Source organism: uncultured Tateyamaria sp., from assembly GCF_947487805.1.
In the GTDB taxonomy this organism is placed as follows: Bacteria; Pseudomonadota; Alphaproteobacteria; order Rhodobacterales; family Rhodobacteraceae; genus Tateyamaria.
Genome location: NZ_CANKXW010000004.1, coordinates 1 through 113,240, shown reverse-complemented (window position 1 = coordinate 113,240; position 113,240 = coordinate 1). Strand labels below are relative to the sequence as shown.

The 113,240-nt window shown below is 64.1% G+C and carries 107 protein-coding genes and 1 tRNA gene (1 of these 108 running past the window's edge); 60 read left to right on the top strand and 48 right to left on the bottom strand.

Going from position 1 to position 113,240, the window contains the following annotated elements; all coding sequences use genetic code 11:
- The 5 genes from Q0949_RS11760 to Q0949_RS11740 form a co-directional block, all read left to right on the top strand.
- Positions 1-75, top strand: the final stretch of a protein-coding gene (locus Q0949_RS11760; RefSeq protein WP_299372126.1) for an NAD(P)-dependent oxidoreductase. It extends 849 nt beyond the left edge of the window; the window shows 75 of its 924 coding nt (coding positions 850-924); its start codon lies beyond the left edge, outside the window; it ends in the stop codon at positions 73-75.
- Entirely contained in the window at positions 75-629 is a 555-nt protein-coding gene (locus Q0949_RS11755) for a dTDP-4-dehydrorhamnose 3,5-epimerase family protein (protein WP_299372123.1), read from the top strand. The genes Q0949_RS11760 and Q0949_RS11755 overlap by 1 nt, the downstream gene beginning before the upstream one ends.
- A 353-nt stretch (positions 630-982) precedes the next feature.
- Positions 983-1,909 (top strand): sugar ABC transporter substrate-binding protein, encoded by a 927-nt coding sequence (locus tag Q0949_RS11750; protein ID WP_299372120.1) that lies wholly within the window; start codon positions 983-985, stop codon positions 1,907-1,909.
- A gap of 84 nt (positions 1,910-1,993) precedes the next feature.
- Positions 1,994-3,106, top strand: a complete 1,113-nt coding sequence (locus Q0949_RS11745) for an ABC transporter permease (RefSeq protein ID WP_299372117.1) — start codon at positions 1,994-1,996, stop codon at positions 3,104-3,106.
- A 2-nt stretch (positions 3,107-3,108) separates the two neighbouring features.
- A complete protein-coding gene (locus tag Q0949_RS11740; RefSeq protein ID WP_299372114.1) occupies positions 3,109-3,879 on the top strand; it encodes an ATP-binding cassette domain-containing protein in 771 nt (256 codons plus the stop codon).
- A gap of 46 nt (positions 3,880-3,925) precedes the next feature.
- On the opposite strand, the gene Q0949_RS11735 is transcribed toward Q0949_RS11740, so the two are convergent.
- From Q0949_RS11735 to Q0949_RS11715, 5 genes are all read right to left on the bottom strand, one after another.
- A complete protein-coding gene (locus Q0949_RS11735) occupies positions 3,926-5,026 on the bottom strand; it encodes a flagellar basal body P-ring protein FlgI (RefSeq protein ID WP_299372112.1) in 1,101 nt (366 codons plus the stop codon).
- Positions 5,023-6,030 (bottom strand): flagellin, encoded by a 1,008-nt coding sequence (locus tag Q0949_RS11730; protein WP_299372109.1) that lies wholly within the window; start codon positions 6,028-6,030, stop codon positions 5,023-5,025. Before Q0949_RS11730 ends, Q0949_RS11735 begins: the two co-directional genes overlap by 4 nt.
- A gap of 2 nt (positions 6,031-6,032) precedes the next feature.
- The gene (gene flgK, locus Q0949_RS11725; protein WP_299372106.1) at positions 6,033-7,487 is read right to left on the bottom strand and encodes a flagellar hook-associated protein FlgK; all 1,455 of its coding nucleotides are present in this window, start codon (positions 7,485-7,487) and stop codon (positions 6,033-6,035) included.
- 44 nt (positions 7,488-7,531) lie between these two features.
- On the bottom strand, positions 7,532-8,833 hold the full coding sequence (locus Q0949_RS11720; protein WP_299372103.1) for a flagellar hook-basal body complex protein: 1,302 nt from the start codon (positions 8,831-8,833) through the stop codon (positions 7,532-7,534).
- A 94-nt stretch (positions 8,834-8,927) separates the two neighbouring features.
- Positions 8,928-9,767 (bottom strand): flagellar motor protein MotB, encoded by an 840-nt coding sequence (locus tag Q0949_RS11715; protein WP_299372100.1) that lies wholly within the window; start codon positions 9,765-9,767, stop codon positions 8,928-8,930.
- 130 nt (positions 9,768-9,897) lie between these two features.
- Here Q0949_RS11715 and Q0949_RS11710 point away from each other — a divergent pair, with 130 nt between their 5' ends.
- Positions 9,898-11,124 (top strand): MFS transporter, encoded by a 1,227-nt coding sequence (locus Q0949_RS11710; RefSeq protein ID WP_299372097.1) that lies wholly within the window; start codon positions 9,898-9,900, stop codon positions 11,122-11,124.
- Here the strand turns inward: Q0949_RS11710 and Q0949_RS11705 are convergent.
- Positions 11,100-12,023 (bottom strand): rhodanese-related sulfurtransferase, encoded by a 924-nt coding sequence (locus tag Q0949_RS11705; RefSeq protein ID WP_299372772.1) that lies wholly within the window; start codon positions 12,021-12,023, stop codon positions 11,100-11,102. The genes Q0949_RS11710 and Q0949_RS11705 overlap by 25 nt on opposite strands.
- A gap of 85 nt (positions 12,024-12,108) precedes the next feature.
- Between Q0949_RS11705 and pncA the strand changes: the two genes are divergently transcribed.
- The 3 genes from pncA (at position 12,109) to Q0949_RS11690 (ending at position 14,879) form a co-directional block, all read left to right on the top strand.
- Positions 12,109-12,705, top strand: coding sequence for a bifunctional nicotinamidase/pyrazinamidase (gene pncA, locus Q0949_RS11700; protein WP_299372094.1), 597 nt, complete (start codon positions 12,109-12,111; stop codon positions 12,703-12,705).
- A 57-nt stretch (positions 12,706-12,762) separates the two neighbouring features.
- Positions 12,763-14,055, top strand: a complete 1,293-nt coding sequence (pncB, locus tag Q0949_RS11695) for a nicotinate phosphoribosyltransferase (protein WP_299372091.1) — start codon at positions 12,763-12,765, stop codon at positions 14,053-14,055.
- Positions 14,056-14,165: 110 nt separating this feature from the next.
- Entirely contained in the window at positions 14,166-14,879 is a 714-nt protein-coding gene (locus Q0949_RS11690; protein WP_299372088.1) for a hypothetical protein, read from the top strand.
- On the opposite strand, the gene Q0949_RS11685 is transcribed toward Q0949_RS11690, so the two are convergent.
- Positions 14,868-15,794, bottom strand: a complete 927-nt coding sequence (locus Q0949_RS11685; RefSeq protein WP_299372085.1) for a DMT family transporter — start codon at positions 15,792-15,794, stop codon at positions 14,868-14,870. The two genes, Q0949_RS11690 and Q0949_RS11685, sit on opposite strands and share 12 nt — an antisense overlap.
- Positions 15,795-15,951: 157 nt before the next feature.
- Here Q0949_RS11685 and Q0949_RS11680 point away from each other — a divergent pair, with 157 nt between their 5' ends.
- Positions 15,952-16,131 (top strand): hypothetical protein, encoded by a 180-nt coding sequence (locus Q0949_RS11680; RefSeq protein WP_299372082.1) that lies wholly within the window; start codon positions 15,952-15,954, stop codon positions 16,129-16,131.
- Here Q0949_RS11680 and arfB read toward each other — a convergent pair.
- Positions 16,128-16,550 carry an alternative ribosome rescue aminoacyl-tRNA hydrolase ArfB gene (gene arfB, locus Q0949_RS11675; protein WP_299372079.1) on the bottom strand — a complete coding sequence of 141 codons (423 nt, stop codon included), beginning with the start codon at positions 16,548-16,550 and terminating at the stop codon, positions 16,128-16,130. The genes Q0949_RS11680 and arfB overlap by 4 nt on opposite strands.
- Positions 16,551-16,626: 76 nt before the next feature.
- Between arfB and Q0949_RS11670 the strand changes: the two genes are divergently transcribed.
- Positions 16,627-17,016: an STAS/SEC14 domain-containing protein gene (locus Q0949_RS11670; protein ID WP_299372076.1), complete on the top strand. Its 390-nt coding sequence runs from the start codon at positions 16,627-16,629 to the stop codon at positions 17,014-17,016.
- A gap of 233 nt (positions 17,017-17,249) precedes the next feature.
- Here the strand turns inward: Q0949_RS11670 and Q0949_RS11665 are convergent, their stop codons facing one another.
- From Q0949_RS11665 to Q0949_RS11645, 5 genes are all read right to left on the bottom strand, one after another.
- A complete protein-coding gene (locus Q0949_RS11665; RefSeq protein ID WP_299372073.1) occupies positions 17,250-17,891 on the bottom strand; it encodes a queuosine precursor transporter in 642 nt (213 codons plus the stop codon).
- 65 nt (positions 17,892-17,956) lie between these two features.
- Positions 17,957-18,787: an esterase-like activity of phytase family protein gene (locus tag Q0949_RS11660; protein WP_299372070.1), complete on the bottom strand. Its 831-nt coding sequence runs from the start codon at positions 18,785-18,787 to the stop codon at positions 17,957-17,959.
- Entirely contained in the window at positions 18,760-19,680 is a 921-nt protein-coding gene (gene mepA / locus Q0949_RS11655; protein WP_299372067.1) for a penicillin-insensitive murein endopeptidase, read from the bottom strand. Before mepA ends, Q0949_RS11660 begins: the two co-directional genes overlap by 28 nt.
- A gap of 2 nt (positions 19,681-19,682) precedes the next feature.
- Positions 19,683-21,047: an MFS transporter gene (locus tag Q0949_RS11650; RefSeq protein ID WP_299372065.1), complete on the bottom strand. Its 1,365-nt coding sequence runs from the start codon at positions 21,045-21,047 to the stop codon at positions 19,683-19,685.
- 65 nt (positions 21,048-21,112) lie between these two features.
- The gene (locus tag Q0949_RS11645) at positions 21,113-21,679 is read right to left on the bottom strand and encodes an acyl-CoA thioesterase (RefSeq protein WP_299372062.1); all 567 of its coding nucleotides are present in this window, start codon (positions 21,677-21,679) and stop codon (positions 21,113-21,115) included.
- Between the two features lie 124 nt (positions 21,680-21,803).
- On the opposite strand from Q0949_RS11645, the gene Q0949_RS11640 reads away from it, so the two are divergent.
- The 3 genes from Q0949_RS11640 to yaaA all read left to right on the top strand — a co-directional run bounded on the left by Q0949_RS11640 (position 21,804) and on the right by yaaA (position 25,021).
- Positions 21,804-22,085 carry a YggT family protein gene (locus Q0949_RS11640; protein WP_299372059.1) on the top strand — a complete coding sequence of 94 codons (282 nt, stop codon included), beginning with the start codon at positions 21,804-21,806 and terminating at the stop codon, positions 22,083-22,085.
- 92 nt (positions 22,086-22,177) lie between these two features.
- On the top strand, positions 22,178-24,220 hold the full coding sequence (gene recQ / locus Q0949_RS11635) for a DNA helicase RecQ (protein ID WP_299372056.1): 2,043 nt from the start codon (positions 22,178-22,180) through the stop codon (positions 24,218-24,220).
- A 30-nt stretch (positions 24,221-24,250) separates the two neighbouring features.
- Positions 24,251-25,021 (top strand): peroxide stress protein YaaA, encoded by a 771-nt coding sequence (yaaA, locus tag Q0949_RS11630; RefSeq protein WP_299372053.1) that lies wholly within the window; start codon positions 24,251-24,253, stop codon positions 25,019-25,021.
- Here yaaA and Q0949_RS11625 read toward each other — a convergent pair.
- Positions 25,018-27,192 carry a response regulator gene (locus tag Q0949_RS11625; protein WP_299372050.1) on the bottom strand — a complete coding sequence of 725 codons (2,175 nt, stop codon included), beginning with the start codon at positions 27,190-27,192 and terminating at the stop codon, positions 25,018-25,020. The genes yaaA and Q0949_RS11625 overlap by 4 nt on opposite strands.
- A gap of 146 nt (positions 27,193-27,338) precedes the next feature.
- On the opposite strand from Q0949_RS11625, the gene Q0949_RS11620 reads away from it, so the two are divergent.
- A complete protein-coding gene (locus Q0949_RS11620) occupies positions 27,339-32,723 on the top strand; it encodes an MG2 domain-containing protein (protein WP_299372047.1) in 5,385 nt (1,794 codons plus the stop codon).
- A complete protein-coding gene (gene pbpC / locus Q0949_RS11615) occupies positions 32,720-34,708 on the top strand; it encodes a penicillin-binding protein 1C (protein WP_299372045.1) in 1,989 nt (662 codons plus the stop codon). Before Q0949_RS11620 ends, pbpC begins: the two co-directional genes overlap by 4 nt.
- Here pbpC and Q0949_RS11610 read toward each other — a convergent pair whose 3' ends face one another.
- The 4 genes from Q0949_RS11610 to Q0949_RS11595 are packed head-to-tail and all read right to left on the bottom strand — an operon-like array spanning position 34,709 to position 41,389.
- A complete protein-coding gene (locus tag Q0949_RS11610) occupies positions 34,709-36,751 on the bottom strand; it encodes a glutamine amidotransferase (protein WP_299372043.1) in 2,043 nt (680 codons plus the stop codon).
- Complete coding sequence (locus Q0949_RS11605) at positions 36,748-39,507, bottom strand: DUF4159 domain-containing protein (RefSeq protein ID WP_299372040.1); 2,760 nt, start codon at positions 39,505-39,507, stop codon at positions 36,748-36,750. The genes Q0949_RS11610 and Q0949_RS11605 overlap by 4 nt, the downstream gene beginning before the upstream one ends.
- Complete coding sequence (locus Q0949_RS11600) at positions 39,504-40,385, bottom strand: DUF58 domain-containing protein (protein WP_299372037.1); 882 nt, start codon at positions 40,383-40,385, stop codon at positions 39,504-39,506. The genes Q0949_RS11605 and Q0949_RS11600 overlap by 4 nt, the downstream gene beginning before the upstream one ends.
- Positions 40,382-41,389 (bottom strand): MoxR family ATPase, encoded by a 1,008-nt coding sequence (locus Q0949_RS11595; protein WP_299372035.1) that lies wholly within the window; start codon positions 41,387-41,389, stop codon positions 40,382-40,384. The genes Q0949_RS11600 and Q0949_RS11595 overlap by 4 nt, the downstream gene beginning before the upstream one ends.
- A 68-nt stretch (positions 41,390-41,457) precedes the next feature.
- Here Q0949_RS11595 and Q0949_RS11590 point away from each other — a divergent pair, with 68 nt between their 5' ends.
- Positions 41,458-42,033 carry a DUF1285 domain-containing protein gene (locus Q0949_RS11590; protein ID WP_299372033.1) on the top strand — a complete coding sequence of 192 codons (576 nt, stop codon included), beginning with the start codon at positions 41,458-41,460 and terminating at the stop codon, positions 42,031-42,033.
- A 10-nt stretch (positions 42,034-42,043) separates the two neighbouring features.
- Entirely contained in the window at positions 42,044-42,223 is a 180-nt protein-coding gene (locus Q0949_RS11585; protein WP_299372031.1) for a hypothetical protein, read from the top strand.
- On the opposite strand, the gene Q0949_RS11580 is transcribed toward Q0949_RS11585, so the two are convergent.
- On the bottom strand, positions 42,204-42,443 hold the full coding sequence (locus Q0949_RS11580; protein ID WP_299372028.1) for a hypothetical protein: 240 nt from the start codon (positions 42,441-42,443) through the stop codon (positions 42,204-42,206). The genes Q0949_RS11585 and Q0949_RS11580 overlap by 20 nt on opposite strands.
- Between Q0949_RS11580 and Q0949_RS11575 the strand changes: the two genes are divergently transcribed.
- The 3 genes from Q0949_RS11575 (at position 42,435) to Q0949_RS11565 (ending at position 44,017) form a co-directional block, all read left to right on the top strand.
- Positions 42,435-42,824, top strand: coding sequence for a pyridoxamine 5'-phosphate oxidase family protein (locus Q0949_RS11575; RefSeq protein ID WP_366524031.1), 390 nt, complete (start codon positions 42,435-42,437; stop codon positions 42,822-42,824). The genes Q0949_RS11580 and Q0949_RS11575 overlap by 9 nt on opposite strands.
- Before the next feature lie 62 nt (positions 42,825-42,886).
- Positions 42,887-43,375 carry a hypothetical protein gene (locus tag Q0949_RS11570; protein WP_366524030.1) on the top strand — a complete coding sequence of 163 codons (489 nt, stop codon included), beginning with the start codon at positions 42,887-42,889 and terminating at the stop codon, positions 43,373-43,375.
- A 66-nt stretch (positions 43,376-43,441) separates the two neighbouring features.
- A complete protein-coding gene (locus Q0949_RS11565) occupies positions 43,442-44,017 on the top strand; it encodes a hypothetical protein (protein ID WP_299372025.1) in 576 nt (191 codons plus the stop codon).
- A 507-nt stretch (positions 44,018-44,524) separates the two neighbouring features.
- Here Q0949_RS11565 and Q0949_RS11560 read toward each other — a convergent pair.
- The 4 genes from Q0949_RS11560 to Q0949_RS11545 all read right to left on the bottom strand — a co-directional run bounded on the left by Q0949_RS11560 (position 44,525) and on the right by Q0949_RS11545 (position 47,929).
- Positions 44,525-46,162: a pyridoxamine 5'-phosphate oxidase family protein gene (locus Q0949_RS11560; protein ID WP_299372022.1), complete on the bottom strand. Its 1,638-nt coding sequence runs from the start codon at positions 46,160-46,162 to the stop codon at positions 44,525-44,527.
- Positions 46,163-46,229: 67 nt separating this feature from the next.
- Positions 46,230-46,856 carry a glutathione S-transferase family protein gene (locus tag Q0949_RS11555; RefSeq protein WP_299372019.1) on the bottom strand — a complete coding sequence of 209 codons (627 nt, stop codon included), beginning with the start codon at positions 46,854-46,856 and terminating at the stop codon, positions 46,230-46,232.
- 24 nt (positions 46,857-46,880) lie between these two features.
- Positions 46,881-47,357: a nuclear transport factor 2 family protein gene (locus tag Q0949_RS11550; protein ID WP_299372016.1), complete on the bottom strand. Its 477-nt coding sequence runs from the start codon at positions 47,355-47,357 to the stop codon at positions 46,881-46,883.
- A gap of 23 nt (positions 47,358-47,380) precedes the next feature.
- The gene (locus Q0949_RS11545; RefSeq protein ID WP_299372013.1) at positions 47,381-47,929 is read right to left on the bottom strand and encodes a peroxidase-related enzyme; all 549 of its coding nucleotides are present in this window, start codon (positions 47,927-47,929) and stop codon (positions 47,381-47,383) included.
- A gap of 126 nt (positions 47,930-48,055) precedes the next feature.
- Between Q0949_RS11545 and Q0949_RS11540 the strand changes: the two genes are divergently transcribed.
- Entirely contained in the window at positions 48,056-48,952 is an 897-nt protein-coding gene (locus Q0949_RS11540; protein ID WP_299372010.1) for a LysR family transcriptional regulator, read from the top strand.
- A gap of 43 nt (positions 48,953-48,995) precedes the next feature.
- Here the strand turns inward: Q0949_RS11540 and Q0949_RS11535 are convergent, their stop codons facing one another.
- Entirely contained in the window at positions 48,996-49,232 is a 237-nt protein-coding gene (locus Q0949_RS11535) for a hypothetical protein (RefSeq protein WP_299372007.1), read from the bottom strand.
- A 508-nt stretch (positions 49,233-49,740) separates the two neighbouring features.
- Between Q0949_RS11535 and Q0949_RS11530 the strand changes: the two genes are divergently transcribed.
- Positions 49,741-50,238, top strand: a complete 498-nt coding sequence (locus tag Q0949_RS11530) for a hypothetical protein (RefSeq protein WP_299372004.1) — start codon at positions 49,741-49,743, stop codon at positions 50,236-50,238.
- A 262-nt stretch (positions 50,239-50,500) separates the two neighbouring features.
- Here Q0949_RS11530 and Q0949_RS11525 read toward each other — a convergent pair whose 3' ends face one another.
- Together Q0949_RS11525 and Q0949_RS11520 are read right to left on the bottom strand one after the other, a co-directional pair.
- Positions 50,501-51,007, bottom strand: a complete 507-nt coding sequence (locus Q0949_RS11525) for a hypothetical protein (protein ID WP_299372001.1) — start codon at positions 51,005-51,007, stop codon at positions 50,501-50,503.
- Positions 51,000-51,395, bottom strand: coding sequence for a hypothetical protein (locus Q0949_RS11520; RefSeq protein ID WP_299371998.1), 396 nt, complete (start codon positions 51,393-51,395; stop codon positions 51,000-51,002). Before Q0949_RS11520 ends, Q0949_RS11525 begins: the two co-directional genes overlap by 8 nt.
- A gap of 314 nt (positions 51,396-51,709) precedes the next feature.
- Here Q0949_RS11520 and Q0949_RS11515 point away from each other — a divergent pair, with 314 nt between their 5' ends.
- The 3 genes from Q0949_RS11515 (at position 51,710) to Q0949_RS11505 (ending at position 53,508) form a co-directional block, all read left to right on the top strand.
- On the top strand, positions 51,710-52,411 hold the full coding sequence (locus tag Q0949_RS11515) for an SDR family NAD(P)-dependent oxidoreductase (RefSeq protein WP_299371995.1): 702 nt from the start codon (positions 51,710-51,712) through the stop codon (positions 52,409-52,411).
- A gap of 35 nt (positions 52,412-52,446) precedes the next feature.
- Positions 52,447-53,202, top strand: coding sequence for a TIM barrel protein (locus Q0949_RS11510; RefSeq protein ID WP_299371992.1), 756 nt, complete (start codon positions 52,447-52,449; stop codon positions 53,200-53,202).
- Positions 53,203-53,280: 78 nt separating this feature from the next.
- Entirely contained in the window at positions 53,281-53,508 is a 228-nt protein-coding gene (locus Q0949_RS11505; protein ID WP_299371989.1) for a DUF2798 domain-containing protein, read from the top strand.
- Between the two features lie 183 nt (positions 53,509-53,691).
- On the opposite strand, the gene Q0949_RS11500 is transcribed toward Q0949_RS11505, so the two are convergent.
- Entirely contained in the window at positions 53,692-54,048 is a 357-nt protein-coding gene (locus tag Q0949_RS11500) for a hypothetical protein (RefSeq protein WP_299371986.1), read from the bottom strand.
- A gap of 73 nt (positions 54,049-54,121) precedes the next feature.
- Positions 54,122-55,051 carry an AraC family transcriptional regulator gene (locus Q0949_RS11495; protein ID WP_299371983.1) on the bottom strand — a complete coding sequence of 310 codons (930 nt, stop codon included), beginning with the start codon at positions 55,049-55,051 and terminating at the stop codon, positions 54,122-54,124.
- Between the two features lie 132 nt (positions 55,052-55,183).
- On the opposite strand from Q0949_RS11495, the gene Q0949_RS11490 reads away from it, so the two are divergent.
- Positions 55,184-56,134 (top strand): SDR family oxidoreductase, encoded by a 951-nt coding sequence (locus Q0949_RS11490; RefSeq protein WP_299371980.1) that lies wholly within the window; start codon positions 55,184-55,186, stop codon positions 56,132-56,134.
- A 64-nt stretch (positions 56,135-56,198) separates the two neighbouring features.
- Here the strand turns inward: Q0949_RS11490 and polA are convergent, their stop codons facing one another.
- Entirely contained in the window at positions 56,199-58,985 is a 2,787-nt protein-coding gene (gene polA, locus Q0949_RS11485; protein WP_299371977.1) for a DNA polymerase I, read from the bottom strand.
- Positions 58,986-59,094: 109 nt separating this feature from the next.
- Here polA and Q0949_RS11480 point away from each other — a divergent pair, with 109 nt between their 5' ends.
- Positions 59,095-59,838 carry a methyl-accepting chemotaxis protein gene (locus Q0949_RS11480; RefSeq protein WP_299371974.1) on the top strand — a complete coding sequence of 248 codons (744 nt, stop codon included), beginning with the start codon at positions 59,095-59,097 and terminating at the stop codon, positions 59,836-59,838.
- A 13-nt stretch (positions 59,839-59,851) separates the two neighbouring features.
- Here Q0949_RS11480 and Q0949_RS11475 read toward each other — a convergent pair whose 3' ends face one another.
- Together Q0949_RS11475 and Q0949_RS11470 are read right to left on the bottom strand one after the other, a co-directional pair.
- Positions 59,852-60,025, bottom strand: coding sequence for a zinc-finger domain-containing protein (locus Q0949_RS11475; RefSeq protein WP_299371971.1), 174 nt, complete (start codon positions 60,023-60,025; stop codon positions 59,852-59,854).
- A gap of 70 nt (positions 60,026-60,095) precedes the next feature.
- Complete coding sequence (locus tag Q0949_RS11470; protein ID WP_299371968.1) at positions 60,096-60,563, bottom strand: DUF1203 domain-containing protein; 468 nt, start codon at positions 60,561-60,563, stop codon at positions 60,096-60,098.
- Between the two features lie 139 nt (positions 60,564-60,702).
- Here Q0949_RS11470 and Q0949_RS11465 point away from each other — a divergent pair, with 139 nt between their 5' ends.
- Together Q0949_RS11465 and Q0949_RS11460 are read left to right on the top strand one after the other, a co-directional pair.
- Positions 60,703-63,675 carry an error-prone DNA polymerase gene (locus tag Q0949_RS11465; protein WP_299371965.1) on the top strand — a complete coding sequence of 991 codons (2,973 nt, stop codon included), beginning with the start codon at positions 60,703-60,705 and terminating at the stop codon, positions 63,673-63,675.
- Between the two features lie 12 nt (positions 63,676-63,687).
- Positions 63,688-64,146 (top strand): hypothetical protein, encoded by a 459-nt coding sequence (locus tag Q0949_RS11460; RefSeq protein WP_299371962.1) that lies wholly within the window; start codon positions 63,688-63,690, stop codon positions 64,144-64,146.
- Here Q0949_RS11460 and Q0949_RS11455 read toward each other — a convergent pair whose 3' ends face one another.
- Complete coding sequence (locus Q0949_RS11455; protein ID WP_299371958.1) at positions 64,147-64,638, bottom strand: DUF3291 domain-containing protein; 492 nt, start codon at positions 64,636-64,638, stop codon at positions 64,147-64,149.
- Positions 64,639-64,761: 123 nt separating this feature from the next.
- On the opposite strand from Q0949_RS11455, the gene gpmI reads away from it, so the two are divergent.
- From gpmI to Q0949_RS11440, 3 genes are read left to right on the top strand one after another with little or no spacing between them, the layout of a single operon-like run.
- Entirely contained in the window at positions 64,762-66,276 is a 1,515-nt protein-coding gene (gene gpmI / locus Q0949_RS11450; RefSeq protein ID WP_299371955.1) for a 2,3-bisphosphoglycerate-independent phosphoglycerate mutase, read from the top strand.
- A complete protein-coding gene (locus Q0949_RS11445) occupies positions 66,273-67,409 on the top strand; it encodes a peptidase M23 (protein WP_299371952.1) in 1,137 nt (378 codons plus the stop codon). Before gpmI ends, Q0949_RS11445 begins: the two co-directional genes overlap by 4 nt.
- 6 nt (positions 67,410-67,415) lie before the next feature.
- Positions 67,416-68,753 (top strand): S41 family peptidase, encoded by a 1,338-nt coding sequence (locus tag Q0949_RS11440; protein ID WP_299371949.1) that lies wholly within the window; start codon positions 67,416-67,418, stop codon positions 68,751-68,753.
- A 62-nt stretch (positions 68,754-68,815) separates the two neighbouring features.
- Here Q0949_RS11440 and Q0949_RS11435 read toward each other — a convergent pair whose 3' ends face one another.
- Genes Q0949_RS11435 through Q0949_RS11415 form a run of 5 tightly spaced genes read right to left on the bottom strand, consistent with a single transcriptional unit; the run spans position 68,816 to position 74,232 of the window.
- Complete coding sequence (locus tag Q0949_RS11435) at positions 68,816-69,904, bottom strand: mandelate racemase/muconate lactonizing enzyme family protein (protein WP_299371946.1); 1,089 nt, start codon at positions 69,902-69,904, stop codon at positions 68,816-68,818.
- Positions 69,897-70,829, bottom strand: a complete 933-nt coding sequence (locus Q0949_RS11430; RefSeq protein WP_299371943.1) for a 2-hydroxyacid dehydrogenase — start codon at positions 70,827-70,829, stop codon at positions 69,897-69,899. The genes Q0949_RS11435 and Q0949_RS11430 overlap by 8 nt, the downstream gene beginning before the upstream one ends.
- On the bottom strand, positions 70,822-71,664 hold the full coding sequence (locus tag Q0949_RS11425) for a fumarylacetoacetate hydrolase family protein (protein ID WP_299371939.1): 843 nt from the start codon (positions 71,662-71,664) through the stop codon (positions 70,822-70,824). The genes Q0949_RS11430 and Q0949_RS11425 overlap by 8 nt, the downstream gene beginning before the upstream one ends.
- 28 nt (positions 71,665-71,692) lie before the next feature.
- On the bottom strand, positions 71,693-73,492 hold the full coding sequence (locus Q0949_RS11420; RefSeq protein WP_299371936.1) for an IlvD/Edd family dehydratase: 1,800 nt from the start codon (positions 73,490-73,492) through the stop codon (positions 71,693-71,695).
- A complete protein-coding gene (locus tag Q0949_RS11415) occupies positions 73,489-74,232 on the bottom strand; it encodes an SDR family oxidoreductase (protein WP_299371933.1) in 744 nt (247 codons plus the stop codon). The genes Q0949_RS11420 and Q0949_RS11415 overlap by 4 nt, the downstream gene beginning before the upstream one ends.
- A 115-nt stretch (positions 74,233-74,347) precedes the next feature.
- On the opposite strand from Q0949_RS11415, the gene Q0949_RS11410 reads away from it, so the two are divergent.
- Positions 74,348-75,226 carry an NAD(P)-dependent oxidoreductase gene (locus Q0949_RS11410; protein WP_299371930.1) on the top strand — a complete coding sequence of 293 codons (879 nt, stop codon included), beginning with the start codon at positions 74,348-74,350 and terminating at the stop codon, positions 75,224-75,226.
- Entirely contained in the window at positions 75,223-76,194 is a 972-nt protein-coding gene (gene denD, locus Q0949_RS11405; RefSeq protein WP_299371927.1) for a D-erythronate dehydrogenase, read from the top strand. Before Q0949_RS11410 ends, denD begins: the two co-directional genes overlap by 4 nt.
- A 30-nt stretch (positions 76,195-76,224) precedes the next feature.
- On the opposite strand, the gene Q0949_RS11400 is transcribed toward denD, so the two are convergent.
- Entirely contained in the window at positions 76,225-76,968 is a 744-nt protein-coding gene (locus Q0949_RS11400) for an SDR family oxidoreductase (RefSeq protein ID WP_299371924.1), read from the bottom strand.
- Positions 76,969-77,016: 48 nt separating this feature from the next.
- Positions 77,017-77,697, bottom strand: coding sequence for a GntR family transcriptional regulator (locus Q0949_RS11395; protein WP_299371921.1), 681 nt, complete (start codon positions 77,695-77,697; stop codon positions 77,017-77,019).
- Between the two features lie 265 nt (positions 77,698-77,962).
- Here Q0949_RS11395 and Q0949_RS11390 point away from each other — a divergent pair, with 265 nt between their 5' ends.
- From Q0949_RS11390 to Q0949_RS11375, 4 genes are all read left to right on the top strand, one after another.
- The gene (locus tag Q0949_RS11390; RefSeq protein WP_299371918.1) at positions 77,963-78,943 is read left to right on the top strand and encodes a TRAP transporter substrate-binding protein; all 981 of its coding nucleotides are present in this window, start codon (positions 77,963-77,965) and stop codon (positions 78,941-78,943) included.
- A gap of 79 nt (positions 78,944-79,022) precedes the next feature.
- A complete protein-coding gene (locus tag Q0949_RS11385; protein WP_299371915.1) occupies positions 79,023-79,556 on the top strand; it encodes a TRAP transporter small permease in 534 nt (177 codons plus the stop codon).
- 2 nt (positions 79,557-79,558) lie between these two features.
- A complete protein-coding gene (locus Q0949_RS11380) occupies positions 79,559-80,842 on the top strand; it encodes a TRAP transporter large permease (RefSeq protein WP_299371912.1) in 1,284 nt (427 codons plus the stop codon).
- Between the two features lie 26 nt (positions 80,843-80,868).
- On the top strand, positions 80,869-81,390 hold the full coding sequence (locus Q0949_RS11375) for a redoxin domain-containing protein (protein WP_299371909.1): 522 nt from the start codon (positions 80,869-80,871) through the stop codon (positions 81,388-81,390).
- Here Q0949_RS11375 and Q0949_RS11370 read toward each other — a convergent pair.
- Positions 81,387-82,043, bottom strand: a complete 657-nt coding sequence (locus Q0949_RS11370) for a GntR family transcriptional regulator (protein WP_299371906.1) — start codon at positions 82,041-82,043, stop codon at positions 81,387-81,389. The two genes, Q0949_RS11375 and Q0949_RS11370, sit on opposite strands and share 4 nt — an antisense overlap.
- A 197-nt stretch (positions 82,044-82,240) precedes the next feature.
- Here Q0949_RS11370 and Q0949_RS11365 point away from each other — a divergent pair, with 197 nt between their 5' ends.
- The 9 genes from Q0949_RS11365 (at position 82,241) to Q0949_RS11325 (ending at position 91,958) form a co-directional block, all read left to right on the top strand.
- Complete coding sequence (locus Q0949_RS11365; protein WP_299371903.1) at positions 82,241-83,266, top strand: TRAP transporter substrate-binding protein; 1,026 nt, start codon at positions 82,241-82,243, stop codon at positions 83,264-83,266.
- Positions 83,267-83,354: 88 nt separating this feature from the next.
- The gene (locus tag Q0949_RS11360; RefSeq protein ID WP_299371900.1) at positions 83,355-84,203 is read left to right on the top strand and encodes a TRAP transporter small permease; all 849 of its coding nucleotides are present in this window, start codon (positions 83,355-83,357) and stop codon (positions 84,201-84,203) included.
- Positions 84,204-84,206: 3 nt separating this feature from the next.
- Positions 84,207-85,928: a TRAP transporter large permease subunit gene (locus tag Q0949_RS11355; RefSeq protein WP_299371897.1), complete on the top strand. Its 1,722-nt coding sequence runs from the start codon at positions 84,207-84,209 to the stop codon at positions 85,926-85,928.
- A gap of 9 nt (positions 85,929-85,937) precedes the next feature.
- Positions 85,938-86,882 carry a phytanoyl-CoA dioxygenase family protein gene (locus Q0949_RS11350; RefSeq protein ID WP_299371895.1) on the top strand — a complete coding sequence of 315 codons (945 nt, stop codon included), beginning with the start codon at positions 85,938-85,940 and terminating at the stop codon, positions 86,880-86,882.
- 3 nt (positions 86,883-86,885) lie between these two features.
- On the top strand, positions 86,886-88,385 hold the full coding sequence (locus Q0949_RS11345; protein ID WP_299371892.1) for an altronate dehydratase family protein: 1,500 nt from the start codon (positions 86,886-86,888) through the stop codon (positions 88,383-88,385).
- Complete coding sequence (locus tag Q0949_RS11340) at positions 88,385-89,287, top strand: phytanoyl-CoA dioxygenase family protein (protein ID WP_299371889.1); 903 nt, start codon at positions 88,385-88,387, stop codon at positions 89,285-89,287. Before Q0949_RS11345 ends, Q0949_RS11340 begins: the two co-directional genes overlap by 1 nt.
- Positions 89,284-90,171 (top strand): NAD(P)-dependent oxidoreductase, encoded by an 888-nt coding sequence (locus Q0949_RS11335; protein ID WP_299371886.1) that lies wholly within the window; start codon positions 89,284-89,286, stop codon positions 90,169-90,171. Before Q0949_RS11340 ends, Q0949_RS11335 begins: the two co-directional genes overlap by 4 nt.
- A gap of 15 nt (positions 90,172-90,186) precedes the next feature.
- Positions 90,187-91,080, top strand: coding sequence for a DMT family transporter (locus Q0949_RS11330; RefSeq protein WP_299371883.1), 894 nt, complete (start codon positions 90,187-90,189; stop codon positions 91,078-91,080).
- The gene (locus Q0949_RS11325) at positions 91,077-91,958 is read left to right on the top strand and encodes a sugar kinase (RefSeq protein ID WP_299371880.1); all 882 of its coding nucleotides are present in this window, start codon (positions 91,077-91,079) and stop codon (positions 91,956-91,958) included. The genes Q0949_RS11330 and Q0949_RS11325 overlap by 4 nt, the downstream gene beginning before the upstream one ends.
- On the opposite strand, the gene Q0949_RS11320 is transcribed toward Q0949_RS11325, so the two are convergent.
- Positions 91,955-93,145 carry a mannitol dehydrogenase family protein gene (locus Q0949_RS11320; RefSeq protein ID WP_299371877.1) on the bottom strand — a complete coding sequence of 397 codons (1,191 nt, stop codon included), beginning with the start codon at positions 93,143-93,145 and terminating at the stop codon, positions 91,955-91,957. The genes Q0949_RS11325 and Q0949_RS11320 overlap by 4 nt on opposite strands.
- A 3-nt stretch (positions 93,146-93,148) precedes the next feature.
- Positions 93,149-94,504, bottom strand: coding sequence for a glucuronate isomerase (gene uxaC, locus Q0949_RS11315; RefSeq protein ID WP_299371874.1), 1,356 nt, complete (start codon positions 94,502-94,504; stop codon positions 93,149-93,151).
- An 89-nt stretch (positions 94,505-94,593) separates the two neighbouring features.
- Here uxaC and Q0949_RS11310 point away from each other — a divergent pair, with 89 nt between their 5' ends.
- From Q0949_RS11310 to Q0949_RS11265, 10 genes are all read left to right on the top strand, one after another.
- Complete coding sequence (locus Q0949_RS11310) at positions 94,594-95,631, top strand: Gfo/Idh/MocA family oxidoreductase (protein ID WP_299371871.1); 1,038 nt, start codon at positions 94,594-94,596, stop codon at positions 95,629-95,631.
- Complete coding sequence (locus tag Q0949_RS11305; RefSeq protein WP_299371868.1) at positions 95,628-96,635, top strand: Gfo/Idh/MocA family oxidoreductase; 1,008 nt, start codon at positions 95,628-95,630, stop codon at positions 96,633-96,635. The genes Q0949_RS11310 and Q0949_RS11305 overlap by 4 nt, the downstream gene beginning before the upstream one ends.
- On the top strand, positions 96,632-97,675 hold the full coding sequence (locus tag Q0949_RS11300; protein WP_299371866.1) for a Gfo/Idh/MocA family oxidoreductase: 1,044 nt from the start codon (positions 96,632-96,634) through the stop codon (positions 97,673-97,675). Before Q0949_RS11305 ends, Q0949_RS11300 begins: the two co-directional genes overlap by 4 nt.
- Complete coding sequence (gene uxuA, locus Q0949_RS11295) at positions 97,672-98,853, top strand: mannonate dehydratase (protein ID WP_299371862.1); 1,182 nt, start codon at positions 97,672-97,674, stop codon at positions 98,851-98,853. Before Q0949_RS11300 ends, uxuA begins: the two co-directional genes overlap by 4 nt.
- Complete coding sequence (locus Q0949_RS11290; RefSeq protein WP_299371859.1) at positions 98,850-99,854, top strand: Gfo/Idh/MocA family oxidoreductase; 1,005 nt, start codon at positions 98,850-98,852, stop codon at positions 99,852-99,854. The genes uxuA and Q0949_RS11290 overlap by 4 nt, the downstream gene beginning before the upstream one ends.
- A gap of 147 nt (positions 99,855-100,001) precedes the next feature.
- Entirely contained in the window at positions 100,002-100,913 is a 912-nt protein-coding gene (locus Q0949_RS11285; RefSeq protein ID WP_299371856.1) for an NAD(P)-dependent oxidoreductase, read from the top strand.
- Positions 100,910-101,776 (top strand): sugar phosphate isomerase/epimerase family protein, encoded by an 867-nt coding sequence (locus Q0949_RS11280; RefSeq protein WP_299371853.1) that lies wholly within the window; start codon positions 100,910-100,912, stop codon positions 101,774-101,776. Before Q0949_RS11285 ends, Q0949_RS11280 begins: the two co-directional genes overlap by 4 nt.
- Before the next feature lie 111 nt (positions 101,777-101,887).
- Positions 101,888-103,180 (top strand): nucleotide sugar dehydrogenase, encoded by a 1,293-nt coding sequence (locus tag Q0949_RS11275; RefSeq protein WP_299371850.1) that lies wholly within the window; start codon positions 101,888-101,890, stop codon positions 103,178-103,180.
- An 84-nt stretch (positions 103,181-103,264) separates the two neighbouring features.
- On the top strand, positions 103,265-104,875 hold the full coding sequence (locus Q0949_RS11270; RefSeq protein ID WP_299371847.1) for a glutamate synthase-related protein: 1,611 nt from the start codon (positions 103,265-103,267) through the stop codon (positions 104,873-104,875).
- A complete protein-coding gene (locus Q0949_RS11265) occupies positions 104,872-106,845 on the top strand; it encodes a thiamine pyrophosphate-binding protein (protein WP_299371844.1) in 1,974 nt (657 codons plus the stop codon). Before Q0949_RS11270 ends, Q0949_RS11265 begins: the two co-directional genes overlap by 4 nt.
- A gap of 29 nt (positions 106,846-106,874) precedes the next feature.
- On the opposite strand, the gene Q0949_RS11260 is transcribed toward Q0949_RS11265, so the two are convergent.
- From Q0949_RS11260 to Q0949_RS11240, 5 genes are read right to left on the bottom strand one after another with little or no spacing between them, the layout of a single operon-like run.
- Entirely contained in the window at positions 106,875-107,642 is a 768-nt protein-coding gene (locus Q0949_RS11260; protein ID WP_299371841.1) for a 5-oxoprolinase subunit PxpA, read from the bottom strand.
- Between the two features lie 4 nt (positions 107,643-107,646).
- Positions 107,647-108,669 (bottom strand): biotin-dependent carboxyltransferase family protein, encoded by a 1,023-nt coding sequence (locus Q0949_RS11255; RefSeq protein ID WP_299371838.1) that lies wholly within the window; start codon positions 108,667-108,669, stop codon positions 107,647-107,649.
- On the bottom strand, positions 108,666-109,412 hold the full coding sequence (locus Q0949_RS11250; protein ID WP_299371835.1) for a carboxyltransferase domain-containing protein: 747 nt from the start codon (positions 109,410-109,412) through the stop codon (positions 108,666-108,668). The genes Q0949_RS11255 and Q0949_RS11250 overlap by 4 nt, the downstream gene beginning before the upstream one ends.
- Before the next feature lie 10 nt (positions 109,413-109,422).
- Positions 109,423-110,655, bottom strand: a complete 1,233-nt coding sequence (locus tag Q0949_RS11245; RefSeq protein WP_299371832.1) for a crosslink repair DNA glycosylase YcaQ family protein — start codon at positions 110,653-110,655, stop codon at positions 109,423-109,425.
- Positions 110,656-110,661: 6 nt separating this feature from the next.
- Positions 110,662-111,696, bottom strand: a complete 1,035-nt coding sequence (locus Q0949_RS11240; RefSeq protein ID WP_299371830.1) for a LacI family DNA-binding transcriptional regulator — start codon at positions 111,694-111,696, stop codon at positions 110,662-110,664.
- A 130-nt stretch (positions 111,697-111,826) separates the two neighbouring features.
- Between Q0949_RS11240 and Q0949_RS11235 the strand changes: the two genes are divergently transcribed.
- Together Q0949_RS11235 and Q0949_RS11230 are read left to right on the top strand one after the other, a co-directional pair.
- Positions 111,827-111,903: transfer RNA gene (locus tag Q0949_RS11235), tRNA-Arg, on the top strand.
- Between the two features lie 16 nt (positions 111,904-111,919).
- Entirely contained in the window at positions 111,920-112,609 is a 690-nt protein-coding gene (locus Q0949_RS11230) for a DUF4238 domain-containing protein (protein ID WP_299371827.1), read from the top strand.
- 138 nt (positions 112,610-112,747) lie between these two features.
- Here Q0949_RS11230 and Q0949_RS11225 read toward each other — a convergent pair whose 3' ends face one another.
- Complete coding sequence (locus tag Q0949_RS11225; protein ID WP_299371824.1) at positions 112,748-113,083, bottom strand: hypothetical protein; 336 nt, start codon at positions 113,081-113,083, stop codon at positions 112,748-112,750.
- Between the last annotated feature and the right edge of the window lie 157 nt (positions 113,084-113,240).

Here is a 113,240-nt window from a genome sequence, read left to right as displayed (position 1 = left end):
CGCCTCGCGGGCTGGTCGTCGCGCGTGCCGCTGGATGACGGGCTGCGCGCCTATTTCTCGCGAAAGGACACGTGATGAACCTGCACATGCGGCCAATGGCGATCCCGGGGGCCTTTACCGGGCAACTGCCGGTGATGTCCGACGCGCGGGGCGGGTTTCAAAAGCTGTTCCACCAGCCCACATTCGACACGATGGTGCCGGGCATCACCCTGCGCGAGATGTACGTGACCACATCCCACGCGGGCGTCCTGCGCGGCATGCACTTCCAGACCCCGCCGCATGACCACGCCAAGGTCGTGGTCTGCCTGTCTGGTGAGGTGACCGATGTTATTCTGGACCTGCGGCAAGGACACGGGTACGGCGCAGTCGATCACGTCCGCCTCTCGCCTGCGGGCGACAACTGCGTCATCCTGCCCAAGGGCATCGCCCACGGCTTTTGCGCCCATGCCGACAACAGCAGTCTCCTGTACCTCGTCGAAACCGTGCACGCGCCCAGCCATGACGCGGGCATCGCGTGGGACAGTTTCGGCTTTGACTGGCCCGTTCAGACCCCGATCCTGTCGGATCGCGACCGGGCGCACCCCCCTCTGTCTGCCTTCCAGTCGCCGGATACGTGGCAGCAGGGCTGACCCAAATTCCTCTTTGTTCGACCGCCGACTGCCCTAACCTAAGGCGGATCGTCAAAGTGATTCGTTTTTTCAGCGCCCGTTTTCGGTGTCCTCACGGCGTTCTTCCCCCGATTTTTTGAGACGCAGTCGCGGTCAAGACAGGTATTTAATTCGAGAACGGAAAAAAATTGGCAAGTCTTGGGGGAATAACGAAAACTGTTGTTGACATAGCGGCACCCAAGAGGCGTTCTAAAGGTCATCGCCGCGCTCGAGGAGGGGTGCGGAGATCAAGCCCCGGTTGAAGGGGTACGCACTGTTGTCGATGAACGGCACATTTTGGCGCGTCAGCGCACCATCTTTGGGAGGAGACCCTAATGAAGAAGACAATGTTTGCAGCACTGGCCGCTGCAACTGCGATCGCGGGCGCGGCCTATGCCGACGGTCACAGCGAACGCTATGTGATGATCACGCACACCCAGGGCACAGACCCGTTCTGGCCCGTCGTTGAAAAAGGTGGCCGTGACGCCGCCGAAGACGTTGGCGCGACGCTGGAATACAACTTTGACGTATCCGGTGACATGGCCGCCATGGCCAAGCTGATCGAAGCCGCCGCCGCCTCGCAGCCCGACGGAATCATCGTGTCGCTGCCCGACGCTGCGGCGCTTGGCCCGGCCATCAAATCCGCCGTTGCGGACGGTGTTCCGGTTGTCACAATCAACTCCGGTCTGGAATCCTCGGCTGAACTGGGCGCGCTGATGCACGTCGGTCAGCCCGAGCGTGACGCTGGCGAAGCCGCCGGTGGCCGTGCCAAGGCCGAAGGCGTGACCAAAGGCCTGTGCCTCAACCAGGAAGCGTTCAACACCGCTCTGGTCGATCGTTGCTCCGGCTACTTTGACGCGCTGGGCGCAGACCTGAACATGATCGACGTGTCCAACGACCCGGCACAGATCGAAACCCGGACAGCTGCGGCCCTGCAAGCGGACGAGACAATCGACGGCGTTCTGGCCGTTGGTCCCCACGTCTGCGAAGCGGCGAACAAGGCGATCAAGGACGTGGGCGCCGATGTGCACCTGGCGTGCTTTGACCTCAGCCCCGGTGTGATGGACATGATTGACGCGGGCGACGCGGCCTTCACCATCGACCAGCAGCAGCGTCTGCAAGGGTACATGCCGGTCATCGTGCTGCACCTGTACAACAACCACGCTGGCCTGCTGCCAGGCGCGAACATTCCTTCGGGCCCCGGCTTTGTGGACGCGTCCAACGCGGCCGCTGTCAAGGAACTGGCTGGCGTCGACCGCTAAGTCCTGATCCAGAGACAACTCGGCAGGCGCCCCACGCGCGCCTGCCGATCTGGGGAAAATCCATAAAATTCTGAGGAGAGAAGGATGGCTGATCGCAGCGAATCCGACAGGCTACAACAGGAAACCTGGTTACAACGCACGATCAGACGGCCGGAAATCGGGTCGTTCACGGTTATGATCGTGATCATCATCGCCCTGTCCATGGCGTCGAACGGCAAGGCCTTCAACGCGCTGGGGCTCAAGAACAACATCGCGATCATCGCGCAATACGGCATCATCGCCACAGGTGCTGCCATGCTGATGATCGCAGGCGAATTCGACCTGTCCATCGGGTCCATGATCGGCTTTGCCGGCATGTCGATGGCCATGATGCTCAAATGGGGTCTGCCTTTCGGCCTCGGTGAGGCGACGCCCTTCCTCGCCTTCTTCATCACGCTGGCCATGACGCTGTCCATCGGGTGGGTCATCGGTACGGTGGTCGTTCGATCCGGGCTCTCGAGTTTTATCGTGACGCTCGCCTTTCTCTTCTTCATGCGCGGCGTCACCGAGGTGTCGTTCCGCCTGATTAACCAATCCACGCAAATCTCGGGCCTGCCGGACTACAAGGAAACCAGCTGGTTTGCCGACCTGCTCGGCGGTGAGGTCTTTGGCTGGTTCTACGATCTGTGGTTCGCGCTGGGGGGCAACCTGAACCGCCGCGGCGAACAGTGGGTCGACGGGTTCGACGCCCGTTTCCTATGGTGGCTGATCATCGCGGGGGGCGCGTATTTCATCCTCAGCCGCACACAGATCGGCAACTGGATCTATGCCACCGGCGACAACAAGGAAAGCGCGCGCGCCAACGGTGTGCCCGTGAACCGGGTCAAGGTGGGGCTGTTCATGTTCACCGCCTTCTGCGCCACCATGTTCGCGGCGTGCCAGGTGTTCGACACCAACACGTCCGACGCGGCCAAGGGCAACCTTCAGGAACTCTTTGCCATCGCCATCGCCGTTGTCGGCGGCACCCTGATGACGGGCGGCTTCGGATCGATTATCGGCGTCGTGTTCGGGGCCATCACCGTCGGCCTTGTGGCGAACGCGGTGTTCTTCATCCCGACGATCGACGGCGCGTGGTTCCGCGTGTTCCTCGGCGGGATCCTGTTGGCGGCCGTGTTTGCCAATGAACGCATCCGCAAACGTATCACAGGGGGGATCTGATCATGGCCGAACCATATCTGCGCGTCGAAAACCTGCAAAAGCAGTTTGGACCCTTCATCGCCCTCGGCGGCGTCGATCTCGAGATCTATCCGGGCGAAGTCCACGCCTTGCTGGGCGACAACGGCGCGGGCAAATCCACGCTGATCAAGACGCTGGCCGGGGTGCACCAACCCAGTGGCGGCCAGATCTATGTCGAAGGCAAACCGGTGAACTTCCGCTCGCCGCGTGACGCGTCTTCGGCCGGGATCGGGACGGTGTATCAGGACCTCGCCCTCAACCAGCTGATGTCGATTACGCGCAACTTCTTCATGGGGCGCGAGATCAAGGGGCCGCTCGGCACACTCAAGATGGACGAGATGAACAAGATCGCCCATGACGAGATGCTCAAGATCGGGATCGATTTCTCGGACCCGACGCAGGCGGTCGGCACGATGTCGGGCGGTCAGCGTCAAACGCTGGCCATCGCGCGGGCCATCTATTTTGGTGCGCGGGTTCTGATCCTGGACGAACCGACATCGGCCCTGGGTCAGAAACAGCAGATGGAAGTGCTGAAAACCATCAAACGCGTGCGCGCGCGCGGTGACATCGGCATCATCTTCATCACCCACAATGAAATCCATTCCAAGCTTGTGGCCGACCGCTTCACGTTCCTTGCCCTGGGCAAGGTTATTGGATCCGGAACCTTGCAGGAACTGGCCGATGAGGACATCCGCAAGCTCATGGCGGGTGGTGCCGAGATGGCGGATCTGGAACAGGAACTGGCGGCGATTTGATCGCGGCCTTTGTCCGGCGGCCTCGCGTCGCCGGACCTTTCCATGCCTAGCGGACAATGAACTCCGCATGCAGCGCTCCGGCGGCCTTGATGCTTTTCAGGATGTCGATCATGTCGCGCGGCGCCACGCCCAGCGCATTCAACCCGCCGATCACTTCGGACAGAGACGCTCCATCCGGGATTTCGGCCAATCCCGTCCCTTCTTCATCCTCAATATCGACCGTCGTGCGTGGCACCACCACGGTCTGACCCGCGGCAAACGGGTTCGGCTGCACCGCCAACGGCTGCTCCTGGATCCGCAGCGTCAGGTTGCCTTGCGACACGGCCACGCGAGAGATGCGCACATCCTCCCCCATCACGATCGTGCCGGACCGTTGATCCACCACGACCCGCGCCTTGCGCTGCGGTTCGACCTCGATATTCTCGATCCGGCCCAGGGCATGGGCCACGGATCGCATGCCAGTGCGCGGCACATCCAGCGTCACCGTGCCCGAATCCAGCATCGTCGCAACACGTCGCCCAAAATCGCGATTGATGGCCGTTTCAATCCGCAGCGCCGTGGTGAAATCCGCATCTCTCAGCGCCAAACGCATATCCGACAGGGCCGCCAGCTGGAAATCGATCTCCCGTTCGACCCGCGCGCCCGAAGGGATGACCCCCGCCGTCGGCACCCCTTGGGTCACCCGCGCACCATCGCCCTCGGCTACCGCGCCACCTGCAATGATCGTGCCCTGGGACACGGCATAAATCTCGCCGTCCGCCGCGTTTAACGGGGTCATGATCAGCGTGCCACCCAACAGACTCTTGGCGTCGCCGATCGCCGACACGGTCACGTCAATCTGGGACCCCGCGCGGGCAAAGGGTGGCAGGGTCGCCGTCACGAACACCGCCGCCACATTCTTGGGACGGAACTGTTCGCCGGTGACGTTCACGCCCAGGCGTTCGAGGATATTCGTCATGATGTCTTCGGTGAACGGGGCATTGCGCAATCCGTCGCCTGTGCCGTCCAGCCCGACCACCAGGCCATACCCCACGAGATCATTGCCCCGCACGCCATCAAACTCGACCAGATCCTTGATCCGCACCGCGCCCGCCGCCGCCATTTGCGCCAGCGTGACGGCCAGGAACAGGCCGAGAAGCCACCTCATCGGATGAAATTCACAAAGGACAGGTCGGACATGCGCGCGGTGATGGTGTACAGGCTTTGAAGTTGAAATTGGACTGCCTCCAGTTCAGTGGCGGTTTCGTAGGGGTCGGCCTGCAACAGGGCACCCTTCGCATAATTCAAAGTGGTTTCTTCGGTTGCATTGCGGGTGATCAACGTCTCCAGCCGTGCTTGGGACGCGCCGATGTCGGCTTGCGTCGCGGTCAGGTTGGTTCGCGCACTGGACAGCGAGGACCCGGTTTGCACCAACAGGTCCTGGCGATCTGCCGTGGTCAATTGAAACGCGGGATCAGACGCGAGTGCGGCCACGGCGGTATTCATCAAGATATCCCGGAAAACTGCGTCATCGGCCTTGAGCTGGACGCCGACGGTTTCGTCTTTGGCCACGCGAAACCGCGCCATATCTTCGGCAGAGCCGGTATAGGCCGTCGCGGCAAATCCACCGGGGTCATCAAACCACTGGCGGGCCGCCTGGACAATACCCGAAACCGTGGTTTCCCCTGCGGTTGCGGCTTGCAACCCGTTCAGGATCGTTGCCGCATCCGCAATGGCCCGCTGATCCGACGCCGCACCGGCAAACAGGGATCTCCCGCCCGTCGTCGTGTTCAATGTGCCAATCATTGCATCAAGCCGCGCCGCGGCATCCGTCGACAATTGGTCCAGAACCGGGCCAAGCGCGCTGCTGGCCGTCGTCAACAAGGCTGTGCCCAGATCGCCAACATCTGCATCAAGCCGATCCAGCGCTGCCTGCGTACTGTCCGCGAATTGCGCGGCCTCGGTCGCGGCAACGCGGTAGCCCGAGAGTGATTTCAGATCCCGTTCTATGTCCGCCAGATAGCTGACGTTGCCCGCAAGCACGGATTTGACGTCACTGACCTGACCGGTTGCCAATTCCTCGTTCAGGCGGGTCATCTCCGCCTTCAGCGCGGCACCACGCCGTTGCAACATAAAGGTCTGCGCAAGATCACCGATCGAAAAGCTGCTCATCCTCAGATCCTCATCAAGGTGTCGAACATCTCGTCGACGGTTTCGATGACCCGTGCATTCGCGGCATAGGCTTGTTCAATCACCATCAGGTGCTGCAGTTCGGTGTCGGTATCGACGCCCTGGGCCAGCTCCAACTGGGTCAGTTCGTAAAACTGGGCCGAGGCAAAGCTGAGCCGCTGATCCTCGCGCAACCGCTCTGACCCGAGTTGCGACGCAAATACCGCGGTCAGATCGAACGCTGACTGCGCAGCGGTACCGAAGTCCCCCGTCGCGGGGGTGCGCGGATTCGCCAGGGCGTCGGACAGCGCGTTCAAAAGGGTCGCATTGCCAACAGTGCCGGGCGCCACCGCCCCCAAACCATCGCGCAATCGCCAGGTTTCACCGGACTGGGTGGGATCAACCAACGCGTTGAGCGTCAGGCGGTTTGCAAGGCCGGTTCCGTCCAGCGGATCCAAGGGCGCGCCACCGTCGGTGAACAGACCGGGCGCGCCAGCGGCCAGGGTCGGATCGACTGCGCTGCTCTCGAACCGTTCGATCAGATCGCGCGCAAGTGCGTCGATTTGGGTCTGGGCCTGTGGCGCCAATTCATCCCGGATTTCGAACTGTGCACCCAATGTGCCACCATGCAACCGCCCGCCGCCGGAGGACGTGTTGACGGAAAACCCGTTGATGGTCAGCCCCGAGAGCGTGCCATCCTCGACTGACATATAGGGCGTCACCACATTTGACGGTTCAAACCCGATGTCTGCGGCCATGCCATCCAGAAGAACTGCCCCACCGGTGGAATAGAGCGCGACCGCGCCGTGATCGCGATCGATGATTCGAACAGGCACCATCTCGGACACTTCATCGATCAGCAATTGCCGTTGATCCAGCAGGCCCGCGGCGCTGGAGCTTTGGTTGAGTGCGCCTGTGATCTGCCCGTTCAGCTTTTGTATGGCGGCCAGCGCGTCATTCAGACGTGTTACCTGCAGGCCGATATCGCGGTCTGCGGCGCTTCGGGCGGATTGGATACCGTCAGCGGCCCCGTTGATCGACGTGACCAGATCGCGTGCACCATGTGCGGCAGCATCCAGACGTTCAACAGCGTCCGGGCGGCTCGCAGCAGTAATTAGGCTGCTTTCGAAATCCGCAAGGCGGGCGGACAGCGATCCGATCTTGTCAGGGGTACCGATCAGGTCTTCGACCCGTGTCATGAAGGCGGAAGTCGTGGTCCGGTATCCGAATTCCGCGCCGGACAGCCGCCGGTCTGCGATCAATTGGGCGTCCGCCTGCCTGCGAATGCCGTCCACCTGCACGCCCGCGCCGCCGCCTGTCGATACAGAAGAGATCGACAGCGTCCTCCGGGCATAGCCCGGTGTGGATGCGTTGGCGATGTTGCTGGATACCAGTTCCGATGCGCGCGTGGCGGCGCGCAGCCCGGACATGGCGGAATTCAGTGCGCTTGTGATCGTCATGACACGGCCTCCGCTGGGTCAGTGGGCTACGCGTTGCGCACCCGTTAGCGTTTGATATTCGTCGTTTCCTGCAACATCTCATCCACGGTCTGGATCACCTTGGCATTCGAGGAATAGGCCCGCTGCGTCTGGATCATCGCGGTCAGTTCACCGGCGACGTCGACGGCACTTTCCTCGCGGGCGTAGGACACGATATCACCCGTGGGCCCGTCACTGGCATCCCACAGGAAAAAGCTGCCGCTTTCGGGCGAGGGCAGATAGGTCTGTTGATCCAGGGCCACCATGCCGTTCGGGTTGGGCAGGTCCACCAGCGGGATCTGATAGATCGTCCGGTTGATGCCCGTGTCAAAGAAGGCGGTCACGAATCCGTTCGCATCAACTTCCACATTGGTCATGTTCCCCACCGGAGAGCCATCCTTGGAAATCGAGACGGGCGCGAAACTGTCGGACAGCTGCGTGATGCCGTCGCTGTCGCCCAGCATGCCGATATTGATTTCAAGCGGGCCACCTTCGGCATTCACGATGATCGTCCCGGTCGTTGGATCATAGGCGCCGCCGCTGGTCGTGGAGACGGAAGCCAGCGTCCCGCCCGACGCACGGCTGTCGTCGAAGGTGAGGACATATTCACCGATCACCGCGCCATCCAGCGCCGAATCGGTCAGCTGTACCGTCCATTCATTGGACGACCCTGTGGTCGGCACCGTCGGGGTAAAGCTGATATTGATGTTCTCCGAGGTGCCGAGGTTGTCGAAATACTCAACCGACAGGTACTGCACATCACCCGTGGAACCCGCATCCGTGTCTGTGGCAGGCAGGTTCACGCCCAGCGACATCTGCGTCGTCGGCTCGCCCGAGAACTGGTTTACATTGATCTGCACCGGTTCCAGCCCATCGGACGTGTCACGCGGGAACGTGGGAACGGTGCCGTCCGGGTTCGCGGGCCAGCCCAAAAGGATCAGCCCCGAATCCGACCGCAGGAAGCCGTCGGCATCCGTCCGGAACGACCCGGTTGTCGTCAGGAACATCTGGCTGCTGCCATTGCCGACTTCGATGTCCGAGGCCTGCGCCACAGGCAACATGCCGCGCCCACGCACCGCAAGGTCGGTCGCATTGGAAGTGGAGACGAGCGACCCGCTTTCGTCGATCAACCGCGATGTCGTTGCGCGGACACCCCCGGCGGAATACTGGCCGCCGGCCGACGAAATCACCATCGAATGGAAATCCGTCTGCACCCGCTTGTACCCATAGGTGGACGAGTTCGCGATATTGTCCGAGATGGACGCCAGACGCGTCGCATTGGACTGGAGCCCTGCAACACCTGCATTGAGGGACGAGGAAATGGTCATGGACACGCCTTTCTGCTGTATCGATCCGAATTGGATCAACAGATAGGCGCGCCTGCTTAACGTGGGGCTAACAGATAAAATCCGACATATTCGCCTAGTCCCGCAGAAACACGATTTCGAGGCGGTTGTTGCGGATCGCCATCGGGTTGCTGACGATGCGTTCCCGGTCGGCATGGCCCGTGACCCGTTGGACCCGCTTGTCCGGCACCCCGAAATCCTCGAGCAGCTTGCGCATCTCCGTTGCCTGATCCTGCGACATCTTCCAGGTCGAACTTTCCGCAACGACAATCGGCTGCGCCTGCACATGGCCACCAATGGCGATTCCATTCTCGACCGTCCGGGCAGATTCTGCGATCAGCCGCGCAATATCCTCGAGCAGGGGCGTCGGCGACGCGGTGCCATCATAAAACAGCGGCGTATCCTCCAGCGCGAACACCTCGATTACAAGGCCCTCATCGGTCAGACGCGTGTTGATGTGCTCCAACTCGTTTTCCATCACCTTGGATTCGCCACCCTTGCCGATCAGGCGCGCTTCGAGCGATTCAAACGCTTCGTCCTGTGCGGCTGTGATGTCGCCGGTGTCCGTCATACCGGTTTCACCGCGCGCCTGCTTGCCCTCTGTCGGGCGTTGCGACGTGGCCCCAGTACCGTTTTGCGGCAGGGTCACCTCCGAAAACACGCTGTCGCCGCCAAAGGATCCGTTGCCGCCGCCTGATACCCGGTTGATCGGGATCGTCGGCGAAAAGTAGTCGGCAATGCCCTTGCGTTGCTTTTCCGTTGTCGCGTTCAACAGCCACATCAACATGAAAAACGCCATCATTGCGGTCACGAAGTCCGCATAGGCCACCTTCCAAGCGCCGCCGTGGTGGCCACCGCCAGCCACGACTTTCTTGCGCTTGATGATAATTGGCCGCACGTTTGCTTGCGCGCTCATTTCCCACACCTCACTTTTCACCCAACTCCGCTTGTACAGGTGCGGCTGTTTCAACGGCCTTAACAGATAGAATTGTCGGCAAATCTTGCGCCCCCTTGCCTTGGCCGCGTCATGCTGCGCAGGCTGGGCCATGACCTCTGCGACCCATGACAGCACCTATTCCTGGACCCGGCTGTGCCTGACACTGGCCGTGGCGCTTGTGGCGAATGCGGGCATGTGGGCGATCATCGTGATCATGCCCGCGGTCCAGGCGGAATTCGGCGTCAGCCGTGCGGATGCCAGCCTGCCCTATACCCTGACGATGATCGGTTTCGCAGTGGGCAACTTTGCCGTCGGACGGGCGGTGGACAAATGGGGCGTCACGCCCGTGCTCGTGGTCTGCGGGTTGATCATCGCGGGCGGCTACGGCCTTGCGATGCTCAGCGGGTCGATCCTGTGGTTGTCGCTGGCGCAGCTCGTTGTGGGCTTTGGCACCTCTGTGGGGTTCGGGCCGCTGATTGCGGACATCTCGCACTGGTTCATGAAACGGCGCGGCATCGCCGTGGCCATCGTGGCCAGCGGCAACTACCTGTCGGGGGCGATCTGGCCGCTTGTCCTCGCCCGCGTCCTGGCCGAGGACGGCTGGCGCGCCAGCTATGCGGTGCTGGCCATGGCGACGCTGGTGGTTGTGCTGCCGCTGGCCTTTGCCCTGCGGCGCGCCGTGCCGGACACCGCCCACCAGATGGCCGAAGCCGCCGCCCTCTCCAACGCCCAATCCTCCGGCCTGTCCTCGCGCGCGCTGGCCTGCCTGTTGGGGCTGGCGGGGGTCGGGTGCTGCGTGGCGATGTCGATGCCGCAGGTCCACATCGTCAGCTACTGCGTCGATCTCGGCTATGGCCCTGCCGTGGGGGCGGAAATGCTGTCGCTTATGCTGCTGGGCGGCGTGGCCTCGCGGCTGGTCTCGGGCCTGCTGGCAGACAAGCTTGGGGGCGTGCGTACGCTGCTGCTGGGGTCAGTCCTTCAGGCCATCGCACTGGCGCTCTACCTGCCGTCGGATGCGCTCATCTCGCTCTATGTGGTCAGCCTCGTCTTTGGCCTGTCCCAAGGCGGCATCGTGCCCAGCTATGCGCTGATCGTGCGCGAATACATGCCCGCGCGGGACGCAGGCACGTGGGTCGGCTTTGTGCTGATGGCGACGATCATGGGCATGGCGCTGGGCGGCTGGATGTCGGGCTGGGTCTATGATGTCACCGGCAGCTACCAGATGGCGTTCTGGAACGGCATCGCGTGGAATGGGCTGAACATCGCGATCATGGTCTGGCTCTTGGGCCGCAGCCGCCCGCGCGCACGGGCTCAGCCCTTGTCTGGCACCATCTGACCGGTCAGGTGATCGGTCCCGCGCGCGCGCGCCAGCGCCACCTGTTTCTGCCGCTCCCGAAACCGCGCCTTGTCGGCATCCGTGGTCTCGGCCACACAGTGATGACAGCTCACACCCTGCTCGTATTCCGACCTGTCGCGATCCTCGGGCAGGATGGGCCGCCGACACGCATGGCACAGCAGATGCGGCCCCACGGCCAACCCGTGACCCACACTCACCCGCCCGTCAAAAACGAAACAGGACCCGTCCCATGTGCTCTCGGCCTCCGGCACCTCTTCGAGGTATTTCAGAATGCCGCCTTTCAGGTGGTACACATCCTCGACCCCCTGACCCAGCAGGTAATTCGTCGACTTTTCACAGCGAATGCCCCCGGTGCAGAACATCGCCACCTTTTGCCCTTGAAAGCGATCCTTGTTCGCCTCCCACCACGCCGGGAACTCGCCAAAGCTGGCGGTTTGCGGATCCACAGCACCTTCAAAGGTGCCAATCGCCACCTCGTAATCGTTGCGCGTGTCGATCACGACCACATCGTCGCGGGTGATCAGATCATTCCAATCGGCGGGCTGCACGTAATGCCCCGTGCGCGCGGCCGGATCGACATCCGGCTGGCCCATGGTCACGATCTCGCGCTTCAGCCGCACCTTCATCTTGCCAAAGGGGGGCGTCGGGCTGTGGCTTTCCTTGTGCTCCAGATCGCCACAGCCGGGCAAGGCGCGGATATGCGCCAGCACCGCGTCAATGCCGGCGCGCGGCCCCGCAATCGTCCCGTTGATCCCCTCGGGCGCCAGCAACAGCGACCCGCGCACATCCTGCGCTGCGCACAGGTCCAGCAACGCAGGTTTCAACCCGGCGGGATCGGCAAAGCGGGTAAAGTGGTACAGGGCAGCGATGGTGAACATGTGGCGGAAATAGGCGATGCCCCGACCCTTGTGCAAGGGGTGGGGCGATGCAAAGAAGGGGCCAACAGACGCAGGAGAGCCCGAAATGACCCATGCCCTGATCGTAATCGACGTGCAAAACGACTTTTGCCCCGGCGGCGCGCTGGCCGTACCAGAGGGCGACAGCATCGTGCCGGGGATCAACGCGCTGATGGATACGGCAGCGGCGGTCGTGCTGACACAGGACTGGCACCCCGGCGGCCATTCGTCCTTTGCCAGCAGTCACGCGGGCCGCGCGCCCTATGACCTGATCGACATGCCCTACGGCCCCCAGGTGCTCTGGCCAGACCACTGCGTCCAAGGTTCGGACGGCTCGGCCTTCCACCCGGACCTCAACGCAGACCGCGCCGACATGATCGTGCGCAAAGGCTACCGGCCCGGGATTGACAGCTACTCCGCCTTCTTTGAGAACGACCAAACAACCCCCACGGGCCTCGACGGATACCTGCACACGCGGGGCATCACAGCTCTGACCATGGTGGGGCTGGCCACGGACTTCTGCGTCAACTTCTCGGCGGTGGATGCGGCGAAACTCGGCTTTGACGTCACCGTCCGCATGGACCTCTGCCGCGCCATCGACCTCGACGGATCGCTCGCCGCTGCCCGCGACGGCATGGCGGCGGCGGGTGTCACGCTCACCTGACTTGCCCTTGCGCCCCCGGTTCGGCACAACGGTGCACGCAGTCTCAAGGAATACCCCATGGTCGATATTGCCACCCGTGTCTGGAACCACAAATGGAAGATCGACCCCATCGTGCGGTCGCTCATCGACACGGATTTCTACAAGCTGCTGATGTGCCAATCGGTGTTCCGCAACAAACCGGACACCCAGGTCACCTTTTCCCTGATCAACCGATCCAAACACGTCCCCCTCGCCAAACTGATCGACGAGGGCGAGCTGCGCGAACAACTGGACCACATCCGGTCCCTGTCGCTGAAACGCGGCGAAAGCACGTGGATGCGCGGCAACACGTTCTACGGCAAACGCCAGATGTTCACGCCCGAATTCATGGATTGGTTCGAGGCCCTGCGCCTGCCTGCCTACCACCTCGAACGCAAGGGTGATCAATACGAGCTGACCTTCGAAGGGTCCTGGCCCGAGGTCATGCTGTGGGAAATCCCCGCGCTCGCCGTGCTGATGGAACTGCGCGGCCGCGCTGTCCTGAACGAAATGGGCAAGTTCGAACTGCAAGTGCTCTATGCCCGCGCGATGACCAAGCTGTGGGAAAAGATCGAACAGCTCAAAGGCCACGAAGGGCTGCGCGTGGCGGATTTCGGCACCCGGCGGCGGCATTCGTTTCTGTGGCAGGACTGGTGCGTGCAGGCCATGGGCGAGGGGCTGGGGCCCCAATTCGCCGGCACGTCCAATTGCCTGATCGCCAAGAACCGCGACCTCGAAGCCATCGGCACCAACGCCCACGAACTGCCCATGGTCTATTCCGCGCTGGCGCAGGACGACGCGGCGCTGGCCCGTGCGCCCTATGACGTGCTCAGCGACTGGCACGACGAACATGACGGCAACCTGCGCATCATCCTGCCCGACACCTACGGCACCCAAGGATTCCTCGACAACGCGCCCGACTGGCTGGCGGGCTGGACCGGCATCCGCATCGACAGCGGCGACCCCGCCACCGGGGCCGAGGTCGCGATCAAGTGGTGGCAGGACCGGGGCGAAGACCCCCGCGACAAGCTGGTGATTTTCTCCGACGGGCTGGATGCGGCCAAGATCATCGAGCTGCACAAGCAGTTCAAGGGGCGGGTCAAGGTGTCCTTCGGCTGGGGCACGATGCTCACCAACGACTTCAAGGGCCTGACCCGCGACGACCGCCTCGCGCCATTCTCGCTGGTGTGCAAGGCGGTGTCGGCCAACGGCAACCCGACTGTCAAACTCTCCGACAACCCCAACAAGGCGATGGGGCCAGAGGACGAGATTGCCCGCTACAAGCGTGTCTTCGGGGTCGGCGCGCAGGACGCGATGGACGTGGTCGTATAGACCTGCGGTTGAAACGCCCCTCTCGTTTCAATTTTCAGGACAATTGCCCCAAATTGACCACATTGTGTGTTTAGCCATCTGCCCAAGTTCAAGAAGAAACGGGCAGATTAATGCAACGCACTCTCCTTATTCCGTCACTGGTCCTCGTGGCTGCGCTTGGGGCATGCGCACCGGGTGCGCAGGACACCACGCGCCTTGACACCAGCCTGCTGACCGCATCGGCCACCGATGTGGACGCCACCGAGATCGAGGATCAGGCCGAGGCGCTGAACCGCATGGCCCGCGACCTCGTGCGCCGGTCGACCGCGAAATCGGCGGCGCAGGGTGCTCTGGTCGGCTGCGGCATCGCGGTGGTGACCAACGCACCAAATCGTTGCGTGACAGGTGCTGCGGCGGGTGCCGCGACCGGCGCGATCGTCGGCCACACACGGGGCAAGCGCGAGGTTGCCAAACGGATCGAACTGGTCTCTGCCAATGCGCTGGTGCGCAGCGTGCGCGGCATGAATGGCCAGATGGAGACGCTGAAACTCAGCCTGCCGGACCTGCTGGCCGAACAGGACGCCGAGTTGCAGGATCTGAAAATCCGCCGCGACGCGCAAGCCCTGTCACAGGCGGACTATGAAACCGGCGTTGACGCCATCCGTCAAAGCCGCGCGCGCATCGCCGAGGCGCTGACCGCCACAATCCGCAACGCCGAACAGGCCCACGCCAACCTCGAGGACGCCACGCGTCAAGGGCAGGACGGGCTTGACTGGCACCTCAGCGCCACGTCGCAACTGGCCCGCGAGGCGCATTCGGCCCGGTCGAGCATCTCACTGCTCTGACCCGCGCTGCATCCGGCGTTCCCGCCACAGGATCATCAGCCCCCCGGCCGCAATCAACAGCGCGCCGGGGAACAGCGCATCCCACGGTGCTTCGGCAAAGAACACCCAGCCCAGCACAAAGGCCAGCGGGATCCCGAAATAGCTGAACGGGGCCAGATTACTGGGCTCCGTCATCCGGTAGCTGACCACCAGCAACAAAACCGCCGTGCCCCCGAACCCGCCCATCGCGACGATCCAGCCGAAATCGGCAAGGCTCCGGATCGGGGAAAACCCGCCCAATGCCAGCGCCAGCAGCACGGAACAGACAAGCGCCGCCGCCGAGGAATAGAGATTGACCAAGGGCGTCGGCACATCGTCATCCACCGTGCGCGCCTGCACCGTCACCAGCGCATATAGCGCCGCCGCCCCCAGGGGCAGCAAGGCCACGGGCGTGAACGCATCCGACCCCGGACGCAACACCAGCATAACGCCGACAAACCCGATGCTCACCGCACCCCAACGCATCCACCCCACCCGCTCGCCCAGCAACGGCACCGACAGGGCGGTCAGAAACAGCGCGTTGGCATAGGTGATGGTCGACGCGGTGGCAAACTCCATCTGCCCCAGCGACAGGTAGAAACACAGCTGCGCCAGCGTCACCACAGCGCCCCGGCTCAGGCCCAGCTTCCACTGTCGCATCCGCATCCTGCGCCCCGACTGGTGCCACCCGCGCGACATCGCCAGCGCAACGACCGCCGGGATGATCCCGAAAAGGTTGCGCCAGGCCGACAGCTCGGCGGCACTATAACTGTCCGACAGATGCTTGATCACCAGCCCCATCGCGTCAAACAGCACCAGCGCCACAAGGCTGAGAACGATGGCAAGGCCAGTACGGTCGGTGGGGCGCATGATGTCCTGCGGGATAAGGGGTCGCACCAGCTTTGATCTCTTTGACCGGCCTTGTCACCCCATGACCAATCTCGAAGTGAACATGTAAATTGTCGCGTATTCCCGAACAAATGCCCCATCACCGCCACATTCGGCAGGCATATTTTCAACAATACACAAGCAAACAGAGCTATTGAGCAGTACAATGAAACATATCCTTTTGATCATCACACTGGCCGCCATCAGCGGCGTTGCCGCCTGCGGCGGCGGGTCACAAAACGTGACCCAGAGCAATTTCAAACCGCTGGGCATCGGCAGCTACAGCCCGGACCACTCCGGTGGCACGTCGGCACGGTCGTCCTTTGACCTGCTGTCGCTGGGCTAATCCGACGGATCCACGCGCCCGCGCATGGCCTTGACCTCGCCGCGGACCTTCTTTGCCTTGAGCCTGCGCTTCTTCGATCCCAGCGTAGGCTTGGTGGCGATCCGCCGCTTGGGCGCGACCAGCGCCTTTTGCACCAGCGCCACCAGCCTCTGCCGCGCAATTTCGCGGTTGCGGGCCTGGCTGCGCGTCTCGTCACACTGAATGATCAACGCCCCCTCGAGGGTCCAGCGCCGCCCCGCCAGCCGCCTCAGCCGCGTCTTGACCGGACCGGGCAGCGACGGCGACCGCGCCGCCTCGAACCGCAACTCGACCGCCGTGGCAACCTTGTTCACGTTCTGCCCACCCGGCCCCGACGCCCGGACAAAGCTTTCGCTCAGCTCCCAATCCTGAATACTGATATCGTCACTGATCCGCAGCATGCCCGTCCATCCCATGGAACCCGCGTGGCCAAATGCGCGTTTCCCCTCCAACGCACATTAACGATGGAGAGCAATCATGTTCAACACACCGGGTATCACCCAGATCGCCACCGACCGCCCCGACCTCTTTGCCTTTCGCATCAGCGGCAAGATTTCCGATGACGCGATGGAGGACATGGCCGAGCACATGAACGCCGTGTTCGACGCGCACAAGGACAAGGTCGACATGCTGATGATCTTCGAAAACTTCGAAGGCACCGAATTTGGCGCCAGCTGGGACTGGGACGTGATCAAAAGCCGCTTCCGCGCGCTCAGCCACGTGGACCGCTATGTCGTCGTCAACGCGCCGGGTTCCGCGGACAAGATGATCGACATCATGAACAGCATCCTGCCGGTACGGGCCGAAACCTTCGACGACGAGGCGCTGGCCTGGCAATCGTTGCAGGCACGCGCCGTCGCCGCATAACCCCGACTGCAAAAAAGGGCCGCTCCTCATCGGGGCGGCCCTTTTCGAAATGTTTCGGAGGTTGTGTCGGTTAGGTCAACCGACCAACTTGGCGGTCCTCACCGCAAAGGGTTGCCTCAGCAGGCGACCTCCCAAGTTGTTCCGACACCTCTCTCCAATACCTTTCTTGACACTGGATCACCTCCTTCCGATTTGTTGAACTCAAACCGATGGTGGCACAGCGCCGTCGAAAGTCAACGGATTTCGGCAGCCGTCGGCGCATTCGCCGTCAACCAACGGAACGGTGCCAACGCAATCAGCGCAAGGCTCAGCTTGACCATCCAGTCGGCGACGGCCAGCGACACCCACAACGGCGCCTCAGGTCCCACACCCAGCAGCGGCAGAACCTCACCGGCCCAGGACACGTCATTGCCCGGCTCCAGCATGGTCAGGCTCGCCGAAAACGCGACGGTAAAGAAAATCGCCGTGTCCACCGAACTGCCGATGATGGTCGAGGCCAGCGGCGCTTTCCACCACGCGCCTTGGCGCAGCGCCGAAAAGATACCGACATCCAGCAACTGCGCGGTAAGGAAGGCAAGGCCCGACCCGATGGCAATGCGGAATGTGACGGCCGGATAAGTGAACCCGTCGCCCTGCAACATGATCTGGGTGCCGACCAGCGAACAGAACACGCCGACGATGAACCCCACGAACACAACCGTGCGTGCCGGACCTGCGCCATAGACGCGGTTCATGATGTCAGTGACCAGAAAGGCCAGCGGATAGGTGAACGCCCCATAGGTCAGCCAGTTGCCGAACAGGAACTGGACCAGAACGTTGGAGGCCACAACGATGATGGCCATGGCAATAATGCCGGGAAGATGTGCGCGTGTCATAATAAGGTGCCCGTTTTTGCAAGGTAGCGGCGACTTGGCCCGGCGACATGCCGGACGGGCGCTCTCTAGTCGCAGGTGCCGCCCGAGGCAAGCGTTTCCGTGAGGGCGTATTCCACCAGTTCGGTCCGCTGCACGGATAGAAAGTTGTCGTCCGACACCATCGTCAGGCAGGTCGCGCCACTTTCCGATTGCCAGATCGCCAGTCCTTCGAGGTTGTCGTGCCGCCCGGCGGACGTGGTCAACAGCGTGTCGATTGTATCCGGGGCGTCAGGGTCGAGACGGCGGATGCGGCTGCGAAACCCCAGCGGCGTGAACGCACGTTCCAGAATATACAGCAACCCATCCGGCCCCATATCCGCCCCCGCAGGCAGGAATGGCCCCCTGCGCGGCAGGGTGGCGGCGATGTCCCACGCCCCATCCCGGTATCGATAGACAGGAAACCCGCGCGCCGGGTCGCCCGACCGTTCGGGCAGGGTGTAAATCGTGCCATCCGGGCTTGCCGCCACGGCTTCCAGTGACCCGTTCGGATGATAGGTGGCAAAGTCGGGATGCGGCGGCACTTGCGCGCCGTCATGGGCCACGATCGCGCCCGGTCCCTCATAGCTGAAAAACAGCGTATCGCCGCTGCGGGCCAACCCTTCACTGTCGCGGGCGGGGTGGGGTTGCGCGGCTTCTTCGATCCGTACCTGGCGCGTTGTCCGATCCAGCGTCAGGACAAAGGCCGCGCCGCGATCCGACAGCACCATGGCGGCGGTCCCATCCTCCATCTCGATGGCCGACAGCCCGCCGAAATCGGCGCGCGCAGAGGTCAGTCGCCAATCCTGCACATGGCTCAACGGATCTGCTGCACCGGCCCCCGCCGCGCAGATCAGCGCGAGGCCAGAACGCCAGCGCATTGTTGCGGCAGATCGGCCACGCGCAATTCGCGGCGTGGTTTGGGCTTGGGCGCATTCGGGTCCGGCGGCGGCGGATTCAGGATGTTGTCGACCCACTGCTGTGCATCAGCGCACCCATCACCGGGCGGTGGCGGCGACTGGTTGACACACGCACTGTCCCCGCGGGGACAGTTCAGCCGCACATGGAAGTGATAATGGTGTCCCCACCATGGCCGCACCTTGCGCAGCCACGACCGATCCCCCTTGGCGTCCTTGCACATCTGCACCTTGGCGCCGGGAAAGACAAAGATGCGCGCGGTGCGCCTGTCGGATGCAGCGGCCTTGATGATCTCGTGATGCGCACGGGTCCAGTTGGAGTTTGTGTAGGCCCCGTTGGCCCGGCGGGTCGAGATTGAACTGATGTTCTCCCGCTCGGTCACCGACAGGTTCAGATTGTTCGCAGGCAGCATCCAGATATCCGCATCCAGCCCGATCTGGTGACTGCGGTGCCCGGTCAGCATCGGCCCCCCGCGCGGCTGGCTCATGTCCCCGACATAGAGTCCCGCCCAACCCGGCTGCGCCGCGGCCTTGCGGCTCAGATCCTGCACATAGTCCACCAGTTCGGGATGCCCCCAGTTGCGGTTGCGCGACAGACGCATCGCCTGCCATGTCGGTCCGGTCTCGGCCAGTTGCTCGGCCCCCGCAATGCAGCCCCGCGCATAGCCGCCCAGCGGCGCAGGTGCCTGCGCCGACGCGCGGCGCTTGGCCCCGAACTGACCCTTGGCAATGTTCTGCAACGTCGCCGGATCGACATCCGGCAACCGCGTGCCGTCAATGTTCGTATCCGCCCCGCCCGCACAGGCGCACAAGACAAGCGTGGCAATCAGCGAAAGCGAACGTCGAACAGAAGACACAATCAAACCTCACCTTTTGGATGCACCCAGCGTAGCATGATCAGACCCAAAAGGAAGAGAAAGAGCAGGGGCGACACCCCAAGCTGCGTGCTGCCCGTGACCGCTGTGGCGACGCCGATCAGGAACGGTGCCATGAACGCCGTGGCGCGCCCTGTCAGACCATAGAGGCCAAAGCTCTCGGTCGGTGCTGCGGGATCGCAGTGGCGCACCATCAACGTCCGGCTCGCCGCCTGAATCACGCCACCCATGCCACCGATCAGCACACCGCAGATGTAGAACACGATGTCCGGCACCGCCGACCCTTCGGCCAGCTCGATCCCGAACATGCTGTCACGCGACAGGTTCACCAGCATGAAACACACGCCCATCAGCACCCAGATCGACGCAATGACCACGGGCTTGGGGCCAAACCGTTTGTCCGCGACGCCGCCCACATAGCTGAACACCGACGCACCAATGGCCGCGATGATCCCGAATACACCGACCTGCACAACGCTGAAATCCAGCACCAGAAGGGCAAAGGTCCCGCCGAAACTATAAAGCCCGTTCAACGCGTCACGATAAAGCATCGAAGACCCGAGATAGGTGAAGAGGCTCCGCTTGGCGGGCAGGGCGCGAATGGTGCGCCACAGCCGCGACAACGCCGCCGCAACCGAGGTGCGCGCACCCGTGGGCGCCACGTCGCGCACCCACAGGAAATAGGGCACCATGAACACCACGAACCAGATCGCCACAAAGGGTCCCGCACTGCGCGTGCCTTCACGCGCCTCTGCGTCCAGCAGACCAAAGAGCGGGTCCAGCCCAATCAGCGTCTTGCCATTCGGCTGCTCTACAAAAATCAGCAGGATCAGGAACAGTGACAACACCCCGCCCGCATATCCGAAACTGAATCCCGACCCGGAAATCTTGCCAATTTCTTCGTCCGTGCCCAGCGTCGGCAGCTGCGCATTGATAAAGATCAGCGCGAATTCAGCCCCGATAAACCCAAAGGCAAAGGCCATCAGCATCCATGTCAGGTTGCTGCCATCCGGGGCCGTGAACCAGAGGCTGCCCGCCCCCGCGACCAGCATCAGCGAAAAGCCAATGACCCAGGGAATCCGCCGCCCACCCGTGTCCGCCATGGCTCCCAGGATCGGCGCACCAAAACCGATCAGCAACCCGGTGATTGTCAGGGTAAAGGACCACATCGCCTGCGCGTTGGCCTTGGCCAACTCCGTCTCTATCCCGTCGGCCATGAAACTCTCGCTCGCCAGGGAGACAAAAAACGGCCCAAATATAAATGTCAGCAGAACGGTGTGGTACGGTTGGCTGGCCCAATCAAAAAAGAACCATCCCCAAATGCGTTTCTTCAGGCTGATCTCTGCCACGCCCCGTCCCCCGTTTTTTGTTAACGGGACCAAAGCAGGCCGAACGCCCAGTAGCAAGGAAAGGTTTACGCGACGCTCTTGAGTGGCGCAGGCGTGGTGTCCTGCATGGGGGGCCAGGGGCGCTGGGCCTCGGCCTTGATCCATGCGGCGATCCAGTCCGGGATGGGCGGCGATACGGCATCCTCGCCCATGGCCGCCAGCACCTTGTGCGGCGGCACGATCCCGTTCTTGTCCGTCACCGCCGAGCGATAGAGCACGTGGCTTGCGCATTCGCCATCAGGCTTCCACATCGACTGTTCGAGATAGGTGAACTTGTCATCCCAGCACACTGCGCGGCTGCGCATCTCGAACTTTTGAAACGCGTGCAATCGACGGCGATAGCGGACGGACGAACCCGCCATGGTCAGACCCCAGCGGTTCTGTTTCAGTACGTCGATCAACCCGGCACGTTGGCCCAGACCCAAACGGCCCAGATCATAAAGCGTCAGCGCCCGTCCGTTGTTCAGCTCGAGAAAGCCGTCCAGATCCCACGGCCACACACGGTGCTGCGTGACATGCAGGTCGGTCAGCCCAAGGGGCGGCTGACGGCGGGCTTTCACCATCTCTTTGGCAAGGCGGACAAATGGAAACATGGGCTTAACTCCTGTCCTCCTAAAATGCGGCGCTGCGGCGAAAGTTCAATGGCTGGCCCTGCGTGACCTTGCGCCACATGCGCGCAGGGCCTAGGTCTTGTGCACAGTCAAAAGGAGCCCGCGCATGCTGGTGATCTATCAATTGCTCGACCTGATCCTGGGCGTCGTCTACTGGATCATGATCATCCACATCATCATGAGCTGGCTGATCAGCTTTCAGGTGCTCAACCTGCACCAGCCCTTTGTCGGGCAGCTGTGGACCGGCCTGAACAAGCTCCTGGAACCGATCTATCGCCCGATCCGGCGGTTCATGCCGGACACGCACCCGCTGGACCTTGCGCCGCTGGTGGCCTTTGTCGGGCTGATCGCCCTGCGCAGCATCATCCTGCCCGCCATTTTCCTGTAAACCCGCCGCGCGCGGGTCTTGTTCACGCGCTGTTAAAATGTGAGTCTGTATCCAACGAGCAGACTACATAAAATTTGACAGGGTTTTGACACATGGCCAGCGCTGCCACGCTGTTGCAGGATGTTTTCGGGTTCGATGACTATCGACCGGGGCAAGAGGAAATCGTCGACGCCGTCGCGGCGGGCGAAAACTGCCTTGCCATCATGCCGACGGGTGGCGGCAAATCCCTGTGCTTTCAACTGCCTGCGCTGATGCGCGAGGGGGTCACGGTTGTGATCTCGCCGCTGATTGCGCTGATGCGGGACCAGGTGCGCGGCCTGCAAGAGGCGGGCGTGCAGGCGGGGGCGCTGACCTCTGGTAACACGCCCGAGGAAACCGATGCCGTCTGGGAGGCGCTGGAGCGGCGCGAGCTGAAGCTGCTCTATATCGCGCCGGAACGGCTGGCGGCGGGGTCGTCCATGGGCATGTTGCGCCGCATCGGAGTGAACATGATCGCCGTGGACGAGGCGCATTGCGTCAGCCAGTGGGGCCATGATTTTCGCCCCGATTACCTGCGCATCGGCGAATTACGCCGCGCCCTCGATGTGCCGCTGGCCGCGTTTACCGCGACGGCGGATGCGGAAACGCAGGTCGAGATTGTTCAGAAGCTGTTTGACGGCGTCCAGCCGCGCACGTTCCTGCGCGGGTTCGACCGGCCCAACATTCACCTCGCCTTTGCCGCCAAGAACGGGCCGCGCGCGCAGATCCTGAATTTTGCCGGGGCGCGCAAGGGGCAGTCGGGCATCGTCTATTGCGGCACGCGGGCCAAGACGGAAACGCTGGCGCAGGCGCTGCGCGAGGCCGGACATAGTGCCATCCACTATCACGGCGGGATGGAGGCGGACGACCGCCGCATCGCCGAACGCCGGTTCCAACAAGAGGACGGGTTGATTGTGGCGGCCACGGTGGCCTTTGGCATGGGCGTGGACAAGCCCGACATCCGCTGGGTCGCCCACGCCGATCTGCCGAAATCCATCGAGGCCTATTATCAGGAGATCGGGCGCGCGGGCCGGGACGGCGCACCGGCTGAAACGCTGACGCTGTTTGGCCCGGACGACATCAAACTGCGCCGCACCCAGATCGACGAGGGGCTGGCCCCGCCCGAACGGCGCATGGCCGATCACGCGCGGCTCAATGCGCTGCTGGGTCTGGCCGAGGCGCTGGAATGTCGGCGCAAGACGCTGCTCGGGTATTTTGGCGAGGCGGATGTCTCGTGCGGAAAATGCGATCTGTGCGACCAACCGGCCGAGGTGTTTGATGGCACGACGGCGGTGCGCAAGGCGCTGTCGGCCATGCTGCGGACCGAGGAATGGTTTGGCGCGGGTCACCTGATCGACATCCTGCTGGGTAACAAGACCGACAAGATCCGCCAACGCGGCCATGATAGCCTGCCGACCTATGGGGTCGGGCGCGAATATTCGAAACCGCAATGGCAGGCGGTGTTCCGGCAGATGATGGGGCACGATCTGGTGCGGCCCGATCCCGACCGCTATGGCGCGCTCCGGATGACCGATGCCGCCCTGCCGATCCTGCGGGACGAGGCGCGGATCACCCTGCGGCAGGACACGATCAAGGCCGCCGCGATGCGCCGCCCGGCGGTGAAATCCATGGTCTCGGACGAGGACGCGCCACTGCTGTCCGCGCTCAAGGCCAAGCGACGCGCGCTGGCCGAGGCCGCCCGCGTGCCGGCCTATGTGATCTTTCCCGACCGGACCCTGATCGAGATGGCGGAAAAACGGCCCGCCAATCTGGACCAGATGGCGGGCATCACCGGGATCGGCGCGAAAAAGCTCGACAAGTTCGGGGATGCGTTCCTGCAGGTGATCAACGGGGAGGCCGACGCGGTGCACCCCACGCGCCGCAAGCTGGCGGGGCAGACGGCGGGGTCGATCTATGACCAGCTGCTGGCGGTGCAGGCGGATCTGGCGCGCGGCGCGGACGGCACGGACAAACCGCTGAGCTGTTCGGCGTCGCAACTGGCCAAGGTCGCACAGCTGCGCCCCGGCGACGACGCAGCCCTTGAACGGCTGCTGGGGGACCGCAAGGCGGAACGATTTGGCCCGGCCTTTCTGGACGTCCTGCGGGACGCGGGCTAGGTAAGCCGCAACACTTTTGGGGGTAGGCGGATGTTGGTGGTGATTTCCCCGGCCAAGCGGCTGGACTGGGCAGAGCGGGACGTGGCGATGACAGCGCCCGCGATGCAGGACGACGCGGTGCGGCTGGCGCGCACGGCGCGCAACCTGACGCTGGGCAACCTCAAGGCGCTGATGGACCTGAGCGATGATCTGGCGCGCCTGAACCGCGACCGGTTTCAGGCCTTTGCCGACGCGCCGGGTACGGAGGTGACGCGGCCCGCGATGCTGGCCTTTGCGGGCGACACCTATCAGGGGCTTGATGCCGCCAGCCTGTCCGAAGACGACACCGCCTATGCGCAGGACCATCTGCGGATCCTGTCGGGGCTATATGGCCTGTTGCGCCCGCTGGATGCGATCCAGCCCTACCGCCTGGAAATGGGTAGCCGTCTGAAGACGCGGCGGGGCGGGTCGCTTTATGATTATTGGCGTGACGACATTGCCAAGGCGCTGAACGCGCAGGCCGAGGATGTGGGCGCGCAGATGCTGGTGAACTGCGCCAGCCAGGAATATTTCGGCGCGGTCCCGGTCAAAAAGCTGAAACCGCAGCTGATCACGCCCGTGTTCATGGAGGACAAGGGCGCGGGCCCCAAGATCGTCAGCTTTTTCGCCAAACGCGCGCGCGGTGCGATGGCGCGGCACATCGTGCAGAACCGGGTCACGGATCTGGACGGGGTGCAAGGGTTTGACCGCGACGGATATGTCTATCAACCGCAGCTGTCGGAGCCCGCGCGCCCGGTCTTTGTCCGGCCTTACCCGACCTAGGCCGCGTCCTCGGAGGTGTCGTCAAAGGGCGGCACCGCATCCTCGGGGCACATCTCGCGCAGCTTGCCATGGATCTCGGGCTTGCGCAGCGGCTTGGTCAGGTAATGATCGATGCCGGAGGCAAGGATACCCTGATCGTCGCCGTCCATCGCGTGGGCGGTCAGCGCCACGATGGGCACATGACCCCCGGTCCCGGCCTCGATCTCGCGGATTTTGGTCGCGGCCTCCTTGCCGTCCATCTTGGGCATGGAGATGTCCATAAAGATCAGGTCCGGCGCAAAGCTCTGGAAAGCCTCGACCGCCTCGAGGCCGTTATTGGCGAATTTCAGGTCGATATCCGCGGTCTTGACCATCTTGCCAAAGACCAGCTGGTTGGTCTTGTTGTCCTCGGCGGCGAGCACGCGCATCCGGCGGGGCTGGGACAGGTCGGGCAACGGCTCTGTCGAGACGAGCGGCCCCACGGATTCCAGCCGGGCAAACAGGTCGGCCCGCGGCACGGGTTTCTGCATGATCGCGTGCAGATGCGCCGCACCGGGATCGTTGGCGGCAAAACTGGGGTTCGAACTGAGCAGCAGGATCGGCGTGTCGTGGCCCGTCTTGCGGATCTCGTCGGCCAGTTCCAGCCCGTCCATCTCGGGCATGTTGTGATCGGTCAGCACCAGATCGACCTGATCGAGGTTTTTCAGCGCCTGCGCGCCGCTCGAACAGCACACGACGCCCAGACCCATCTGCTCAAGCTGACGGCGCAGGATGGTGCGGTTGGCCTCGATGTCATCGACCACGAGGACACGGCGCAGCCCTTCGGGCACGGGCGGGTGTTCCGGCAGGCTCTTGTCGCTGAGCGCCAGCGGGATGCGGAACCCGAAACACGACCCCACGCCATCCTCTGAGGTGACCCACATGTCGCCTTCCATCAGGGTCACCAGTCGTTGCGAGATCGCGAGGCCCAGCCCGGTGCCGTCGAACTGGCGATTGCGCTCGTTCTCGACCTGATTGAATTCGCCAAAGATGTGGTCGACCTTGTCCTCGGGGATGCCGATGCCGGTGTCCTCGATCACGATTGTAACGTCCGCACGTCCGCTGTCGGGGTCGGGGATGCCGGTCACGCGGACCAGCACGTGGCCATCGGACGTGAACTTGACCGCGTTGCCCATCAGGTTGGTCAGCACCTGCCGGATGCGCCCCGGATCGCCCACATAGGTGGTGGGCAAAAACAGGTCGAAATCCACCAGAAGCGTCAGCCCCTTGTCGCGCGCGGTGGACTGCAACAGCATGATGACCTCGTGAATGCTGCGCTCCAGATCGAAGGGTTCGGGGTGCAGTTGCAGCTTTTTCGCCTCGATCTTGGAATAGTCGAGCACGTCGTTGATGATGACCAGCAGCGCCTCGCCCGAGTTCTTGATCGTGTCGACGTAAAGCTGCTGTTCCTCGTTCAGGCCGGTGTCGCCCAGCAGTTCGGCCATGCCCACCACGCCGTTCATCGGGGTGCGGATCTCGTGGCTCATGTTGGCGAGGAAGGCGGATTTGGCGCGGCTTGCCGCCTCGGCCTCGGCGCGCGCGGCCTTGAGCTGTTTCTCGTATTCGACGGACTCGGTGATGTTGAGGCCCAGTGACACGATGTCGCCGCCCTGCCCGCGACGGTCCACCAGCTTGATATACTGGTCATTCCACAGCCGGATGGTGATCGGCGCCATATCGGGCGACAGCCAGCGTTCGGTCATCATCTGACGCCAGTCATCCGGCGCGAGGTTGCCGGTGTTCACGATGCCCTCTTCGGTCAGGACCTGAAGGATGGTGACATAGTTCACGCCGGGGCGGATCAACTCGATCTTGTCAAAGATCGCCAGATACGCCTCGTTCGCGGCGATCATCTGGTTGTCGGAGTTGAAAAATGCAAAGCCGTCGGTGATCGTCTGGACCGAATGCCACAGGCGGCGCTCCGCGATCTCGACCTTCTGGTTGGCCTGCCCCAGCTCGGTCTTGACGCGCTCGTTCTCGGTCTTGACAGTGGCGACCTCGGCGCGGGTTTCGACGATCTCGCCTTGCAGGGCCTCCGCATGGCGGCCCAGCTTGCGGTTCGCGGCCGACAATTCGGCCTCTTTCAGTTCCAGCAAACGTTCCGCAGCCAACCGCCCGCGCCGTTCCTCGGCCAGCTTGTTTGCAAGGCTCATTCCATCGCTCCGCCACAAATGCAGGACGGATATGTCATGGCGAAGGTGAACATCGGCTTAACCCCTGCGGGTGAAACATTTGCAAGGCCGGGCGGCCGCGTGGCAGGCTGGGCCCAAGTGCCCCCTGTCCGGTCGGAGATTCCCAGATGCGTTTTGTTGTTCTGCCTTTTGTGATGTTGATGTGGGCGGGTGTGGCGGCGGCCCAGTCGGTCCTGCCGCAGGACCGCTATGTGCTCAGCCAGGATGTGGATTTCTTTGGCTCGGACCGCACGGCGCTGTTTGATACGACCTTTGATGCCTGCCAGCTCGCGTGCAGCGCGGACAGCGCCTGTGTGGCGTTCACCTACAACACCCGGTCGGCGGCCTGTTTCCCCAAATCCGCGATCAGCGAACGGCAACCCTATGTGGGCGCGCTGTCGGCAGAGCGGGTGACCACCCCGGCGCAGGTGCAGGCATGGGCCGCCGATGCCGCCGCGCGGCTGGATCTGAGCGCACAGGACATCGAGGCGGCCCGCGCGCAGGCCCGTGCCATGGGCGCGCGTTTTCCGGTGAACGGCCAGACGGTCGAGGCCTTGACGCAAGCGGCGCGCGCGGCGTGGCAGGGCGGTGACCGGGCGCAGGCGCTGCGCTGGACCGGGGCCGCCGTGGCGCTGAGCGATGCGTCGGATCTGTGGGCGCGCTATGCCTATGTGGCGCTGCGGCTGGGTGATGCGGTGCCCGCCCGCCAGCGGCGCGAGGCGCGCAGCGGGGCCGTTGCGGCGGCGATAAACGCCTATCTGCGCGCGCCCTCTGCCGCGGCCGAGGTCAGCGCGCTGGACATCCTGGCGGACGCCTTCGAGGCCAATGGCCGGGGGCGCGACACGGTGCGTGCCCTGCGGCTGGCGCAGCAGATCCAGCCGCGCGATGATATCGCTGCGGCGCTCGACACGGCGATTGGCAAATACGGGTTCCGCGTGACGGACACGCGCGTCGATAATGACAGCGCCGTGCCGCGCATCTGCGCCACCTTTTCCGATCCGCTGGTGCAGGCGGGCGTCGATTACGACCCGTTTGTGCGGACCGAGGCCGCAGGCCTCGTGGTGCAGGCCGAGGGCAGTGACCTGTGCCTTGACGGTGTGCGCCACGGCGAACGCTACCGCGTGACCCTGCGCGCGGGCCTGCCGGCCGAGACGGGCGAGGTGCTGCACAAGGATGTGGCGTTGACGCTTTATGTCCGTGACCGCGCGCCATCGGTGCGGTTTCCGGGGCGCAGCTATGTCCTGCCGCGCAGCGCGGGCGCGTCCATTCCGGTCGAGACGGTCAACCTGACCGAGGTGGCCCTCGTGCTCAGCCGCGTGAGCGACCGCAACCTTGTCCAGTCGCTGCGGCGCGATTTCTTTGGCCGCCCCCTGTCGCAATGGCAAGAGGACCAGTTCCGTGACGAGATCGCGGAGGAGGTGTGGCGCGGCACCGGGACGGTTGAAAACACGCTGAACGTCGACATGCGCACGCGCCTGCCGCTGGGCGATGTGCTGTCCGAACAGGCGCCGGGCGTCTATGTCCTGACGGCCCGGCCCACCGGGCCTGCGGGGGATAATGTGCTGGCAGCAGCGCAGTGGTTCGTGTTGTCGGATCTGGGGCTGAGCAGTTGGCAGGGTACCGACGGCCTGACCACCGCCGTCCGCCGTCTGAGCGATGCGGGCGCCGTGCCAGAGGCCACCGTGCGGCTGGTGTCGCGCGCCAATGCGGTGCTGGGCACGGCCACAACGGACGCGGACGGGTTCGCGCGCTTTGACGCGGGGCTGACGCGCGGGCGCGGGTCGGCGGCCCCGGCGCTGGTGCAGGTCGAGACGGGCGATGATTTCGTGTTCCTGCCGCTGACCGACCCGGCCTTTGACCTGTCGGACCGGGGTGTGGCGGGGCGTCCGCCCGCGCCGCCGGTCGATGTGTTCCTGACCACCGACCGGGGTGCCTATCGCCCCGGTGCCACGATCCACGCCACGGCGCTGGCCCGCGATGGCCGGGCGCGCGCGATGGCGGGCCTGCCGCTGACCGCGATCCTGCTCCGCCCGGACGGGGTGGAATACAGCCGCACGGTCAGCACCGCCGATCAGGCCGGGGGCCACGTGCTGGCCCTGCCGCTGGACGGGGCCGCCCCGCGCGGCACATGGCGGATCGAGGTCAAGGGCGACCTCGACGCGCCGCCGCTGGCCACGCAGACCGTGCTGGTCGAGGATTTCGTGCCCGACCGGATCGACGTGACGCTGGCCATGGCCGATGATCAGATGCGCCTGTCCGCCCCTGCGGTGATCCGCACGGATGCGCAGTACCTCTTTGGCGCGCCGGGGGCCGACCTCGCGGTCGAGGGCGACGTGCGCGTGCAGCGGCGCGACGGCATTGCCGCCTGGCCCGGTTACCGCTTTGGCCGCCACGACGCGGCCTTTGCCACGCAGCGGCGGTATTTCGACGGCGGGCGCACGGATGCGGATGGCCGCGCGGTGATCAGCTTTGCCCTGCCCGATGTTACGCCCGACGGCGTGCTGCTTGAGGCGGTGACCAGCGTGCGCGTGTCCGACAGTGGCGGGCGTCCGGTCGAACGCACCCTGACCCGGCCCATCGCCCCCGCAGGCCCGGTGATCGGGATCAAGCCCGGCTTTGACGATGTCCTGCCCGAGGGGGCGGAGGCCACGTTTGAACTGGTGGCTCCGGGTGCGGCTGACCTGGCCGTGCAGTGGACGCTGAACCGGGTGGAGACGCGGTATCAGTGGTATCAACTTTATGGCAACTGGAACTGGGAGCCGGTGACGCGCCGCATCCGCGTCGCCCGTGGGTCCGCGCAACTGGGCGAAGGGCCGGTGCCTGTGTCGGTGGGCACCGACTGGGGTGATTACGAGCTGGTGGTCGAGACGACCGAAGGTGCGTATGCCGCCAGTTCCGTGGGCTTTGCCGCCGGGTGGTATGGCGGCGGCGATGCCAGCAGCACGCCGGATCGTCTGGCGCTGTCGCTGGATGCTGACCGTTACCGCGTGGGCGACCGGGCGCATCTGCGGCTGGTGCCGCCCTTTGACGGCGTGGCGCTGGTGTCGGTCCTGTCGAATGGCGTGATCGCGCGGCAGGCCGTGCCGGTGCAGGCCGGAGAGACGGTGATCCCGCTGGATGTGACCGCCGACTGGGGCACCGGGGCCTATGTCACCGCGTCGGTGCTGCGCGGCACCGGGGCCGAGGCGATCGGCCCCACCCGCGTGCTGGGCGTGGCCCATGCGGCCATCGATCCCGGCGACGCGGCACTGGCCGTGCGGATCGACGCGCCCGAACAGGCACCGGGGCAGGCGGGCAGCACCGAGGTATCGGTCACCGTGGACGGACTGGACGGCGCGGCGGGCTATGTCACGCTGGCGGCGGTGGATGTGGGGATCCTGAACCTCACCGGTTTTGCGCCGCCGGACCCGCAGGGGCACTATTTCGGCCAGCGGCGGCTGGGCGTGGACATGCGCGACATGTACGGGCGGCTGATTGCAGGTGGCGGGGCCATGGGTGCCGTGCGCTCGGGCGGAGACGCCACCGGGGGCATGACCCGCGAAGGGCCGCCCCCGACCGAGGCGGTCATGGCGGCCTTTGTCGGGCCGGTCCCGGTGGGGCCGGACGGGGTGGCACGCATGACGGTGCCGCGCCCGGATTTCAACGGCACCGTGCGGCTGATGGCGGTGGCGTGGTCGGATCAGGGGGTGGGGCAGGCGTCCCGTGACCTGATCGCCCGCGACCCGGTCGTGGTGTCGGCGGCGATGCCGCGCTTTATGGCGCCCGGTGACCGCAGCCGCGTGATGCTGGAATTCGTGCACGCGGACGGACCCGAGGGCGACATGCCGCTGCGGGTCGCGGCGCAGGGGCTGAGCATCGGTGCGGCCCCCGCCGCCATCACGCTGGGCGCGGGCGGGACGGTGCGCGTGTCGCTGCCGCTGACGGCGGATCAGACGGGTGATCACACGATCTCGGTCGCGCTGACCACGCCGTCGGGGGCGGAGCTGACCAAGACGCTGACGCTGGGCGTGCGGGCCAATGACCCGGCCGTAGCGCTGACCCGCCGGATCGAGCTGGGCGCGGGCGAAGCGCTGACCTTTGACGACAACGTGTTCGACGGGCTGCGCCCCGCCACGGCGCGCGCCACGCTTGCCGCGGGGCCGCTGGCGCGGTTCGACATGCCGGGCCTCTTGCGCCAGCTTGACCGCTATCCCTATGGCTGCACCGAACAGGTGACGTCGGCGGCGCTGCCGCTGCTCTATGTGCCGCAAACCGCAAGCGCGCTGGGACTGGGCGATGTGCAGGCGCGTGTCGATCAGGCGATTGGGCGGGTGCTGGCGCGGCAGGCCAGCAACGGGGCCTTTGGTCTGTGGCGGGCGCAGTCGGGGGATTTCTGGCTTGATGCCTATGTAACCGATTTCCTGACGCGAGCGCAGGCGCAGGGCTATGCCGTGCCGGAGCGCGCGCTGCGGCTGGCGCTGGACAACCTGCGCAACCGCATCAACTACGCGCCCGACTTTGACCAAGGGGGCGAGGATATCGCCTATGCGCTGATGGTGCTGGCGCGTGCGGGGGCCGCGTCGATGGGGGATCTGCGGTATTATGCCGACACCAAGGCCACGGCGCTGGCCACCCCGCTTGCACGGGCGCAACTGGGCGCGGCGCTGGCGAGCTACGGCGAACAGACCCGCGCGGACCGGATGTTCGGCCTCGCGCAGGATCTGGCGCTTGCGGCCCAGGGGGCGGAGCGCGCCACGCTGCGGCAGGACTTTGGCACCGCGCTGCGCGATGCGGCGGGGCTTTTGCACCTGGCCGCCGAGGCGGGCAGCACCCGTGTGGACCAGTCCCGGCTGGCCGCACAGGTGACCGCCCGCACGGGCCGCTATTCGACGCAAGAGGCCGCGCAGGTGCTGATGGCCGCGCAGGCGCTGCGGGACGGGTCGGGCCCTGCCGCGCTGACCGTGGATGACGTGGCTGTGCCCGGTCCGGTGGTTGAGCAACGCAGCCCCGGCCAGCCCACATCGGTGATCCGCAACGTGTCGGGCGTGGCGCAGGACGTGACCCTCACGCGCCTTGGCGTGCCGCTGGTCGCACCGGGGGCGGGCGGCTACGGCTATGCCATCCGCCGCGCGTCCTATGACCTTGAGGGGCAGGCGGTGGACGGGCCGTGGCGCATCGGCGAACGCCGGGTGATCGTGGTCGAGGTGCAACCCGTTGAAGAAGTCGGCGCGCGGCTGATCATCGACGATCCGCTGCCTGCGGGGATCGAGATCGACAACCCGGCGCTGCTGCGGTCGGGGGATGTGCGCGGTCTGGACTGGCTGTCGCCCGCGCCGGTGGAGCACGCCGAGTTCCGCACCGACCGTTTTGTCGCCGCCGTGGATCACCGCGGGGCCGAGCCCTTTGTGCTGGCCTATATCGCGCGGGCGGTCAGTCCGGGTGACTTCCACCACCCTGCCGCACTGGTCGAGGACATGTACCGCCCCGAATACCGCGCCATCACCGGCACAGGCCGCGTCGAGGTCGTCGAGTGACCCACCGCCCGTTTGTCTGGCTCGCTGCGCTGCTCTTGGGCGCGGCGGGGCTGCGCGATGGCTGGGACGCGTGGGTGGACCGGGCCGTCCTGCCCACCACTCTCAGCCAGAGCGGGGTTGAGATGCGCGACCGTGACGGGCACCTCTTGCGCGCCTTTGCGGTCGAGGACGGTATCCTGCGGCTGGCGGTGACGCCGGGCGCGGTCGATCCCGCATACCTTGCGATGCTGATCGCTTACGAGGATAAACGGTTCTACGGGCATTCCGGCGTCGATGGCCGCGCGCTGCTGCGGGCGGCGGGGCAGGCGGCGTATCGGGGGCGGGTCGTGTCAGGCGGCTCGACCCTCACGATGCAGGTGGCGCGTCTGCTGGAGAACTCGGGCACCGGATCGCTGCGCGGCAAGCTGCGGCAGATGCGGCTGGCCTGGGCGCTGGAACGGCGGCTGAGCAAGGACGAGATCCTGCACCTCTATTCCCAGCACGCGCCCTTTGGGGGCCGGATCGAAGGGGTACGCAGCGCCGCGTATCTGTGGTTCGGCAAGGAGCCCGCGCGCCTGTCCCCGGCGCAAGCCGCGCTGCTGGTGGCGCTGCCGCAAGCGCCCGAGGCGCGCCGCCCCGACCGGTTCCCGTATGCCGCCCGTGCTGCGCGTGACCGGGTGCTGGCCCGCGTGGGTGCCGCTCCCGTTGCGGCCGATGTGCCGCGCGCGATGCGCCCCATGCCCCGGCTTGCCCCGCATCTGGCCGATGCGCTGCGCACCGCTGACCCGCTGGCGACCCGGTTCGACACCACGCTGGACGCAGCACTGCAACGGCGGATGCGGGACCTTGTGCGCACGCACGCGGCGGGCAAGGCGGCAGGCGTGTCGCTGGCGCTGGTCGTTGCCGATCACCAGAGCGGCGAGATCCTCGCTCAGGTCGGCGCACCGTACTATGCCGACACGGGCGGCGTCGCAGGCTTTGTCGATATGACGCGGGCCAGACGGTCGCCCGGTTCGGCGCTCAAGCCGCTGATCTATGCGCTGGGCTTTGACCGGGGCCTCGCCCACCCCGAGACGGTCTTTGCCGACCGGCCCACGCGCTTTGGCCGCTATGCGCCGCAGAACTTTGACGGTCAGTTTCGCGGTGACGTCACCGCGCGCACCGCATTGCAACTGTCGCTGAACATCCCACCCGTCGCGCTGACGGATGCGCTGGGCCCGGCGCGGGTGATGGCGGGGATGCGCGCCTTTGGCGCAGCACCCGAGGTGCAGGGCCAGCCGGGTCTGGCCGTGGCGCTGGGCGGGCTGGGTATCACCCTCACCGATCTGGTTCAGGTCTATGCGGGCATCGCACAGCTGGGGCAGGCCACGCCGCTGCGCGTAACGGGCGTCACCCCGGGCATCAGGCGTCAGGTCCTGTCGCCGCGCGCGGCGTGGCAGGTGGGCGACATCCTGCGCGGCCTGCCGCCGCCACAGGGCGGGCGCGCGGGCCTCGCTTACAAGACGGGCACGTCCTATGGGCATCGCGACGCGTGGGCCGTGGGGTTTGACGGGCAGCACGTGATCGGCGTGTGGATGGGCCGCCCGGACGGTACGGCGGTGCCGGGTGCCTTTGGCGGCGATCACGCGGCCCCGGTGCTGTTCGAGGCGTTTGGCCTGTTGAAACCTGCGCTTGCGCCGCCGCCACCACCGCCGCCCGATACGCTGATGCTGGCCTCTGCCGATCTGCCTGCGCCGCTGCGCCGCTTTGGGCCCGCGCAGCGGACGGGCATCGCGCCTGCGGTGGCCTTTCCGCCGCACGGGGCGGTGCTGGCGCAGCACGACGCGGTGATCAAGGTCGAGGGTGGGGCGCTGCCTCTGACCGTGCTGGTCAACGGCGCGCCCGTGGCAACGCGCGCGCGCAGCCGTGCCATCGACATCGGCCACCTGTCCACCGGGTTTTCGGATATCGCCGTGATCGATGCCGCGGGGCGGTCCGCAACCGTGTCGGTCGAGGTCAGACCGTGATCAGCGCCGCCCCTCACGCAGCCAGCCCGCGGTGATGAACCCTGCCGCCAGCAGCAGCACCAGCCATGGCGGCAAGAGCGACATCTGCCGCACGTCCTGCGTCTCGTAGGCGCCGCGCGGGGTGATCCCGATCCAGCCGCGCCCGGCGGCCGGGCGACCCGCGCGCACGGTGCGGATGCGCGGCACGCCCTCTTCGATGCGCAACACACCGCCGCGCGTTGCCGCGACCCGTTCGGCCAGCACGTCGCCGGTGGCGATGGTCGCCTCAAACTCGCGCGGGGCGGCGGGGCCAAGGCCGATCACCGCAGCCTGGTCGCCGTTCTCAAGGCGGTAAAGCCCGATCTCGGGACCGTCAAAGCGGGTTTCGAACTGGCCCGGTTGCGCCTCGGTCATGTCCAGCTGGGTCTGGGTGCCGTCGGGATGGGTGATGATCACCGGCGGCACGGTTTCCTGCAAGGTGCGGCGCAGGATGCGCATCGACTGGCCCGTGGCCGTCGCGGTCAGCGCCTCTTCCTCCAGTTCGGGTTCCTTCATCATCCAGTGGGCCAGCCGCCGCAACAGCTCGAGCTGCGGCCCGCCGCCCTCGTAGCCGCGGTTCCACAGCCACGCGTGGTCCGACGCCAGCAGCGCCACGCGCCCCTCGCCCACGCGGTCCAGCACCAGCAGGGGACGCTCGTCGATCCCCTCCATAACGATGGTGCCCGACCGGGCATCGACGTCGATCTGGCGCAGCCAGCGGCCCCAGTCACCGGCGGCGGGCAGGCCGGTGGTTACCGGGTGGCGCTGGCCGATCTCGGACACGGTGGGGCGGTAGGGATCCTCGAGCACGCGCGCGGTGGGCATCGCCGGCATCACCGCGCCCAGGGGCGAGCGATAGAGGCTGTCGGCACCGGCGAAATCCGGCCCCGCCGCCACCAGAACGGCCCCGCCCTCGCGGATATAGCGCGCCACGTTGTCGAGGTAGAGCGCAGGCAGGATGCCGCGGCGCTTGTAGCGGTCAAAGATGATCAGGTCGAAATCGTCGATCTTTTCCAGAAACAGCTCGCGGGTGGGAAAAGCGATGAGGCTGAGTTCGCCCACCGGCACGCCATCCTGCTTTTCCGGGGGCCGCAGGATGGTAAAGTGCACGAGATCCACGGAACTGTCGGATTTCAGCAGGTTGCGCCATGTGCGCCCGCCCGCGTGCGGCTCGCCCGAGACCAGCAGCACGCGCAGACGGTCGCGTACGCCGTTGATCTGGATCAGCGCGGTGTTGTTGCGGTCGGTCAGCTCTCCGTCCGCTTCCGGCACGGTGAACTGGATCACGTTGCGCCCGCCATGGGGCAGGGTCACGGGCAGGTCGATATCCTCTCCGATGCGCACGTTGAACCGCTGCGCGGGCGCGCCGTCGACCGAGATGTCGATGGGCGCAAGGCCGGTATCGGTGGGGGCTGCGCCGCTGTCCTCGATCCGCAGGGTCAGGGTCACGGGCTCACCGATGATGGCAAAGGCGGGCGCGTTCTTGACCAGCAACCTGCGGTCCCAATCCGTCTCGCGCCCCGTCAGCAACAGGTGCAGCGGCGCGGGCAGATCCAGCGCCAGATCGGGGTCGTGGACCTGCCCGTCGCTGATCGCGACAAGGCCCGCGACACGGGCGCGCGGTTCCTCGGCCAGTGCATCCGACAGGGCGGTCATCAGGCGCGTGCCCGCATCCTCGTCGCCATCCGGCACGGTGACGCGGCGCACCTCGACACCCTCGCGCGCGGCCAACGTGGCGGCGAGGGCATCGGCGGCATCCGCGCTTTGCTCCGGGCGTCCGGGCAGGCGCTGGCTGGCGCTCTGATCCTCGGCGAGGATCACGATATCCGACAGCGCGGCGCGGTCTTCCTGTTGCAGGGCAGGGCCCGACAGGGCGGCCAGCACCACAAGCCCGGCGCAGCCGCGCAAGGCCCAGCCACTGAGGCCACGCAACGCGGCCAGCAGCACGGCGGCCAGCACCACCACGGCCAATACGGCGATCACAGGCCACGGCAGCAGCGGCGCAAAGAGAACGGTGCCCGTCATTGTCCCAACCGATCCAGCAAGGCAGGCACATGGACCTGGTCGCTTTTGTAATTGCCTGTCAGCACGTGCATGATCAGATTCACGCCAAAGCGGTAGGCCAGCTCGCGCTGACGTTCCCCGCCAAAACCGCGCCCGACGGGCAGCATCGCCTGCCCCGACGGTGTCACCGCCCAGGCCGACGCCCAGTCATTGCCGCCGATCACCACCGGCGTCACGCCGTCATTGAGGTTGCGAAAGGGCATGCCCTCGATCTGCTCGGCACCGGGCGGGGCGGCCTCGACCCAGACCTCGCCCCCGGTGTGGCGACCGGGAAAGTCCTGCAACAGGTAAAAGGTGCGCGTCAGCACGTGGTCGCGGGGGATCTGTTCCAGCGCGGGGATGTCCAGCGGCGCGGCCAGATCCTGCAACTTGCGGCCATTGGCGCTGGAGGCCCCAAACCCGGCCACATCACCGTCGCGCGTGTCAAACAGGATCAGGCCGCCCGACCGCAGGTAATCGTTCAGCTTGGCATAAGCCTCGCGCGAGGGGCGCGGCTGGTCCGGGGTCACGGGCCAATAGAGAATGGGAAAGAACGCCAATTCGTCGGTTTCGAGGTTCACGCCGATGGGCGGCGCAGGCTCGACCGAGGTGCGGAAAAACAGCGTGTCCGACAGACCGCGCAGCCCGGCCTCTGCCACTTCGTCCACCGACCCGTTGCCGGTCAGCACATGGGCCAGCACCACCTCGGACGCGGCGGCGATCTCGGCGTCGATGGCCTGCTGCGCGTGGGCCTGCGGGCTGGGCAGCGCCAGCATCAGCGCAAGGCCCACCGCGGCCGCGCGCCCGGCCCGCAGCGGCCCGGTCAAGCGACCCGACAAGGCCAGCGAGGCAATCACATCCGCCAGCAACAGCCCAATGGCCAGCGCCAGCAAAAGCCCGCCCAGCGCGCGCTGCGGCTGCGTGCTCAGCCCCGACACCGGGATCCGCGCGGGCCAGCTGGCCGGGGTCAGCACCGTGTCGGCCGTCAGCACGTTGCGCGCAAGGCTGCGATCACCCGACACATAGACGCCGGGCAACAGCGCAGGGCCCGGCGGATCGCTGACCAGCGTTGGCCCGGCCACGCCGGGGCGCGTGCCCGCATCCGACAGCCCGCCAAACCCGTCCATCACGATCTGCGGAGTCCAGATGGTGCCCTCCAGATCCTCGGCCGAGGGCGCGGTGCTGGCCGACGACACGGCCAGCCGTTCCAGCATCTCGACAAACAGGCCCGACAGCGGCAGCGACGACCATTCCGCATTGGCGGTGACGTGGAACAGCACAATCTGCCCCAGACCGCTGCGCTTGCGCGTGACCAGCGGGGTGCCATCGCTCAGCTCGGCAATCACGCGTTCGGCCAGCGTCGGGTCGGGCTGTGCCATGACCTGCGCGGTGATGGCCACGTCGTCTGGCACGTCGAGGCCAAAGAAGGGCGACCCCTCGCGAAACGGGGCCAGCGTCTTGGGCGATCCCCAGCTCATCGCGCCGCCAACGCTGCGCCCGCCCGACCGCAGGCGCACGGGCATCAGCGGGTCTTCGTCCACGCGGCTGATATCGCTGGCCGCAACCCGCGGCCCGGCAAAGCGCAACAGCAGCCCGCCTTCCTCGACCCAGGCGGCGATGGCCTCGGCCTCGCCGGGGGACAGGGTGGCCACATCGGCCAGTACGATCACATCCGGGTTCGCGGGCAGCACATCGCCCAACGACCCGCGCAGCAGGTCCGCGGTGGGTGCAAGCGCGCGCTCGAGGTAGTGCAGCGGCGACAGCAGTTCGAGGCCCTCGCGCCCCTCGCGGCTGGCGATCAGGGCAACCTCGCGGCGGCGCAGGCTGTCATCGACCAGCGTAACGCCCCCCGCCGACCGCGCGGCCTGTACCTCGAACCGGGTGACGCGGGCGCGCAGTTCCGCAGGCAGGGACAGCGCGGCCTCGGCCACCGTGTCGCCGGGGGCAAAGACCGCATTGGCCGAGGCCAGCGTCGCCGCATTGCCCGCAGGGTCGCGGCCCTGCGCCAGTACGGTCACGCCGCGCTCTGCGCCCTCGGCCGACCGTACGGCGGTCAGCTGCACCAGCCCGTCAAGATAAGTCGCGGGCCGGAGCGCCACGACATCGGCCACCGATTGGGTCACACGCACCGGGCCGCGCGCCTCCAAAAGTGTCAGCAGGTCGGCGCGCGCGGGATAGTCCAGCGCATCGCTGAACCACACCGTTTCGAACCCGCCTTCGGGCAGTGCGCCCGCAATCTCCGCATCCGGTTGCCACGCCACAGGGGCCAGACCGGGCAGGCGGCTTTCTACGGCATTGGCGGCCTGAAACACAGCCGGTTGCGGGTCGGCCAGATGCAGCAAGGCAACCTCGCGTCCGGCGGCACCGGCGCGGCGCAGCTCGGACTGGATCGCCTCGATCTGTTGGGGCCAGCGGCCCGCACCGGCCCAACTGCCATCGGCCACGATGAGCAGCGGCCCGTCGCCCGCATCGGCACTGTCTTCGGGGTTCAGGACCGGCCCGGACAGCCCCAGGATCATCGCTGCCACCGCCAGCATCCGCAGCAAGAGCAACCACCAGGGCGTGCGGTCCGACACCGCCTCGTCGTCCTGCAACCCAAGCAGCAGGGCGACACCGGGAAACCGCCTGCGGATCGGCGCGGGCGGGATCGCCCGCAGGATGAACCACAGAATAGGCAGCGCCAGCAGCGCCAGCAGCAGCCAGGGCGCGGCAAAGCCGATGGGGCCGAACACGGTCATGTCCGCGCCCGCCCGCCATCCAGCGCCCGCCACAGCCACAACAGGCCCGATTGCGCGGTCGTTTCGGTGTGGTGCAGCCCGTATTGCCACCCGGCCACGGCGCAAAGCTGCTGCAACTCGGCCTTGCGCGCGGCCAGCCGGTCCAGATAGCGCGCCTTGAGGTCCGAGGCCTTCAGCGTCTCATGCTCCAGCGTGCCGCCGACGCTTTCGAACACGGTGCGCCCGCGAAAGGGAAACGCCTCTTCTGCAGGGTCCAGCACATGCAGCAGCACGCCGCGCACGCCCCGGTCCGCGGCCTTGGTCAGCGCGGTGCGCACGTCATCGATATTGCCCATGAAATCCGAGATGAACACGGCGCGCGCATGGGGGATCATCGCCCGGTGTTCGGGCGGGGCATAGTCGTCCTCGGCATCCTCGGAAAACATCTCGGCCAGACGCAGTACCTGCGCGCCGCCCCGGCGCGGCGGCAACCGCGTGCCGGTCAGGCCCACACGTTCGCCGCCCCGGATCAGCAGGATGGAAGTGGCCAGCGCCAGCACCCGCGCCCGCTCGGCCTTGGTCGGCAGCGCATCGGTCGAGGCAAAGCGCATCGCGGCCCCCTGATCGACCCAAAGCATCACCGACTGCGCGATCTGCCACTCGCGTTCGCGCACGAACTGCACGTCGCCCATGGCGCTGCGGCGGTGGTCGATCATGCGGCGGCTGTCACCGATCTGGGCCGGGCGGTACTGCCAGAAATCATCGCCCATGCCCGCGCGGCGGCGGCCATGTTCGCCCAACAGGACGGCCCCGGCCAACTGCTCCGCCCGCGCCAAAAGCGCCGGCAGGCGCGCGGCCTGCGTCTCTGCCTGTTCCCGAAGGGCCAGCGGCGATGTCACGCGGCGGCCTCCTGACGGCCAAGGCCCGCTGCGGTGCTGTCAATCAGGTCGGCAAGGCTGTCGCCCCGCGCCCGCGCGGCAAAGTTCAGCGCCATCCGGTGGCTCAGCACCGGGCGGGCCATGTCGATCACGTCCTCCGCCGACGGCGCCAACCGTCCGTCCAGCAGGGCGCGCGCGCGTACCGCCAGCATCAGCGCCTGCGCGGCACGCGGGCCGGGGCCCCAGGCCACCGTCTCGCGCACCCGCTCCGAGGCGTCGGCCTCGTCCGGGCGGAAGGCGCGCACCAGGTCGAGGATCATCTCGACCACGCTGTCGCCCACCGGCATGCGCCGCAACAGGGTCTGTGCGGCCAGCAATTCCTCGCCCGTGAACACCTGCGTGGATTGCGCGTCCTCGATGCCGGTCGTGGCCATCAGGATGTCCCGCTCGGTCGCGCGATCGGGATACACCACGTCGATCTGCACAAGGAACCGGTCCAGCTGTGCCTCGGGCAGGGGATAGGTGCCCTCCTGCTCGATCGGGTTCTGCGTGGCCAGCACATGGAACGGCACGCCCAGCGGGCGGTCTTGCCCCGCGACCGTCACCGTCTTTTCCTGCATCGCCTGCAACAGCGCCGATTGCGTCCGCGGCGAGGCGCGGTTGATCTCGTCCGCCATCAGCAGCTGGCAAAACACCGGCCCGGGCAGAAACCGGAACGACCGCGTGCCATCCTCGGCAGTGTCCAGCACCTCAGAGCCCAGAATATCCGCAGGCATCAGGTCCGGCGTGAACTGGATCCGGTTGCCATCCAGCCCCATCACCGTGCTCAGCGTCTCGACCAGCCGCGTCTTGCCCAGTCCCGGCAGACCGATCAGCAACCCGTGCCCCCCGCACAGCAGGGCCGTCAACGTCAGGTCAACGACACGCTCCTGCCCGATGAACCGCCGGGTGATCGACGCCTTGGCCTGCGCCAGCTTGCCGCCCAGGGCTTCGATTTCGGTCACAAGGTCCTCAGCGTCGGTCATGACATCTCTTTCATTCGGGATATATGCTATCTCACAACCTATTGCCTCAGGATGGAATGGCAAAACATATGAGTGGACAAAAAACCGTGACACCCGACGCAGACGGCCTTGTTGCGTCGATCACCGCCGCAAAAACGCGCGGTTTGCCGCCGGTGCACCTGTGGAACCCGCCGTTCTGCGGTGATCTGGACATGCGTATCGCGCGGGACGGGACGTGGTTTTACCAAGGCACGCCGATTGGCCGGCCCGGTCTGGTCAAACTGTTCTCATCGATTCTCAAGTGCGAGGACGGAAAATACTTCCTCGTCACGCCGGTGGAAAAGGTGGGCATCACCGTCGATGACGCCCCCTTTGTCGCGATTGACTTCGAGGCGGCGGGGCAGGGTACTGACCAGGTGCTGACCTTTACCACCCATGTGGACGACATGGCCGTGGCCGGGCCCGACCATCCCATCCGCGTCGAGCGCGATGCCGAAACCGGAGAGCCAGCCCCCTACATCCTGATCCGCGCCGATCTGGAGGCGCTGATCGACCGCAAGAGCTTCTACCGCCTTGTCGATCTGGGCGTGCACCACGACGGCTGGTTCGGCGTGTGGTCGTCCGGTGCGTTCTTCGGGATCATCCCGTCGGAGGAGCTGCCGTAGGATAGGGAGCATGCCGGAGGTTGGCGGCTCGGTCGCCGATGAGGGACTGATGCGCGAAAGGCCCGGCGCTGAAAGAACATCCGGCAGGGTCACAATGATGTCCGTCCCCCTGATCAACGTCAGGGCGCTGTCGAAATCGGGAACCTGCAACACGACGCGCCGATTGCGCTTCATCTTTGCCAAGCGCTGATCAATTGCAAAAGGCATTCGGCAACTGTCCCCAGTATATCCACACCAAAGATATGGCGTTCACCCGTGATCCGCGTGTTGCTGCCGCTTCTGATCGGCGTGACTTCACCGCGCTGGGTGACGCAGAGCGCGCGATTGTCTGAGGGGCCGACACGTTCTTTGTTGCCAGTCACAATCCGGTCGATGACCCGCGCAGCAACGGTGGTGTCGATGTGAACCATCGCGGAGGAAATGCAGGTTTCGTCAAGATCGACGGCAACACGCTGACCGTGCCTGATTTCTCCGGCAATTTTGCCTTCAACACCCTCGGCAATTTTCTGGTCAATCCGAAGGCGGGACTTTTGTTCATCGACTTTGCCTCGGGCGACCTCGTGCAACTGACCGGCACGGTTGAACTGTTATGGGACATCACGCCAAAGATCGCCCCCGTTGAAGGCGCGCAACGTGCGTGGCGCTTTCATCTGACCAAGGGTCACCGTTTGGTCGGAGCCTCGCCGCCGGGAGTCACCGACGGTGAAGCTTCCCCCGTTCCTTGCAGACCGGTCAATGGAAAAAGACTGCGTTGCCGCAACCAATCAATCAAACAGGGCCAAATGACATGACGCACACTTTCACAACAAAAGTCTTTTTCCGCGGCGACTGATGCCCTTGGTGCAACGCTCAATTGCGCGATTTCAACGACGCGCTGGATCGCGTGCAGGCGCTGGGTGTCCAAGTGGTTGCCTACACGTCACAAGCGGGCAACCAGTCGAAGGCCAACAACGATCTGAAGTTCCACGTGGTCGTTGACGAAGACAACACCGAGGCCCTGCGCCACGACATCTTCATCACGCCGCAGGCTGAAAATCCGGTGAAAGCAGGGATGCCCGAGCTCTATCCCAACGGCATGGTGCAACCCGGCATCGTGATCGAGGACAGCAAAGGTCGCGTTCTGTATCGCTGGGCCATCGTACCAAGCGAGATGAATATCGGAGGGGCCAAGGACCGTCCGTTGGTTTCGGAAATCGTCGGCGCGCTCGGGCAGATCCTCGCAGGTGACGACATCCCAGACGGCTTCAAGATCATGCAAATGGATCACCTCGAAACCCATCACCCCGACATGCACGAAAAGGTGCTCGACCACTTTGCCATGATGGAAAAGCAGGACGCCTAAAGCCCTCTATTCCTTCGGTAAATTCAAGGAGACACCCCATGTCTGACGGGAAAATCACCATCATCTATGACACTTATTGCGGTTGGTGCCACGGCGCGGCAGAGGTGCAGCACCGCCACCTTTTTTGAAGGCGACTACCGTCCCAAGATAAGCGAGGGCAAAGGCGCGCAAATCGTCGATGTTCTGATCCCACGGATCGAAGCTCTGACCGGTCAGGAGATTACCCAGGCCTATAAAGACAACATTGCCATGTCGCCGACAGGAGTGCTGACTTCGAAATACTCGGCACAGGCGGCGGCACTGGTTCACGACCAAGGCACGGAGCGCAAATTCGCCGTAAGTTGGAAGGCCTGCACGGTTGGTCAAGGCGTGTCCTCGACCAACCGTGCAGCCATTGTTGCGGCCCTGATCAAGGAAGGCATTGCGCCCGAAGACACGGAGACGCTGGGCACCCCTGAACTGGAGGCAAAGGCGCAGGTGCTGGCCGACAAGGCCAAGGCCCTGATGGCCGCGGTTGGATCGCGCGGGGTGCCGACGGTGCTGCGCAGCGATGGAAACCGGGTCAGCGTGGTGGACCATCGGGCCTATTACGGCCGGGCCGATGCCTTGCCATCAAACCCGTCCAACCTCGCAACCGTCTGACCATTCAGAAAGGACCCAAGACATGTCAAAGACCGTCGCCATTTTCGAAGCAACCGGCGCCCAAGGGGCTCCGGTCGTCACCCAAGCCCTCGCCGAAGGCTACACCGTTCGCGCTGGTTGAACCGCGATGTCACCCTTGAACCAGTGATGCGAGAGGCGTTTGGCCAACGTGTCGGTCGGCCTTTGTTTATCCAGCTTGATCCGGGTTATCAAAAATCGGCTTCCCAGTACCGGAACCTGCGTATTTCCTGACTTGTTTGCCACGCGGACCTGCCGGATCATGGGAAAAACGAGCGGTACCCAGATGTGCCGCCCGTTCTTGTGCATCAGCCCTCGTCGAGATGTGCTTCGAGGAACCAGAGCGATTGATCCTGAAAGCGCGGCGTGCCGGTCAAAAGATCGGCTGCATCAGTGGCTTCAATTCCATCGCGTGCGGTATTGCCAAGGTCGCGAACCGATCGGCAACGAGGTGCCGTGTCTTCAGATGGTTCCTTGCGCCTGAAAAAATCAGCCGGTCGGGCCGAAGGTTTCAAAGTGGATGTTGTCCGCGGGCACACCGGCAGCTTCCAGACCAGCGCGCATATCCGACAGAAAGGCGGCCGGACCGCAGAGCATATAGCGGGCGTCTGGGCCTGCGCTTAAATCGAGGACGTCACCGGCTGTGATGCGACCCTGCACATCATAGTCACGCCCCAACACATCCGACGCATCCGGCTGGCTGTAGAAGATACGTCTGGTCAGCGCCGTGTTCTGCGCAACAAGGGCGTCAACCTCAGCCTTCAGGGCGTGATCACGCCCATTGCGCGCGCCATGCACATACCACACGTTGCGATCCGTCTGGTCCGCGTTTGCGTACAGCGCAGAGACCATCGGTGTCAGCCCGACACCGGCGCTGATCAGGACCAGGGGGCAATTGCTGCACGGGATCACAAAGTCACCCGACGGAGGCCTCGCGTCGATCACGCCGCCGGTCTGTAGCGCGTCATGCAAGAAACGGGAGACCAGCCCTTTGTCTTCGCGTTTGATGCTCAGGCGATACTGCGACAGGTCACCGGGGTTCCCCGACAGCGAATAGCTGCGTTTTGAAGTGCCGGCCTGACCGGGGATCTGAACCTCGATCGGCAGATGCTGACCGGCCTTGAACGGGTCCAGTGCACGACCGTCAATGGCCTCAAGATAGAAGGACGTGATCGACGCGCTTTCCTGGACCCGCTTGGCCACTTTCAGGCGGCGGCCGAGGTGATCCTGTGTGTTCCACCGCAGACCGACCGCGCCGGGGCGTTCGATGACCTGGTCGATTTCAACATTGATCACGCGCCATGCGTCCGGGTCGTGGGCGTTGCGCGGGGACCAGTCGATTTCGGCGCGCCCCGTCAGGTGCAGCAGACTGCCGGTTTCAAAGTCGACAAAGAGCAGCCCGATCCGCGGGTTCGCGACCAGATTGCCGATGGTGTTGAAAAAGTTGTTCCCGGCATAGTCGGGGATCTGCAGATGCGTGGGGTCTGCAACATGGACAAAACCCGGTGCACCGCCACGGTGGCTGGCGTCAAAACCATTGGAGGCTGCGCCCACGTCGCCCTGATGGCCGGAGCCTATGAACATCGTATCTGCTGCCTCGATCTGCGCGATCTGGGCAGCGGTCAACGCCGCACCTGTCTGCGCTTGCGGAACAGCAGGCTTGGCTGCGCGCGTCCAGACACGTTCATGAATGTATTGCGGGCAGTTGCCAAAGGTCTGGCGGATGTCGATCGCATACCCTTCTGGGGTTCCACGAATATGGCCGCTGAACCGGTTGCGGCGTCGGGTCGCAAGCTCAATGCCCAGCACGCCGATATCCGTGCCGGTTTCAAAGGTTTCCGCAAGCGGGTCCGTCTTGTCCAACGCCGTTGCCAGGTCGATCCGGCGGATATCCGGAGACGTTGCGAACCCGTCTGGCCCCTCCAGCATCGTAATCCAGGTGTTGCCTTGGGCATCTGCGCCCGAAACCACCAGAAACGGCAAATTCGTGTGAAAGTCGCGATGCTGTTCGGGCAAATAGTCCCGGATGAACCCACCGGCCCATTTGGCGACATCGCCGACGCCAGCCCGGGCCTGGGCCTTCAATTCACCTTCGTGAAAAGGGTTGATCTGTTCCATCGCTGACATGTTGCATTCCTGTGTTGAAGGAAGGGGCGTGCCGGGGCGGGAGGGACCCCGACACGCAAGGCTGGCCCTAGGCCAGTTCGGGGATCGGGGACGTCGCCATCCCGACAAAGCCGGGCTGGGCTTCCACGCGGGCAATCCACGCACGCACATTCGGATATGGCGCAAGATCAACGCCGCCTTCCGGGGCGTGGGCGACATAGCTGTATCCGGCCACATCCGCGATGGTGATCGTGTCGGTGGCAAGCCAGTCGCGGCCCTCCAGATGCGCATCCATCGTTTTGAACAGGTCATGCGCCTTGGCCACGGCCGCGCCGTGATCATGCGACGTACCAAAAACCTTTACCAGCCGCGCGGCACAGGGTCCTGAATAGATGTTGTCCGCCGCGATGGTCAGCCAGCGCTGTACTTCTGCCGCCTCTTTGGGGTCCGCAGGGATCCAGTCGGACCCGTTGGCATAGGTCTGCACGAGATAGGTCAGAATGGCGTTGCTGTCGGCCAGCGTATAGCCGCTGTCGTCAATCGCCGGGACCAGGCCAAAGGGGCTGATCTTGCGAAATTCTTCCGACTTGTGCGCGCCATTGGCCATGTCCATGTCGATGGTTTCATAGGGCAGGCCGAGCAGCGCGAGCATCAGCTCTGCGCGATGGCAGTGCCCTGATTTCGGGGTGCGGTACAGTTTGATCGGGGTGGTCATTTGCGTGTCCTTCAGGTGTTCGAATCAAAAGCCAAAATAGCTGAGGCCGGGGTGGTCATCCGGGCGGCGGCCGAGCGGCCAGCGGAACTTGCGGTCTTCTTCGCGGATGGGGTGTTCATTGATCGAGGCATGGCGATTGGCCATGTAACCGTTGTCGTCGAACTCCCAGTTCTCGTTGCCATAGGCGCGGAACCAGTTGCCGCTGTCGTCGTGGTACTCATAGGCATAGCGGACGGCGATACGGTTGCCGCCATAGGCCCACAGCTCCTTGATCAGGCGGTATTCCAGTTCCTTGTCCCACTTGCGGGTCAGGAATTCCTCGATCTGCCCGCGGCCTTTCGGAAACTCCGCGCGGTTGCGCCAGGCGCTGTCGGGGGTATAGGCCAAGGCAACTTTGGCCGGGTTGCGCGAATTCCATCCGTCTTCCGCAAGGCGCACCTTTTCGCGTGCGCTCTCTTCGGAGAATGGGGGCAGGGGATGACGCGGTGCTTCGGTGGTCATTTTGAACTCCTGTTGTGCCCGGCTCAGGCCGCTGCCGTGTCGATTGCGGGAAAGTCGATGTCCGTCCGGAACACTTCGTTGACGTAATTCGTCAGCACGTTCAGCGCGATCAGGCCGATGATCTCGATGATCTCTGCGTCTGAATAACCCGCGGCGCGGACGGTCGAGATGTCCTGTTCATCCACACGACCCCGCGAGGTCGCGACTTTCACGGCAAAGGACACGGCGGCATGTGCTTTTGCATCTGTTGACGCACCCGCGCGGTTCGCGGCGACCTCTGCTTCGTCCAATTTGGCAAAGGTTTTTGCCAGAAACGTATGGGCAGCGTTGCAGTAGTCACACCCATTGGTCTGTGCGATGGCAATGGCGATGCGTTCACGTGTTGCAGCGCCGAGCTTGCCCTTGGACAATGCGCCGTTCAGGCCCAGGTAACCTTCCAGCGCCTCCGGGCTGGTCGCCAAGAGGCGAAACAGATTCGGGACGGATCCCAATGACTTTTCAACCGACGCCAGCAGCGGCTGCGACTGTGCTGGCGTATCGGCGATTGTCTCGGGTGTCGGGATGCGGCTCATGTCTCTGTCCTTTCAAAATGAGGTCTGTGTCTCGTTCTGAAAAGAAGCTAACTATGTCTCGTTTGGATAATAATACTGGAAAATGGAAAGTCATTATTTCATTATTAGAAATGAAAGCGAGGCGTCATGGACCGTTTGCAATCATTGGAAGTGTTTGTCGCCGTGGCCGAGGCAGGCACCTTTTCCGGCGGGGCGCGTACTTTGGGGATCAGCGCGCCCTCGGCCACCAGAGGCGTCAACGAATTGGAAGAACGCCTCGGTGCGCGCCTGTTCAATCGGACAACGCGTGTTGTGCGCCTGACGGATGTCGGCCGCACCTATCTGGATGAGGTTCGGGGGATTCTCGCGGATCTTGATGCGGCGAATGATGGTGTCTCCGGTGCGGTCGGAATACCCCAAGGCACGCTGCGGCTGACGTCGCCAGTTGAATTCGGACGGCTCCATGTCGCCCCGATTCTTGCCGAGTATCTGGATCTATTTCCCGAAGTGAAAGCCAGCATGCTCATGGTCGATCGTGTGGTGAACCTTGTCGAAGAGGGGCTGGACCTCGGTGTGCGCATCGGGCCGCTGACCGCTGCGGGATTGATGGCGGTCAAGGTTGGCCGGGTGCGCCGCGTCATTTGTGGATCCCCGGCCTATTTCGCCGAACATGGTTTGCCGCAAACGCCAGATGATCTTGCAAAACACCGCATCGTCGAAGCACCGGCGACAACCCCAAGCAGTGAATGGCGCTTTGGAAAGAAACAAGACATCGTGGCCCGCGTTGCCCCCAGACTGGCCACAACCAGCGTTGCATCCGCAGTCGCCCTTGCGACATCGGGATGGGGCCTTACGCGCGTTCTGTCGTATCAGGTTGGTCCGGACCTTCAGTCCGGGTCTCTCAAAACAGTCCTCGAAGACTATGAGCCCGAACATCTGCCCATACATCTGGTCCACTACGAGGGCAGGCGTGTGTCCCTGAAACTGCGCAGCTTTCTGGACCTTGCCAAAGAGCGGCTCCGCCATGCGCCAAGTCTCAATTGATTTTGCTGAACAACGCCCGCGTCGGAAATGTGGTTGCGCGGCCTTACACAAGGTCCCCGAAAAAGCTGACCTGTTTGACGGCTTCCAGCAAACCGTCACGGATGCGCCAAGCCCGATAATCTCCGTGGCCAAGGACGTGACCGACGCGCAGGATGCACAAGCGGCGATCCACCACGACGCTGCAAGCGTCTTCCACCGCGGACATGGGGCCCGCGCGTTCGACGCCTTGACGGGTGTCGAAGCAGAAGATGCAATCCTTGCGGATTGTGACGCGCCACACTGCCTGTCGCACCTTGAGGAAGGGGCCGAACACTCAGGGAGGAGATGAATGATCCGCACGACAGTATGCGCTGATCACGCGCTTGGTCCACCAAATTGCTTAATCGTCATTGCCGACCAGTTGGGGGCCGGGACCGCGTCCTCTCCGCACACCAGGCCAGCGCCGCAGGCCATGGGCAAATTCCAAACCTGATGATATCGCCGCTCAACACAAGCCGCGCGCAGAACACTTCGGCATTGAAAAACTGACCCTGGTCATTGGCGGCCACGTCGGACCCGGCTTGGAATAACGGCGGGTATGCGTCCGGTCTGGATGTGCGGGATGGCACGGACCGTATGGCCATGATCGTATCGACGCTTGGGTGGTCGCGCGGGTTTTACCAGGAAGAATGTTGGCGCACGGTTCTCGGCATTGTCGTCGCCGGATGACTTCATGAAAGCCTGTTTCGAGCGGATGGATCCAAACGCACTGCTGTGTGAAATGCACAAATGGCAGCGTGCGGTTGGACATGTCCAAAGTGAACTACGTCGAAGCGGGCTTCCCGAACTGGACGGCGGCTCTGGCCGCAGGCGAAGGCGAAGCCCGCCTGTCCCGGCAAGGTCTGCGCGCGCTTCCGGAGAAGAACAACCAGACGTTCGACGACTGGATAGGGATGCGCGGTTCGCCCTTGCCGTCCAGCAGCGGGTTCGGCGTGTGGGTCCCGAGGGCGCGTTCTTTGGGAACATCCCGTCGGATGAGTTGCCTTAGGGTTGGGGTGTACGCTCGGTGTTGGCCGGTTGGCAGGGGGCTTTGTGTTAACCTTGAGTTTGAGTGCGCAATCGGCTTATGCGATATTTCGCGCTATGCGGCTTACAACGTGCATCTACAGGATGTGTTGCGCGCAAGACTCGATGGCAAACCTCATGCAAAGATCAATCGCATTTCCTTTGCCGACCGATTTTTTCTGGCTAATGATGCGCCCATCGCTATTTTACACGCTACCGGCGTAGGGGCTGCAACCCCTTAATACGTCGGATTTGCACGGCAGTGGGAGACCACAGTCTCCCACTTGCCAAAGCGAAAGCGTACATAAGCGCGAACGCTCACGGGCTTAGGCCAAGAACAAAGTGCCATTTTTTCACCTTTTCAGCTAACGTCGAATAGCAGTTCAACACTCGCGGATCACCTCATGCGTTCCACCAATAGGAGGCGTAAGGGTCAAAAAGGATGTGCGATGGGCACGGCAGAAAAATACCAGCTAGTGCTTTCTTGAGCAAGCCACCGTATGCCTAGTTGCCGGTCTTTGCTTTGCGCGCGCTCTTAGCACCTTGGGAAGATATCAAAACCCAAGTTGAGAAAGCCTTTTTGTCTACATTGCTGGCCGACCGCAGGCTCTCAATACTCAACCTTGCTGTATCGTACCAGAATTGAGCATCAGCTTTGTAAAACCGAATGTTTGGATCGTAGTCGGCCTTGTGACGATGCTCTTGTAGCTGCTGGAACGCGTCAGCAAATTCTTTAATGCAAAGAGGGAAATCCACCGAATTGGCCTGTTCACAGGCCTTTTTGCAGATGCCGTGATTTAAGCCTCTATAGACTTCAACCCACGCCTTGTTAGGTCGTTGGCTTGGGGTGCGACCTACCAAGGCATTTGCACAAGTCCGCGCAAGCGCATGAAAGACCGCATAGTAGGACGAGCTGATGGAGCGTCTGATGTCGGCTTGAGCTGGTCGTTTTGTGGTAGCCAGACGTTTAGCTACAGCAAGATGACCATCCGCCAGTTTTGCATCAAGCATGCGCGCCAGAGTGAATTTGGGGAGTAATTACTGGGAAGAAACCAGACCAATCACTGCCGAGCACTTCACGTACTCTCCCCGTTAGCCCAAGGTAACTTCTGGCGAGAGCCTCCGGGCGAGCGTTAGTCGTAATGGACAGTGCGATTATTATCTTGTGTTCTTCAGCGTCCACTTCGATCGATTGCACCTCAATGGTAGAAGCGGCATCCAAATCAAACTTTTCCCGGATCACAGCAATAAGTCTTTCAGTAATTGCCGCGTCCAACTGCATAGGCAAAGACATCAATTTTCTCCCATGGCCAGCGGATTTTTCCCCTCGGCGCTTGGCAAACACCATACACGGCGGTGGCTTGATCACCAGAAAATATGATGGATCAATGTGTCGCATTCAAGGTGGCCGAACGGATGGACCTGCCAACATACTGATTTAAATGAGTTAACCAACGGTTAAGAACGCATCTGGCAGCAGTTTGAGCAAATGAAAGCTGCCACACAGACCGCACGTGGTCGAAGGAGCAAATTTTAGTCAAGTCTTGTTGGTTGAGGCTTTCTTCATTGCCAAGTTTTCGTCTGGCGCAACGTACCCAGCCATCAAACGTGCCTTGCACAACCGATGTGCGCCCTCTCCGCTGGCGTGCCTCACCGTTCTCTTGCATCCTCTCCCAAAGCAAACAAACCACGCCGCAACCGGAGGACATCCGCATGACCCAAGGCATCGCTCTTATCATCGGGGCAGGCAGTGGCCTGTCGGCCTCGCTTGCTCGGCAATTGCACGCGCGGGGGCATGACCTGGTGTTGGGGGCGCGCAACACCGACAAGCTCGCGGACCTCGCGGCGGAGACCGGCGCGCGTACGGTCGCGCTTGATGGCAGCGATCCGGCCTCTGTGGATGCGCTTTTTGCCAGCCTTGACGGTCGGTTGAGCGTTGCCATCTACAACCCCTCCGCCCGCCAGCGCGGGGCCATCGCCGATCTTGATCCCGAAGAGGTTCGCCGCGCCATCGAGATCACCGCCTTCGGGTCGTTCCTGATGGGGCGGGCGGCGGCAAAAATGATGCAAGATCAGGATGTTGTGGACGGGCGACGCGGGACGATCCTGTTCACCGGGGCGTCTGCGGGGGTCAAGGGTTTTGCGCAGTCCGCGCCCTTTGCCATGGGCAAGTTTGCCCAGCGTGGTCTGGCCCAGTCGATGGCGCGCGAGTTGCATCCCAAGGGCGTGCACGTGGCGTGGGTGAACATCGATGGCGGCATCTCCAACCCTGCCCGCGCCGAGCGGACCGATGACGGGACGGACAGGATGCTGGACCCGGACGCGATTGCCGCGGCCTATGTGCAGCTGATGGATCAGCACCGCTCGGCCTGGTCGGACGAGCTGACCCTGCGGCCCTGGGTCGAGACGTTTTGATGGCGCGCGGGTGCGCTGCGGGCTAGGGTCCGGACATGCCGCGATTTGCCGCCAACCTGACGCATCTGTGGGCCGAGCTGCCCTATCTTGACCGCTTTGACGCCGCCGCCGAAGCCGGGTTCGAGGCGGTCGAGGTGCTGTTCCCCTATGACGTGCCCGCGCCCGAGACCTTGCGGGCGCTGCGGCGCAATGGGTTGCAGATGGTGCTGCTGAACGCGCCGGGGCCGAACTATACGGGCGGTGCGCGCGGCTTTGCCGCCGTGCCGGGCGGTGCGGCGCGGTTCGACTATGACATGCGGCGCGCGGTGCGCTATGCGCAGGCGTTGGGCGCGGGGGTGATCCACGTGATGAGCGGGGATGGCAGCGGTGCGGAGGCAAAGGCCGCGATGGTGGAGAACTTGCGGCGCGCGACCGCGTCCCTGCCCGAGGGTCTGTGCCTGACGCTGGAGCCGTTGAACGCGGGTGCTATGCCGGGCTATTTCCTCGACAGCTATGACCTTGCCGCAGAGATCATCGAGGCCGTCGACGCGCCCAATCTCGGCCTGCAATATGACAGCTACCACGCGCAGGAGATCACCGGAGATGCGCTGGGCACGTTCCACGCGATGCGCCCGCTGATCCGCCACATCCAGATCGGAGACGCGCCGGGGCGGGTGACGCCGGGCCGGGGGCGCGTGGACTTTGCCGCGCTCTTTGCCGCCATCGACGCCAGCGGTTACGACGGATGGGTCAGTGCGGAGTACACGCCGAAGGGCCGCACGGAAACGGATCTGGCGTGGATGATGGCATAGTCCCTGTGCGCAGGTGCACTTCTGGCGCCGTACGCCGCGCGGTACACAGGACGCGACCCGTCACAAAGGATGCCTGTCATGATCCCTGCCCGTTACGCCCATATCGCATTCGGTTTTGTCCTCAGCGGCATGATGTCCTTTCTCGTGTCCGGCATCTCGACCTTTCTGGCCGTGGGCCTTGTCGCGGGGTTCTTTGGCCAGTGGATCGGGGCGTGGCTGCCCAGCTGGGCGGTGGCCTTTCCCATCGTGCTGTTCGTCGCCCCGCTGGCGCGGCGACTGGTGGGCAAACTGACCATTCCGGAGTGATCTGTCCCCGCGGGGACAGAGCGTGCGGGGTCTTTGCCATTTCTTGACCGCTCTGTGATCCCGATCCAAAATCAAGAACTTGACCCGCCGCGCGGTTCGGTAGCGCGTGTTAACCACCCCGCGCGCACAATCGTGCCCGATGGGGCGCGGTCGCGTGCCAACCACGTCTCCAAGCGAAACACCCTATTGCTGCTGCTCGGCGTCCCACGCCTTGAGAAACCGTTTGGGGGCCATGTCGCGCCACGTGCTGTGCAGGCGCGCCGCCGCCCAGTCGGGGTCGATGCGGCCGGCCGCTACCAGAAGGCATCCGAACTTGGCATAGTGCGGATGAAGCAAGAAGGTGTCGGGGTCGGCCTCGACCAGCATCTCGCGTTCCTCGATGGTGCCCTTGAAGATCGCGGCATCGACATAGGGCGACCACCATGTCCACAGCTTGCCGTGCGCCTTGAGGTTTTCGTTGCCCCAACTGGTGGCCACGATGACATGCGGCAGGCCCAGCGAAAGGCCAAGTGTTTTCAGGTCTTGCCAGGTGTGGATCATGGAGGGGTCCTTTTGACGTAGGCGCGCAGACGGCGGCGCAACCGGATTTGGGTGTTGTTCAACGTGAGATGGCTCATGCGACACCGATCGGAAGTTGCTGCGCTTCAGCCCACTGTCTTGGTGATTGCCCGTACATGCGTTTGAATTCGCGGCTGAACTGAGATGGGCTGAGGTAACCGACTTCCAAGGCCGCTTCGTTCACGGCCATTCCGCCGGCAATCTTCATTGCGGCGTTGTTCAGGCGCATCGATTTCACGAACTGCATCGGTGCCAGTGTTGTCACTTGTTTGAACTTGCGATGAAAGACGGCCCGGGTCATCCCGGCGCGGTTGGCCATATCGTCAATTGAAACCGGCGCATCGAGGTTCGACGACACGTGTGCGATGGAGCGTCCGATGGCGTTTCCAGCACCAAATGCCTGACGGGCAAAGGCACCCGCCTCTCCCTTCAAGAGGGCATAGAGCACCTCGCGCAATCGCGCCTGACCAAGAACGGCTATGTCTGTCCTGTTGTCCCCGAGTTGCAGGAGCCTGAGCAGGGCGTCGGTGAAGGTCGCGTCCCATCTTGCGAGTTTGATTCCGGGCTCGCGCAACTCTCCTCTGGCGGCAGGCAGGACCGCTCCGGCGTTCTCCATCTCTATGGCGATCTGCGCCATCAGCCGCTGATCGAGTGCTATCATCACCCCGTAAAGCGGGTTGTCGCGGGACGCTTTGGGTGTGCCTGCCTTGACGGGCATCGCCATCGGGCAGCAGAGATACCGGCCTTGGTCGTACACGTATCTCTGCCCATTCAGCACCGCCTCTTTCTCTCCGCTGACGATGGCGATGATGCAGGGTTCGTAGACGGCGGGAACGCAGGGGACAGATTGCGTTGCCCTGAAAAACTGCACGCCCTGGATGCCGGAGTCTGTCAGGCCGTCCTGCGATGTCCGGTCTGCGATGAAGTGTTTGATCCGATCCTTGTCCATGGTGGGGATGTAACGGCATTGGTCGGGTTCAGACAACGGTGTTGATACAATCAGGCAAGTAATCGCGACGATATCGGCTGTTTTCAGGCCCGGCTGACATTTATCTGAGGTTTTCAGTTGAAATGGACATGGGTTGGCTGGAGCGCCGACGTACACAGGAGAATGACGATGCCTGACACCACTTTTGGTCCCAAGGGTTGGACGCCGGAACGCCTTGGGACCCTGTCCGGCAAAACCTATCTGATCACAGGTGCCAATGCCGGTGCAGGGTTTCAGGCGGCGCGGACCCTTTTGAAGAAAAACGCCAAGGTCGTGATGTTGAACCGCTCTGCCGAGAAATCCCAGGCCGCTGTTGCGGAGCTGAAAAAAGAGTTGGGCGGTGACGCGGATGTGCGTTTTATCCGTATGGACCTGGCCTCTTTGGCCAGTGTGCGCCAAGCGGCGGTGGAGGTGCAGAACACGGTGCCCCGCATCGATGCCCTGATCTGCAACGCGGCGATTGCGCAGGTGCCGACGCAGACGTTCACCGTTGATGGGTTTGAGAGCATGTTGGGCACGAACCATTACGGCCACTTCCTGCTCTGCGGATTGCTTTTTGACCGGATCGAAGCCTCGGGCGGTCGGATCGTTGTCGTTTCGAGCCTTGGCTACAACATGGGTATCAAGACCATTCAGTTCGAGGACATGAACTGGAACGGGAATTACCATCAGAACCGGACCTATTCCCAGAGCAAGCTTGCGCAGATGATGTTTGCATATGAGCTTCAGGATCGGCTGAAGGCGGCGGGCAGGACCGGTGTCGGGGTTTACGTGTGCCATCCCGGGTCTTCGCGGACGTCGCTGATCACGACGAGCGGAAACCTTTTGACGCGGATCATGTTCGGGTTGATGTCGCTGTCACCGATGGTTCAATCCGCCGAAAAGGGCTCTTGGCCGGAGGTCATGTGCGCGACTGAGGCCGGTCTGGAGCAACGAGCGCTCTATGGTCCCACCGGTCGTATGGAATTTGTCGGTCCGGTTGGTCGGGGCACGTTGCATCCGCACGCGCATGACAAGGCTGTCATGGCGAAATTGTGGGACGTGTCCGAGGACGCGACGGGGTTCCGCTGGACGATCTGACCGGCGCGGTCCGGGCATCGGGCCGGGGTCTTGCCCGCCCTCAAGGATTACGAGGGCCTAACCTTCAGTGCGCCTCGGCCCAGTTCTGGCCCTGGCCTGCGTCCACGGTCAGTTTCACGTCGAGGTGGACCACCGGGTTGTTGGCGTTTTCCATGACCTCGCGGGCGACGCCGATCAGGTCGTCCACCGCGCTGTTCTCGACCTCGAACAGAAGCTCGTCGTGGACCTGGAGCAGCATGGCGGCGGGGATGTCCTTGATCGCGGCGGGCATACGGATCATGGCGCGGCGGATGACGTCAGCGGCGGTGCCCTGGATGGGCGCGTTGATCGCGGCGCGGGCGGCAAAGCCTGCGCGGGGGCCTTTGGAGGCAATCTCGGGCGTGTGGATCTTGCGACCGAACAGGGTCTGGACGTAGCCGTGTTCCTTGGCGAACGCCTTGGTGTCGTCCATGTAGGTGCGGATGCCGGGGAAGCGTTCGAAGTAGCGGTCGATGAAGCCCTGCGCCTCGGCCCGCGGGATGCGCAGGTTGCGCGCGAGGCCGAAGCCCGAGATGCCGTAGATGACGCCGAAGTTGATCGCCTTGGCCTGGCGGCGGACTTCTGGGGTCATCTCGTCCAGCGGCACGTCGAACATTTCCGACGCTGTGAGCGCGTGGATGTCGATGCCGTCGTCAAAGGCCTGCTTCAGCTCGGGGATCTGCGCGATGTGGGCGAGGATGCGCAATTCGATCTGGGAATAGTCGAGGGCCACGAGGGTTTTGCCCGGCTCGGCGACAAAGGCCTCGCGGATGCGGCGGCCTTCTTCGGTGCGAATGGGTATGTTTTGCAGGTTCGGATCGGTGGAGGCGAGCCGCCCGGTGGATGCGCCCGCGATGGAGTAGGACGTGTGCACGCGGCCCGTGTCGGGGTTGATGTGGTCCTGTAGCGCGTCGGTGTAGGTGGATTTGAGTTTCGACAGTTGCCGCCAGTCGAGGACGCGACCGGGCAGCTCGTGTTCTGTGGCGAGGTCTTCGAGCACGTCGGCGCCGGTGGCATAGGCCCCTGTCTTGCCCTTTTTGCCGCCTTCGATGCCCATTTCGTCGAACAGGATTTCACCGAGTTGTTTGGGGCTGCCCACGTTGAATTTGCGGCCTGCCAGTTGGTAGATCTCATCCTCCAGCCCCGCCATTTTCTGGGCGAATGCGTTGGACATGCGCGACAGGGTATCGCGGTCGACCTTGATGCCGGACCGTTCCATGCCCGCCAGCACGTGGACCATGGGCCGTTCGAGGGTTTCATAGACCTTTGTCACCTGAACGCGGTGCAGTTGCGGTTTGAACAGCTGCCACAGGCGCAGGGTGATGTCGGCGTCTTCGGCGGCGTAGGTCACGGCGTCTTCTATGGGCACCTGATCGAAGGTTTTCGCCGATTTGCCCGACCCCAGCAGCGGTTTGATCGGGATCGGCGTGTGGCCGAGATAGCGGTCGGACAGGGTGTCCATGCCGTGATTGTGCAGCCCGCCATGCATCGCGTAGCTCATCAGCATGGTGTCGTCGATGGGGGCCACGGTGATGCCGATCTGGGCAAAGATCTTGGCGTCGTATTTCATGTTCTGGCCGATCTTGAGGATGCTGTCATCCTCGAGCACGGGTTTGAGCATCTCGAGCGCCTGTTCGAGCGGCATCTGCCCCGGTGCCAGATCGTCGGAGCCAAAAAGGTCATCGCCGCCCTGTTTGTGCGTCAGCGGGATGTAGCAGGCGTGGCCCGCATTCACCGCCAGCGAGATGCCCACCAGACCGGCGGTCATCTCGTTCAGGCCGGTGGTTTCGGTGTCAACGGCGACGTAGCCGCGTTCATAGATCAGGTCGATCCAGGTTTGCAGCGCATCGGCGGTCTGGACGTGTTCATAGGTGCTTTGCTCGAAACTTGGCGCTTCGGGGGCGTCGGCGGGGGCGGGGGCCGCGTCCTTGATCTCGGGCGTGTCGACGCCGAGCTTGTCGGCGATGCGTTTGGTGAGGGTGCGGAACTCCATCTCGGCGAGGAACGGCATGAGCTGTTCTGGGATCGGGTCGCGCACCTCGAGGTCATCGAGGGTGAAGTCGAGCGGCGTGTTTTCGTCGAGGCGGACGAGATCGCGGCTGAGGCGGATCTGGTCGGCGTGGTCGATCAGGGTCTGGCGGCGCTTGGGTTGCTTGATCTCGCCCGCGCGTTCGAGAAGTGCGTCGAGGTCGCCGTATTCGTTGATCAGCAGGGCCGCCGTCTTGATCCCGATACCGGGCGCGCCGGGCACGTTGTCGACGCTGTCGCCTGCCAGCGCCTGCACGTCCACCACGCGGTCGGGGTAGACGCCGAATTTCTCGAACACGCCGTCGCGGTCGATGGTCTTGTTCTTCATCGCGTCGAGCATTTCGACGCCGTCGCCCACCAGCTGCATCAGGTCCTTGTCGGAGCTGATGATGGTACAACGCCCACCGGCGGCGCGGGCCTGTACGGCGAGGGTGGCGATGATGTCGTCGGCCTCGTATCCCTCTTTTTCCTTGCAGGCGATGTTGAACGCCTCGGTCGCAGCCCGCGTCAGGGGGATCTGCGGGCGCAGGTCCTCGGGCATGGCATCGCGGTTGGCCTTGTACTGGTCGTACATGTCGTTGCGGAACGTGTGGCTGCCCTTGTCAAAGATCACGGCCACATGGGTCGGCGCGTCGGGGCCGTGGTTCCCTTCGACATAGCGCTGGAGCATGTTGCAAAAGCCCGATACCGCCCCGATGGGCAGGCCGTCGGACTTGCGCGTGAGCGGCGGCAAGGCGTGGTAGGCGCGAAAGATGAATGCCGATCCGTCGATCAGGTGCAGGTGACATCCCTTGTCAAACGGCATGTGCGGAACCTTTCCTTGCGATGCGTGTCCGGGTGATGTGCCACGAATCCCGAAAAGGGGAAAGCACAAGCATTTGTTAAGTTGGATTTGGCACAAGGGTGCCATGAACATGCAATCGCGATTGAGTGACGTCACCGACGTTTTGGGCCAACAGGCCGGTGCCACGGGCATCGCGGCGCGTATTGAATTGTTGCGCGCGGTGGACATGATCCGGTCGCATTGCGCGCGTGTTGCGCTGTATTGCGCGGCTGGCATGCTGCTTGACGGCGACGCGGATCATGACGCCTGCGTCGCCGGTGTCGACCGCGCGTTGCCGGGGGCGTGGTCCGGTGTACGGCTGTTGCAGGGCGCAGGGAACGAGGTTGGCATCGATCCCCAGGCGCTGGAGTGGTTGCAGGGCGCGGTGGCCGACATGCCCGACAGCGTCACCGAGATGGAGCGTTTCGTGACCGTGATCGACCGGCTGGCGCGCAAACATGCCGAAGGGACCTGTACCGCAGAGGATCTGCGCGCGATGACGCAGCACGCGGCGGGGGATTTCAACCTGCACTTTGCCCGCCTCGTCAACCGGTTGAGCGCGGATCTGCATACCGACCGCGTCACGCGGCGCAGCGCGGCCCAGAAGACCGGCGATGATACCCGTCAGGCCCTGCGCGAGATCAGCGAAATTTCCCAGAATGTCGGGTTGATCGCGATCAATGCGTCGATTGAGGCGGCGCATGTGGGTGAACAGGGCCGGGGCTTTGCCATCATCGCGGCAGAAATCCGCGAGCTGTCGGAAAAGATTGAACAGGCCAATGCGCAGGTGCAGAAACAGGTCGATACGCTGATCGACCAGATGATCCACGACTAGGCCGCGCTGGCGATCATTCGGCGCTGTCGTCGATCACGTATTTGCAGTCGCAATAGGGGCATTCGACCCAGCCGGTATCGACGGGGATCTGCAGCCAGACCCGCGGATGACCCAGCGCGCCTTCGCTCCCGTCACAGGCCACGCGGCGTGTGGTGACTGTCTTGGTTTCAGGCGCGTCGATCGGCATGGCGGCTGTCCTTGGCTGGGGCATGGGTGCAGCCGCCGTTATGGGCCAAGGGGCCAGACCAGACAAGGGGCTAGTCGTCGCGATCCACCCGCAATTGATAGCAGTTGTTGCGCGCGGACCGCACGTGGGCATAGGCGACATCCGGGCGGGCAAAGATGCGCTCCAGATGCGCGTCGATCCCGGCCACGGGCACGATGGCGCCGGTGCCATAGACGATGCGGTCGCGGGCGCAGTACCCCTTGATCAGGTAGTCGGGCGAGGTGGTCAGGATGGGCGGCAGGTCTGCCCCACCACCCCGCGTACACGGATCGGCACAGACAAAGATTGGCCCGACCTCGGCATAGGGGTGGGTCCCGTCAAAGGGTTTGTGCGCAAGGATCAGCATCTCGTGGCCTGCGGGGATGTCGCGCAGGCAGTGGCGGCAGGGGTTGCCCTCTCCGTCCGAAACATGCCGTTCGGGCGGGTGGCCAAAGGCATCGGGCGCATCGGCGCGCCAGGCGGTGACGGTGTCGGTGGGCAGGGCCGTGTAACGGGGCATGGTGGTCTCCTTCTGACAGTGTCCTAGCCCGCCATGCCAAGCCACGGCGACCCGAATGCTGCGCATCCGTCATGGCGGTTCAAATGAGAACAAAAAGTGAATATACTGCGCGCCTGCTGCCAGCGAATCTGCCCAACCCATGTTCTGCGAACTGTCGATCACGTCGAATTTCACCTTTCTCACGGGGGCGTCCCACCCCGAGGAGTACATGAATCGCGCGGCACTTCTGGGGATGGAGGGGATCGCGATTGCCGATGACAATTCGGTGGCGGGGATCGTGCGGGCCCATACAGAGGCGCGGGTGCTGGCCCGCAACGTGCGCGAACGGGCGGAGTTCGACGCGATCCACGGGCTGATCGGGCCGCCCCGCCCCGATCATATCCCCGCCCCGCCGCGGGCAGCGGTGACCGTGACCCCTCGGCTGATCCCCGCGGCGCGTCTGGTGTTTACGGATGCGCCGCCGATCACGGTGCTGCCGGAAAACCGCGCGGGCTGGCGCAGCCTGTGCCGCATCATCTCGGCGGGGCGGCTGCGGGCGGACAAGGGCCACTGCGATATCCAGCTGCGCGACCTTGAGGCGTTTTCCGACGGTCTGCACCTGCTCCTCTGGCCACAGGCGCAAACGGTGCAGGGCGGCGCGGGCGATTGGGTGCAAACGGCGGGACGGCTGACGCGCCGCTTTGCGGGAAACATCCATGTGCTGATGGTGCCGCACTATGATGGCCGGGACACCGCGCGCTTTGACCGGATCACGGATCAGGCGCAGCGCCTTGGCCTGCCCACGCTGGCCTCGGCCGGGCCGCGCATGCACCACGGCGCGCGCCGCAAGCTGGCCGACGTGGTCACCGCCATCCGCCTGAAATGCCGGGTCGACGCGCTGGGCCGTGCTGCGCTCAGCAATGGCGAAGGGCGGCTGCGCGGAGAGGCCGAGATGCTGCGCCTGTTTGCCGGGCACGAGGCGGCGGTGCAGCGGGCGGGTGCGCTGGCCCAACGTCTGACGTTCTCGCTCGATCAACTACGCTATGAATATCCGTCCGAGATCACGGACAATGAAACCCCCGGCCAGCGGCTGGAGCGGTTGGCCTATGCGGGTCTCAAATGGCGCTATCCCTCCGGCGCGCCCGAAAAGGCGCAGACGCTGCTGCGCCACGAACTGACCCTGATCGCCAAGCTGAAATACGAGCCCTATTTCCTGACCGTCCGCGACATCGTCCATTTCGCGCGCAGCCGGGGCATCCTGTGTCAGGGGCGCGGGTCGGCGGCCAATTCGGTGGTGTGCTACTGCCTTGGCGTCACGTCCGTTTCGCCCGAGATGGGCACCATGGTGTTCGAGCGGTTCGTGTCCGAGGCGCGGGACGAACCGCCCGACATCGACGTGGATTTCGAACACGAGCGCCGCGAGGAAGTGATCCAGCACATCTATCAGACCTATGGCCGCCACCGCGCGGGCCTGTGCGCCACGGTCGTGCATTACCGGGGCAAGCGGGCCATCCGCGAGGTGGGCCGCGCCATGGGCCTGACCGAAGACACGATCAGCGCACTGTCCTCGCAGCTCTGGGGCTTTTTCTCGACCAAGGGGCTGGAGGCCGAGCGCATGGCCGAGATCGGCCTCGATTTCCGCGACCGGCGGCTGCAACAGACGATTGAACTGGTCTATGAGATCAATGGCTTTCCCCGCCACCTCAGCCAGCATGTGGGCGGGTTCATCATCACCGAAGGGCGTCTGGATGAACTTGTCCCCATCGAAAACGCCACGATGGAGGACCGCACCGTCATCTGCTGGGACAAGGATGACATCGACAGTCTGGGCATCCTCAAGGTCGATGTGCTGTCGCTTGGGATGCTGACCTGTATCCGCAAGGCGTTCGACCTGCTGCGGATGCACCACCAGCGCGACTATACCCTCGCCACCCTGCCGCCCGAGGATCCGCGCGTGTACGATATGCTCTGTGCCGCGGACAGTGTGGGCGTGTTTCAGGTGGAAAGCCGGGCGCAGATGAACTTCCTGCCGCGGATGCGGCCGCGCAATTTCTATGACCTCGTGATCGAGGTCGCGATCATCCGCCCCGGCCCCATTCAGGGCGACATGGTACATCCTTACATCCGCCGCCGGAATGGAGAGGAGGAGGTCAGCTTTCCCTCGGATGAGCTCGGCCAGGTGCTGGGCAAGACGCTGGGCGTGCCGCTGTTTCAGGAACAGGCGATGCAGATCGCCATCGTGGGGGCGGGGTTCAGCCCCGATCAGGCGGACCGGCTGCGCCGGTCGCTGGCCACGTTCAAGAAACATGGCAGCGTCAGCGAATTCCGCGCCCTGTTCCTGCGGGGGATGCGCAGGAACGGCTATGACGACGATTTTGCCGAGCGGTGTTTTTCCCAGATCGAGGGGTTCGGCTCTTACGGGTTTCCTGAAAGCCACGCGGCGAGCTTTGCGCTTTTGGTCTATGCGTCAAGCTGGCTCAAGTGCCACCATCCGGGCATCTTTGCCTGTGCGCTGCTGAATTCGCAGCCCATGGGGTTTTACGCGCCCGCCCAGATCGTGCGGGATGCGCGCGAGCACGGGGTCAAGGTGCGTCCGATCTGTGTCAACGCCAGCTATTGGGACAACGTGATGGAGCCGGACGGACAGGGCGGGCTGGCCCTGCGGCTGGGGTTCCGGCAGATCAAGGGGCTGAGCGAGGAGGACGCCAGCTGGCTGACGGCGGCGCGGGGCAATGGCTATCAGTCGGTGCGCGACATCTGGCGCAAGGCGGGGCTAGGGCCTGCGGTGCTGACCCGGCTGGCCGAGGCGGATGCCTTTGCCGGGATGGGCACGACGCGGCGCGACGCGCTTTGGGAGGCCAAGGCGATTGCCCCCGGTGCCGCGCTGCCGCTGTTTTCGCAGGACATCGACGGCGAGGTGGTGGACGAGCCCGCCGCGTTGTTGCCGCAGATGACACTGGGCGAGGAGGTGGTGGAGGATTACGTGTCGACCCGACTGACGCTGCGGGCGCATCCCGTGGGCCTGTTGCGCCACATCCTGACCCCCGGCGCCGCCCCGGTCGAGGTCATGCCCACATCGGAGCAGGCCCCTGACCTGTCCAAGATCAGTTTCACCCGCAGCAACCCCGATTGAGAGGCGCAAACCATGACCGCACTTGCCAACTACAAGGCCAGATCGGGGCGGTTTGTCCCCGTATGGACGCTGGAGATCCAAACCCTGCCCGAGGACACCGACCGCATTCTGGATGCGGTGATGGCGGTGCATCCGCTGGGCTATGGCCGCTATCAGCGCAACGCCAGCATTTCCGCCGTGGGCCGCGAGACGGCCCAGCCAGAGGCCGGATCGACCACCACCACCCATGTGCCGGGGTTCGCGCCGGGCAGCACCGAGACCTATCCCATGGTGGAGCTGAAGATCTCGGTTGAGCGGGACGTGGATGTGCTGGGCCGGGTGATGGACGCCATTCTGGCGGTGCATCACTATGAGGAGCCGGTGATTTTCCTGCGCGAGGATTGGGCGAGCCGCGCGGCCTATGATCCCAACCGTGACAACCCGCATCGGTGGTGGAACAATGGGCGCGGCCTGCCGGACCGGATCGCGTGATCAGGCAGGCGGGTCGAACCGTTGTTGCAGGGTAAAGGCGTCAGGCCCCGGCCCGTCCCTGCGCAGCATCTGCATTTTGTCCCACGCCGCCTCGAGCGACACGCGGGTGCCGCGCGGGGCCCACCACATCACCATGGTTGGCCCCTCGGACCGGTCAACCCAGTCGCGCAGCGTCTTCATCCCGTCGCGGTGCAGCGGTTCGCGGTAGGTAAAGCGGTGCATCGCCGCCAGATCGCGCCAGCCCGCCATGGTCAGGATATGGATATTGTCCTCGGTCCGGTCGGACCTGTGGCCGATGATCCCGTTGGTGTCGGTATAGCTGCCATCGGGCATCCGCGCGCCGTGGTTGTGCCACAGCAGGTCGTCATCGGCGCGGGCCTGCGCAAAGACCAGCGGCAGTTGGGCAAAGAAGTACTGTGCATTCGGGTGGTCGATGCTGAACGCGCCGACGGGGCGGACGACGTTCAGGTGCACCAGCATGTGTTCGCTCATTCCGTGCCCCTTTTTGCCCTGTGTCAGCCTAGGGACTTGTGCGGATTGGGCAAGGCTTCTTCCCATGGCGGGGGTGGCGGGTTAGAACGCGGGACCACTGCGTCGTCCAAAGGTATGCGTTCCATGACACCTCCGCCCAAACCCGTTGTTCTGTGTATCCTTGACGGCTGGGGCCTGCGCGAAGAGAGCGAAGGCAACGCGCCTGCGTTGGCGCGGACGCCCAATGTCGACCGGATCATGGAGACGTGTCCGAACGCCACCCTGATCACCCATGGCCCGGATGTCGGGTTGCCACGCGGGCAGATGGGCAATTCCGAGGTGGGGCATACCAATATCGGCGCGGGCCGGGTGGTGGCGATGGATCTGGGTCAGATTGATCTGGCCATCGAGGACGGCAGTTTCTTTCACAACGCACAGTTGGTCGCGTGGATTGATGCGATCAAAGAGGCCGGGGGCCGCGCGCATTTGATGGGTGTGGTGTCGGATGGCGGGGTGCACGGCCATCTCAACCACATGGTCGCGGCGGCCAAGGCTTGTCGGGATGCGGGCCTGGAGGTGCTGATCCATGCGATCACCGACGGGCGGGACGTGGCGCCGAAATCGGCGTTGGGATATCTTGAGACGCTCAGCGATGCGCTGCCTGCGGGCGCGCGGATCGTGACGCTGACGGGGCGGTATTTCGCGCTGGACCGCGACAATCGCTGGGACCGGGTGGAAACCGCGTTTCGCGCCATGGTGCAGGCGGACGGGCCGGTGGGGGAAACCGCCAAGGCCGCCGTCGACGCCGCCTATGCTGCGGACAAGACGGACGAGTTCATCCCGGCCACGGTCATGGACGGCTACAAGGGGGCCAAGGACGGCGACGGGGTGTTCTGTCTGAACTTCCGGGCCGACCGCGCGCGCGAGATCATGGCGGCGCTGGGCGATCCGGGCTTTGACGGGTTTGAGGCTGGCACGCGGCTCGATTGGGCGGGGGTCATGGGCATGGCCGACTATTCCGAGGCGCACAAGGCCTACATGACCACGATGTATCCCAAGCCCGAGATCGTGAACACATTGGGCGCGTGGGTGGCGCAGGCCGGGCTGCGGCAATTCCGGCTGGCCGAGACCGAGAAATACCCGCATGTGACATTCTTTCTGAACGGTGGCGAGGAAACGCCCGAGGCGGGCGAGGACCGTGCCATGCCCAAATCGCCGAGCGTGGCCACTTATGACCTGCAACCCGAGATGTCGTCGGTCGAGGTCACGGACCGGTTCATTGCGGCGATCGAGGACGGCTATGACCTGATCGTGGTGAATTACGCGAATCCGGACATGGTGGGCCATACAGGCGATCTGGACGCCGCGATTGCCGCCTGCGAGGCGGTGGATACGGGCCTTGGCCGGGTGCTGCCCGCGCTGGAAGCGGCGGGGGGTGCCATGATCCTGACGGCGGATCACGGCAATTGCGAGGTGATGATCGACCCCGACACCGGCGCGCCGCACACCGCGCATACCACCAACCTTGTCCCCGTCGCGCTGATCGGTGCGGAGGGTGAGATCAACAGCGGACGGCTGGCCGATCTGGCACCCACCGTGTTGCAGTTGATGGGGCTGGAACAGCCCGTGGAGATGACGGGGCAAAGCCTGATTGCATGAGGTATCTCGCGGCCCTTGCCCTTGTCTGCCTGTTGAGCACACAGGCCGCGGCCCAGGAGGACGCGGGCGCGCTGGCGCGTGATGCGGGCGCACAGCTGAGTGCCGCATCGGCGCAGTTGAGCGCGGCAGAGAGCGCGCGGGACCGGGTGCGGGCGCTGACGCAGACGGTGCAGGCCTATGAGGCCGGGCTGTCGGCAATGCGCGCGGGCTTGCGTCGGGCGGCCATCCGCGAGGCGCAGTTGCGCGCGCAACTGACCGCGCGGGACGCCGAGATCGCGCAGTTGCTGGCGGTGTTGCAGACGCTGACACCAGGGCAGGCGCCCACCGCGTTCCTGCATCCTGACGGCCCCAACGGCACCGCGCGCGCGGGCATGTTGCTGGCCGAACTGACGCCAGCGCTGAACCAGCGGGCGGACCGGCTGAGGCGGGATCTGGCGGATGTGGAGACGCTGCGCCTCTTGCAGGAACAGGCGGCGGCGCAGTTGCAGACCGGACTTGCCGAAGTACAGACCGCGCGGTCGGCGCTGAATCAGGCGATGGCGGAACGGACGGATCTGCCGGTGCGGTTCACGCAGGACCCGGTGCGCACGGCGATCCTGATCGCGTCGTCGGAAACGCTGGATGCGTTTTCAAGCGGGCTGTCTAACATCACGTCAAACGATGTGGGCTGGGCCCCGCCGCCGCTCGAGGGGTTGATCGGGGCGCTGCCGATGCCAACGCGCGGGCTGATCCTGCGCCGTGCCGGTGAACCGGACGCCGCCGGGATCACCCGGCCCGGTATCCTGCTGGCGACGCGCCCCGGCGCGCTGGTCACGGCGCCCACGGCGGCCACGCTGCGCTATGTCGGGCCGCTCCTGGATTTCGGAACCGTGACGATTCTCGAACCGCGCCCCGGCACGTTGTTCGTGCTGGCGGGCATGGCGGTCAGCTATGGTCAGGCGGGCGAAATCATCGCCGCGGGTACGCCGCTGGGCCTGATGGGGGGGCTGGCTGGACACGATGACGCGACTGCCCTTTCAACAGGTGGTGAAGGGGGTGGCGCTGGAGCTTCGGAAACGCTCTATATAGAGGTAAGACAGGACAATGTACCATTGGACCCGCTTACGTGGTTCAGCACCGAACAGGATGGGTAGTTAAGAATGAAGAAATTCGTCATGGCGGCCGTGGGCGGAACACTGGCCGGCGCGATCGCCACCACGCAGATTGCGGGGCCTTTGCTGGCCCAGGAAAGCGCCAACAACGCCAGCGTCTACGAGCAGCTGGACCTGTTTGGCGACATCTTTGAGCGGATCCGCAGCCAGTATGTCGAGGAGGTCGCGCCCGGAGAGCTGATCGAGGCGGCGATTGACGGGATGCTGACGTCGCTGGACCCGCATTCGAGCTATTTGTCGCCGGACGATGCGGCAGCGATGCAGGTGCAGACGCGCGGAGAGTTTGGTGGCCTGGGCATCGAGGTGACGCAGGAAGAGGGCTTTATCAAGGTGGTGTCGCCCATCGATTCGACCCCCGCCGCCGAGGCCGGGATCGAGGCGGGCGATTTCATCACCCATGTGGACGGCGAGTCGATGCTTGGCTTTACCCTCGATGAGGCGGTGGAGCGGATGCGCGGGCCGGTCGGGTCCGAGATCATCATCACCGTGGTGCGCGAGGGCGAGACCGAGCCGTTCGACGTGTCGATCATTCGCGACACCATCGAATTGCAGGCGGTGCGCAGCCGCACGCAGGGGGAGACGGTTGTTCTGCGGGTGACGACGTTCAACGACAAGACGACGCCGAACCTGGTGTCCAAGCTGGAGGAAGAGGTCGAAGCACTGGGCGGCATGGAGAATGTCGATGGCTTTGTGCTGGACCTGCGCAACAATCCCGGCGGTCTTCTGACGCAAGCGATCCGGGTATCGGATGCGTTCCTGAACGAGGGCGAGATCGTGTCGACCCGTGGCCGCAACCCGGCCGATGGCGACCGGTTCAACGCGACCCCCGGCGATCTGGCCGAGGGCAAGCCCATTGTCGTTCTGATCAATGGCGGGTCGGCTTCGGCGTCCGAAATTGTGGCAGGTGCGTTGCAGGATCATCGCCGCGCCATCGTCGTGGGCACCAAGAGTTTCGGCAAAGGGTCGGTCCAGACGGTCATGCCGCTGCGCGGTGAGGGTGCGATGCGCCTGACCACGGCGCGGTATTACACGCCGTCGGGTCGGTCGATCCAGGCGTTGGGCGTGAGCCCGGACATCGTGGTGGAACAACCGCGCCGCCGCCCGGATGCCGAAGAGGACGCGCCCGCAAGCGCCGTGGGCCAACGTTCAGAGGCGGATCTGCGTGGCAGCCTGAACAACGATTCCCTGAGCGAGGACGAGATCCGCCAGATCGAGGAAGACCGTGCCAAGGCCGAAGCCGCAGCCGAGCTGCGCGAAGAGGATTACCAACTGGCCTATGCCATCGACATCCTCAAGGGTCTGAACGCGCTGGGTCCGACCGACTAAGCGACTGGAGCGACGGTGCGCCGTAAAGGCGCACCCCAAGGCGTATTCGGGTGGGCAGATGCCTACGGCGAAATCTCGTGTGGGGTCAGTTTGGCCCAGTCGAAGGTCACGCCAATCCCCGGCGCATCCGGCGCTACGGCGAGGTGATCCTCGATCACGAGGGGCCGCGTGGTGTAACGGTCGATGGGAAAGCTGTGCACTTCGAGCCAGCCGCCGTGAGGTTGCGAGGACACGAGCGACACGTGCAATTCCTGCATGCCGTGACTGCACACCGGCACGCCCGCGTCCCGCGCCATCCCGGCCACCTCGAGCCAGCCGGTGATGCCGAGGCAGTTCGATGCGTCGGGCTGGATGAAATCCACATGGGGCAGCGCACGGCGGAATTCGTGCATCGTGTGCAGGTTTTCTCCCTGTGCTGTGGCCATGCCGGTGGCCGCGCGGATGGTGGCGAAATCTTCAAAGAGATCCGGTTCGATCGGTTCCTCGAACCACGTGATGTCCTGATCCTTGACCGCGTTTGCCAAGCTGATCGCCTGATCTGTGGTCATCGAATAATTGGCGTCGATCATGAACGTCACGTCCGGACCAATCAGGTCGCGCACCGCGCGGATGCGTTCGACATCCTCGGCTTCGGTCGGTTGGCCGATCTTGATCTTGACCGCGTTGTGCCCGCGCGCGAGGTAGCCGCGCACGCTGTCCAGCAGCTTGGGCAGGTCAAAGCCCAGATCAATGCCGCCCGCATAGGCGCGGCATCGGTCCGACGCGCCGCCCGCCGCCTGCACCAGCGATTGCCCCGCCCCTTTGAGCCGCGCATCCCAGAGTGCGATGTCCACTGCGGAAATGGCAAAGGACAGCACCCCGCCGCGCCCGACATAGTGCAGGTGCGCGTCCATGGCGTGGGTCAGCTCTTCGACGTTGTCCGCATCCTGGCCTGTCAGGAACGGCGCCAGATCGTGGGTGATCATCGCGGCCGTCGCGTGCCCGCCGCGGCCACCGTTATAGCTGTAGCCTGTGCCCGTGCGCCCATCGTCCAATGTCACCGTGGCGGTGATCAGGTGAAAGTGGCTGTGATCGCCGTGCTTGGCATCGACGAGGATTTCGTCGAGCGGCACGGCGAAGAGGCGCGCGGTGACCTGCGCGATCCTAGCCATTCAGATGCGCCGTTTCCGGCACCGGCGTCAGCGTCTTGCCGGTGTCGAGGTGGCTGAGCACGTTGTCCACCACCAGCGCGCCCATGGCGGCGCGGGTTTCGACCGTGGCGCTGCCCACATGCGGCAGAAGGACCACGTTGGACATGGTTTTCAGCGCGTCGGGGATCTTGGGCTCTTCCTCGAACACGTCGAGGGCGGCATAGCCCAGTTTGCCCGATTGCAGCGCCGCGACCATCGCCGCCTCGTCGATGACGGACCCGCGCGAGACGTTGATCAGCGTGCCATCGGGGCCCAAAGCCTCCATCACCTCGGCGTTGACGATCTTGTTCGTCGAGGGGCCACCGGGGGTGATGCAGATGATGACCTCAACCGCCTTGGCCATGCCGACGAGCGTGTCGTGATAGGTGTAAGGCACGTCCTTTTGGCTGCGCGTGTGATAGTGGATGTCGGCGTCGAACGCCTTGAGCTTGTCCGCGATGGCCTGACCGATGCGGCCCAGCCCGAGGATACCCACGCGGCGGTTGTCGGCACTGCGCGACAGCGGCGCGTTGCCATCCGTTTCCCAGGCGCCGGAGCGGGCGTGCGCCTCGTCCGCCAGCAGATTGCGGAAGCTGGCAAGCATCAGCATGATCGTGGTGCTCGCGACCTCGGCGTTCAGGACGTCGGGCGTGTGGGTGACGATGATGCCGCGTTCCACGCAGGCGTCGGTGTCGATGGCGTCATATCCCACGCCATAGCTCGCGGCCATTTTGGCGTTGGTGCACTTGGCCAGCACGTCCGCCGGCACCCCGTCATGGCCGTTCGTCACGATGTGGGTGATCGCCTCGGCGGGGTAATCGCCCGTGGCCTGATGGATGGTGAACCGTTCGGACAGTCGGTCGCGCATGGCGTCGGTGATGCCACCGATTTGCAGCAGATCAGGCATCCTGTTTCACCTCTTGGCGCTGGGTGCCCAGCCCTTCGATGGTCAGCTCCATGACGTCGCCCACCTTGAGGAAGGTCTGCGGTTTCATGCCCATGCCGACGCCGGGGGGTGTGCCCGTAGTGATCACGTCACCGGGGTGCAGCGTCATCAACTGGCTCAGATGTTCGATGATCTCGGCCACGGTAAAGATCATGGTGGACGTGTTGCCCGTCTGCATCCGCTTGCCGTTCACATCGAGCGACATGGCAAGGTTCTGCGGGTCCGGCACATCGTCGCGCGTGACGAGATAGGGGCCTGTGGGGCCGAACGTGTCGCAGGATTTGCCCTTGGTCCACTGACCGGTCAGCTGGGTCTGAAAATGCCGTTCGGACACGTCGTTGACCACGCAATAGCCCGCCACGTGATCCAGCGCGTTTTCCTTGCTGACGTATTTGGCGGTTGTGCCGATGACGACACCCAGCTCGACCTCCCAATCGGTTTTCTCGGACCCGCGCGGCATGACCACATCGTCATTGGGGCCAACGATGGCCGAGTTCGCCTTGAAGAACAGGATGGGGTGTTCGGGGATGTCCGCGCCGGTTTCGGCGGCGTGGTCGGAATAGTTCAGGCCGATGCACAGGAACTTGCCGATGTTGCCGACGCAGGCGCCGATGCGGGGGCTGCCGGCCACGGCAGGCAGGCTGGCGGGGTCGATGTCGCGCAGTTTGGCGAGGCTGTCATCGCCCAGCGTCGTGCCGTCGATGTCGTCGATCACACCCGACAGATCACGCAGCGTATCGCCATCCATCAGGCCGGGTTTTTCGGCGCCCATATCGCCGAAGCGTACAAGTTTCATTGCAAAAGTCCTTTGTTCGTCTCGAAAATCAGTGGTTGTCGCGTGGCATGTGGCGACGCGAAATATCCTGGTAGGCGTCCGCCCCGCGCAGGGTCATGCCCTCGTCAAAGCGGCCAACGCGGTCGCGGAAGATCTCTTGCCACGGGCTTTGGCTGTCTGGCGTGCCAAAGCCCCCGGCCTCGGCCAGCGCGACAGAGCGTGCAGCCAGTTCCGATGCGTCGATCAGCATGTCGGCGGTGCACTTTTTCAGGTCGATCCGCACGCGGTCGCCGTTTTGCAGCAAGGCCAGACCGCCACCATCCGCCGCCTCGGGCGAGGCGTTGAGGATCGAGGGCGAGCCGGAGGTGCCCGATTGCCGCCCGTCACCGACACAAGGCAGCGCGTCGATCCCCTTTTTCAGCAGGTAGGAGGGCGCGCGCATGTTCACGACCTCTGCCCCGCCGGGATAGCCCTTGGGACCAGCACCGCGCATGAACAGGATGCAGTTTTCGTCGATGTTCTCCGCCGGATCGTCGATGCGGTGGTGGAAATCCTCTGGCCCGTCGAACACCACGGCGCGGCCCTCGAACGCCTCGGGATCGTCGGGGTTTGACAGGTACCGTGCGCGGAAATCGGGCGAGATCACGGATGTCTTCATGATCGCGCTGTCAAAGAGGTTGCCCTTGAGGTTGATGAACCCGGCATGTTCCTTGAGCGGATCGGCGGCGGAGCGGATCACGCGGGTGTCCTCGGACCGCACATGGCCGCAGTTTTCGCGCATCGTCTTACCGTTGGCGGTGATGATGTCCGGGTGCGGCAGCAGGTCGGCGGCGATCAATTCGCCAATGACCGCAGGCACACCGCCCGCATGCTGGTAATCCTCGCCTAGATATTCGCCCGCAGGCTGCATGTTGACGATCAGCGGGACCTCGTGGCCGACGCATTGCCAGTCGTCATTGTTCAGCGGCACGTCCAGATGTTTGGCAATGCCATTCAGGTGGATCGGTGCGTTGGTCGACCCGCCGATGGCGGAGTTGATGACGATCGTGTTCTCGAACGCCTCGCGCGTCATGATGTCGGATGGGCGCAGGTCTTCCCACACCATGTCGACGATGCGGCGGCCGGTCTCGTAACTGATCTGACCGCGCTCGCGGTAGGGGGCGGGGATGGCGGCGGCACCGGGCAACTGCATGCCAAGCGCTTCGGCGAGGCTGTTCATCGTCGTGGCCGTGCCCATCGTGTTGCAATAGCCGACGGAGGGGGCGGAGGATGCGACGAGTTCCATGAACCCATCGTCGTCAATCTCGCCCGCGGCCAGCATTTCGCGGGCTTTCCAGACGATTGTGCCGGACCCGGTGCGTTCACCCCGGAACCAGCCGTTCAGCATCGGCCCGACAGACAGGGCAATGGCGGGGATGTTCACAGTGGCAGCGGCCATCAGCAGGGCGGGTGTGGTCTTGTCACAGCCGATGTTCAGCACAACGCCGTCAAGCGGATAGCCAAAGAGCGTTTCCACGAGGCTGAGGTAGGCAAGGTTCCGGTCCAACATGGCAGTGGGCCGCTTCCCGGTTTCCTGAATCGGGTGCACGGGCACTTCGATACAGGTGCCGCCTGCCGCGATGATGCCGTCGCGCACCCGCTTGGTCAGCTCAAGGTGGTGCCGGTTGCAGGGCGACAGGTCGCTGCCCGTCTGCGCAATGCCGATGATCGGCTTGCCCGATTGCAGTTCCTCGCGTGTGAGACCGTAGTTCAGATAGCGTTCGAGGTAGAGCGCGGTCATTTCCGGGTTGTCCGGGTTCATGAACCACTTGCGCGAGCGCAGATCTTCTATTCCGATTTTCTTGGTCATTGTCCTGACCAGCCTCCGTCGATGATGTGGGGATGTCCTGTGGTGAAACCGCTGTCGTCGCTGGCGAGATACACAACGAGGTTGGCGATTTCCTGCGCCGTGGCCACGCGCCCCATGGGCTGGCGTGACACAAATTGTTTGAGGGCTTCTTCGTAGCTGCCGACCTGTTCACCCAGCGCCTTCACGCGGTCATGCCAGCTTGGGCTTTCCACTGTGCCGGGGCAGATGCAATTGCAGCGGATGCCCTTGGTGATGTAGTCGACCGCGACCGATTTGGTCATGCCGATCACGGCGGCCTTGGTCGTGCCATAGATGAACCGGTTGGGCGCGCCGATCACGGATGAGGCGGCCGACGACATGTTGATGATCGACCCGGTGCCGCGTTCCACCATGCCGGGCAGGGCCGCGCGCATGGTGCGGAACATGGACCGCACGTTGAGGTCAAAGGCGAAATCCCATTCGTCCTCTGTCGCGGCCATCACGTCGCCGTGGTGTACAAATCCTGCGCAGTTGAACAGCACATCCGGTGCCGCACGTTCGACGCCTGCGGCGATGCTGTCTGCGTCCATCGCATCGAGTTCAAAGGTTTCGATGCCTGCGGACATGCCGGTCAGCAGGTCTGCGTTGAGGTCGGTGGCAAAGACCTGTGCGCCTTCTGCGGCCATGGCTTCGGCGCTGGCGCGACCGATCCCCTGGCCTGCCGCGGTCACAAGCGCGCGCTTTCCGTCTAAACGGCCCATGTGGTCCCCCCATCCTGATCAGGTGTTGCGCTGCCGCGTGGGCTGCGTTTTGGTGTTAGCGTAGGACATGGCGCAACTGTTGACCAGACGTCATGGCAATTTGGGAGGATGCGCGATGGCGTTTGAGAAGGTGGCCCTGCTGGGCACGGGTTTGATGGGATTTCCGATGGCGCGCAATCTGGCGCAGGCCGGGGTACCCGTGACGGTGTGGAACCGTACGCAGGCCAAGGCCGACCCGCTGGCCGCGCATGGGGCGAAGGTGGTGGGCAAGCCATCGGATGCCGTGACCGATGCTGATGTCATCATCACCATGATGAGCGACGGGCCGACCGTTCTGGCGATGATCCGTGATGTGTCCTGGGCGCTGGGCGCGGGGGCGTTGTGGATCGACATGTCGTCCACGAAACCGGGCGAGGCGCGCGAGGCGCGCGCGCTGCTGGAGGCCGAGGGCGTCGCCTTTGTCGATGCGCCCGTGTCCGGTGGCACCAAGGGGGCAGAGGCCGCGACGCTTGCCATCATGGCAGGCGGGGAGGCTGCGGATGTGGAACGCGCGGCCCCGGTGCTGGGGGCGATGGGCCGCCCGGTACATGTGGGTCCGACCGGCAGTGGGCAGCTGTCGAAACTGTGCAACCAGACCATCGTTGCCGTGACCATTGGCGCCGTGGCCGAGGCGATGCTGCTGGCCGAAAAAGGCGGTGCAGATCCCGCCGCCCTGCGCGCGGCCCTCAAGGGGGGATTCGCCGATTCGGTGATCCTGCAACAGCACGGCGAACGGATGACGACCGGAAATTTCGAACCTGGCGGACTCTCGAAATTTCAGCTCAAGGATTTGGACAATGTTCTGGGCGAGGCCGAATCAGTGGGTCTGAGCCTGCCGATGACCGAAGGCGTCCGGGACCGCTTTGCGCATTTCGTGGATCACATGGACGGGGCGGATCGGGATCACTCGGGCCTCTATCTTGAGCTCAAGGCCCGGCAGGAGGGCGGCGCATGACCCGTGTTCTGATCCTGGGGGGCGGCGGCATGGTCGGCCAGAAACTGGCGCAAAAGCTCGAGGCCGAAGGGCTGGACGCCGCGCCCGTCACGCTGACCCTGCACGACATCGCATTCCCGGAGGGCGGCGTCGGTACGGACCGGCGTGTGGGCAACCTGTCGGTGCAGGCCGAGGGGGCTGCGCTGGCCGCCGAACGGTTCGACGTGATCTATTTCCTCGCCTCAATCGTGTCGGGCGAGGCCGAGACCAATTTCGATCTGGGCTGGCAGGTGAACATGCTGCCCATGTGGCATTTCCTCGAGGCGTTGCGCGCCCAGCACCGTGCCACCGGCGGGGCCTATGTGCCGCGCGTGGTGTTCACCTCGTCCATCGCCGTGTTTGGCGGGCCCTACCCGGACAAGATCGGCGACGAATTCCTGACCTCGCCCCAAACCAGCTATGGCGCGCAAAAGGCGGCGTGCGAGCTGATGGTGCAGGACTTCAGCCGCAAGGGGTTCATCGACGGGCTGTCGCTGCGCCTGCCCACGATCTGCGTGCGACCGGGCAAGGCGAACCTCGCCGCGTCGTCCTTTTTCTCGGGCATCATCCGCGAGCCGCTGAACGGGCAGGAGGCGATCCTGCCGGTGGCCGACACGGTGCGGCACTGGCATGCCTCGCCCCGGTCGGCGGCGGGGTTCCTGACCCATGCGGGCACGCTGGACACCGCGCGGCTGGAGGGGCGGCGGGCGCTGAACCTGCCGGGACTGTCCTGTACCGTGGCCGAGCAGATCGAGGCGCTGCGCGAGGTGGCGGGCAACAATGTCGTCGCCCTGATCAAGCCGCAGCCGGATCCCGCCATCGCCAAAATCGTGGATGGCTGGCCGCGCAACTTCGCGCCCGACCGCGCCACGGCCCTGGGGTTCAAGGCCGAGGCGACGTTCCGCGAGATCATCGACGTCTATGTGGCCGAAGATCTGCCCGACCGCTGAGGCGGTCAGGCAAGACCGATCGCAAAAGCGTCAGGAGAACAGCATCCCGCCGTTGATGTCGATATTGGCGCCGGTGATGAACGCGCTGTCATCGCAGGCAAGGAACAGGATCAGGTTCGCGGTGTCCTCCGTCGTGCCCTGCCGTTTGACGGGGGCCGCGGCCTCGTATCCGCGACGCCCGGCGTCGGGGGTGTGGACGTTGTGGAAATCGGTGTCGATCATGCCGGGGCACAGCGCGTTGACGCGGATGTCGGGGCCGACCTCCTTGGCCAGTGCGCGGGTCATGGTCATCACCGCCCCCTTGGACGTGGCATAGGCCACGGCACCGGGGCCGCCGCCGTCCCGCGCGGCCTGGCTGGCGAGGTTGACGATTGTGCCCTTTTCCATGTGTTGCAGGCAGGCCTTGGTCACGCGGAACGTGCTGTTCAGGTTCAGATCCATCACGGTGGTCCAGTGATCGTCGGGCATGTCCTTGATCGTCTTGCGCGCGACCAACCCGCCTGCATTGTTCACCAGCACGTTTATGCCGCCCAGTTCCGACACCGTCCGGTCGACCAGCGCGTCGACATCCGCCTGTTTGGTCAGGTCGCCCTGCATGGCAAAGGCTTTGCCGCCCTTTGCCGTGATCTGTGCGACGGCGTCATCCGCACCTGTGCCGCTGGAGAAGTAGTTGATCGCGACATTGGCCCCTTCGGCGGCCAGTTTGAGCGCCGCCGCCAGCCCGATATCCCGGCCACCGCCCGTCACGATCGCTGTTTGACCTGCTAGTTTCATTTGGGATGTCCTTTCGGGGTCTTTGGTCTGTGCGGCTGGGCCGCGGGGTTATTCGAAATACTCTGCGTGCTTCTCGCGGATGGCGCGGATCGTGGCGTCAAGGCGGCTGAGGTGCTGTCGCGTGACGTCCTCAAGCTGTTCGACAGATCCGCGTGAGAGGGCGTTGGCAATCCGTTCGTGATCGGCAAAGACGTGGGACAGCTCGTCCTTGTCCCCGAGGCTGAGGACGCACAGACGGTCCACGGGCTGTTTGCACTGCACCACCATGTCAAAGGCCAGCGGGTGCCCGCCCAGATCAAAGATCGCCTTGTGAAAATCGTAGTCCAGCGCGTGGAATTCGCCGATGTCGCCCGCGTCTATCGCGGCCCTCTGGATGTCGAGCTGGCGGTCGAGCACAGCGGCCTTGGCGTCGTCCCAGACGCTGTGGGCGCGGCGAATCACTTCCAGCTCGATCGACAGGCGGACAAAGCGCGCATTGGCGATCTTCTCTGCCGAGAATCCGCGCACGCGGGTCGCGCGCTGCGGCCGGATCGACAGCAGATCCATATGGGCCAAGCGATTGAATGCGTCCCGCACGGGTTGCCGGGACACGCCCATACGGGCGGCGACCTCGGCCTCTGACATCTTGGCACCGGGCAACAGGGCCAGCGACACGATATCGTTGTGCAGGTTTTCAAACACGACATCCGTGGTCGTGCGCGGTACCGAATTTTCTTTCATTTCCAGCATCAAATCCCTTTCCGAACAGTGCCAGATACCGCGTTTGCGCGCGCCGAGAAACCCGTCAGCCCAGTCCTGTCGCCTGTGTTTGCCCGCGCCGTGCCCCCTTTTTGCGGGCTGTGACGGTCGCGCGAAATCGCAGTTGACAAAACTGGGATACTAGTATCCTGATGGGGACGTCAAGCGTGCTGTTGATCGTTCTCAAAGGAACACGGCGGCCCGCAACACGCAAAACGCCCATCACGACAAGGGCCGGACATTCAGGGAGGAAACGATGTTCGAACGTTTTTCATCGACTTTGGTCGGAGCCGCCGCAGCCGTTGCGCTGTTTGGTTCCGTGGCTGCCGCGGACACGTGGCGCGCGTGGAACATTCACAATGACGGGCACCCGAACACGGCGGCCATGGACAAGTTCGCCGAGCTGGTGAACACCGCCACAGGTGGCGAGCTGACGGTCGAAGTGTTCCACGGCGGTGTGCTGGGATCGCAGCCCGACGCGCTGGAGCAGGTCCGCATCGGCGCGATCGAGGTCGGCAACTTCAACCTTGGCCCCATCGGTCCGATGGTCAAGGAAGCGAACCTCGTGTCGCTGCCCTTCATCTTCAAGAGCGTGCCGCACATGTTCCGCGTGCTTGACGGCGAAGCGGGCGAGATCATGGCAAGCGCCATGGCCGATGCGGGCGTCAAGCCGCTGGCGTGGGTCGATGCGGGTGCGCGGTCGTTCTATAGCCAGAAACCGATCAACACGCCTGCGGATGTCGAGGGTCTCAAGATCCGCGTCATGAACAACAACCTCTACACGGCGATGATTTCGGCCATGGGCGGCAACCCGTCTCCGATGGCGTTCTCCGAAGTGCAGCAGGCGCTGAAAACCGGCGTTGTGGACGGTGCGGAAAACAACTTCCCCTCGTTCAAGAGCGTGGGCCACTACGAAGTGACGACGCACTATTCGCTGAGCGAACACCTGATCATCCCCGAATGTATCTGTGTGAACACGGCCAAGTTCGACGCCCTGTCGCCTGAAATGCAGACCGCTGTGCGCGGCGCGGCTGAAGAAGCGGCGCTGTTCCAGCGCGAGCTGTGGTCGGTCCAGTCCGAGCAGGCCCGCAAGGACGTCGAGGCCGCGGGGATCAAGGTGAACGAGATTGCCGACAAGAGCCCGTTCCAGGACGCGATGGGCGTCGTCTATGACGAATATCTTGCCGCCAACCCGGATATGAAGAAACTGGTCGAACTGGCGCAAGCCACCGAGTGACCGCAGTCACCACATGACCTGAAACGCGTCCGGCCCCGACACAGTGCGGGGCCGGACGTTGCAACGAAGGGGGGAGCGCATGTCCAAATCTACTGAAAGCCCGGCGGTGCTCCGCCAGATGGACCGCCTGTTTGGTCTGCTGTCGCAGATCTGCGTGATCGTCGCGGGCACGTGCCTTGTGGTGATGACGGTGATCTTCGCCTGGCTGGTCTTTGGCCGCTACGTGCTGAACGACACCCCCACATGGGTGGAGCAGGTGTCGCTGCTCATGGTGATGGTCATTGCCTTTCTCGGCGCGGCGGTGGGCGTGCAACAGCACACGCACCTGTCGGTCGTGCTGTTCCGCAACATGGTGCCCGGCTGGGTCCGGACCGTGTTCGTTGTGGTGTCGGACGGGCTCATGGCGCTCTTTGGTGGCATGATGTTCTGGTACGGCTGGGAACTGACACTCTTCAAATGGAACACGCTGATCCCGCTGATCCAGTGGCCCGAGGGGCTGCGGTCGCTGCCGCTGACGATCTGCGGCGCGCTGCTGTTCCTGTTCTCCGTGGGGCATCTGCTGCGCGTGTTTCTCGGGCGGGACGACCGCCAGGACAATATTGATCAAGGATAACCATGGGACTTGCTCTGCTTCTTGGGGTGTTTGCCCTCTGTGTGATCATCGGGACGCCCGTGGCCTTTGCGCTGGGTATCGCGGCGCTGGCCGCCTTCTGGCACGAGGGCCTGCCGCTCTTTGTCGTGTTCCAGCGGATCGTGGCGGGGATCAACGTGTTCTCGCTGATGGCGATCCCCTTCTTTATCTTTGCCGGAGACCTGATGTTCCATGGCGGGATCGCCATGCGGCTGGTGCGGTTCGCCCAGGCTGCCGTGGGCGCGGTGCGCGGGGGCCTGGGCGTGGTGAACGTGTTCTCGTCCATGCTGTTCGGCGGCATCTCGGGCTCGGCGATTGCCGATATCTCGGCGCTGGGCTCCATCCTCGTGCCGGTGATGAAGGACAAAGGCTATGACGCCGATTACGCGGTGAATGTCACCGTGACCTCCTCCATCGCGGGGATCATCATCCCGCCCAGCCACAACATGATCATCTTTGCGCTGGCCACCGGCGGGGCCGTGTCGATTTCCAAGCTGTTCCTGGCCGGGGTCGTGCCGGGGGTGCTGATGTGCATCTGTCTGGCTGTCACCGCCTATCTGATCGCGGTCAAGCGCGGCTATGGCGCCGAAAAGTTCCCCGGCTGGTCCGCGCTTGCCTACACGTTCGCCAGCGCCATCCCCGGCCTGTTGACGGCGGTGATCATCGTGGGCGGCGTCCTGTCGGGCGTGTTCACGGTGACGGAATCGGGTGCGTTTGGCGCGATGTATGCGCTGGTCGTGACGCTGCTGGTCTATCGCAGCCTCAGCTGGCACAGCTTCAAAACCGCGGTGATCAGTTCGGTGCGCACCACTTCGATGGTGATGATCCTGATCGCCTGTGCAGGGGCCTTTGCCTACATGCTGACCTTCTACCGGGTGCCCAGCAAGACCGTGGACCTGCTGACCGGGATCACCGAAAACCCGATCCTGATCCTGCTGATGATCAACGCGGTGCTGCTGCTGTTGGGGATGATCATGGACATGGCCGCTCTGATCCTGATCTGCACGCCGATCTTCCTGCCTGTGGCGCACAGCCTTGGCATGGACCCTGTGCAATTCGGGATCATGATGCTGGTCAACCTCGGCCTGGGCCTGTGCACCCCACCGGTCGGGACCTGTCTGTTCGTGGGCTGTGCGGTGGGCAAGCTGCCGATCGAAAAGGCGGTGCGCACGATCTGGCCCTTCTACCTTGCGATCTTTGTGGCGCTGATGCTGATCACCTTTGTGCCCGCCATCTCGCTGACCCTGCCCAACCTGCTGACGGACTAAGCCCCGGACCCAAAGGAGCCTCGTGCATGACCACCCATGACAAACCCCGCGTCGGCCATAAGGTCGCGGAATTCTCGCTGCCCCATGTGGATGGCACTTCGCAGATAACGGTGGGCAAACCGGGCGACCGGTGGTCGATCCTGTTTGTGTACCGGGGCCGTCACTGCCCGCGTTGCAAGCGGTTCCTGAACAAGCTGAACGCGGCGCTGCCGCAGTGGACGGACCTGATGGACGTCGCCGTCGTGTCCGCCGACACGCGGGACAAGGCACTGGCGGACAAAGAGGAATTCGGCTGGTCCTTTGACCTCGGCTATGGGCTGAGCGTCGCGCAGATGCGGCAGCTGGGGCTCTATGTTTCCGAACCTCTGTCCGAGGCCGAGACCACCGACACCTTTGCCGAGCCCGGCGCCTTTGCGATGCGCCCGGACGGCACGCTGATGCTGGTCGATATCTCCAACGGTCCCGCCGCGCGCCCTGACCTCGAAGAGTTGCTGGACGGCATGGCCTTCAACATCGCCAATGACCGGCCCGTGCGCGGCACCGCCTAGGCGGGTTCCGGTTCGCTGGGCTGCATCAGGTGCCGGGCCAGATGGTCGTGGATCTTTTGCCGCGTCAGCATCTCGTCCCCGGCCATGGCCGCGTCCAAAATCTGCTGGTGATGCTTGATGTTGTTCGAGATGTAGTCGAACCGCCGGTCCTCGACCATCAGCTGCTGCCGAAAGCGGCAATAGACCTGATGATGCGCCGACCGCAGCGCATCCGATCCACAGGCCGAGATCAACGTCTCGTGAAATTGCCGCTCCGCATCGAACCACAGATCGACAAACGGCTCGGTGTCCGAGGCCGCTTGCAGGCGCATTTCCAGATGGCTGAGCTGATGATGCGCGGCCGTCAGGCGGGCCTCCCACGCGACACCGCCCAGGCGGATCGACATCACGGTGCCCTCGGCTTCGAGCAGGACGCGCAGGTGGGTCAGTTCGTGCACGACCTTGCGGGATTTCTCGGGCACCCGGAACCCGCGCTGTTCGCGAAACTCGACCAGACCCAGCGTCGACAGCCGAAACAGAACCTCGCGAATCGTACTGGCAGAACAGCCGAATTCGAGCCGCAGGTGTTCCGCGCGCACCTTCTGCCCATGCTCGAAGCCGTTGGTCATCAGCCGATGCCGCAGAGTCTCGTAGATGTCGGTGTCATAGGACATTGCAGGTCTGCTTGCTCAAGTACTGCCGGAAACGGTAAAAGAAAAAATTTCGAAATTCTATCAAAATCTCGAAATTGCCCCGAATTTCATTTTTATGTTGTCGTGTGGGCTATCTCCGCTTAGCCTTTCGTTACGGTGCGTCAAATGGGGCCTCAAGACCTCGGACGGTGCGCAAGATATATGTCTGGGAGGAAAACATGACATTCATGAAGAAGGCGGCAACCGTCGCCGTCGCGGCAACGCTTGCAGCAACCACTGCAATGACCGCGAGCGCGCAGGAAACCAAGCTGCGCATTCAAACACACTATGCCCCTGAAACCGTGTCCGGCAAACTGGCTGCACAATATGTCGAAGACATTCAGACAATGTCCGGCGGCGGTATCCAGGTCGAGATGTTCTACAGCTCGTCCGTTGTGAAATCGGTCGAAACATTCGACGCGGCAGCCACGGGCATTCTGGACTGCGACATGACCGGTGGCGGTTATCAGACCGGCAAGAACTCGGCGTTCCAGTTCGTGGGCGACATCATGGGCGGCTACGAGACGCCCTACCAACAGCTGAGCTGGCTGTATTTCGGTGGTGGTCGCGAAGCGGCTGCACCTCTGTACAACAAGTACGGCATGGAGCTGATCGGCTGGTGGGTTTACGGCCAGGAATCCTTCGCCTCGTCCAAGCCGATCGAAAAGGTTGCGGACTTCAAGGATTGGAAATTCCGTTCGCCCCCCGGCATGGAAACCAAGATCTTTGAAAAGCTGGGCGCCTCGCCCATCGTGATGGACTTCACCGAGATCTTTACCGCTCTGGAAACAGGCATCATCGACGGTGCGGACGCATCCGGTCTGGCAAACAACGTCGGCCTGGGTCTGTATGACATCGTGAAATATGCCAACTTCCCCGGCTTCCACTCGATGCCTTCGGATCACCTGGCGTGCAACAAGGCCGTGTTCGACGCGATGCCCGAAGCCCACCAGACCATCATGAAGGTCGCCATGGAAGCACTGGCCCTGCGCACCGCCCTGACGTTCGAGAAGAAGAACGCCGAAGCGGCTGCTCAATTGCGCGCCGATGGTGTGACACTGAGCCAGTGGGCACCTGAAGAACTGCAAAAGTTCCGTGATGCGGCACAGGCCACATGGCCCGAGTTCGCCGACACGCCAGAAGCCAAGGCGCTGGTCGATGCGCATCTGAGCTATCTCAAGCAACTGGGCCTCGTGTCCGAGTAAGCGATATCTTGGGGTCCCGCCAGCGGGGCCCCAACCTTCCTCAAGATCGGTGCCAAGTCCGGTCAGGGATTTTTACGAACAGGGGGATATGACGATGCAGGTGCGCTCCGGCACTCTGGTCGAATGGCTTGTGCCACTGGCTTTCATCCTATGCGCGGGCTGGGTGATCTGGCATATGCCGGCCTTCACGCTCGACTTCTATCCTCCGACGGATCCGTCCCAGTTTGACAAGCTGTCCGCGCTGTTCAAGCGCAATGACGTGACGCCCGGGATGGGCGGCCTCTTTGGCGGCTTTGCCGATATCGTCGACTGGCTGGCGCTGATCGGCATCCCCATCACAGCCTTCTTTGGCGTCCGCACCGTGCAACGCGCGGGCATGGAGTTCGAAAGCTGGAAGCCCGCCGACCGTCTGGCCGTGTTCATCGGCCGCGTCACCATGATGCTGATCGTCCTGCTGACCGGCGTGATGCTGTTCGAGGTCCTGCTGCGCTACGTGTTCGAAGCGCCAACCCTCTGGGCCAATGAAATGTCGCTGTGGCTGGCCGGGTTCGTGTTCCTCTGCGCGGGCCTCTATGCCATGCAACAGCGCAGCCACATCCGCATCGTGCTGCTGTACGATGCCGTGCCGCGCAACGTGCAGCGGCTGTTCGACGTGATCTCGACCTCCTGCATCCTGATCTTTGCCTTCTTCCTCTGTTTTGGCGGCTACGGAGAGGCGTTTGACAAATTCTACCGCTGGGAAACCTTTGGCACTGCCTTTGACCCGCCGATCCCGGCCACGATGAAGCCTCTGGTGCTGATCATCGTGTCGCTTGTGGCCTTGCAGGCCGTGGTCAACCTGATCTCGGACTGGAACAAGGACGAGGTCCATTACGGCGGCGAAGACCTCGACGAAGAAGAAATTGAGCGCATCAAAGCGCAAGTGGCGGGGAAGTAAGTCATGGACGTCGGTACAATTTCACTGGTCCTGATGCTGGGCCTGATCCTGCTCCTGGCCATCGGCATGCCGCTGGGCTTTGCCTCGGCCTTCATGGCCGTGGTCGTCCTGTTCATGAAGTTCGAGCCCGCGCTGCTGATGAACCCCGCCCTGTGGGGCGAGGGGCTGTTGACCGGGCGACCGGGCTCCGGGCCGCTGAACATCCTGCCGCAGCGAATATATGGAGACGTCTTAACCAGTTACGTCCTCATATCGATACCCTTGTTCATCTTCATGGCCGCCCTTCTGGAACGGTCCGGCATCGCCAAGGAGATGTATTCGTCCCTGAACGTCTGGCTGAACCGCACCCGTGGTGGCATCGCCATCGTGACGTCGATCATGGCCGTGATCATGGCCGCAATGTCGGGCATCATCGGGGGCGAAGTTGTGCTCTTGGGCCTCATCGCGCTGCCGCAGATGTTGCGGCTGGGCTATAACCAGAACCTCGCCATCGGTGTGATCTGTGCCTCCGGCAGCCTCGGCACGATGATCCCGCCCTCCATCGTTCTCATCATTTACGGTTTGATCACGGAAACCTCGATCAAGGCGCTGTTCACCGCGGCCTTTATCCCCGGTTTCATGCTGGCCTCGTTCATCATCATCTACATCATCATCCGCACGACGCTGAAACCCGAAGACGCGCCGCTCCCCGAAGAGACCATCGCCCGCAAGCTGGCCGCCTTTGCCGAACGCAGTGACCTGAGTGCCGAGGAAATCCAGGAGCGGGACGAGCTGTTGGCCGAACAGGCCGATCTGGAATCGCAACCGCGCGGGGCCGAGAAATGGGCGCTGTTCGGGGCCTTCATGAACGTGGTCTTTGCCGGGTTCACCTTTGCCCTGTTCCTGCGCGCGTCGTTCTTTGAATTCTCCGGGTCAAACGCCGCCAACACCGGCGAGGCCGCGTTCTGGGGCACTGCGGAATACATCGGCTATTTCGCGGGCATGTTCGCCCTGTCCATGGTCCTGATGTTCTTTGTCTTTGGCCGCGCGCGCACCGCGCTGGGCTGGTCGATGGGCAAGGGGCTGGTGCCGCCCATCGTTGTGATCGGCGTTGTCATGGGGTCGATCTATGGCGGCATCACCGGCATCACCGAGGCGGCTGGCATGGGCGCCATGGCCGTGTTCGTGATCGCGGTGCTGCGCGGCGAGGCGTCGCCCGAGCTGGTGTGGGATTCGCTGATGCGGACGCTGAAATCCACCGGCACGATCGTGTGGGTCACCATCGGTGCGACCGCACTGGCCGGGGCCTATACCATCGCCGGTGGCCCGAACTATGTCGCGGATTTCATCGTCGGGTCCGAATTGCCCACTATGGTTGTGATCCTGTTCATGATGCTGATCCTGCTCTTTATGGGCGCGTTCATGGACTGGGTCGGCATCGTGCTGCTGATCATTCCGGTGTTCCTGCCTATCGTGCTGAAACTGCCGCTGGACGAGATTGGCCTCTTTGGCGAACTCAACCCGCGCCACGTGGCGATCTGGTTCGGGGTGGTGTTCTGTATGAACATGCAGGTGTCGTTCCTGTCGCCGCCCTTTGGCCCCGCGGCCTTCTACCTCAAGTCGGTGGCGCCGCCGCACATCACGCTGACGGATATCTTCAAGGGGTTCCTGCCCTTTATCGGGATCCAGTTGATCGCGCTGTCCGTGTTGCTGATCTGGCCGCCGATCATATCGATCCTGCTCTAGGGTGGGATCATGCTGAGCGAGGCCCAAGTCACGCAGTTCAACACCCAAGGGTATCTGGTGATCGAAGACGTCATTCCGTCTTCGGTCATCGATGCTGTGAGGGGGGAGTATGCGGAGCTGCTGGACGGTCTTTATGCCGAATGGCACGCGCAGGGGCGTGTCCCCGCGGGGACAGGTCTGGATTTCTGGGGCAAGCTGAGCGCGTCCTATGCCGCGGGCTGCGATTGGTTTCAGCCAATGGACATCAGCCTGCCGGGGGACGAGATCGCGGCCGATTGCCCGATGCACTTTGGTCCCGCGATCTTTGATTTGGTGGTGCAGGATCGTCTGCTTGACGCGGTCCAGAGCCTGATCGGCCCCGAGATCACTTCGAACCCGATCCAGCATGTGCGGATCAAACCGCCTGCGCCTCAGTTGGCCGAGGACGAGGTGCGCGCGCATATCACGCGCACCGACTGGCATCAGGACCGGGGCGTGGGTCACGAGACGGCGGATGCGACGGACATGGTCACCGCATGGGTCGCGATCACCGATGCGACGGTCGAAAATGGGTGTTTGCAAGTTGTACCGGGCATCGATGATGGGCTGCTGCCGCACTGTCCGCAGGTGCAGACGGCGATTGCGCCCCGGCATCTGGACACGGACCGCGCGGTGCCCTTGCCAGTGCGGTCGGGCGGCGTGGTCCTGTTTCATCCGCTGGTGCCACATGCGTCCCTGCCCAACCTGTCGGACGTGTTCCGGTGGTCGTTCGACCTGCGGTTCAACGTGACGGGACAGCCCACGGGTCGTGATCATTTCCCCAGCTTTGTCGCCCGCAGCCGTGCCGCCCCCGAGACCGCATTGCGCGACTGGCGCGTCTGGCGCGATGCGTGGTTTGCCGCGCGCGACCGGCTGGCCATGACCCCTCACATTCCTATTCACCGTTGGGACGCAGACAGCCCTGTCTGCGCGTAAGCCATGGATTTCATTCGACTAGACCCCAGTGATACCGTGGTGACCGCCACCCGCGCCCTCGAGGTAGGCGTGACGGTGGACGGCGTGGCGACGCGCGCGCTGATCCCCTCGGGGCACAAGATCGCGACGCGCGCCATGGCCACGGGCGAGGCGATCCGCAAATACGCGCAGGTGATCGGATATGCCGCGACCGACATCGCGGCGGGCGACCATGTGCACACGCACAATGTGGCGTTCCGCGGCACCGACGTGGCCTATGAATTTGCCACCAATCTACGCCCTGTCCCCGCGGGGACACCGGACACGTTCATGGGCTACCGGCGCGAAAACGGGTCCGTGGGCACGCGGAACTACATTGCGATTGTCACCTCGGTGAACTGTTCGGCGACGGCGGCGCGGATGATTGCTGCGCATTTCACGCCCGAGATGCTGGCCGACTATCCGAATGTCGACGGGGTTGTGGCGTTCGTCCACGGCACCGGCTGCGGCATGGCCGACAGCGGCGACGGGTTCGAGGCGTTGCAGCGCGTCATGTGGGGCTATGCCGCGCATCCCAACCACGCGGCGGTGCTGATGGTGGGCTTGGGCTGTGAGATGAACCAGATCGATTGGCTGCTCGAGGCATGGGGCCTGAAACAGGGGCCGACATTCCAGACGATGAACATCCAGTCGGTCGCGGGGCTGCGCCGCACGGTCGAGAAGGGGATCGAGAAGGTCACCGCGATGTTGCCCATTGCCAATCAGGCGCAGCGCACGCCGTGCCCGGCGTCCGAGTTGAAGGTCGCGCTGCAATGCGGCGGGTCGGATGCGTGGTCGGGGATCACGGCGAACCCCGCCTTGGGATATGCGACGGACCTTTTGGTCTCGCAGGGCGGCACGGGCGTGCTGGCCGAAACGCCCGAGATCTATGGGGCTGAGCATCTGCTGACTGCCCGCGCGGTGGATCAGGCGACGGGTGAGCGGCTGATCGGTCTGATCAAGTGGTGGGAGGATTATACAGCGCGCAACAAGGGCAGCATGGACAACAATCCAAGCCCCGGCAACAAGGCGGGCGGGCTGACCACCATCCTTGAAAAGTCGCTGGGCGCCGCGGCCAAGGGGGGGACCACCCCGCTGACCGGTGTTTACAAATACGCCGAGATTGTGCGGGCGCGCGGTTTCACCTTTATGGACTCGCCGGGATATGACCCGGCATCCGTCACCGGTCAGATCGCGGGCGGGTGCAACCTTGTGTGCTTTACCACCGGGCGGGGGTCAGCCTTTGGCTCCAAACCAGCGCCCACGATCAAGGTCGCGACCAATACGGAGATGTATGGCCGCATGATCGAGGACATGGACGTCAACGCGGGCGCGATGCTGTCGGACGGTGTCAGCCTCGAGGAAAAGGGCCGCGAGATTTACGAGCTGTTCCTGCGCGTGGCCTCGGGCGAGATGTCGAAATCCGAAGCGCAGGGGCTGGGCGACTATGAGTTCGTGCCCTGGCAGATCGGGGCGGTGATGTGATGGAGTGTCTGACCCCCGCGCAGAAGGCGCAGTTCGAGGAGCACGGCTATCTTCTGGTCGAAAACCAGATCCCGCCCGACTGGCTGCAAAAGATCCGGGACGAAATCAGCAGGTTCGAGGCCGAGGCGGCCACGATGACCACCAGCAACGACCGGTTGGATCTGGAGGACAGCCATACGGCTGACGACCCGCGTTTGCGGCGGATCAAGCTGCCGCATATGATTTCTGACGTGGTGCGGGAGTTGATGTATTCGGATCATGTGTTGGGCCCTGCGCGCGACCTGATCGGGCCGGACCTGCGACTGCACACCACGAAACTGAACATGAAATCAGCAGGTTACGGCGCGGCGGTGGAGTGGCATCAGGACTATGCGTTCTATCCCCACACCAATGACGACATTCTGGCCATCGGGATCTGCATCGATGACATGGCCGAGGAAAACGGGCCGTTGATGGTGTATCCGGGATCACACAAGGGGCCGGTGTTCGATCATCACGTGGATGGCGTGTTTGCCGGTGCGATGTTGCCCGAGGAGAACGGGCTGAACCCGGCGGATGCGGTAGCCCTGACGGGGCCTGCCGGGTCGGTGAGCATCCATCACGGGCGGATTGTGCATGGGTCTGCCTTGAATACCAGCGATCGGGCGCGGCGCATTCTGTTTTACGAAATGATGGCGGCGGATGCGTTTCCGATCATGGGCAGCATGACGAAATGGGACGGGATCGAAGACTACAACACCCGCATGCTGTGCGGTGAGCCGACGCTGACGCCGCGCCTCAAGGACATTCCGATCCGCATTCCGCAACCACAGCCGGATGTGCCGATCTCGATCTATGAAATCCAGAAGGGGCTGAAAACACGCGCCTTTGACACCATTCCCGGAAAAGGAAACGACACATGAGCAAGCCAACAATCGGATTTATCGGCCTGGGCCTGATGGGCGGCGCCATGGTGGGGCGGTTGCAGGATCAGGGCTATGGCCTGACGGTGATTGCGAACCGGACGCGCACCTATGTGGACCGCGCTGTGGAACGCGGGGCGGCAGAGGTCACGACGGCCAAGGCCGTGGCCGAGGCGAGCGATATCGTGATGCTGTGCATGGACACCTCTGCCAATGTCGAGGCGCGGATGCGGGGCGACGATGGTGTGATCGCAGGCCTAAAACCCGGTGCGATTGTGATTGATTTCGGCACGTCCCTGCCGGGGTCCACACGTACGCTGGGCGCAGAGGTTGCGGCAGCGGGCGGGCATTACCTGGATGCGCCCCTTGGCCGGACCCCGTCCCATGCGGTCGATGGGCTGCTTAATATCATGTGTTCGGGAGACGAGGGCGCCTTTGCCACTGTGCGTCCCGTGCTGGATGATCTGGGCGAGAACGTGTTCCATCTGGGCGCGCTGGGCTCTGGGCATACGATCAAGCTGATCAACAACTTTTTCGGGATGACAGTCGCCAATGCCATGGCCGAAGCCTTTGCCATGGCGGATGTGATGGGCGTGGACCGGCAGCAGGCCTATGACGTGATGGCGGCGGGGCCGCTGAAATCCGGGATGATGGATTTCGTCAAGGGATACGGTGTGGACGGTGATCCGAACCAACTGGCCTTTGCCATCAAGAACGCGGCCAAGGATGTCGGATACTATGCGCAGATGGCGTCAGATGCGGGCGCTGAGTCTGTCATGTCGAAATGTGCGCTGGGCGCGTTGAGTGATGCGCGCGACAGCGGGCGCGCCGACGACATGGTGTCGCAAATGGTCGACTATTACGCCGACCGTTTCAAAAAGTAGCCCGGGGGCTGAACAATGGCCATCGCGGCACTTCCACAACAGGACCGCGCCGCGCTGGGCATCATGATGACGCTGGCGGCCTATGCCTTTTTCAGCGTCATCGACACGTCGGTGAAGTGGTTGGTGCTGGCCGGGCTGCCTGCGTTTCAGTTGGCGTTCATGCGCTATGCACCGCATTTCATCATCTCGACCCTTCTGGTGCTGCGGCAGGGGGTGAGCTGGTCGAGTTTTCAGACCGATCACCTGGGCCTCGTGTTGGCGCGGGGGTTCCTGCTGGCCTCGGCCACGTTGTTCAACTTTATCACGCTGAACTACCTGTCGCTGACAGTGACGGGGTCGATCATGTTTTCGGCCCCGATCATCGTTTGCGCGCTGAGCTGGCCGCTTTTGGGGGAACGGGTGGGGCCGTGGCGGTGGTTTGCGATCATCCTGGGGTTCATGGGTGTGCTGGTGGTGATCCGGCCCTTTGATGCGGCGTTTCACTGGATTGCACTGCTCAATGTCTACAACGCCTTTGCGCTGGCGCTGTATTCGATCATCACGCGCAAGATTGCGGGCGTGGTCGCCGCCGAAACGATGCAGTTCTACATGGGCGCCTTTGGTGCGCTGACGCTGGCGCCCTTTGCGATGTGGGTCTGGGTGCCCCCGGCCAGTGGGCTGGAATGGGGGCTTTTGATTGGGTTGGGGATTGCCGGGTGGGCCGGGCACGAGATTTTCTCGCGGGCGCATACCTATGCGCCGGCCAACACGCTGATGCCCTACACCTACAGTTTCCTGTTGTACCTCGCGGTTGCGAGCTATGTGGTTTTTAACGATGTACCGGACGGGTGGACGATGCTTGGTGCGTCGATCATTGTTGTGTCCGGTCTGATCATCTGGCGGCGCACGGCGCGAAAGGAATTGCCATGAAAGTTGGAGCGATCGGCGAGGCGATGGTCGAGCTGTCGATGGACGGTGCGACCGCGGCCAAGGTGGGCGTGGCGGGGGATACGCTGAACACGGCGATCTATCTGAAACGGTCCGCGCCGGAGATCGAGGTGGATTATATCACGCGACTGGGCACGGATAAGTTTTCCGATCAGATCGAAAAGTTCATCCGGTCGGAATGGATCGGCACCGCGAATATCGAACGCGATCCGGAGCGGATGCCGGGCCTTTACGCCATCACCACCGACGATGCAGGCGAGCGGTCATTCAGCTATTGGCGTGACAGTTCCGCCGCCCGGCGCATGTTTGCGACGGATCACGGGGCGGATTTCAGCGGGCTTGAGGGCTATGACGTTCTGTACCTGTCGGGGATCACGCTGGCCATCATGTCGCCGGGGATCCGCACGGCGTTGATGCGGTTCCTGCAAGGGTTCCGGCAAAAGGGCGGGCGGGTCTGTTATGACAGCAACTATCGCCCGCAGCTGTGGATCGACCGCGAGACGGCGATGGCAGCCAATGCCGCGATCTGGGCGCTGACCGACATTGCCGTGCCGTCCATCGACGACGAAGAGGCCCTGACCGGCGAAGACGCCCACACCATTGCCACGCGGTTCCGCATGATGGAGCGGACAGGCGCCTTGAAGCGCGGGCCATCGGGGCCGCTGTGCCTCAAGACCGGGGCGGAGGGCACCTTTGCCCCGGCGGAGACGGTTGTGGACACCACCGCTGCGGGGGACAGTTTCAACGGCGGGTATCTGGGCGCGCTGTTGACCGGTGCGTCGCAGGCGGCGGCGCTGAAGGCGGGGCATGATCTGGCGGCCAAGGTGATCGGCCACAAGGGTGCCATCCTGCCGCGCTAGGGCGCGCCGATGATCTGCCGCAACGCGCTGGCCGGGTTGGCCCCGCGGCAGGCATCGTCTAGGGCACCGGCCATGGGGTCATCGAGGGTCCGCCCCGCGCCTGTTTCCACGCGGACAAAGTCACACCAGGCGTTGATCGCCTGTGTCAGCGCCGGGCTGGGTGTCCCCGTGCGGTCGCGCAAAGTTGCGACGACACGTATCGGCATCTTCTGGCTGCCATCCATGGCGATCTGGCGCAGTCGGTGGTGCAGGTTGGGATTGTCGAACCGCTCAAGCAAGGCGTCGGCATAGGGTGCCGCCTGCGCACGGACCGTTTCGGGCAGGGTCTCTGCCGCCTCTTGCATCAGGGCGTAGGCGCCTGCGCGCAGCACCGGGTCAGCGACGGCCTGATGGACGAATTCGTGGCCCCGCAGGGTGCCCGCATAGGCGAGATAGGAGTGCGCGCCGTTCAGCATTCGCAGCTTGCGCATTTCGTGCGGGGCAACGTCGTCCACCCATTGCACACCCGGCCAGTCGGGGCGGGCGGCGGCAAAATTATCCTCGACCACCCATTCGGTGAACGCTTCGGTCGGGACGGCCATGGGGTCCGACGCTTCGGCGCGGATGGCGTCGGTGGTGGCGGGGGTGATACGGTCGACCATGCTGGCCGGAAAGGTGACGGGTGCGGTGATCGACAGGCCCGCCGCCGCGGCAAAGTCCATGACCGCCGCGCGCAGTTTCGGGCCATTGTCCGCGAGGTTGTCGCAGGACAGGACGGTGACCGGGGCCGTGCGCGCCGCCAGCCCGCGCGCCAGTGCGCCCACGGGCGTCGGCGCGCCGCCCGCCAGATCGTCCCGCACCGCGTCGGCGTTCAGGTCGAGGCGGCCCTCGGGGCCGAGGTGGTAGGCCTTTTCCGTCACGGTCAGCGTGATCACGGCGACCTTAGGGTCGGTGATCGCGGTATGCAGGGCCTGTGGATCCTCGGCGGCGACGATCATGCGGTCGATCACGTCGATCTGGCGCAACCGTGTGCCGCCCGCGTCCTTGATCACCAGTGCATAGCCATAGCCCTGCGCGGCCAGCCCGTCGCGGATGGCGGGGGAGCGAAAGCTGACCCCGGTGACGCGCCAGCCCGGGCTGGACTGGGTGTAATCGGCCTGATGGGCGCGAAAGAAATTGCCGACGCCAAGGTGGAGAATGCGCGTCATGGTCTAGCCCAGCCTGTAGGTGTCGCGGGCCAGATCGGTGGCCAGCAGGCGGGCGATGTCCTGCCCGGTTGCGAGGTCGAAATAGCCGCGCGCGATCTGTGTATCGAGGTGCACGGCCACGGCGCGTCGCCACAGGTCGTGACGCGCGGGGATCGACAGAAAGGCGCGGGTGTCGTCGTTAAACCCGGCGAGGTTCCAGTAGCCGGCGGTTTCCACCACCTGATCCAGATAGCGGGCGATGCCCGCCGCGCTGTCATGAAACCACCATGGCGGTCCGATCCGCAGGCACGGCCAGTGCCCGGCCATGGGTGCCAGTTCGCGGGCATAGGTCGTTTCGTCCAGTGTGAACAGGATCAGCGTCAGGCGCGGGTCATTGCCCACGCGGTTCAACAGGGGCTCCAGCCCGCGCACCCAGTCGGTGGCGACGGGGATGTCCGCGCCCTTGTCGCGGCCGAACTGGTTCAGCACGGCGTGGTTGGTGTTGCGGCGGCTGCCTGCGTGCAGTTGCATCACCAGCCCGTCATCGAGCGACATTTGCGCCATTTCGATCAGCATGTGCCCGTGGAACGCCGCAGCGTCGGTTTTGTCGCCCGCACGTAGGCGGTCATAGGTTGCCGCCGGTGTGTCGAGCCAGACGGTGCGGGGGTCTTCGATGGCGTGGTCGGTGGCGGTGGCCCCCATGGCCTTGAACGCCGCACGGCGCTGGCGGAGGGCCGACAGGAACCCGGCAAAGGTGGTGGTATCGGTGCCGGTCATCGCCCCCAGCGCATCCACCGACGCGTCCCAGCCGGGGGCATTTGGATCAAGCAGCGCGTCGGGGCGGAACGTGGGCACCACGCGGCCCGGCCAGCCGCTGTCGCGGATGGCGGCGTGGTGGGACAGGTCATCAAGCGCCGCATCGGTCGTCGCCAGCACCTCGATCCCGAAGCGGTCAAAGAGAGCGCGCGGCCTGTGCGCGTCCTGCGCCAGCCAGTCCGCGATATGGTCATAGACGGCGTCGGCGGTGTCGGGGCCAAGCGGATCGGGGCAGCCCAGCGTGTCGTGCAGGACATGAGTGATCCATGTGCGGCTGGGCGTGCCAAGAAACAGGTGCCAATGCGCAGCAAAGGTCCGAAAGATCGCGCGCGGGTCGCGGTCCTGTGGGGGCACGCCCACGCCCAGATCGGCCAGCGCCACGCCTTGGGAATAGAGCATCCGGAACACGTAGTGGTCGGGGATCACCAGCAGATCTGCCGGATCGGCAAACGGCGTGTCATCGGCAAACCACGCGGGGTCGCAATGCCCGTGTGGCGACACGATGGGGGCGTCCTTGATCCCCTGATACAGCGTTTCCGCATGCCCCGACAGTTGCAGCACCATTCCGGCCTCTCCCTTTTTCGGCAGACTATCACGAATGCCCCTTGGCGCATGTGTTAAATGCCGCCAATCTGGCATCCGGGAGGACGAAAATGCAGGTGTTGCTGATCGGGATGGGGATGGTGGCGCAGACCCATGTTCTGGCGTTGCGTGATGCGCAGGGCGGGCCTCAGCTGGGCGCTGTGCTGGGGCGTGATGCGGACCGGACGGCGGCGTTTGCGGCGGCGGCGTCGGACACGGTGGGGCAGCAGGTGGTGGCGTTCACGGACCTTGACGCGGCTTTGGCGCACGGCCCGGATATGGCGATCCTGATCACACCGCCCAATGCGCGTATGGCTGAGGCTGCGGCGCTGTCAGAGGCGGGCGTGCCCACATTGATGGAAAAACCGATTGAGCGGACCCTAGATACGGCGCGTATGGTCGTGGACGTGTATGCCCGGCGCAATGTGCCGCTTGGCTTCTGTTTCCAGCACCGGACGCGGGACGCGTCAGCGGCCTTGCGCGCGCGGCTGCGCAATGGGTCGCTGGGCGAGGTTGTACATCTGGACATCCGGGTGCCGTGGTGGCGCGATCAGGCGTATTACGATGTGCCGGGGCGCGGCAGCTATGACCGGGATGGCGGTGGTGTGATGATCAACCAGGCGATCCACACGCTGGACCTCGCACTTTGGCTGGCGGGGCCGGTCGCGCGGCTGAGCGCGCAGATGCGGACCAGCACGCTGCACCGATTGGAGGCCGAGGACATCGCCGCCGCGATGCTGGAGTTCCAAAGCGGCGCGACCGGGGTTCTGAGCGCCACGACCTGCGCCTATCCCGGTGGGACGGAGAGCATTGCGATCACAACCACGCGGGCGCAGGTGCTGTTGCAGGGGGACAGGTTGCGCATCGACTGGCACGACCGCCCGGCAGAAGTCATCGCGCCCGAGGGTGCGGGTGCCACGGGGGGCGGGGCCGATCCGATGGCCTTTACCCACGCCTGGCATCAGGCGGTGATCGAGGATTTTGCAGGTGCCGTGCGCGCAGGCCGCGCGCCGCTTGCCCCGCCGGACGAGGCGCTGCACGTGCACGCCGTCATCCATGCCATGCAAGAGGCGGCCCGCAGCGGCGCCCGTACCGAGGTGCCGACATGACCCTGAGCTTTGTGGCCCTTGGCCTTGATCACCGCCATATCTATGGCATGACCGAGAACATGCAGCGCATCGGCGCGCGGTGCCTTGGGTTCTGGACCCAAGGCGATCCGCAGCCGCTGGCGGGCTATGTCAAACGGTTCCCCGATCTGCACCGGTTCGACACGCTGGACGCGGCGCTGGCGGCGGGGGCGGATCTGGCGCTGGTGTCGGCGATTCCGGCGGACAGGGCCACGCTGGCGGTCCGTGCCATGCAAGCCGGGCACGACGTGATGACCGACAAGCCCGGCTGCACCACTCATGCGCAACTGGCGGAGATCAGGGCCTGTGTGGCCGAGACGGGGCGCATCTGGTCCATCAACTTTTCCGAACGGTTCGAGGTGCCCAGCGTCACGCTGGCCGATCAACTGGTGCGCGACGGGGCCATCGGGCGGGTGGTGCACACGACGGGCCTTGGGCCGCACCGGCTGAACCGTCCGACGCGGCCCGACTGGTTCTTTGACCGCGCGCGGTACGGGGGCGTATTGACCGATATCGCCTCGCACCAGATCGATCAGTTCCTGCACTTTACCGGGTCCGAACGGGCGGAGGTGACGATGGCCCATGTGGCCAATCACGCCAATCCCGGTGACCCCGGATTGCAGGATTTCGGAGAGATGTCGCTGCGCAGCGCGCAGGCCAGCGGGTATATCCGCGTGGATTGGTACACGCCCGATGCGCTTCCCAACTGGGGTGACGGGCGGCTGACCTTGCTTGGGACGGATGGGTATATCGAGCTGCGCAAATATGTGGATGTGGGCGGGCGTGCGGGCACCGACAGCGTGATCCTTGTGAATGGCGACCGATGCGAGGTGCTCGACGCGCGCGAGGCGGGCTTGCCCTATTTCGAGCGGCTGGCACATGACATTGCCCACCGGACGGAAACCGCGATGACGCAGGATCACTGTTTCCACGTGATGGAACTGGCGCTGGACGCGCAGGCCATGGCCGAGGGGGCGGCGCGATGATCCGTGTTGCGATCCTTGGCGGCGGCATCGGGGCGCAGCATCTGGACGCCTACCGCGCGCTGCCGGGGTTCGAGGTCACGCATCTGGTGGATCAGGATGCAGAGCGGTGCGCGGCCCTGTGCACGGGCGGCATCACCGGCCTGACAGGGATCGAGGACGCGCTGGTCGCAGATGTGGACCTGATCGACATCTGCCTGCCACCGCATATGCATGCGCCGGTCACGGTGGCCGCGCTGGAGGCGGGCAAGCATGTGATCTGTGAAAAGCCGCTGGCCACGTCGATGGCGCAGATCGCGCAGATGCGCGCGGCGGCACTGGCGGCGGGGCGGCAGGTGTTTCCGGTCTTCCAGTACCGGTTTGGGCCAGCTTTTGCGGCGCTCGCTGCGCTGCGAGAGGCGGGGCTTTTGGGTGCGCCACGCGCCGCGTCGCTGGAGACGCATTGGAACCGGGGGGCCGATTACTATGCCGTGCCGTGGCGCGGCACCTGGGCAGGAGAGCAGGGCGGCGCGGTTCTGGGCCACGCGATCCACGCGCATGACCTGCTGTCGCATGTGATGGCGCCGGTGACGGGGCTGACGGCGCGGCTGGGCACTCTGGTGAACCCGATCGAGACCGACGATACCGCCGCCATCCTGTTCGAACTCGCGGGCGGCGCGCTGGCGACCAGTTCGGTCACGCTGGGCAGTGCGACGGATGAAACGCGGCTGCGGCTGGTCTACGAACATCTGACGGCGACCTCTGGCACGGTGCCCTATGCCCCGGCCGAGGGCACATGGCGGTTCGAGGCGCGGGACCTGGCGATGCAGGCGCAGGTGGACGGGATCGTCGCGGACTGTGCCGGTACACCTTCGGGTTTTGCGGGGTTTCTGGACCACGTCGCGCGCGCGCTTGCCGGGCAGCCCAACAGCGCGGTGACATTCGACGCTGGGGCGGCGTCGGTTGCTCTGGTCACTGCGATCTACACATCTCACCGTACGAAGGCGCATGTAGATCTGCCCCTGCCGGACGCGCACCCCATGACACAAGGATGGCACCCATGATCGAATGCTGGCGCTGGTTTGGACCGGACGACCCCACGCAGCTGTCCGACCTGCCGCAGGTCGGGGCCACCGGCGTTGTGACGGCCCTGCACGTGTTCGCGCCGGGGGTCGAATGGCCGCGCGCTGCGATTGCCGAGCGCAAGGCCATGATCGCGGCGGCAGGTCTGACCTGGGAGGTGGTGGAGAGCCTGCCGGTGTCCGAGACGATCAAGACGCAAGGTGCGGATATGGCCGCGCATCTGAAGGCCTATAAGGCGAGTCTCACGTCGCTGGCCGCCGAGGGGATCGAAACGGTGTGCTACAACTTCATGCCGATCCTCGACTGGACGCGGACGCAGACGCGCGCGCCGCAGCCCCATGGCGGGACGGCGATGCTGTTTGATCTGCCGACCTTTGCGGCCTTTGATCTGCATATCCTCGCACGGCCCGGCGCGGCAGAAGACTATCCGGAGGTGGTGCGCGTGCAGGCGGGCCAGGTCCATGCCGGGCTGGACGACGCCGCGCGGCAGCAGTTGACGCGCACGATCATCGCGGGCCTGCCGGGGGCGAATGATGGATGGACGCTGGATGACGTACGGGCGCGTCTGGCGACCTATGACGGGATCACGCCCGCGCAGCTACGGCAGAACCTGATCGACTTTCTGGGGGAGGTCGCTCCCCACGCGCAGGCGCTTGGGATGCGCCTGTGCTGTCATCCGGATGATCCGCCGTTTTCCCTGCTGGGTTTGCCACGGGTGATGTCGACAACGGATGATTATGCGCATGTGCTGGAGGCGGTAAATCTGCCGTCCAGCGGGGCAACATTGTGCACCGGGTCGATGGGGGTGGACCCGTTCTTTGACGCGGTGGAGTTTGTCCGGCGGCTGGGGCCGCGCATCCATTTTGCGCATCTGCGGAACACCAAGCGGTTGCCGTCGCCGGACCCCGCGCGGGCCAGTTTCCTTGAGGCGCCGCATCTGGAGGGGGACACGGACATGGTCGCGACGCTGCGCGCGCTGATGGCGGAGGAGACGCGCCGCCGGGCCGAGGGGCGCGCGGATCACACCATTCCGATGCGGCCCGACCACGGGCAAGAGCTGTTGACCGACCGTACCCGCGACAGCCTGCCGGGCTATCCGCTGATCGGTCGTATGCGCGGGTTGGCCGAACTGCGTGGCATCATGGCGGCGCTGGCATGATCCGGGTCGGGGTGGCCGGTGCCGGGCTGATCGGCACGCAGCATATCGCCGCGATTGAACGTGCGCCCGGTGTCCAACTGTCGGCGGTGTTCGACCCGGTGGTCGAGGATGGCCCATGGCCGCGCGCGGGCAGTCTGGCGGAACTGGCCGGGATGTCGGACGGGGTGATCCTTGCCGTGCCCAATGCGCTGCATGCGCCCATGGCAATGGAGTTGATCGGGCTGGGCACGCCCATGCTGATCGAAAAGCCGCTGACCGGGACCGCCGCCGAAGGGGCGGAGATCGTGGCGGCGTCTGCGCAGTCGGGTGTCCCCGTGCTGGTCGGGCATCACCGGCGGCACAATCCGATCATTGCCAAGGCGCATGAGATCATCGCCTCGGGGAGGTTGGGGCAGATCACGACGGTGCATGGGCAGTGCTGGCTGCCCAAGCCGGACCACTATTACGACGCGGCGTGGCGGCAGGGGGCGGGGGCCGGGCCGCTGTTCATCAACCTGATCCATGATGTCGATGTGTTGTTGCACCTGTGTGGTCCGATTGCGCAGGTCCAGGCCTTGGAAAGCAACGCGGTGCGCGGGGCCGAAGCGGAGGAGGTGAGCGTGGCGATCCTGCGCTTTGCCAGCGGTGCGCTGGGCACGCTGAACCTGTCGGATGTGGCGCTGGGGCCGTGGAGCTGGGAACTGACGGCGGGGGAAAACCCGGCCTATCCCAAAACGGATCAATCCGCCTATCTGATCGGGGGGCGGCAGGGGTCTCTGGCGTTGCCAAACCTGACCGTATGGTCGCAGGCTGAGGGGCCGGATTGGTGGGCGCCGATCGATCAGACGCGCGTACCCCTGCCGCTGGCGGATTCGCTGGCCGCGCAGATCGGCCATTTCGCGCAAGTGATCCTGGGCAAGGCCGCGCCGCTCGTGTCGGCGGCGGACGGATTGCGCGCGGTGCAGGTGATCGAGGCGATCAAGATCGCCGCCCGCGCCGGCACGCCCGTGGACATCGAATAAACGCTCGTCTTGCGGCGATCTTGTGCTAGCGTGGACGCGCGCGCAGTGCGCGCCGCGATAGGGCAGGGGGTGTCTTTTGGACCTGCTCGGCGTCCGCGCATGACGTGAAACCCCACCCTGAAAACGGACCACAAAGAGGAGCAGCTGATGCCGTCAGTTGGTGTGATCGGATTGGGTGACATGGGCAGCGGGCTTGCCAAGAACCTGATCGCAAATGGATTTGAGACATGGGGCCGTGACCTGCTGGACCACCGGCAGCGCGCGTTCGAAAAGATGGGCGGCCATACGGGGGCGTCTACGGCGGAGGTGGGCCGCAACGCGCAGGCCGTGTTCGTCATGGTGATGAAGGGCGCGGAGGCGCATGAGGTAATCCTTGGCCCCGATGGGCTGGCCGAGACGATGGCGCCGGGCGGTGTCATCCTGCTGACCGCGACGGTGAAACCGGCCGAGGCGCGGGCGATTGCCCAAGGTCTTGCGGGCCGAGACCTGCACCTGATCGACAGCCCGGTATCGGGCGGGTTTCCGGGCGCGCAGGCGGGTACGCTCACCATGATGGCGGCGGGGACCGATACCGCGATGGACATCGCCCGCCCCGTGATGGAGGCGGTGTCAGCCAATATCCACCGTGTCGGCACAGATGCGGGCGATGGTCAGACGGTCAAGGCGTGCCTGCAATCGCTGATCGGTGCCCAGTTTTCGGCGACGTTCGAAGCCGCGGCATTGGCGGCCAAGGCGGGCGTGCCGGGGCAGGTGATCCTCGATGTCTTTTCGACCTCATCCGCGGGGTGCGGGGTTGTGAACAACGCGCTGGAAAAGATCATCGACCGGCAGTTTGAGGGCACGGGCAGCCATATCAACACCATGCACAAGGATCTGACGATCTCGATGGCCTTGGGCGAGGAGTTGGGCGTGCCGCTCCATACGGCGGCGTCGGCGATGCAGGTGTTTCACGCCGGACGCACACGCTATCCCGACGGTGACAACTGGACCTGCACGCAGGTGATCGAAGAGATCGTGGGCGCGGAACTGCACCGTGACGCGGCCAAGGTGACGCGATGAAGCTGGGGGTCATTACCGACGGGATCAGCCGCGATCTGGCCCATGCCGTCGATGTGATGGATGAGTTTGGCCTGGACTATGCGGAGCTGCAATTCGTCGGCGATACCGAGGTGGGCGATCACAGCGCAGGCGAAATCCGCGAGATCGACGCGCTGTTGCGTGATCGCGGCAAGCCGGTGTCCTGCCTCAGCCGCCATATCTTTGCCGGGACCACCAGCGCCAATCGCGCGGGCGACGCGCTGCACATGCAGCACATGGATGCTCTGAAACGGGTGATCGACATGGCGCATGTCGTGGGCAGTCCGCTGGTGCGCATCATGACCCAGAAAAAGGAGCAGATTCTGTGGGGGTCGCATGGTGCGGAAAAGTGGAACGTGGCCCATGGCGCGTGGGACACGATGGCGCCGATGATCGCCCCGGCTGTCGATCTGGCCCGCGCCGAGGGTGTCACGCTGGTGGTTGAGACGGGCAATGGCACGATGGTCAATTCGAACTACACCGCGCGGCGATTGATTGATGAGCTGGACGCGCGCGACGCACTAAAGGTGCTGTGGGATCCGGCCAACAATTGCTGGTGTCACGAACTGGCCTATCCCGATGGGTACGAAGAGCTGCGCGGCGGGTATCTGGGCCACGTGCACATCAAGGACGTGCAGGTGGATACACCCCGCGCCACACTTGAGGTACGCGAGATGGGGCAGGGGCAATTGGGGCCGCTGTTTGCGCCCATGGCCGATGCGCTGCATGCGGATGGCTACGAGGGCGTGATCAGTTTCGAGAGCGTTTATCACCCCGGCAATGGCGACTTTGAGGCGGGGTTTCGGGCCTGTGTCGACCGGTTCAAGGCGGTCTTTGGGCCGTAGCGCTCGCAAACTTGTGCGTGCCGACCCCTTCATTCCGGGCGCGGCACCCTCATATTGCGCCTGCCTGCCTGCGCGGTTAGGCAAGCGTAATGCAATGAACAGGTGCCCGCGATGACTGCTGCCCCCCTTCCTGCCCTGGATGATATGCGCGTGGCCGTGATCGGGCTGGGCTATGTCGGGTTGCCCTTGGCGGTGGCCTTCGGGACACAGCGCGCCACGGTTGGCTACGATCTGGATGCGGGGCGTGTGGCGGAGCTGCGTGCCGGGACGGACAGCACCGGAGAGGTCGACGATCTGGGCGCCGCCGCGCATTTGACATTTACCAGTGCGCTGGACGATATCGCGGACTGCAACGTCTATATCGTCGCCGTGCCGACCCCCATCGACAACCAGCGCCAGCCTAACCTTGGGCCGTTGCTTTCGGCATCGCGGGCGATCGGCCAGGTGATCAAGCGGGGTGACATCGTCATCTACGAAAGCACGGTCTATCCCGGCGCCACCGAGGACGATTGCCTGCCGCTGGTCGAGGCGGGGTCGGGTCTGGTGCTGAACACCGACTTTTACGCCGGCTACAGCCCGGAGCGGATCAATCCGGGCGACAAGGCGCGGCCGCTGACCAAGATCTGCAAGGTCACGTCGGGATCGACGCCGGAGGCCGGGGTGGTGATTGACGCGCTGTATCGCACGATCATCACGGCGGGCACGCATCTGGCCCCGTCCATCCGCGTGGCCGAGGCGTCGAAGGTGATCGAGAACACGCAACGGGACGTGTCCATTGCCCTGATCAACGAGTTGTCGATCATCTTTTCGCATCTGGGGCTGGATACGGCGGCAGTGTTGGATGCGGCGGCGACCAAGTGGAATTTCAACCGCCTGTCGCCGGGTCTGGTGGGCGGGCACTGCATCGGCGTGGACCCCTATTACCTTGTGCACAAGTCGATCAGCGCAGGCCACATCCCGGACATCATCCGCATGGCGCGCGAGATCAACGACGGGATGGCGCGGCACGCGGTGTCCCTGCTGATCAAGGCGATGATCCGCCGCGAGGCCCGCGTGCACGGCGGGCGGGTTCTGGTGCTGGGCATCACGTTCAAGGAAAACTGCGCCGATATCCGCAACACCAAGGTCGTGGATATGCTGGGCGAGTTGGCGAGCTATGGCCTGTCGGTCGACCTGCATGATCCGTGGGCTGACGCAGACGAGGTGCAGGGCGAATATGGCATCAATCTACTGCCCCGAATGCCGCAGGCGACGGGGGCGTATGATGCGGTCATCCTCGCCGTGGCGCACGACGCGTTCGTGGCCGGGGGCGCGGACGCCCTGAGGGCACAACTGACAGACCAGGGCGTGCTGTTCGACATGAAATCCGTTTTCGATCAGGATCAGAGCGATCTGAGGCTCTGATCCGTGTAAGGCGCGAATATTGTGAAGTGATTTCCCGGTCGGCATGTGTCAGGTTGGCGGCGAACTTCAATTCAGGACGCCTTTATGACACCACACGTAGTTGCCCAACTCAGTACCCTGCCGGACCGCAGTCCCGCCTATGCCATTGTCGGCGAGGTGGACCTTGTCGTTGTCCGTTTTGACGATGACATATCGGTGTTTTACGGGCGGTGTCTGCATCGCGGGGCGCTGATGTCGGACGGGTTTGTGCGCGGCGACAACCTGATCTGTGGGGTGCACGACTGGGACTATCGGCTCGATAGCGGGGTCAGCGAATACGCCAATGAAGAGGCGCTGCCCAAGTTCAAGAGCTGGCTGGAGGGCGACGACATTTGTGTCGATGCCGATGAGGTCAACGCATGGGGCCACGCCAACCCGCAGCCGTTCAACCGCGACGCCTATCTGGGCCTCTATGCCGACACCGCGCATGGCACCGAGGAAGAACCCTATGCCGGGTTGATCAGGCAATACGCCCGCGACGGGTTGTCCAAGACGGGCCACCACGGGGCGGTCGATGCGATGGGCGTGCCGCGCGTGCAATTGCCCGATTGGGATGACATCCAGTTGCTGACCGCGCAGCTGCACAAGCCGCCGCTCTTGGACGACGATCCGGTTGGGACGGAAGTGGTGATCGGCCCGAATGCGCAGAAACCGCTGAAGCTGGATATCCCGCTGTTCGTGTCCGACATGTCTTATGGCGCGCTGTCGGAGCCAGCCAAGATCGCGCTGGCGCGTGGGGCCGAACTGGCCGGGACGGGTATCTGTTCGGGCGAGGGCGGGATGCTGCCCGAAGAGCAGGAGGCGAACTCGCGCTACTTCTACGAACTGGCGTCGGCGCGGTTTGGGTTTTCCTGGGACAAGGTACAGAAGTGTCAGGCGTTCCACTTCAAGGGCGGGCAGGGGGCCAAGACCGGCACAGGCGGACACCTGCCCGGCAACAAGGTACATGGCAAGATCGCCGAAGTTCGGGGCCTGAACGAGGGTGAAGACGCGATTTCACCGCCCCGGTTCCCGGATTGGACCGACCCGGCGCAGATCAAGGATTTCGCCGACGAGGTGCGCGACCGGACGGGGGGTATCCCGGTGGGGTACAAGCTGTCGGCGCAGCATATCGAAAAGGATATCGATGCGGCCCTTGAGGTCGGCGTCGACTATATCATTCTGGACGGGCGTGGCGGCGGGACCGGCGCGGCCCCGATTATCTTCCGCGACAATATCTCGGTGCCGACGATCCCCGCGCTGGCCCGTGCCCGCGCGCATCTGGACCGGTTGGAGCGGCATGACGTGTCGCTGGTGATCACCGGCGGGCTGCGCAAACCGGCGGATTTCATCAAGGCACTGGCGCTGGGCGCGGATGCCGTGGCACTGTCGAACTCGGCCATGCAGGCCATTGGCTGCATCGCGATGCGGGCGTGCCACACGAACAATTGCCCCGTGGGCATCGCCAGCCAGAAACCGCATCTGGTCAACCGGCTGGTGGTCGAGAAATCCGCGCGGCAGCTGGCCAATTTCTTTGAGGCGTCGACCGAGTTGATGCAGGTGATGGCGCGGGCCTGTGGCCACGATCACCTGTCGAAATTCAATATTGATGACCTGACCACGTGGAAAAAGGACATGTCCGAAATCTCGGGTGTCCCGTTTGGAGGTGTAGCATGACCGATCAACTCGACTGGATCCGCGTGGGTCAGACCGGCGACCTGCCCGAAGGCCGCGTGAAAACCGTGACGGCGCGCACCGTGTCCATCTGTCTGTCGCATTTCGACGGGCAATGGGCCGCGATGGACAACCATTGCCCGCACCAGCGCGGGCCGCTGGGCGAGGGGTCGATCGAAAAGGGCGAGGGTGGTAAATGCTGGATCCGTTGCCCGTGGCACGGCTGGGATTTCGATCCGCTGACAGGGGCGCCTCCGGGCGGGCACGAGGATACCGGGCAGAAGATCTATCCGCTCAAGATAGAGGGCGACGAGATTTTTGTGGGCCTTGAGCCCGAGCCGCCGCATGAGCGCACCGTGTCCGACCAAATGGCCGAGAGCATGGTGAACTGGGGCATCAAGCACGTGTTCGGCATGGTCGGCCACTCGAACCTCGGACTGGCGGATGCAATCCGTATGCGGGTCGAGGCGGGCGAGATGAAATATGTCGGCATCCGGCACGAAGGGGCCGCCGCCTTTGCCGCGTCGGCCTATGGCAAGCTGACGGGGCATCCTGCGGGTTGTCTGACGATTGCGGGGCCGGGGGCGACCAACCTGCTCACCGGGCTTTGGGATGCGAAAGTGGACCGCGCGCCGGTTTTGGCGCTGACTGGGCAGGTGCAGACGCAGGTCTTTGGCCCCGGCGCGTTTCAGGACATCGATCTGGCGTCGGCCTTTGATGCGGTCAGCCGGTTCAGCCAGACGGTGCTGAGTACGTCGAAACATTCCGAACTGGTGTCGCTGGCGATGAAGAACGCGTTGGTCGAGCGCGACGTGTCGCACCTGATCTTTCCCGATGACATGCAGACCAACCCGTCGGACGCGCCCGCGTCCACGCCGGATGGCCGTATGGGCCGTGCGGTGGTCAAGCCGTCGGACGAAGATGTCGCCGATGCGCTCAAGATGCTGAACGGGGCCAAGCGGCCCATTCTGGTGATCGGCCACGGGGCGTGGGATCATATGGAGGCCATCGAGAAACTGGCCGTGGATCTGGGCGCGCCCGTGCTAACCACGTTCAAGGGCAAGGGGCTGATCGCGGATGATCACCCCAATGCCGCTGGTGTGCTGGGCCGTTCCGGCACGCCCATCGCCTCGTGGTTCATGAACGAGGCGGACCTGATCCTGACCCTTGGCACGTCGTTCTCAAACCACACCGGGATCGAGCCATCCAAGCCGATCATTCAGGTCGATTTTGAACGGATGCAGCTGGGCAAGTTCCACCCCGTCGACCTGCCCATCTGGGCCGAGATCGGCGCGTTCTGCGCGGCGATCAACGGTGGGCTGTCCCGCCCCGCCGATGCACCGGATCAGATCGCCGAACTGGCCGACCGCTGGGACATCTGGCGGCGCGAGAAACGTTCCCGCATGGAGGAGGAAACGGCCAAGGGCATCCACGCCTTTGCCATCTTTGACGCGCTCAGCCGCGTGGCCCCCGCGGATGCGATCATCGCCGTGGACGTGGGCAACAACACTTACTCCTTTGGCCGCTATTTCGAAACCAAGGGCCAGCGCGTGCTGATGTCGGGCTATCTCGGGTCCATCGGCTTTGGCTTTCCGGCGGCGATGGGGGCATGGGCGGCGACGCAGGATTTCGACTGGCTCAAGGGACGCAAGATCATTTCGATCTCCGGTGACGGTGGCTTTGGTCAATACCCGATGGAGCTGACCACGGCCGTCAAATACGGGATGGATATCACCCATGTGCTCTTGCACAACGGTGAGCTGGGCAAGATCACCAAGGAACAGAAATCTGGCGAATGGCCGGTGTGGGAAACGTCTCTGCACAACCCGTCCTTTGCCGCCTTTGCCAAGATCTGCGGCGCGCATGGGGAAAAGGTCGTGTCGTCGGATGCGATCGAGGCCGCGTTGCAAAAGGCGCTGGACGTCGATGGCCCGGCGCTTGTCGAAATCATGACCGACGCGGAACTGGTGTAGGTGCGCATTCACTGCGCACCTCTGTTATCTCAGCCGGTGCGCCCGTCAAAAGTGCGCACCGCGATCCCTTCGGCCTCGAGTGTGCGGCGGACGCTTGCGGCGATGTCCACGGCTTCGGGTGTGTCGCCGTGGCAGCAGATGCTGTCGATGGGTGTGTCGATCCGGGTGCCGTCCTCGGTGATGATCGCCTGCGCCTTGACCATCTCGACCATGCGCCGCCCGGCAAGCTCTGCGTCGTGTATGATGGCACCGGGCTGGCGACGGTCCACGAGCGTCGCGTCGGAATTATAGGCCCGGTCGGCAAAGATTTCGCAGGCAAACCGCGCCCCAAGCGACCGCGCGGCACGTTCCTGCGCGGTGGCGGCCAGCACCATGAGGATCGCATCGGGATGCGCCGACAGCGCGGCGTCATAGCAGGCGCGCGCCATCTCTTCGTTCTCTGAGGTCATGTTGCCCAGGGCGCCGTGCATTTTCACGTGGCGCACCTGCGCGCCCAGTGCACGGGCCATGCCCAGCGTCGCCCCCACCTGGCAGCGGATCGAGTTTTGCAGGGAGGCAATCGGCATATCGATGCGGCGACGGCCAAAGCCCTGAATGTCGGCAAAGCCGGGATGCGACCCCACGCCCACGCCCTTGTCCAGCGCGATGCCCATCGTGGATGCCATGACATCCGGGTCGCCCGCATGGGCGCCACAGGCAATGTTGGCCGAGGTGACGATGTCCAGAAGGGCCGCATCGTCGCCCATGGTCCATGGACCAAAGCTTTCGCCCATATCAGCGTTCAGATCGACGTGCATGTGTTCATCCTTCGTCCAGTGGCGCGTCGGTGGCGGATATCATACCGCCCACCAGTTGATATGACAGCAAATCCTGCATCTGCGCCGGATCCCGCACCAGCGGGGTCACGGTTTGCGGCAGCTTGCGCAGCTCTGCATCGGCGCGGGCCTGTACCGCGGCCCCGTCCGCGAGGCTGAGAAATTCGAACCGGATCGCGGCACCCGCGGGGGCTTGCGCCACGCGCGGCAGGTCGCAGGGCAGCACCGTGCCGATCCGGGGATAACCGCCTGTGGTCTGGCTTTCTGCCATGAGGACAAAGGGCGTGCCGTCGCCGGTGATCTGGATGTCGCCCGGCACGATGACCTCGCTGACGATGCTCAGCGCCTTGGGGTTGGTGAACCCCTGGCTGTCGCTGTCCATGCGGATGCCCTGCCGATTGGCGCGGGGGTCGCGGCGAAACTCGGTCGCCTCGAAAAGCGCACGGATGGCGGGGTCGAAATCCTCGGTCTGCATGCTGGGCACGATGCGTACGGTCCCGCCAGTCAGCCGGGGTTCGGGTGACAGGGTCATGCCGGTGTCGCGCCCCTTGTCCGTTGCAACCGGCAGGGCCTCACCTGCGCTGACCAGCGCGCCCAGTCCGCAGGACTGGTGCGTTGCGCGCGATCCCAGCAGGGGGGCCGTGGCAAAGCCACCGCCCACATGCAGATAGCCATAGGTGCCAGACCGCGTCGGCCCGATGACCAGCGCGGCCCCCTTGGGCACCAGATGACTTGCGTTCCAGGCAACCGCGTCACCGTCGATCTGCGCGGTCATCACCGCACCCGTCAGCGCGATGCGGATGTCTTCGGTGGCGTCAAAGGTTCCGCCCGTGCCGACCATTTCGAGCACGGCACAGTTCGGCGATTGCCGCAACAGCGCCGCCCCTTCGTGCACGGCGCGGGTGTCTGCGGCGCCGCCTTGGGTCAGGCCCTTGGCCAGAAACCCCGGACGGCCCAGATCCTGAACCGCGACGCCGGGTCCCACCTGACGCACGACAAGCGCCCTCATGTGATCAACACGCGGTCCGCGCCTCCGGACCCGTCGCTGTTGTTTGCCTCGATCCGCGCCAGTTCGGCCTCGGACACGGGTGCGAATTGCACCTCGTCTCCGGGGGCCAGCGGAAAGGGTGTCGTGCTGTTTGGGCGGAAACAGGCAAAGGCGGATTGCCCCACATGGCGCCAGCCCGTCGGCGTGTCCTTGGCAAAGAGGCACACCTGTCGCACCGCGGCCACCAGCGCCCCGGCGGGCACATTGGGTGTCAAACCCACCTGACGGGGGATGTCCCACGCCTGACCCAGCGTGCCGAGGTACGGCTGACCCGGCGCAAAGCCCAGTGTCAGAACCCGCAACCGTGCAGATGTCAGATCGGCCAGCGCCAGCGCCTCGTCCATGCCTGCGGCCTCTGCGGCCTCGCCCAGCTGTGGCGCGCGGGCCCCGCCAAAGGCGGCAGGAATGGTCCAGAGCGCGCGGCCTTCGGGCAGTTGGGCCGTGGTCCAGTCCTGCGCCGACAACACCTCGGCCAGCCTGTCGCGGATGGTGTCGAAACCATGGGTCGCCAGATCGATCCGAAAAAACGCCGAGACCAGCGTGCTGCTGCTTTCCTGCACCTCCGCCCAGCCCGCCGCATCGACCGCACCGCGAAAAGCGATGGCCGCCCGGTTGGCGGTATCCGTGGCCTTGTCCCCGAACGTGACCAGAACACCGTTGAGGCCAACGGAGCGGATCTTGGGGGCAAAGTCGGTCTGGGTCATGGGAGGCAGACTAGCGGTTCTGCACAGGTGCGCAATCGGGTTCCATCGGGGTACGCAACCAGCCATCGTCAAAGGCCAGATGCGACACACCGGCCAGACGCAGCACGCGGTCGAGTTCGGCCTCGAGGGCCGCCTGCCGCCCCTTGCCCCAGCGGACCTTGCGTTCGGGCCAGAGGGCGCGCACGCGCAGCGTATCGTCGGCGCGGAACGCCTTCATGTCGATGCGGCCCACCAGCCGGTCGCCTTCCATCAGCGGAAAGACATAGTAGCCATAGGTCCGCTTTGGCTCAGGCACAAAGATCTCGATCCGGTAGGCAAATCCGAACAGCCGTTCGGCCCGCTTGCGGTCCCGCAGGGCCGGGTCGAACGGGCTGAGCACGCGCAAACGGCCTGTTGGCGGCTGGTCCAGTGCGGGGTCCTCTGGCAGGTCGGGCCAGGCAAAGGCGGGGCGTACCGATCCGTCCACCCCTGTCACACCGACCTGGATGATGCGCCCTTGCGCCAGCGCAGTCGTGCACCACGCCTTGGCCTCGGCCGGGGTGATGTGATCCCAGAACGCCGCCAGTTCGCCATGGGTGGCAAAGCCCAAACGGTCCAGCGCCTCGCGGCAGCACCAGTCGATGCTTTCCTCGGTATCGGGTGCATTGCCCTGCGCTGTCTGGTCCAGCACACGTTCGGTCAGGTCATAGTATTTCTGGAACCCCTCGCGCCGCACAACCTGCAAGGCACCGCTGCGCCACAGGTATTCCAGCGCCGTCTTGGACGGATGCCAGTCCCACCACCCGCCGGAGCCGCGTTTCTCGCCCTCGCCGACATCGCCGGAACAACAGGAGCCGTGGTCGCGGATCCGGTCCAGCACGGGCTGAAACTTGGCCTCGAACCCGTCGCGCCGCCATTCCGACCATTTGTCCCGCAACCGCGCCGCGTCCCGTTCCCGGCGCAGATGCCAGTACGGATAGAACCGCAACGGGATCACGGCCGCGTCATGGGTCCAGTGTTCAAAGAGCGCCCGGTCCTTTTCATAGAGCGTGCGCAGCGCCTTGGGGCGATATCGCGGCCTGCGCGAAAACAGGATCATGTCATGTGCACGCGCCACGGTGTTGATGCTGTCCAGCTGCACAAAGCCCAGCCGTTCGATCAGGCCAAGCAGGTCTGCGCCACGCGCGAGCCCCTGCGGTGTTTCAGACAGCGCATGGCGGTCCAGAAAGACACGCCGCGCCGCGGTGTTCGACAGGACGAACATAGTGGATCAGGGGCGCATCGTGCGACGCAACGTGTCGCCATAGGAAATCTTGGGCGTCAACGTGATCACAGAGGGCGTGGGGTCCGCGTCAGGCCCGGACTTGTCGCGGATGATCTCCGCTGCCGCGCGCCCGATCTCAAGACGGCAGGCATCCGTTGTTGCCAGCTGCCGCGGCAGCCCTTGCAGCAACTCGACACCGTTGAACCCGGCAAGGCCGATCTGGCCGGGCACGTCGATGCCCTCGTCCAGCAGGTACAAAAGGCCGCCTGCGCCGATCATGTCATTGGAATAATACAGGAAATCGAGGTCCGGATTTTCCTGCAACATGGCCTTGGTCATCTCGCGCCCCTTGGCCAGCGCCGACCCGCCTTCGTAAAAGTCGCGCGCCTCGATCTCGACCCCGGCCTTGGCCAACCCTTCGGTCAGCCCTTCGAACCGTTTACGGGCGCGGTGGTCGCGTGGCATCGATGTGCCCATGAACCCGATCCGGCTGTAGCCTTGCTTGAGGATCGCCTTCGCCATGTCCATCCCGGCCTTGCGGTGGGAAATGCCCACCATGTTGTCGACCGGGTTGCCGTCGGTGTCCATGATCTCGACCACCGGAATGCCCGCATTGGTCAACATGGCCGTGGCCGCGTCCGAGTGTTCCAGCCCCGCGATGATCACTCCGGAGGGCCGCCAGGACAGCATCTCGTAAAGCACCCGCTCTTCCTTGTCGCGCATATAGTCGGTGACGCCAAACACAGGTTGCAGGGGCGTGTCCTCGAGCACCTGGTTGATGCCGGTCAGGACCTCGGGAAACACCATGTTCGACAGGGACGGCACAATCACCGCGACAAGGTTCACATGCTGCGAAGCCAGCGATCCGGCAATCTGGTTGGGCACATAACCAAGGTCCTTGGCCGCCTTGAGAACTTTTTGCCGGGTGGTTTCGGAGACATCACCGCGATTGCGCAACACGCGACTGACGGTCATTTCGGAGACGCCGGATGCAGCAGATACATCGCGCAGGGTCAGCGGGCGTTGGGCGCGATCGGTCAATGGCTGTCCTCGAAGTTACCTCTGGATCGAGTTACCGCCAAATCAGCCGGGAATTCAAGCGCGACGGTATCGCGGCGTGGATGGAAACGGGTGACAAACGCGCTCCGGACCGCTAACCCAATACCCGCGCGGCCCCGTGGCTCAACTGGATAGAGCAGCCCCCTCCTAAGGGGCAGGTTGCAGGTTCGAATCCTGCCGGGGTCGCCAAAAACGCCTGAAAAATATGGCTTATTTGCAAGACGTTGTGCAGAAGCGTGTAGGAACGCCCGTTTCGGTAAGTGCCGGAGCGGAACTATCCGCACAGCTCTTTCAACAAATTGGCCGCTTCACAGCGATGCATAAACAGACTTTCGAATCTTCAATGAACGAGTTTGACGCCCATTCGGGCAAGACAACTTCACCTGAAGAACGTAAGAGCATGCGCAACTTCATTCTTGATACCGACAGCTACTATCTGGATGTTCCCCGTCACGCATGCCTAGAAGTATTTGGCTCTATCGAAACGGTTGCGGAACACCTTCTCAACATGCGTTGGGTGGTGGGTAAAAGCAGAGAACAGCACTTAGTTACTTCGGATTGCCCAGTCTCAAGGATTACTGACCCTGCGACTCATAGCCCCTTTCGCGGTGACGGGGGCTTCAAGAACAAGACGGTCCGTATTGGCCTGCCGTTATCTTCAGAGCACATGTTAGAAATGACCTGGGGAGGCGAAGAGCGTCATCGCGTAGTAGACATTCCGAAGGAGATGGCACGTGAGATGAACCGGCTTCGAGCAGTTAAAGCCGAGAGATTTGTCTTCGCTGGTTGCCGCGACCACGGAATTGAAAAGCTTTGTCGCAAGTGGCTCTCAGTCGATACTGGACCGAGGATTCAGACAAATCATAAATCTGCAGAAATCAGAGTAAAACGCTGACCCCGATCCCACCGAAGCGCAAACAGCAAGGCGACCCTTGTCATACGCTGGCGCTGCTGACACGGGACCTTGCGAGGGGCGGCAAGTCTCACCTTCGAACCCCACCGGCGCGTGCACAGCCCGCACCAAAGAGCCCGGTCAATTTCGGAAATGCCGCTCCGCAAGTTCAAAAATAGTTCGCGACGGCTCGTTTTCACAATGAAAGACCAATGCTCCATAAGCGGCTCCGACGGCCTCTTTGGCACTGTCGGGATGTTCAAATTTGGCGAGGAGCCCGAAACCCAGCAGAAAACTCTTGACCTCTCTTGCTTCGGTCGTGCTGAAGAAACTTTGCTCATCGTTCATTGCAGTAAGTATCATTGGAAGCGCCTGATCACACCGCATTGTTGTGTAGAGACTTTCGAGACTTGTTTGCGCTAAGCTAGCGAGAGGCAAGGCCGAGGCAAACAGAGTCATGATTGCGGCGTTTTTCATCGATAATCTCCACATTGCTTCGGAAACATGTAAGTCGCACGAGAGCGCTCGCACCTACAAGGCATATATCAGAGCGGCTCGCTGGCCTATGACGACAACCGCGACCTGATCCGCGATGCGGACGGGCAACCCAAGGCCGTCACCCGCGACCCACTGC

Bases quoted from the DNA above. Each gene is read 5' to 3' on its own strand.
- Q0949_RS11335 (WP_299371886.1), top strand. From the start codon at position 89,284: ATGAGCAAGCCAACAATCGGATTTATCGGCCTGGGCCTGATGGGCGGC.
- Q0949_RS11310 (WP_299371871.1), top strand. From the start codon at position 94,594: ATGCAGGTGTTGCTGATCGGGATGGGGATGGTGGCGCAGACCCATGTT.
- Q0949_RS11400 (WP_299371924.1), bottom strand. From the start codon at position 76,968: ATGAAACTAGCAGGTCAAACAGCGATCGTGACGGGCGGTGGCCGGGAT.
- Q0949_RS11660 (WP_299372070.1), bottom strand. From the start codon at position 18,787: ATGCGCTGGCGTTCTGGCCTCGCGCTGATCTGCGCGGCGGGGGCCGGT.
- denD (WP_299371927.1), top strand. From the start codon at position 75,223: ATGACCCGTGTTCTGATCCTGGGGGGCGGCGGCATGGTCGGCCAGAAA.
- Q0949_RS11640 (WP_299372059.1), top strand. From the start codon at position 21,804: ATGCTGGTGATCTATCAATTGCTCGACCTGATCCTGGGCGTCGTCTAC.
- Q0949_RS11330 (WP_299371883.1), top strand. From the start codon at position 90,187: ATGGCCATCGCGGCACTTCCACAACAGGACCGCGCCGCGCTGGGCATC.
- Q0949_RS11505 (WP_299371989.1), top strand. From the start codon at position 53,281: ATGATCCCTGCCCGTTACGCCCATATCGCATTCGGTTTTGTCCTCAGC.
- uxuA (WP_299371862.1), top strand. From the start codon at position 97,672: ATGATCGAATGCTGGCGCTGGTTTGGACCGGACGACCCCACGCAGCTG.
- Q0949_RS11445 (WP_299371952.1), top strand. From the start codon at position 66,273: ATGAGGTATCTCGCGGCCCTTGCCCTTGTCTGCCTGTTGAGCACACAG.
- flgK (WP_299372106.1), bottom strand. From the start codon at position 7,487: ATGACGATCACAAGCGCACTGAATTCCGCCATGTCCGGGCTGCGCGCC.
- Q0949_RS11595 (WP_299372035.1), bottom strand. From the start codon at position 41,389: ATGACCGACGCTGAGGACCTTGTGACCGAAATCGAAGCCCTGGGCGGC.
- Q0949_RS11420 (WP_299371936.1), bottom strand. From the start codon at position 73,492: ATGACCAAGAAAATCGGAATAGAAGATCTGCGCTCGCGCAAGTGGTTC.
- Q0949_RS11475 (WP_299371971.1), bottom strand. From the start codon at position 60,025: ATGCCGATCGACGCGCCTGAAACCAAGACAGTCACCACACGCCGCGTG.
- Q0949_RS11300 (WP_299371866.1), top strand. From the start codon at position 96,632: ATGATCCGTGTTGCGATCCTTGGCGGCGGCATCGGGGCGCAGCATCTG.
- Q0949_RS11565 (WP_299372025.1), top strand. From the start codon at position 43,442: ATGACACTTATTGCGGTTGGTGCCACGGCGCGGCAGAGGTGCAGCACC.
- Q0949_RS11645 (WP_299372062.1), bottom strand. From the start codon at position 21,679: ATGTTTCCATTTGTCCGCCTTGCCAAAGAGATGGTGAAAGCCCGCCGT.
- Q0949_RS11455 (WP_299371958.1), bottom strand. From the start codon at position 64,638: ATGAGCGAACACATGCTGGTGCACCTGAACGTCGTCCGCCCCGTCGGC.
- gpmI (WP_299371955.1), top strand. From the start codon at position 64,762: ATGACACCTCCGCCCAAACCCGTTGTTCTGTGTATCCTTGACGGCTGG.
- Q0949_RS11390 (WP_299371918.1), top strand. From the start codon at position 77,963: ATGTTCGAACGTTTTTCATCGACTTTGGTCGGAGCCGCCGCAGCCGTT.
- arfB (WP_299372079.1), bottom strand. From the start codon at position 16,550: ATGCTGCGGATCAGTGACGATATCAGTATTCAGGATTGGGAGCTGAGC.
- Q0949_RS11225 (WP_299371824.1), bottom strand. From the start codon at position 113,083: ATGAAAAACGCCGCAATCATGACTCTGTTTGCCTCGGCCTTGCCTCTC.
- Q0949_RS11530 (WP_299372004.1), top strand. From the start codon at position 49,741: ATGTCCAAAGTGAACTACGTCGAAGCGGGCTTCCCGAACTGGACGGCG.
- Q0949_RS11430 (WP_299371943.1), bottom strand. From the start codon at position 70,829: ATGCCTGATCTGCTGCAAATCGGTGGCATCACCGACGCCATGCGCGAC.
- Q0949_RS11380 (WP_299371912.1), top strand. From the start codon at position 79,559: ATGGGACTTGCTCTGCTTCTTGGGGTGTTTGCCCTCTGTGTGATCATC.
- Q0949_RS11375 (WP_299371909.1), top strand. From the start codon at position 80,869: ATGACCACCCATGACAAACCCCGCGTCGGCCATAAGGTCGCGGAATTC.
- pncA (WP_299372094.1), top strand. From the start codon at position 12,109: ATGACCCATGCCCTGATCGTAATCGACGTGCAAAACGACTTTTGCCCC.
- Q0949_RS11490 (WP_299371980.1), top strand. From the start codon at position 55,184: ATGCCTGACACCACTTTTGGTCCCAAGGGTTGGACGCCGGAACGCCTT.
- Q0949_RS11545 (WP_299372013.1), bottom strand. From the start codon at position 47,929: ATGAGCCGCATCCCGACACCCGAGACAATCGCCGATACGCCAGCACAG.
- Q0949_RS11415 (WP_299371933.1), bottom strand. From the start codon at position 74,232: ATGGGCCGTTTAGACGGAAAGCGCGCGCTTGTGACCGCGGCAGGCCAG.
- Q0949_RS11730 (WP_299372109.1), bottom strand. From the start codon at position 6,030: ATGAGCAGCTTTTCGATCGGTGATCTTGCGCAGACCTTTATGTTGCAA.
- Q0949_RS11500 (WP_299371986.1), bottom strand. From the start codon at position 54,048: ATGATCCACACCTGGCAAGACCTGAAAACACTTGGCCTTTCGCTGGGC.
- Q0949_RS11665 (WP_299372073.1), bottom strand. From the start codon at position 17,891: ATGACACGCGCACATCTTCCCGGCATTATTGCCATGGCCATCATCGTT.
- Q0949_RS11280 (WP_299371853.1), top strand. From the start codon at position 100,910: ATGAAGCTGGGGGTCATTACCGACGGGATCAGCCGCGATCTGGCCCAT.
- Q0949_RS11605 (WP_299372040.1), bottom strand. From the start codon at position 39,507: ATGACCGTGTTCGGCCCCATCGGCTTTGCCGCGCCCTGGCTGCTGCTG.
- Q0949_RS11520 (WP_299371998.1), bottom strand. From the start codon at position 51,395: ATGCGACACATTGATCCATCATATTTTCTGGTGATCAAGCCACCGCCG.
- polA (WP_299371977.1), bottom strand. From the start codon at position 58,985: ATGCCGTTTGACAAGGGATGTCACCTGCACCTGATCGACGGATCGGCA.
- Q0949_RS11540 (WP_299372010.1), top strand. From the start codon at position 48,056: ATGGACCGTTTGCAATCATTGGAAGTGTTTGTCGCCGTGGCCGAGGCA.
- Q0949_RS11385 (WP_299371915.1), top strand. From the start codon at position 79,023: ATGTCCAAATCTACTGAAAGCCCGGCGGTGCTCCGCCAGATGGACCGC.
- Q0949_RS11345 (WP_299371892.1), top strand. From the start codon at position 86,886: ATGGATTTCATTCGACTAGACCCCAGTGATACCGTGGTGACCGCCACC.
- Q0949_RS11710 (WP_299372097.1), top strand. From the start codon at position 9,898: ATGACCTCTGCGACCCATGACAGCACCTATTCCTGGACCCGGCTGTGC.
- Q0949_RS11340 (WP_299371889.1), top strand. From the start codon at position 88,385: ATGGAGTGTCTGACCCCCGCGCAGAAGGCGCAGTTCGAGGAGCACGGC.
- Q0949_RS11735 (WP_299372112.1), bottom strand. From the start codon at position 5,026: ATGAGGTGGCTTCTCGGCCTGTTCCTGGCCGTCACGCTGGCGCAAATG.
- Q0949_RS11435 (WP_299371946.1), bottom strand. From the start codon at position 69,904: ATGGCTAGGATCGCGCAGGTCACCGCGCGCCTCTTCGCCGTGCCGCTC.
- Q0949_RS11715 (WP_299372100.1), bottom strand. From the start codon at position 9,767: ATGAGCGCGCAAGCAAACGTGCGGCCAATTATCATCAAGCGCAAGAAA.
- Q0949_RS11550 (WP_299372016.1), bottom strand. From the start codon at position 47,357: ATGACCACCGAAGCACCGCGTCATCCCCTGCCCCCATTCTCCGAAGAG.
- Q0949_RS11720 (WP_299372103.1), bottom strand. From the start codon at position 8,833: ATGACCATTTCCTCGTCCCTCAATGCAGGTGTTGCAGGGCTCCAGTCC.
- Q0949_RS11245 (WP_299371832.1), bottom strand. From the start codon at position 110,655: ATGTTCGTCCTGTCGAACACCGCGGCGCGGCGTGTCTTTCTGGACCGC.
- Q0949_RS11270 (WP_299371847.1), top strand. From the start codon at position 103,265: ATGACACCACACGTAGTTGCCCAACTCAGTACCCTGCCGGACCGCAGT.
- Q0949_RS11360 (WP_299371900.1), top strand. From the start codon at position 83,355: ATGACGATGCAGGTGCGCTCCGGCACTCTGGTCGAATGGCTTGTGCCA.
- Q0949_RS11580 (WP_299372028.1), bottom strand. From the start codon at position 42,443: ATGGTTCACATCGACACCACCGTTGCTGCGCGGGTCATCGACCGGATT.
- Q0949_RS11525 (WP_299372001.1), bottom strand. From the start codon at position 51,007: ATGCTTGATGCAAAACTGGCGGATGGTCATCTTGCTGTAGCTAAACGT.
- recQ (WP_299372056.1), top strand. From the start codon at position 22,178: ATGGCCAGCGCTGCCACGCTGTTGCAGGATGTTTTCGGGTTCGATGAC.
- Q0949_RS11230 (WP_299371827.1), top strand. From the start codon at position 111,920: ATGGCTTATTTGCAAGACGTTGTGCAGAAGCGTGTAGGAACGCCCGTT.
- Q0949_RS11285 (WP_299371856.1), top strand. From the start codon at position 100,002: ATGCCGTCAGTTGGTGTGATCGGATTGGGTGACATGGGCAGCGGGCTT.
- Q0949_RS11365 (WP_299371903.1), top strand. From the start codon at position 82,241: ATGACATTCATGAAGAAGGCGGCAACCGTCGCCGTCGCGGCAACGCTT.
- Q0949_RS11610 (WP_299372043.1), bottom strand. From the start codon at position 36,751: ATGACGGGCACCGTTCTCTTTGCGCCGCTGCTGCCGTGGCCTGTGATC.
- Q0949_RS11265 (WP_299371844.1), top strand. From the start codon at position 104,872: ATGACCGATCAACTCGACTGGATCCGCGTGGGTCAGACCGGCGACCTG.
- Q0949_RS11590 (WP_299372033.1), top strand. From the start codon at position 41,458: ATGAGTGGACAAAAAACCGTGACACCCGACGCAGACGGCCTTGTTGCG.
- Q0949_RS11460 (WP_299371962.1), top strand. From the start codon at position 63,688: ATGACCGCACTTGCCAACTACAAGGCCAGATCGGGGCGGTTTGTCCCC.
- Q0949_RS11425 (WP_299371939.1), bottom strand. From the start codon at position 71,664: ATGAAACTTGTACGCTTCGGCGATATGGGCGCCGAAAAACCCGGCCTG.
- Q0949_RS11275 (WP_299371850.1), top strand. From the start codon at position 101,888: ATGACTGCTGCCCCCCTTCCTGCCCTGGATGATATGCGCGTGGCCGTG.
- Q0949_RS11350 (WP_299371895.1), top strand. From the start codon at position 85,938: ATGCTGAGCGAGGCCCAAGTCACGCAGTTCAACACCCAAGGGTATCTG.
- Q0949_RS11670 (WP_299372076.1), top strand. From the start codon at position 16,627: ATGTTCAACACACCGGGTATCACCCAGATCGCCACCGACCGCCCCGAC.
- Q0949_RS11510 (WP_299371992.1), top strand. From the start codon at position 52,447: ATGCCGCGATTTGCCGCCAACCTGACGCATCTGTGGGCCGAGCTGCCC.
- Q0949_RS11620 (WP_299372047.1), top strand. From the start codon at position 27,339: ATGCGTTTTGTTGTTCTGCCTTTTGTGATGTTGATGTGGGCGGGTGTG.
- pncB (WP_299372091.1), top strand. From the start codon at position 12,763: ATGGTCGATATTGCCACCCGTGTCTGGAACCACAAATGGAAGATCGAC.
- Q0949_RS11290 (WP_299371859.1), top strand. From the start codon at position 98,850: ATGATCCGGGTCGGGGTGGCCGGTGCCGGGCTGATCGGCACGCAGCAT.
- Q0949_RS11740 (WP_299372114.1), top strand. From the start codon at position 3,109: ATGGCCGAACCATATCTGCGCGTCGAAAACCTGCAAAAGCAGTTTGGA.
- Q0949_RS11515 (WP_299371995.1), top strand. From the start codon at position 51,710: ATGACCCAAGGCATCGCTCTTATCATCGGGGCAGGCAGTGGCCTGTCG.
- Q0949_RS11325 (WP_299371880.1), top strand. From the start codon at position 91,077: ATGAAAGTTGGAGCGATCGGCGAGGCGATGGTCGAGCTGTCGATGGAC.
- Q0949_RS11755 (WP_299372123.1), top strand. From the start codon at position 75: ATGAACCTGCACATGCGGCCAATGGCGATCCCGGGGGCCTTTACCGGG.
- Q0949_RS11555 (WP_299372019.1), bottom strand. From the start codon at position 46,856: ATGACCACCCCGATCAAACTGTACCGCACCCCGAAATCAGGGCACTGC.
- Q0949_RS11625 (WP_299372050.1), bottom strand. From the start codon at position 27,192: ATGAGCCTTGCAAACAAGCTGGCCGAGGAACGGCGCGGGCGGTTGGCT.
- yaaA (WP_299372053.1), top strand. From the start codon at position 24,251: ATGTTGGTGGTGATTTCCCCGGCCAAGCGGCTGGACTGGGCAGAGCGG.
- uxaC (WP_299371874.1), bottom strand. From the start codon at position 94,504: ATGGTGCTGCAACTGTCGGGGCATGCGGAAACGCTGTATCAGGGGATC.
- Q0949_RS11260 (WP_299371841.1), bottom strand. From the start codon at position 107,642: ATGCACGTCGATCTGAACGCTGATATGGGCGAAAGCTTTGGTCCATGG.
- Q0949_RS11690 (WP_299372088.1), top strand. From the start codon at position 14,166: ATGCAACGCACTCTCCTTATTCCGTCACTGGTCCTCGTGGCTGCGCTT.
- Q0949_RS11395 (WP_299371921.1), bottom strand. From the start codon at position 77,697: ATGCTGGAAATGAAAGAAAATTCGGTACCGCGCACGACCACGGATGTC.
- Q0949_RS11480 (WP_299371974.1), top strand. From the start codon at position 59,095: ATGCAATCGCGATTGAGTGACGTCACCGACGTTTTGGGCCAACAGGCC.
- Q0949_RS11470 (WP_299371968.1), bottom strand. From the start codon at position 60,563: ATGCCCCGTTACACGGCCCTGCCCACCGACACCGTCACCGCCTGGCGC.
- Q0949_RS11355 (WP_299371897.1), top strand. From the start codon at position 84,207: ATGGACGTCGGTACAATTTCACTGGTCCTGATGCTGGGCCTGATCCTG.
- Q0949_RS11410 (WP_299371930.1), top strand. From the start codon at position 74,348: ATGGCGTTTGAGAAGGTGGCCCTGCTGGGCACGGGTTTGATGGGATTT.
- Q0949_RS11250 (WP_299371835.1), bottom strand. From the start codon at position 109,412: ATGACCCAGACCGACTTTGCCCCCAAGATCCGCTCCGTTGGCCTCAAC.
- Q0949_RS11560 (WP_299372022.1), bottom strand. From the start codon at position 46,162: ATGTCAGCGATGGAACAGATCAACCCTTTTCACGAAGGTGAATTGAAG.
- Q0949_RS11585 (WP_299372031.1), top strand. From the start codon at position 42,044: ATGCCGGAGGTTGGCGGCTCGGTCGCCGATGAGGGACTGATGCGCGAA.
- Q0949_RS11705 (WP_299372772.1), bottom strand. From the start codon at position 12,023: ATGTTCACCATCGCTGCCCTGTACCACTTTACCCGCTTTGCCGATCCC.
- Q0949_RS11320 (WP_299371877.1), bottom strand. From the start codon at position 93,145: ATGACGCGCATTCTCCACCTTGGCGTCGGCAATTTCTTTCGCGCCCAT.
- Q0949_RS11680 (WP_299372082.1), top strand. From the start codon at position 15,952: ATGAAACATATCCTTTTGATCATCACACTGGCCGCCATCAGCGGCGTT.
- Q0949_RS11465 (WP_299371965.1), top strand. From the start codon at position 60,703: ATGTTCTGCGAACTGTCGATCACGTCGAATTTCACCTTTCTCACGGGG.
- Q0949_RS11305 (WP_299371868.1), top strand. From the start codon at position 95,628: ATGACCCTGAGCTTTGTGGCCCTTGGCCTTGATCACCGCCATATCTAT.
- Q0949_RS11440 (WP_299371949.1), top strand. From the start codon at position 67,416: ATGAAGAAATTCGTCATGGCGGCCGTGGGCGGAACACTGGCCGGCGCG.
- Q0949_RS11370 (WP_299371906.1), bottom strand. From the start codon at position 82,043: ATGTCCTATGACACCGACATCTACGAGACTCTGCGGCATCGGCTGATG.
- Q0949_RS11750 (WP_299372120.1), top strand. From the start codon at position 983: ATGAAGAAGACAATGTTTGCAGCACTGGCCGCTGCAACTGCGATCGCG.
- Q0949_RS11745 (WP_299372117.1), top strand. From the start codon at position 1,994: ATGGCTGATCGCAGCGAATCCGACAGGCTACAACAGGAAACCTGGTTA.
- Q0949_RS11255 (WP_299371838.1), bottom strand. From the start codon at position 108,669: ATGAGGGCGCTTGTCGTGCGTCAGGTGGGACCCGGCGTCGCGGTTCAG.